This is a genomic window from Salmonella sp. SAL00653 (assembly GCF_046552515.1).
Lineage (GTDB): Bacteria > Pseudomonadota > Gammaproteobacteria > Enterobacterales > Enterobacteriaceae > Salmonella > Salmonella enterica.
This window is the reverse complement of the sequence record NZ_JBGDTY010000006.1, coordinates 1-114,716: the sequence shown is the minus strand read 5'-3', so window position 1 is coordinate 114,716 and position 114,716 is coordinate 1. Positions and strand designations below refer to the sequence as shown.

At 51.6% G+C, this 114,716-nt stretch carries 111 protein-coding genes, 1 tRNA gene, 1 other RNA gene and 4 pseudogenes (1 of these 117 running past the window's edge); 42 read left to right on the top strand and 75 right to left on the bottom strand.

All coding sequences use genetic code 11. The annotated features are described in order from the left end of the window. Both ACLJRU_RS09450 and sdhE read right to left on the bottom strand, forming a co-directional pair. Positions 1–353: the 5' portion of a protein YgfX gene (locus tag ACLJRU_RS09450; protein WP_000244756.1), read on the bottom strand. It extends 61 nt beyond the left edge of the window; only the first 353 of its 414 coding nucleotides appear in the window; it begins with the start codon at positions 351–353; its stop codon lies off the left edge, out of view. Continuing rightward, positions 334–600 (bottom strand): FAD assembly factor SdhE, encoded by a 267-nt coding sequence (sdhE, locus tag ACLJRU_RS09445; protein ID WP_000351186.1) that lies wholly within the window; start codon positions 598–600, stop codon positions 334–336. The genes ACLJRU_RS09450 and sdhE overlap by 20 nt, the downstream gene beginning before the upstream one ends. Before the next feature lie 249 nt (positions 601–849). On the opposite strand from sdhE, the gene ygfZ reads away from it, so the two are divergent. Beyond that, positions 850–1,830, top strand: coding sequence for a tRNA-modifying protein YgfZ (gene ygfZ / locus ACLJRU_RS09440; protein ID WP_000874173.1), 981 nt, complete (start codon positions 850–852; stop codon positions 1,828–1,830). 115 nt (positions 1,831–1,945) lie between these two features. On the opposite strand, the gene trhA is transcribed toward ygfZ, so the two are convergent. Together trhA and yqfB are read right to left on the bottom strand one after the other, a co-directional pair. Continuing rightward, positions 1,946–2,605: a PAQR family membrane homeostasis protein TrhA gene (gene trhA / locus ACLJRU_RS09435; RefSeq protein WP_023235227.1), complete on the bottom strand. Its 660-nt coding sequence runs from the start codon at positions 2,603–2,605 to the stop codon at positions 1,946–1,948. Between the two features lie 163 nt (positions 2,606–2,768). Beyond that, positions 2,769–3,080 (bottom strand): N(4)-acetylcytidine aminohydrolase, encoded by a 312-nt coding sequence (gene yqfB, locus ACLJRU_RS09430; protein ID WP_001182976.1) that lies wholly within the window; start codon positions 3,078–3,080, stop codon positions 2,769–2,771. Between the two features lie 157 nt (positions 3,081–3,237). Here yqfB and bglA point away from each other — a divergent pair, with 157 nt between their 5' ends. After that, complete coding sequence (gene bglA / locus ACLJRU_RS09425; protein ID WP_001230139.1) at positions 3,238–4,671, top strand: 6-phospho-beta-glucosidase BglA; 1,434 nt, start codon at positions 3,238–3,240, stop codon at positions 4,669–4,671. A 47-nt stretch (positions 4,672–4,718) separates the two neighbouring features. Here the strand turns inward: bglA and ACLJRU_RS09420 are convergent, their stop codons facing one another. The 8 genes from ACLJRU_RS09420 to ACLJRU_RS09385 all read right to left on the bottom strand — a co-directional run bounded on the left by ACLJRU_RS09420 (position 4,719) and on the right by ACLJRU_RS09385 (position 15,490). After that, on the bottom strand, positions 4,719–5,612 hold the full coding sequence (locus tag ACLJRU_RS09420; RefSeq protein WP_000819368.1) for a transporter: 894 nt from the start codon (positions 5,610–5,612) through the stop codon (positions 4,719–4,721). A 455-nt stretch (positions 5,613–6,067) separates the two neighbouring features. Beyond that, the gene (gene gcvP, locus ACLJRU_RS09415) at positions 6,068–8,941 is read right to left on the bottom strand and encodes an aminomethyl-transferring glycine dehydrogenase (RefSeq protein WP_001540863.1); all 2,874 of its coding nucleotides are present in this window, start codon (positions 8,939–8,941) and stop codon (positions 6,068–6,070) included. Between the two features lie 162 nt (positions 8,942–9,103). Beyond that, a complete protein-coding gene (gene gcvH, locus ACLJRU_RS09410) occupies positions 9,104–9,493 on the bottom strand; it encodes a glycine cleavage system protein GcvH (RefSeq protein WP_000073211.1) in 390 nt (129 codons plus the stop codon). A 25-nt stretch (positions 9,494–9,518) separates the two neighbouring features. Next, a complete protein-coding gene (gcvT, locus tag ACLJRU_RS09405) occupies positions 9,519–10,613 on the bottom strand; it encodes a glycine cleavage system aminomethyltransferase GcvT (protein ID WP_000068733.1) in 1,095 nt (364 codons plus the stop codon). Positions 10,614–11,067: 454 nt separating this feature from the next. Further along, complete coding sequence (ubiI, locus tag ACLJRU_RS09400) at positions 11,068–12,270, bottom strand: FAD-dependent 2-octaprenylphenol hydroxylase (protein ID WP_001192144.1); 1,203 nt, start codon at positions 12,268–12,270, stop codon at positions 11,068–11,070. 124 nt (positions 12,271–12,394) lie between these two features. Next, positions 12,395–13,573 carry a 2-octaprenyl-6-methoxyphenyl hydroxylase gene (ubiH, locus tag ACLJRU_RS09395; protein WP_000111140.1) on the bottom strand — a complete coding sequence of 393 codons (1,179 nt, stop codon included), beginning with the start codon at positions 13,571–13,573 and terminating at the stop codon, positions 12,395–12,397. After that, complete coding sequence (gene pepP, locus ACLJRU_RS09390; protein WP_000193681.1) at positions 13,570–14,886, bottom strand: Xaa-Pro aminopeptidase; 1,317 nt, start codon at positions 14,884–14,886, stop codon at positions 13,570–13,572. Before pepP ends, ubiH begins: the two co-directional genes overlap by 4 nt. Before the next feature lie 25 nt (positions 14,887–14,911). Continuing rightward, on the bottom strand, positions 14,912–15,490 hold the full coding sequence (locus ACLJRU_RS09385; protein ID WP_000027236.1) for a YecA family protein: 579 nt from the start codon (positions 15,488–15,490) through the stop codon (positions 14,912–14,914). A gap of 166 nt (positions 15,491–15,656) precedes the next feature. Between ACLJRU_RS09385 and zapA the strand changes: the two genes are divergently transcribed. From zapA to ACLJRU_RS09370, 3 genes are all read left to right on the top strand, one after another. Continuing rightward, complete coding sequence (zapA, locus tag ACLJRU_RS09380) at positions 15,657–15,986, top strand: cell division protein ZapA (RefSeq protein WP_001276011.1); 330 nt, start codon at positions 15,657–15,659, stop codon at positions 15,984–15,986. A 41-nt stretch (positions 15,987–16,027) separates the two neighbouring features. Next, positions 16,028–16,212: non-coding RNA, 6S RNA (gene ssrS / locus ACLJRU_RS09375), on the top strand. 20 nt (positions 16,213–16,232) lie between these two features. Then, the gene (locus tag ACLJRU_RS09370) at positions 16,233–16,829 is read left to right on the top strand and encodes a 5-formyltetrahydrofolate cyclo-ligase (protein WP_021000762.1); all 597 of its coding nucleotides are present in this window, start codon (positions 16,233–16,235) and stop codon (positions 16,827–16,829) included. Positions 16,830–17,210: 381 nt separating this feature from the next. Here ACLJRU_RS09370 and serA read toward each other — a convergent pair whose 3' ends face one another. Further along, the gene (serA, locus tag ACLJRU_RS09365; RefSeq protein WP_001151632.1) at positions 17,211–18,443 is read right to left on the bottom strand and encodes a phosphoglycerate dehydrogenase; all 1,233 of its coding nucleotides are present in this window, start codon (positions 18,441–18,443) and stop codon (positions 17,211–17,213) included. A gap of 265 nt (positions 18,444–18,708) precedes the next feature. Beyond that, positions 18,709–19,368 (bottom strand): ribose-5-phosphate isomerase RpiA, encoded by a 660-nt coding sequence (rpiA, locus tag ACLJRU_RS09360; protein ID WP_000189741.1) that lies wholly within the window; start codon positions 19,366–19,368, stop codon positions 18,709–18,711. A 153-nt stretch (positions 19,369–19,521) separates the two neighbouring features. Between rpiA and argP the strand changes: the two genes are divergently transcribed. After that, entirely contained in the window at positions 19,522–20,415 is an 894-nt protein-coding gene (gene argP / locus ACLJRU_RS09355; RefSeq protein WP_000828345.1) for a DNA-binding transcriptional regulator ArgP, read from the top strand. Positions 20,416–20,680: 265 nt separating this feature from the next. On the opposite strand, the gene ACLJRU_RS09350 is transcribed toward argP, so the two are convergent. The 6 genes from ACLJRU_RS09350 to epd form a co-directional block, all read right to left on the bottom strand. Then, positions 20,681–21,427 carry an oxidative stress defense protein gene (locus ACLJRU_RS09350; RefSeq protein ID WP_000669854.1) on the bottom strand — a complete coding sequence of 249 codons (747 nt, stop codon included), beginning with the start codon at positions 21,425–21,427 and terminating at the stop codon, positions 20,681–20,683. Positions 21,428–21,520: 93 nt separating this feature from the next. Beyond that, a complete protein-coding gene (gene argO, locus ACLJRU_RS09345; protein WP_001540865.1) occupies positions 21,521–22,156 on the bottom strand; it encodes an arginine exporter ArgO in 636 nt (211 codons plus the stop codon). A 200-nt stretch (positions 22,157–22,356) separates the two neighbouring features. Beyond that, complete coding sequence (locus ACLJRU_RS09340) at positions 22,357–23,217, bottom strand: small-conductance mechanosensitive channel MscS (protein WP_001540867.1); 861 nt, start codon at positions 23,215–23,217, stop codon at positions 22,357–22,359. A 232-nt stretch (positions 23,218–23,449) separates the two neighbouring features. Continuing rightward, complete coding sequence (gene fbaA, locus ACLJRU_RS09335; RefSeq protein WP_000034386.1) at positions 23,450–24,529, bottom strand: class II fructose-bisphosphate aldolase; 1,080 nt, start codon at positions 24,527–24,529, stop codon at positions 23,450–23,452. 101 nt (positions 24,530–24,630) lie between these two features. After that, positions 24,631–25,794, bottom strand: a complete 1,164-nt coding sequence (gene pgk / locus ACLJRU_RS09330) for a phosphoglycerate kinase (protein WP_000111274.1) — start codon at positions 25,792–25,794, stop codon at positions 24,631–24,633. 21 nt (positions 25,795–25,815) lie between these two features. Further along, positions 25,816–26,862, bottom strand: coding sequence for an erythrose-4-phosphate dehydrogenase (epd, locus tag ACLJRU_RS09325; protein WP_000218338.1), 1,047 nt, complete (start codon positions 26,860–26,862; stop codon positions 25,816–25,818). Between the two features lie 373 nt (positions 26,863–27,235). Between epd and ACLJRU_RS09320 the strand changes: the two genes are divergently transcribed. Genes ACLJRU_RS09320 through ACLJRU_RS09300 form a run of 5 tightly spaced genes read left to right on the top strand, consistent with a single transcriptional unit; the run spans position 27,236 to position 30,288 of the window. Then, a complete protein-coding gene (locus ACLJRU_RS09320; RefSeq protein WP_000218571.1) occupies positions 27,236–27,661 on the top strand; it encodes a PPC domain-containing DNA-binding protein in 426 nt (141 codons plus the stop codon). Positions 27,662–27,686: 25 nt separating this feature from the next. Continuing rightward, a complete protein-coding gene (locus ACLJRU_RS09315) occupies positions 27,687–28,265 on the top strand; it encodes an ECF transporter S component (RefSeq protein ID WP_001540872.1) in 579 nt (192 codons plus the stop codon). Next, complete coding sequence (locus ACLJRU_RS09310) at positions 28,266–28,973, top strand: energy-coupling factor transporter transmembrane component T (RefSeq protein ID WP_000553284.1); 708 nt, start codon at positions 28,266–28,268, stop codon at positions 28,971–28,973. Further along, positions 28,961–29,638 carry an ABC transporter ATP-binding protein gene (locus ACLJRU_RS09305; protein WP_001524843.1) on the top strand — a complete coding sequence of 226 codons (678 nt, stop codon included), beginning with the start codon at positions 28,961–28,963 and terminating at the stop codon, positions 29,636–29,638. The genes ACLJRU_RS09310 and ACLJRU_RS09305 overlap by 13 nt, the downstream gene beginning before the upstream one ends. Then, positions 29,632–30,288: an ABC transporter ATP-binding protein gene (locus ACLJRU_RS09300; RefSeq protein WP_000956925.1), complete on the top strand. Its 657-nt coding sequence runs from the start codon at positions 29,632–29,634 to the stop codon at positions 30,286–30,288. The genes ACLJRU_RS09305 and ACLJRU_RS09300 overlap by 7 nt, the downstream gene beginning before the upstream one ends. Before the next feature lie 43 nt (positions 30,289–30,331). Here ACLJRU_RS09300 and tkt read toward each other — a convergent pair whose 3' ends face one another. Then, positions 30,332–32,323: a transketolase gene (tkt, locus tag ACLJRU_RS09295; protein ID WP_001540876.1), complete on the bottom strand. Its 1,992-nt coding sequence runs from the start codon at positions 32,321–32,323 to the stop codon at positions 30,332–30,334. Between the two features lie 275 nt (positions 32,324–32,598). Between tkt and ACLJRU_RS09290 the strand changes: the two genes are divergently transcribed. After that, positions 32,599–33,357, top strand: a complete 759-nt coding sequence (locus ACLJRU_RS09290) for a M48 family metallopeptidase (RefSeq protein WP_001540877.1) — start codon at positions 32,599–32,601, stop codon at positions 33,355–33,357. Positions 33,358–33,369: 12 nt separating this feature from the next. Here the strand turns inward: ACLJRU_RS09290 and ACLJRU_RS09285 are convergent. The 7 genes and pseudogenes from ACLJRU_RS09285 to ACLJRU_RS09255 form a co-directional block, all read right to left on the bottom strand. After that, positions 33,370–33,454: pseudogene (locus ACLJRU_RS09285) on the bottom strand (hypothetical protein); the annotation flags it as partial. 3 nt (positions 33,455–33,457) lie between these two features. Further along, positions 33,458–34,378, bottom strand: coding sequence for an agmatinase (gene speB, locus ACLJRU_RS09280; protein ID WP_000105550.1), 921 nt, complete (start codon positions 34,376–34,378; stop codon positions 33,458–33,460). A 203-nt stretch (positions 34,379–34,581) separates the two neighbouring features. Next, entirely contained in the window at positions 34,582–35,538 is a 957-nt protein-coding gene (locus tag ACLJRU_RS09275) for an alpha/beta fold hydrolase (RefSeq protein ID WP_077906322.1), read from the bottom strand. Between the two features lie 213 nt (positions 35,539–35,751). Further along, on the bottom strand, positions 35,752–36,225 hold the full coding sequence (locus ACLJRU_RS09270) for a YhcH/YjgK/YiaL family protein (RefSeq protein WP_000965538.1): 474 nt from the start codon (positions 36,223–36,225) through the stop codon (positions 35,752–35,754). Between the two features lie 38 nt (positions 36,226–36,263). Continuing rightward, positions 36,264–37,271: an Ldh family oxidoreductase gene (locus ACLJRU_RS09265; protein WP_023235230.1), complete on the bottom strand. Its 1,008-nt coding sequence runs from the start codon at positions 37,269–37,271 to the stop codon at positions 36,264–36,266. 13 nt (positions 37,272–37,284) lie between these two features. After that, positions 37,285–38,301: a zinc-binding alcohol dehydrogenase family protein gene (locus tag ACLJRU_RS09260; RefSeq protein ID WP_000853910.1), complete on the bottom strand. Its 1,017-nt coding sequence runs from the start codon at positions 38,299–38,301 to the stop codon at positions 37,285–37,287. 2 nt (positions 38,302–38,303) lie between these two features. After that, positions 38,304–39,776, bottom strand: a pseudogene (locus ACLJRU_RS09255) (mannitol dehydrogenase family protein). An 840-nt stretch (positions 39,777–40,616) separates the two neighbouring features. Between ACLJRU_RS09255 and ACLJRU_RS09250 the strand changes: the two are divergent. Beyond that, a complete protein-coding gene (locus tag ACLJRU_RS09250) occupies positions 40,617–40,694 on the top strand; it encodes a hypothetical protein (protein WP_023228383.1) in 78 nt (25 codons plus the stop codon). Between the two features lie 314 nt (positions 40,695–41,008). Here the strand turns inward: ACLJRU_RS09250 and ACLJRU_RS09245 are convergent, their stop codons facing one another. The 6 genes from ACLJRU_RS09245 to ACLJRU_RS09220 form a co-directional block, all read right to left on the bottom strand. Then, positions 41,009–41,809 (bottom strand): FadR/GntR family transcriptional regulator, encoded by an 801-nt coding sequence (locus ACLJRU_RS09245; RefSeq protein ID WP_001540880.1) that lies wholly within the window; start codon positions 41,807–41,809, stop codon positions 41,009–41,011. 153 nt (positions 41,810–41,962) lie between these two features. Next, the gene (locus ACLJRU_RS09240; RefSeq protein WP_000032796.1) at positions 41,963–42,694 is read right to left on the bottom strand and encodes a hypothetical protein; all 732 of its coding nucleotides are present in this window, start codon (positions 42,692–42,694) and stop codon (positions 41,963–41,965) included. A 144-nt stretch (positions 42,695–42,838) separates the two neighbouring features. After that, positions 42,839–44,815: a biosynthetic arginine decarboxylase gene (speA, locus tag ACLJRU_RS09235; protein ID WP_001278580.1), complete on the bottom strand. Its 1,977-nt coding sequence runs from the start codon at positions 44,813–44,815 to the stop codon at positions 42,839–42,841. A gap of 8 nt (positions 44,816–44,823) precedes the next feature. Then, positions 44,824–44,955: an acid stress response protein YqgB gene (gene yqgB, locus ACLJRU_RS09230; RefSeq protein WP_000729109.1), complete on the bottom strand. Its 132-nt coding sequence runs from the start codon at positions 44,953–44,955 to the stop codon at positions 44,824–44,826. An 85-nt stretch (positions 44,956–45,040) separates the two neighbouring features. Continuing rightward, positions 45,041–45,190 carry a hypothetical protein gene (locus ACLJRU_RS09225; RefSeq protein WP_001751809.1) on the bottom strand — a complete coding sequence of 50 codons (150 nt, stop codon included), beginning with the start codon at positions 45,188–45,190 and terminating at the stop codon, positions 45,041–45,043. 59 nt (positions 45,191–45,249) lie between these two features. Next, positions 45,250–45,549, bottom strand: a complete 300-nt coding sequence (locus ACLJRU_RS09220) for a hypothetical protein (RefSeq protein ID WP_187790640.1) — start codon at positions 45,547–45,549, stop codon at positions 45,250–45,252. 55 nt (positions 45,550–45,604) lie between these two features. Here ACLJRU_RS09220 and metK point away from each other — a divergent pair, with 55 nt between their 5' ends. From metK to ruvX, 8 genes and pseudogenes are all read left to right on the top strand, one after another. Continuing rightward, positions 45,605–46,759, top strand: a complete 1,155-nt coding sequence (gene metK, locus ACLJRU_RS09215) for a methionine adenosyltransferase (protein ID WP_001062140.1) — start codon at positions 45,605–45,607, stop codon at positions 46,757–46,759. 492 nt (positions 46,760–47,251) lie between these two features. Continuing rightward, positions 47,252–48,646: a galactose/proton symporter gene (galP, locus tag ACLJRU_RS09210; RefSeq protein ID WP_187790639.1), complete on the top strand. Its 1,395-nt coding sequence runs from the start codon at positions 47,252–47,254 to the stop codon at positions 48,644–48,646. A 78-nt stretch (positions 48,647–48,724) separates the two neighbouring features. Next, positions 48,725–49,222, top strand: a complete 498-nt coding sequence (locus ACLJRU_RS09205) for a SprT family zinc-dependent metalloprotease (RefSeq protein WP_001540885.1) — start codon at positions 48,725–48,727, stop codon at positions 49,220–49,222. A 95-nt stretch (positions 49,223–49,317) separates the two neighbouring features. Continuing rightward, on the top strand, positions 49,318–50,025 hold the full coding sequence (endA, locus tag ACLJRU_RS09200) for a deoxyribonuclease I (RefSeq protein WP_000286133.1): 708 nt from the start codon (positions 49,318–49,320) through the stop codon (positions 50,023–50,025). A gap of 76 nt (positions 50,026–50,101) precedes the next feature. Then, positions 50,102–50,830 (top strand): annotated as a pseudogene (gene rsmE, locus ACLJRU_RS09195) (16S rRNA (uracil(1498)-N(3))-methyltransferase); the annotation flags it as partial. Between the two features lie 22 nt (positions 50,831–50,852). Then, positions 50,853–51,800 carry a glutathione synthase gene (gene gshB / locus ACLJRU_RS09190; RefSeq protein WP_000593243.1) on the top strand — a complete coding sequence of 316 codons (948 nt, stop codon included), beginning with the start codon at positions 50,853–50,855 and terminating at the stop codon, positions 51,798–51,800. 215 nt (positions 51,801–52,015) lie between these two features. After that, positions 52,016–52,579: a YqgE/AlgH family protein gene (locus ACLJRU_RS09185; protein WP_001053171.1), complete on the top strand. Its 564-nt coding sequence runs from the start codon at positions 52,016–52,018 to the stop codon at positions 52,577–52,579. Beyond that, positions 52,579–52,995 carry a Holliday junction resolvase RuvX gene (ruvX, locus tag ACLJRU_RS09180; protein WP_001285491.1) on the top strand — a complete coding sequence of 139 codons (417 nt, stop codon included), beginning with the start codon at positions 52,579–52,581 and terminating at the stop codon, positions 52,993–52,995. Before ACLJRU_RS09185 ends, ruvX begins: the two co-directional genes overlap by 1 nt. Before the next feature lie 46 nt (positions 52,996–53,041). Here ruvX and ACLJRU_RS09175 read toward each other — a convergent pair whose 3' ends face one another. Both ACLJRU_RS09175 and ACLJRU_RS09170 read right to left on the bottom strand, forming a co-directional pair. Further along, the gene (locus ACLJRU_RS09175) at positions 53,042–53,728 is read right to left on the bottom strand and encodes an IclR family transcriptional regulator (protein WP_000098341.1); all 687 of its coding nucleotides are present in this window, start codon (positions 53,726–53,728) and stop codon (positions 53,042–53,044) included. A gap of 131 nt (positions 53,729–53,859) precedes the next feature. Further along, a complete protein-coding gene (locus ACLJRU_RS09170) occupies positions 53,860–54,840 on the bottom strand; it encodes a type IV pilus twitching motility protein PilT (protein WP_001540889.1) in 981 nt (326 codons plus the stop codon). A gap of 17 nt (positions 54,841–54,857) precedes the next feature. Here ACLJRU_RS09170 and ACLJRU_RS09165 point away from each other — a divergent pair, with 17 nt between their 5' ends. The 5 genes from ACLJRU_RS09165 to hemW are packed head-to-tail and all read left to right on the top strand — an operon-like array spanning position 54,858 to position 58,164. Continuing rightward, positions 54,858–55,562: a YggS family pyridoxal phosphate-dependent enzyme gene (locus ACLJRU_RS09165; protein ID WP_023235233.1), complete on the top strand. Its 705-nt coding sequence runs from the start codon at positions 54,858–54,860 to the stop codon at positions 55,560–55,562. 18 nt (positions 55,563–55,580) lie between these two features. Beyond that, positions 55,581–56,147, top strand: a complete 567-nt coding sequence (locus ACLJRU_RS09160) for a YggT family protein (protein ID WP_001094848.1) — start codon at positions 55,581–55,583, stop codon at positions 56,145–56,147. Next, positions 56,144–56,434, top strand: coding sequence for a DUF167 family protein YggU (yggU, locus tag ACLJRU_RS09155; protein ID WP_001277204.1), 291 nt, complete (start codon positions 56,144–56,146; stop codon positions 56,432–56,434). The genes ACLJRU_RS09160 and yggU overlap by 4 nt, the downstream gene beginning before the upstream one ends. 7 nt (positions 56,435–56,441) lie before the next feature. Beyond that, positions 56,442–57,035 (top strand): XTP/dITP diphosphatase, encoded by a 594-nt coding sequence (locus ACLJRU_RS09150; protein ID WP_001174769.1) that lies wholly within the window; start codon positions 56,442–56,444, stop codon positions 57,033–57,035. Further along, positions 57,028–58,164 (top strand): radical SAM family heme chaperone HemW, encoded by a 1,137-nt coding sequence (gene hemW / locus ACLJRU_RS09145; protein WP_023235234.1) that lies wholly within the window; start codon positions 57,028–57,030, stop codon positions 58,162–58,164. The genes ACLJRU_RS09150 and hemW overlap by 8 nt, the downstream gene beginning before the upstream one ends. A 91-nt stretch (positions 58,165–58,255) precedes the next feature. Here hemW and ACLJRU_RS09140 read toward each other — a convergent pair whose 3' ends face one another. The 5 genes from ACLJRU_RS09140 to trmB all read right to left on the bottom strand — a co-directional run bounded on the left by ACLJRU_RS09140 (position 58,256) and on the right by trmB (position 62,445). After that, positions 58,256–59,263, bottom strand: coding sequence for a DUF1202 domain-containing protein (locus ACLJRU_RS09140; protein WP_000252192.1), 1,008 nt, complete (start codon positions 59,261–59,263; stop codon positions 58,256–58,258). A 132-nt stretch (positions 59,264–59,395) separates the two neighbouring features. Beyond that, positions 59,396–60,442 (bottom strand): L-asparaginase 2, encoded by a 1,047-nt coding sequence (ansB, locus tag ACLJRU_RS09135; RefSeq protein ID WP_000394189.1) that lies wholly within the window; start codon positions 60,440–60,442, stop codon positions 59,396–59,398. 188 nt (positions 60,443–60,630) lie between these two features. After that, positions 60,631–61,350 (bottom strand): DUF2884 domain-containing protein, encoded by a 720-nt coding sequence (locus ACLJRU_RS09130; RefSeq protein ID WP_000984827.1) that lies wholly within the window; start codon positions 61,348–61,350, stop codon positions 60,631–60,633. 49 nt (positions 61,351–61,399) lie between these two features. Next, on the bottom strand, positions 61,400–61,726 hold the full coding sequence (locus tag ACLJRU_RS09125; protein ID WP_001107574.1) for a YggL family protein: 327 nt from the start codon (positions 61,724–61,726) through the stop codon (positions 61,400–61,402). Then, positions 61,726–62,445, bottom strand: a complete 720-nt coding sequence (gene trmB / locus ACLJRU_RS09120) for a tRNA (guanosine(46)-N7)-methyltransferase TrmB (RefSeq protein ID WP_000786890.1) — start codon at positions 62,443–62,445, stop codon at positions 61,726–61,728. The genes ACLJRU_RS09125 and trmB overlap by 1 nt, the downstream gene beginning before the upstream one ends. Positions 62,446–62,599: 154 nt before the next feature. On the opposite strand from trmB, the gene mutY reads away from it, so the two are divergent. The 4 genes from mutY to ACLJRU_RS09100 all read left to right on the top strand — a co-directional run bounded on the left by mutY (position 62,600) and on the right by ACLJRU_RS09100 (position 66,626). Next, positions 62,600–63,652: an A/G-specific adenine glycosylase gene (gene mutY, locus ACLJRU_RS09115; RefSeq protein WP_001148959.1), complete on the top strand. Its 1,053-nt coding sequence runs from the start codon at positions 62,600–62,602 to the stop codon at positions 63,650–63,652. A gap of 27 nt (positions 63,653–63,679) precedes the next feature. Further along, entirely contained in the window at positions 63,680–63,955 is a 276-nt protein-coding gene (locus ACLJRU_RS09110; RefSeq protein WP_000091706.1) for an oxidative damage protection protein, read from the top strand. A 112-nt stretch (positions 63,956–64,067) separates the two neighbouring features. Next, positions 64,068–65,153, top strand: coding sequence for a membrane-bound lytic murein transglycosylase MltC (mltC, locus tag ACLJRU_RS09105; RefSeq protein WP_001540896.1), 1,086 nt, complete (start codon positions 64,068–64,070; stop codon positions 65,151–65,153). A gap of 216 nt (positions 65,154–65,369) precedes the next feature. Then, positions 65,370–66,626 carry a nucleoside permease gene (locus ACLJRU_RS09100; protein ID WP_001049804.1) on the top strand — a complete coding sequence of 419 codons (1,257 nt, stop codon included), beginning with the start codon at positions 65,370–65,372 and terminating at the stop codon, positions 66,624–66,626. A 61-nt stretch (positions 66,627–66,687) separates the two neighbouring features. On the opposite strand, the gene ACLJRU_RS09095 is transcribed toward ACLJRU_RS09100, so the two are convergent. Next, on the bottom strand, positions 66,688–68,682 hold the full coding sequence (locus tag ACLJRU_RS09095; RefSeq protein ID WP_038394036.1) for an ornithine decarboxylase: 1,995 nt from the start codon (positions 68,680–68,682) through the stop codon (positions 66,688–66,690). A gap of 419 nt (positions 68,683–69,101) precedes the next feature. On the opposite strand from ACLJRU_RS09095, the gene ACLJRU_RS09090 reads away from it, so the two are divergent. After that, positions 69,102–69,809 (top strand): DUF554 domain-containing protein, encoded by a 708-nt coding sequence (locus ACLJRU_RS09090; RefSeq protein WP_000234466.1) that lies wholly within the window; start codon positions 69,102–69,104, stop codon positions 69,807–69,809. A 105-nt stretch (positions 69,810–69,914) separates the two neighbouring features. Beyond that, positions 69,915–69,990: transfer RNA gene (locus tag ACLJRU_RS09085), tRNA-Phe, on the top strand. Positions 69,991–70,148: 158 nt separating this feature from the next. Here ACLJRU_RS09085 and ACLJRU_RS09080 read toward each other — a convergent pair. From ACLJRU_RS09080 to ripC, 4 genes are all read right to left on the bottom strand, one after another. Then, positions 70,149–70,529 (bottom strand): VOC family protein, encoded by a 381-nt coding sequence (locus tag ACLJRU_RS09080; RefSeq protein ID WP_000582672.1) that lies wholly within the window; start codon positions 70,527–70,529, stop codon positions 70,149–70,151. A gap of 64 nt (positions 70,530–70,593) precedes the next feature. Continuing rightward, the gene (gene ripA, locus ACLJRU_RS09075; protein ID WP_000982334.1) at positions 70,594–71,919 is read right to left on the bottom strand and encodes an itaconate CoA-transferase RipA/Ict; all 1,326 of its coding nucleotides are present in this window, start codon (positions 71,917–71,919) and stop codon (positions 70,594–70,596) included. A gap of 24 nt (positions 71,920–71,943) precedes the next feature. Next, positions 71,944–72,471 (bottom strand): (R)-specific enoyl-CoA hydratase RipB/Ich, encoded by a 528-nt coding sequence (gene ripB, locus ACLJRU_RS09070; protein WP_001094307.1) that lies wholly within the window; start codon positions 72,469–72,471, stop codon positions 71,944–71,946. A 23-nt stretch (positions 72,472–72,494) separates the two neighbouring features. Beyond that, on the bottom strand, positions 72,495–73,337 hold the full coding sequence (ripC, locus tag ACLJRU_RS09065; protein ID WP_001112898.1) for an itaconate degradation C-C-lyase RipC: 843 nt from the start codon (positions 73,335–73,337) through the stop codon (positions 72,495–72,497). Between the two features lie 91 nt (positions 73,338–73,428). Between ripC and ripR the strand changes: the two genes are divergently transcribed. Beyond that, the gene (gene ripR, locus ACLJRU_RS09060; protein ID WP_001540904.1) at positions 73,429–74,307 is read left to right on the top strand and encodes an itaconate degradation transcriptional regulator RipR; all 879 of its coding nucleotides are present in this window, start codon (positions 73,429–73,431) and stop codon (positions 74,305–74,307) included. Positions 74,308–74,354: 47 nt separating this feature from the next. Here the strand turns inward: ripR and ACLJRU_RS09055 are convergent, their stop codons facing one another. Together ACLJRU_RS09055 and ACLJRU_RS09050 are read right to left on the bottom strand one after the other, a co-directional pair. Beyond that, a complete protein-coding gene (locus ACLJRU_RS09055; protein ID WP_011264388.1) occupies positions 74,355–76,094 on the bottom strand; it encodes an arylsulfatase in 1,740 nt (579 codons plus the stop codon). Between the two features lie 68 nt (positions 76,095–76,162). After that, positions 76,163–77,347, bottom strand: a complete 1,185-nt coding sequence (locus ACLJRU_RS09050; protein ID WP_023235238.1) for an anaerobic sulfatase maturase — start codon at positions 77,345–77,347, stop codon at positions 76,163–76,165. Between the two features lie 511 nt (positions 77,348–77,858). On the opposite strand from ACLJRU_RS09050, the gene ACLJRU_RS09045 reads away from it, so the two are divergent. After that, positions 77,859–78,542: a helix-turn-helix transcriptional regulator gene (locus ACLJRU_RS09045; RefSeq protein ID WP_001275354.1), complete on the top strand. Its 684-nt coding sequence runs from the start codon at positions 77,859–77,861 to the stop codon at positions 78,540–78,542. Between the two features lie 104 nt (positions 78,543–78,646). Here ACLJRU_RS09045 and ACLJRU_RS09040 read toward each other — a convergent pair whose 3' ends face one another. From ACLJRU_RS09040 to ACLJRU_RS09025, 4 genes are all read right to left on the bottom strand, one after another. Then, complete coding sequence (locus ACLJRU_RS09040) at positions 78,647–79,204, bottom strand: DUF3156 family protein (RefSeq protein ID WP_000100104.1); 558 nt, start codon at positions 79,202–79,204, stop codon at positions 78,647–78,649. Continuing rightward, positions 79,182–80,681 (bottom strand): APC family permease, encoded by a 1,500-nt coding sequence (locus ACLJRU_RS09035; RefSeq protein ID WP_001540907.1) that lies wholly within the window; start codon positions 80,679–80,681, stop codon positions 79,182–79,184. Before ACLJRU_RS09035 ends, ACLJRU_RS09040 begins: the two co-directional genes overlap by 23 nt. A 208-nt stretch (positions 80,682–80,889) precedes the next feature. Next, entirely contained in the window at positions 80,890–81,264 is a 375-nt protein-coding gene (locus ACLJRU_RS09030) for a cupin domain-containing protein (RefSeq protein WP_000542980.1), read from the bottom strand. A gap of 14 nt (positions 81,265–81,278) precedes the next feature. Then, a complete protein-coding gene (locus tag ACLJRU_RS09025; RefSeq protein ID WP_001540908.1) occupies positions 81,279–82,580 on the bottom strand; it encodes an NAD(P)/FAD-dependent oxidoreductase in 1,302 nt (433 codons plus the stop codon). A gap of 161 nt (positions 82,581–82,741) precedes the next feature. Between ACLJRU_RS09025 and ACLJRU_RS09020 the strand changes: the two genes are divergently transcribed. Beyond that, positions 82,742–84,226 carry an NAD-dependent phenylacetaldehyde dehydrogenase gene (locus ACLJRU_RS09020; protein ID WP_001540909.1) on the top strand — a complete coding sequence of 495 codons (1,485 nt, stop codon included), beginning with the start codon at positions 82,742–82,744 and terminating at the stop codon, positions 84,224–84,226. Positions 84,227–84,361: 135 nt separating this feature from the next. Here ACLJRU_RS09020 and iraD read toward each other — a convergent pair whose 3' ends face one another. The 5 genes from iraD to ACLJRU_RS08995 all read right to left on the bottom strand — a co-directional run bounded on the left by iraD (position 84,362) and on the right by ACLJRU_RS08995 (position 89,475). Continuing rightward, positions 84,362–84,742 (bottom strand): anti-adapter protein IraD, encoded by a 381-nt coding sequence (gene iraD / locus ACLJRU_RS09015; protein ID WP_001540910.1) that lies wholly within the window; start codon positions 84,740–84,742, stop codon positions 84,362–84,364. Next, the gene (locus ACLJRU_RS09010; RefSeq protein WP_187790638.1) at positions 84,742–85,227 is read right to left on the bottom strand and encodes an Hcp family type VI secretion system effector; all 486 of its coding nucleotides are present in this window, start codon (positions 85,225–85,227) and stop codon (positions 84,742–84,744) included. Before ACLJRU_RS09010 ends, iraD begins: the two co-directional genes overlap by 1 nt. Positions 85,228–85,935: 708 nt before the next feature. Next, entirely contained in the window at positions 85,936–86,859 is a 924-nt protein-coding gene (locus ACLJRU_RS09005; protein WP_000540892.1) for a polysaccharide deacetylase family protein, read from the bottom strand. A 38-nt stretch (positions 86,860–86,897) separates the two neighbouring features. Continuing rightward, entirely contained in the window at positions 86,898–87,776 is an 879-nt protein-coding gene (locus ACLJRU_RS09000; protein ID WP_038394035.1) for a carbon-nitrogen hydrolase family protein, read from the bottom strand. 394 nt (positions 87,777–88,170) lie between these two features. Beyond that, positions 88,171–89,475 (bottom strand): MFS transporter, encoded by a 1,305-nt coding sequence (locus tag ACLJRU_RS08995; protein ID WP_000784371.1) that lies wholly within the window; start codon positions 89,473–89,475, stop codon positions 88,171–88,173. Positions 89,476–89,879: 404 nt separating this feature from the next. Between ACLJRU_RS08995 and uxuA the strand changes: the two genes are divergently transcribed. The 3 genes from uxuA (at position 89,880) to uxaC (ending at position 94,071) form a co-directional block, all read left to right on the top strand. Then, positions 89,880–91,064 carry a mannonate dehydratase gene (gene uxuA / locus ACLJRU_RS08990; protein ID WP_000815487.1) on the top strand — a complete coding sequence of 395 codons (1,185 nt, stop codon included), beginning with the start codon at positions 89,880–89,882 and terminating at the stop codon, positions 91,062–91,064. Between the two features lie 110 nt (positions 91,065–91,174). Next, positions 91,175–92,647, top strand: a complete 1,473-nt coding sequence (locus ACLJRU_RS08985) for a fructuronate reductase (RefSeq protein ID WP_000437127.1) — start codon at positions 91,175–91,177, stop codon at positions 92,645–92,647. 11 nt (positions 92,648–92,658) lie between these two features. Next, a complete protein-coding gene (gene uxaC, locus ACLJRU_RS08980) occupies positions 92,659–94,071 on the top strand; it encodes a glucuronate isomerase (RefSeq protein ID WP_000190182.1) in 1,413 nt (470 codons plus the stop codon). A gap of 299 nt (positions 94,072–94,370) precedes the next feature. Here uxaC and ACLJRU_RS08975 read toward each other — a convergent pair whose 3' ends face one another. Together ACLJRU_RS08975 and gss are read right to left on the bottom strand one after the other, a co-directional pair. Continuing rightward, a complete protein-coding gene (locus ACLJRU_RS08975; protein WP_000475258.1) occupies positions 94,371–95,426 on the bottom strand; it encodes a methyl-accepting chemotaxis protein in 1,056 nt (351 codons plus the stop codon). Positions 95,427–96,095: 669 nt separating this feature from the next. Further along, positions 96,096–97,952 carry a bifunctional glutathionylspermidine amidase/synthase gene (gene gss, locus ACLJRU_RS08970; RefSeq protein ID WP_000033690.1) on the bottom strand — a complete coding sequence of 619 codons (1,857 nt, stop codon included), beginning with the start codon at positions 97,950–97,952 and terminating at the stop codon, positions 96,096–96,098. A gap of 226 nt (positions 97,953–98,178) precedes the next feature. On the opposite strand from gss, the gene yghU reads away from it, so the two are divergent. Beyond that, complete coding sequence (gene yghU / locus ACLJRU_RS08965; RefSeq protein WP_001540914.1) at positions 98,179–99,045, top strand: glutathione-dependent disulfide-bond oxidoreductase; 867 nt, start codon at positions 98,179–98,181, stop codon at positions 99,043–99,045. A gap of 67 nt (positions 99,046–99,112) precedes the next feature. On the opposite strand, the gene ACLJRU_RS08960 is transcribed toward yghU, so the two are convergent. The 14 genes from ACLJRU_RS08960 to ACLJRU_RS08895 all read right to left on the bottom strand — a co-directional run bounded on the left by ACLJRU_RS08960 (position 99,113) and on the right by ACLJRU_RS08895 (position 111,290). Next, positions 99,113–99,814: a molybdate ABC transporter substrate-binding protein gene (locus ACLJRU_RS08960; protein ID WP_023235241.1), complete on the bottom strand. Its 702-nt coding sequence runs from the start codon at positions 99,812–99,814 to the stop codon at positions 99,113–99,115. After that, positions 99,814–100,866 carry an ABC transporter substrate-binding protein gene (locus tag ACLJRU_RS08955; RefSeq protein WP_001032008.1) on the bottom strand — a complete coding sequence of 351 codons (1,053 nt, stop codon included), beginning with the start codon at positions 100,864–100,866 and terminating at the stop codon, positions 99,814–99,816. Before ACLJRU_RS08955 ends, ACLJRU_RS08960 begins: the two co-directional genes overlap by 1 nt. Positions 100,867–100,941: 75 nt before the next feature. Continuing rightward, entirely contained in the window at positions 100,942–101,190 is a 249-nt protein-coding gene (hybG, locus tag ACLJRU_RS08950; protein ID WP_000334889.1) for a hydrogenase maturation factor HybG, read from the bottom strand. A 27-nt stretch (positions 101,191–101,217) separates the two neighbouring features. Beyond that, positions 101,218–101,559 (bottom strand): hydrogenase maturation nickel metallochaperone HypA, encoded by a 342-nt coding sequence (gene hypA, locus ACLJRU_RS08945; protein WP_000544945.1) that lies wholly within the window; start codon positions 101,557–101,559, stop codon positions 101,218–101,220. Continuing rightward, positions 101,552–102,040: a hydrogenase-2 assembly chaperone gene (gene hybE, locus ACLJRU_RS08940; RefSeq protein ID WP_000004951.1), complete on the bottom strand. Its 489-nt coding sequence runs from the start codon at positions 102,038–102,040 to the stop codon at positions 101,552–101,554. Before hybE ends, hypA begins: the two co-directional genes overlap by 8 nt. Beyond that, entirely contained in the window at positions 102,033–102,527 is a 495-nt protein-coding gene (locus ACLJRU_RS08935; RefSeq protein WP_001221960.1) for a HyaD/HybD family hydrogenase maturation endopeptidase, read from the bottom strand. Before ACLJRU_RS08935 ends, hybE begins: the two co-directional genes overlap by 8 nt. Continuing rightward, complete coding sequence (gene hybC / locus ACLJRU_RS08930) at positions 102,527–104,230, bottom strand: hydrogenase 2 large subunit (protein WP_000083044.1); 1,704 nt, start codon at positions 104,228–104,230, stop codon at positions 102,527–102,529. The genes ACLJRU_RS08935 and hybC overlap by 1 nt, the downstream gene beginning before the upstream one ends. Next, positions 104,227–105,405, bottom strand: a complete 1,179-nt coding sequence (gene hybB / locus ACLJRU_RS08925) for a Ni/Fe-hydrogenase cytochrome b subunit (RefSeq protein ID WP_000017676.1) — start codon at positions 105,403–105,405, stop codon at positions 104,227–104,229. The genes hybC and hybB overlap by 4 nt, the downstream gene beginning before the upstream one ends. After that, positions 105,395–106,381, bottom strand: coding sequence for a hydrogenase 2 operon protein HybA (hybA, locus tag ACLJRU_RS08920; protein ID WP_001081721.1), 987 nt, complete (start codon positions 106,379–106,381; stop codon positions 105,395–105,397). Before hybA ends, hybB begins: the two co-directional genes overlap by 11 nt. Before the next feature lie 2 nt (positions 106,382–106,383). Next, entirely contained in the window at positions 106,384–107,502 is a 1,119-nt protein-coding gene (gene hybO / locus ACLJRU_RS08915) for a hydrogenase 2 small subunit (protein ID WP_000145429.1), read from the bottom strand. Positions 107,503–107,691: 189 nt separating this feature from the next. Then, positions 107,692–107,979 carry a DUF2623 family protein gene (locus tag ACLJRU_RS08910; protein ID WP_001059119.1) on the bottom strand — a complete coding sequence of 96 codons (288 nt, stop codon included), beginning with the start codon at positions 107,977–107,979 and terminating at the stop codon, positions 107,692–107,694. 84 nt (positions 107,980–108,063) lie between these two features. Beyond that, entirely contained in the window at positions 108,064–109,707 is a 1,644-nt protein-coding gene (locus ACLJRU_RS08905) for a methyl-accepting chemotaxis protein (protein ID WP_001540916.1), read from the bottom strand. A gap of 306 nt (positions 109,708–110,013) precedes the next feature. Further along, the gene (locus tag ACLJRU_RS08900) at positions 110,014–110,508 is read right to left on the bottom strand and encodes a TIGR00645 family protein (protein WP_000439335.1); all 495 of its coding nucleotides are present in this window, start codon (positions 110,506–110,508) and stop codon (positions 110,014–110,016) included. A 278-nt stretch (positions 110,509–110,786) separates the two neighbouring features. Further along, positions 110,787–111,290 (bottom strand): ESA_00282 family adhesion-associated protein, encoded by a 504-nt coding sequence (locus ACLJRU_RS08895; protein ID WP_001736383.1) that lies wholly within the window; start codon positions 111,288–111,290, stop codon positions 110,787–110,789. A 103-nt stretch (positions 111,291–111,393) separates the two neighbouring features. Between ACLJRU_RS08895 and ACLJRU_RS08890 the strand changes: the two genes are divergently transcribed. The 3 genes from ACLJRU_RS08890 to ACLJRU_RS08880 all read left to right on the top strand — a co-directional run bounded on the left by ACLJRU_RS08890 (position 111,394) and on the right by ACLJRU_RS08880 (position 113,203). Further along, the gene (locus ACLJRU_RS08890) at positions 111,394–111,804 is read left to right on the top strand and encodes a hypothetical protein (RefSeq protein WP_001540917.1); all 411 of its coding nucleotides are present in this window, start codon (positions 111,394–111,396) and stop codon (positions 111,802–111,804) included. Next, the gene (locus tag ACLJRU_RS08885; RefSeq protein WP_000665658.1) at positions 111,791–112,195 is read left to right on the top strand and encodes a hypothetical protein; all 405 of its coding nucleotides are present in this window, start codon (positions 111,791–111,793) and stop codon (positions 112,193–112,195) included. The genes ACLJRU_RS08890 and ACLJRU_RS08885 overlap by 14 nt, the downstream gene beginning before the upstream one ends. 123 nt (positions 112,196–112,318) lie before the next feature. Then, positions 112,319–113,203, top strand: coding sequence for an SDR family oxidoreductase (locus ACLJRU_RS08880; RefSeq protein WP_000019032.1), 885 nt, complete (start codon positions 112,319–112,321; stop codon positions 113,201–113,203). Between the two features lie 112 nt (positions 113,204–113,315). On the opposite strand, the gene exbD is transcribed toward ACLJRU_RS08880, so the two are convergent. Together exbD and exbB are read right to left on the bottom strand one after the other, a co-directional pair. Continuing rightward, positions 113,316–113,741, bottom strand: a complete 426-nt coding sequence (gene exbD, locus ACLJRU_RS08875) for a TonB system transport protein ExbD (protein WP_001251476.1) — start codon at positions 113,739–113,741, stop codon at positions 113,316–113,318. Positions 113,742–113,747: 6 nt separating this feature from the next. Then, positions 113,748–114,471: pseudogene (exbB, locus tag ACLJRU_RS08870) on the bottom strand (tol-pal system-associated acyl-CoA thioesterase). Positions 114,472–114,716: the final 245 nt, after the last annotated feature.

The window sequence follows — 114,716 nt, the reverse complement described above, 5'->3', positions numbered from 1 at the left end:
TCTTCCATGCTATCCGCCGCCAGCCATAAATGCTGATGACGTCCAGACTCTGCGCGTAAACGCAACACCATCCCGCTCTTCAGTAACCAGGGCGGACGCAAGAGCGTCCAGTCCTGCCCCTGCCAGCGTAAGCGCCCGTCCATGAGTAGCTTGATCTCTCCCTGGCAGGTATTAATCCTGCGCTGGCTACGTACACAGTCAAACACGACCAGTGACAGTAGTATCATCCATAAAGGGGTATAACTCAGCGGCCAGGGCATCAATAAAATCACCGCGGCAACCAGCCCATGAATGAGCAATGAGATCCACTGAGCGCGCCATGAGACGCGTAAATCAGATTGCCACAGGACCACGTTCCCGATTCCGTGTCTGAATGAGTCGGACCATCTGTTCCAGTTCAGCGTCAGCCGGTTTACCGTGATTCATTAACCAGTTAAATAAATCCGGGTCATCACTCTGCAACAAACGGACAAAAATACGCTTTTCTTCATCACTTAAACTATCGTACTCATGTTCAAAAAACGGCATGATGGAAATATCAAGTTCGCGCATACCGCGACGACATGCCCAGTGAATACGTGCTTTATTGTGAATATCCATGTTCTTCCTGCCTCGCGAAAATGAAGTACCGGGCTATTGTAACGTGTTTTTGGCGTTGTTTTACGGGAATCTCAGTAATCTGGAACGCGATCGCGAAATAAAAGGCTGGGAATCAATACGTTCATCCGTTTTGGATACCGCCTCGCAAAACGATCAATCCGCTCTCAATGGGCTATTTAAAGCACTTGCAATGACCGATGGCTCTTTTACCATTAACCATTATTGTTGCAGCTAACCAGGACATTATTTATGGCTTTTATCTCCTTTCCACCACGTCATCCTTCATCGTCAGCCCGCCTGCCGCTGACGCTGATCGCGCTTGACGACTGGGCGCTGTCGACCATTACCGGCGTAGACAGTGAAAAGTATATTCAGGGCCAGGTCACCGCTGACGTAAGCCAGATGACTGAACAGCAACACCTTCTCGCCGCCCACTGCGATGCTAAAGGTAAGATGTGGAGCACTCTGCGCCTGTTCCGTGAGCGCGACGGTTTCGCCTGGATTGAACGCCGTAGCGTGCTTGAAGCGCAATTAACGGAGCTGAAAAAGTACGCCGTATTTTCCAAAGTGGTCATCGCGCCGGATGACGAACGCGTATTGCTTGGCGTGGCAGGTTTTCAGGCCCGCGCGGCGCTGGCTAATGTCTTTAGCGTACTGCCCAATAGCGAAAATCAGGTGGTCAGAGACGGCGCCTCCACGCTGCTATGGTTTGAACATCCTGCGGAACGATTCCTGCTTGTCACCGATGTCGCGACGGCCAACATGTTAACGGAGAAGTTGCATGGCGAAGCCGAACTGAATAACAGCCAACAGTGGCTGGCATTGGATATTGAAGCAGGCATTCCGGCGATTGACGCGGCGAACAGCGGTCAGTTTATCCCCCAGGCGACTAACCTACAGGCGCTGGGCGGTATCAGCTTCAAGAAAGGCTGCTACACCGGACAGGAGATGGTCGCACGGGCAAAATTCCGCGGCGCCAATAAACGCGCTCTTTGGTTGCTGGCGGGCAAAGCCAGCCGGGTACCGGAAGCAGGAGAAGATCTGGAGCTACAGATGGGCGAGAACTGGCGTCGTACCGGCGCTATTCTGGCGGCGACGCAGTTGGACGATGGTCAGTTACTGGTTCAGGCCGTCATGAATAACGATTTAGAAGCCGAAAGCGTCTTCCGCGTTCGCGACGATGCCAACACCCTGCATATCGTCCCGCTGCCCTACTCGCTGGAAGAGTGATATCACGTTAAAAGCCGGATAGCCTGATAGCGCAACGCCATCAGGCTCGCACGTGCTGTTCTCGTAGGCCGGATAAGGTACGACAGCGCCGCCATCCGGCACGGGCATCCGGGAATTACGCCTGTCCCACATACAAATAGATGGCCAGGAAGTGGCACACGCTGCCGCCCAGCACAAAGCCATGCCAGATGGCGTGGTTATAAGGTATGCGTTTGCAAACATAGAAAATTACGCCCAGCGAGTAAACGACGCCACCTACCGCCAGCAGCGTCACGCCGCCTATCGCCAGCTTAATCGCCAACTGATAAACCACTATCAGCGACAGCCAGCCCATTGCCAGATACGTAACCAGTGAAAGCACTTTAAATCGGTGCGCAATCGTCAACTTGAAGAGGATACCGAATAGCGCCAGGCTCCAGATCACAATCATTAGTCCGCGCGCCAGCGGCGAATCCAGACCTACCAGCAGAAATGGCGTATAGGTTCCGGCAATGAGCAGATAGATAGCGCAGTGATCAAATTTCTTTAACCAGATTTTTGCCCGCTGATGAGGAATGGCATGATAAAGCATTGAGGCAAGAAAAAGCAGGATCATGCTCCCGCCATATAAACTGTAGCTGGCGATAGCCGTCATACCCGCATTCGCCTCTACCGCCTGAACCAACAACAGCACCAGGCCGACAATACCAAATACCAATCCAATGCCGTGGCTAATACTGTTGGCGATTTCCTCAGCCAGCGAATATCCCTGCGTCATTAATGGTTTTTGCACCATAACTTACTCCGGAGAAACGTTCATAACGATGAACTGCGCCTCTAGCGTAACTGAGAATGGTTCCAGTGAACACATGTTAGCTAAAATAAATTCGCAAAATTAAATTTTGTTTATTATTCAATAAGTTAATTACAAGAACTCAACTAACACGCGTTCATATTTATCAAAGGCATTTAAAATCAATCACATAAAATTGCGTCTGGTTGGGATAGATTTCAGCAATGACCCGTTTCAGCTCATCAAGCGACATATTTTCCTGTTGCGCATGTTTTTCGTTCAGCGTATCCAGCGTCACAGTTGACGTTCCTGTCACTTCGATTGTGCAAAAATAGCCATCATCTTCGAACCGCCCCACGCGTAGCACATCGCCTGCTTTAAAGTGGGACTCGGAGGCATCACGAATAGTGATGGTTTTACGCCCTGCCAGAATGTCATTCTGGAAACGTTGAAAGAAAGTAATGTCGTTTGGCTGCATGTGGTTATCCCTTGAATATGCCCCGTTGAAGTGAATGTTACGATCTGAATATGTTCTTGTCCCGACACGCGAGCACCCTGGAATTTTGCGTACGCTTTACATGTCATTTGGTGCAGAATGAATGATAACAGACTAAATAAATTGAGATTATGCAACAATGAGAAAACTCACCCTGCCAAAAGATTTTTTATGGGGCGGCGCGGTTGCTGCACACCAGGTTGAAGGCGGCTGGAATAAAGACGGTAAAGGCCCCAGCATCTGCGACGTGCTAACCGGCGGCGCACACGGCGTGCCACGCGAAATCACCCAGAATGTCGTTGCTGGCAAATACTATCCGAACCACGAGGCGGTGGATTTTTACGGACATTACAAAGAAGACATCCGTCTTTTCGCCGAAATGGGGTTCAAATGCTTCCGTACCTCTATTGCCTGGACGCGTATCTTCCCGAATGGCGACGAATCCCAGCCAAACGAGGCCGGTCTGAAATTCTACGACGACATGTTTGATGAATTGCTCAAATACAACATCGAACCGGTCATCACCCTTTCCCACTTTGAAATGCCATTACATCTGGTACAGCACTACGGCGGCTGGACCAATCGTAAGGTCGTTGATTTCTTTGTCCGTTTTGCTGAAGTCGTGTTTGAACGCTACAAACATAAGGTCAAATACTGGATGACCTTCAACGAAATTAACAACCAGCGAAACTGGCGCGCGCCGCTGTTTGGCTACTGCTGTTCCGGCGTGGTGTATACCGAGCATGAGAATCCAGAAGAAACCATGTATCAGGTCTTACATCATCAGTTTGTCGCCAGCGCGCTGGCGGTAAAAGCGGCACGTCGTATTAATCCACAGATGAAAGTGGGTTGTATGCTGGCGATGGTCGCGCTGTATCCTTTCTCCTGTAAACCAGAAGATGTGATGTTTGCTCAGGAGTCGATGCGTGAACGCTACGTCTTTACCGATGTGCAGCTGCGCGGCTATTACCCGTCCTATGTGTTGAACGAGTGGGAGCGCCGCGGATTTAACATCAAAATGGACGATGGCGATCTTGAAGTGCTGCGCGAAGGCACCTGCGATTATCTTGGTTTCAGTTATTACATGACCAACGCGGTCAAAGCCGAAGGCGGTAGCGGCGATGCGATTTCCGGTTTTGAAGGCAGCGTACCGAACCCCTATGTTAAAGCCTCTGACTGGGGCTGGCAGATTGACCCGGTGGGCCTGCGTTATTCATTGTGTGAACTGTACGAACGCTATCAAAAGCCGCTGTTTATTGTCGAAAACGGTTTTGGTGCTTACGACAAAGTAGAAGAAGATGGCGGCATCAACGACGACTACCGAATTGACTACCTGCGCGCCCATATTGAAGAGATGAAAAAAGCGGTGACTTACGATGGTGTCGACCTGATGGGCTACACGCCGTGGGGCTGCATCGACTGCGTCTCGTTCACCACCGGTCAGTACAGCAAGCGCTACGGCTTCATCTACGTGAACAAGCACGATGACGGTACGGGCGATATGTCGCGTTCGCGTAAGAAAAGCTTCAACTGGTACAAAGAGGTGATTGCCAGCAACGGCGAGAAGCTTTAACTCCTGCACGTTACCCGCCAGTCGGCGGGTAACACTTTGAACGAGTCTTACCAAGTCTTACCTATTTTAAATTCCCAGCGTACATCTTCCATTTTGGTTGGCGACTTCGCTTCCTGCATTACCGGGAAGAAGGCTCCGGCACCAAACCATAATTTCAGTGAATCGACGGCAATATTAAATGACGGACCAACAACCCATTCGGTAGTTCCAGAATGGTTATTAATTACGCTGCCATTAGACAGTTTTTTCGTTCCAGAGGCATTATTGCTGTAGGCACTTTCCAGACCAAGATCCAGCGGTAAATCGCTAAACATATACCGCACCTGGGTATTCCACTGGAATTCGTTACCTCGTTTCACGTCCTGGTTACCGCGCTCAAATGGTCCCTGATAGACAAACCCCATATCCCCTTTAATGTTAGGAGTAAATAATTTTGTTAAAGTGAGTGTTACTCTTCCTCCCCAGGCGCTATTCCCAGGCAAATGATTATCTCCATCTTGCCCGGTGGGTAGTAATACTGCCCCACCTACCGTAACCCAAAACGGATCACCTCTTCGCTGGCTCATTAAAGCATAATTGACCCCCACCGATTGGTCGCCCATTCCCTCTATGTGCTCAGGAGACAGATTGTCTCGTTTGTTATTGATATAGGAACCCACAGTTGATAATTCCAGTCTGTCGGTCAAACCGTAACGAATCTTCAATAACCATATCTGGGAGTAAACATCCGGACTTCCGTGCCCCTCGATTTGATGATCTTTATCGCGAAATGAGCTATTCACGGCGGTTAATAACTTTCCTTCCGGCAATACTGAACCACCAGAAATAGCGGTATTAACTGGTGCACCTAATAAATTACTGGGATTATTTTCTCCGTCAGCTGCCATTGCATTCATTAATAGAAAATACGTCATTAATGGCAGAAATATAAATCGTTTCATTATTCCCTCCAGGTATAAAAAACAAAGCGCTAAGTTAATAAATATTTACGTTATTTATGGTTATTTTTAATTTATAATTTAAATTAATAACTTGATGAATTTAATATACGGAAATTTTTGTAACTATATTGAGAGGTAAATAATGATTCCGGAGAGAAACTATTTGTAACTACATGTAAATATACTGTGTTGTTTTGATTAAATAACAGCAAGGTAAAAATGATGCACAATGAATCATTAAACTCTAAAAAGCCGGTAATTTAATTCTGGCTAATACACTGATACAAACGCCAGGTTGCCTGACAGGAGCCAACGATTTACTGTAATATATTGAATTAGTAACACTTTGTAGCCTGAATAAGGCACTCACACTGCATCCGACATAAACAAAACGCACTTTATTAACAAGCTGAAAAGGCGCCGAAGCGCCTTTAGAAAACAGTCGAATCAGTAAATTACTGGTAGTCGCTAATCGGTACGCAGGAGCAGAACAGGTTACGGTCGCCATAAACATCATCCAGACGTTTCACCGTCGGCCAGTATTTGTCTGCCACGCCTGCCGGGAATACGGCAACTTCACGGCTGTACGGATGTGCCCACTCGGCGACCAGTTCGCTCTGAATGTGCGGCGCGTTCACCAGCGGGTTATCTTCCAGCGGCCAGACACCCGCTTTCACCTGGTCAATCTCTGCGCGAATAGCCAGCATCGCATCGATAAAGCGATCCAGCTCAGCCTTACCTTCAGATTCCGTCGGCTCTACCATCAGCGTGCCCGCCACCGGGAACGACATGGTTGGCGCATGGAAACCGTAGTCGATCAGACGCTTGGCAATATCCAGCTCGCTGATGCCGGTTTCTTCTTTCAATGGGCGAATATCAAGAATACATTCGTGCGCCACACGGCCATCGCGACCGGTATACAGTACCGGATAGGCATCTTTCAGACGGCTGGCAATGTAGTTAGCGTTAAGAATCGCGACCTGGCTTGCCTGCTTCAGGCCTTCTGCGCCCATCATGCGGATGTACATCCAGCTGATTGGCAGGATAGAGGCACTACCGAACGGCGCCGCAGAAACCGCGCCCTGACGGGTTAACATGCCTTCGATTTGCACCACGCTATGACCCGGTACGAACGGTGCCAGATGCGCTTTCACGCCGATCGGTCCCATGCCTGGGCCACCGCCGCCGTGCGGAATGCAGAAAGTTTTATGCAGGTTAAGATGCGAAACGTCCGCGCCAATAAAGCCCGGTGAGGTAATGCCGACCTGAGCGTTCATGTTCGCGCCGTCAAGGTAAACCTGACCGCCGAACTGGTGCACAACTTCACACACCTCACGGATCGTTTCTTCATACACGCCGTGGGTGGACGGATAGGTCACCATGATGCAAGAAAGGTTCGCAGCATGTTGTTCTGCTTTGGCCCGCAGATCGTCCAGGTCGATGTTGCCGTTCCTATCACAGGCGACTACCACCACCTGCATTCCTGCCATATGTGCAGAAGCAGGGTTAGTGCCGTGAGCAGAGGCCGGAATCAGGCAGATATCGCGATGCCCTTCGTTGCGGCTTTCGTGATAGTGACGAATCGCCAGCAGCCCCGCGTATTCCCCCTGTGCGCCGGAGTTAGGCTGCATACAGACGGCGTCGTACCCGGTGAGTTTCACCAGCCAGTCAGAAAGCTGGCTAATCATCTGATGATATCCTTCGGCCTGTTCCGGCGGGCAGAACGGATGCAGTTCAGCGAATTCCGGCCAGGTGATAGGAATCATCTCGGCGGCGGCGTTCAGCTTCATGGTGCAGGAACCCAGCGGGATCATCGCCTGGTTCAGCGCCAGATCTTTACGCTCCAGCGAGTGCATATAGCGCATCATCTCGGTTTCGCTGTGGTAACGGTTAAATACCGGATGCGTCAGAATCGCATCGTCACGCAGCATACTTTGCTGAATGGAACGGCTATCAAGCGCCACGTCTTTATCCAGTGTTTCAATGTTCAGACCGTGGCTGTCGCCCAGCAAAACATTGAACAACTGCGCCACATTCTCACGGGTGGTGGTTTCATCGAGCGTAATACCCACCGCGTTATGAATATCGCTGCGCAGATTGATCTCTGCCGCTTCCGCACGCGCCAGTACCGCAGCTTTATCAGCCACTTCCACACACAGGGTGTCGAAGTAGTGCGCATGACGCAGCTTTAAGCCTTTCTGTTGCAGACCTGCCGCCAGAATATCGGTCAGGCGGTGGATACGATTCGCAATGCGCTTCAGACCGACCGGACCATGATAAACGGCATACAGACTGGCGATGTTAGCCAGCAGTACCTGCGAGGTACAAATGTTGGAGTTCGCTTTCTCACGGCGGATATGCTGCTCGCGAGTCTGCATCGCCATGCGCAGTGCGGTATTGCCCGCCGCATCTTTTGAGACGCCGATAATACGGCCTGGCATGGAGCGTTTAAATTCGTCTTTGGCGGCAAAGAACGCCGCATGCGGGCCACCGTACCCCATCGGTACGCCGAAGCGTTGCGCAGAGCCGAAAACAATGTCCGCGCCCTGTTTGCCCGGAGCCGTCAGCAGCACCAGCGCCATAAAATCGGCGGCGACGCTGACCACAACTTTACGGGATTTCAGCTCAGTAATCAGTGCGCTGTAGTCGTGAATTTCGCCCGTGGTGCCTACCTGTTGTAACAGCACGCCAAACACATCCTGGTGATCCAGTGCTTTCGCCGCGTCATCCACAATGACGTCAAAGCCAAAGGTTTCGGCACGCGTACGCACGACGTCCAGAGTTTGCGGATGGACATCAGAGGCGACAAAGAACCGGTTGGCATTTTTCAGTTTGCTGACGCGCTTTGCCATCGCCATCGCTTCAGCGGCGGCGGTCGCTTCATCCAGCAGCGAGGCGGAAGCCATGTCCAGCCCTGTCAGGTCCAGCGTCACCTGTTGGAAGTTGAGCAGCGCTTCCAGACGCCCCTGAGAGACTTCCGGCTGATAAGGAGTGTAGGCGGTGTACCAGCCTGGATTTTCCAGCATGTTGCGCAGGATAACCGGCGGTAGCTGCACGGCGGTGTAGCCCATGCCAATGTACGACGTGAAGCGCTTGTTACGCCCGGCGATGGCTTTTAATTCCGCCAGTGCGGCATATTCGGTTGCCGCCTCTCCAACCTGCGGCGGAGTCGCGAGCTGAATGTCTTTCGGCACAATCTGACCTGTCAGCGCGTTTAACGACTCGGCGCCAACCGCATTCAGCATCTCTTGTTGCTGTGCGGCGTCCGGTCCGATGTGGCGTTCAATGAAAGCGCCGCGGTTTTCAAGCTGGCTTAACGTCTGTGTCATGGGCGATGGTTCCTGAAACGTGCAGTGAATCGTGATTGTCTCTAACTCAATTGCCCGGTGGCGCTGACGCTTACCGGGCCTACGCGTGCGAAAACGAATACGCAAAATCATTCGCGTTGCAGTGAGTAGGCCGGATAAGCATTAGCGCCATCCGGCACAACATTATTCGTCTTCTAACAATGCCTCATACGCGGTGGCATCCAGCAGCGATTCAAGTTCGCTTTCATCGCTGGCTTTGATTTTAAAGATCCAGCCACCGGTATACGGTTCGCTGTTCACCAGCTCCGGGGAGTCGCTCAGCGCATCGTTTACCGCCACGATCTCGCCGCTTACCGGCGCATAAATGTCGGACGCCGCTTTTACGGACTCCGCCACGGCGCAGTCGTCGCCCGCGCTTACGGTCGCGCCGACTTCCGGCAGATCAACAAAAACCATATCGCCCAACAGCTCCTGAGCGTGTTCAGTAATGCCAACGGTGTAAGTGCCATCCGCTTCTTTACGCAGCCATTCGTGTTCTTTGCTGTATTTCAGTTCTGCGGGTACGTTGCTCATCAATTAATCTCCAAAAAAGGATGAATCACGCGACGGCTTTGCCGTTACGCACAAAAACAGGTTTAGTCACTTTTACCGGCATTTCACGGTTACGAATTTGTACAATCGCCGTCTCGCCGATGCCCGCCGGAACGCGCGCCAGCGCAATGCTGTAGCCCAACGTTGGGGAAAACGTCCCGCTGGTAATAATGCCTTCTTGCTGATTGCCCTGCGCATCGGTAAAACGCACCGGCAGTTCATTACGCAATACGCCTTTCTCGGTCATCACCAGACCGACAAGCTGCTCATGGCCTTTTTCACGCTGCATCTCCAGCGCCTCACGGCCAATAAAGTCGCGGTCAGCAGGTTCCCAGGCGATAGTCCATCCCATATTAGCCGCCAGCGGAGAGATACCTTCATCCATCTCCTGACCGTACAGGTTCATGCCTGCTTCCAGACGCAGCGTGTCGCGCGCGCCAAGACCGCACGGCTTCACGCCCGCCTCCACCAGCGCACGCCAGAAATCCGCCGCTTTTTCATTCGGCATGGCGATTTCATAGCCCGCTTCGCCGGTATAACCGGTGGTGGCGATAAACAGATCGCCCGCCTGAACGCCGAAGAACGGCTTCATACCTTCTACTGCATGGCGCTGTTCGTCAGTAAACAGAGTCGCCGCTTTTTCCTGCGCATTCGGCCCCTGTACCGCAATCAGCGACAGGTCGTCACGAACGGTAATGTCGATGGCATAAGGTTCAGCGTGTTGGGTAATCCAGGAGAGGTCTTTTTCGCGGGTGGCGGAGTTAACAACGAGACGGAAGAAATCTTCAGTGAAGTAGTAGACGATAAGGTCATCAATCACGCCGCCCGATGCGTTAAGCATACCGGAGTAGAGGGCTTTACCCGTCTTCGTTAGCTTCGCGACGTCGTTGGCCAGCAGATAACGTAGAAACTCTCGTGTGCGGCTGCCATGAAGATCGACAATGGTCATATGCGATACATCAAACATCCCGGCATCGGTGCGCACAGCGTGGTGTTCATCAAGCTGAGAGCCGTAATGCAGGGGCATCATCCAGCCATGAAAATCGACCATGCGGGCGCCGCATAGCGTGTGTTGTTCGTACAAAGGCGTCTGTTGGGCCATCTTTTCCTCGTTGAATTAGCGGGGGCTAACAACCATTTTCATGGGAAATCTTCGCCACGAAACCTGGCATCGACGCCCTTTTTCCTGCGCCGACGCAAACGTTCTCTTGCTCCTGAACTTACCACCGAACCAGGCGCTAAACCATAAGGCTGAATTTACCATCACATTAGCTTATGACTAAAAAACGCTAAAATCCCATCAGCACAAAAAACCATTATTACGCTAAATAACCGTCATAAAAAGGAAGCTGATACGATTTACCACAACATAAATTAATATTAAATGCGGAAAAAATGTCGAAAATCGCGTTCGCCAAAAATAGTGGCATTAGAAAATATAATGCGAAATAAGCGGTGAAATTAGATTATTTCAAACGAGGAAAGCCCCCCGGCGCGATAGCCGGGAAAGCAAAGTGTGACGGGTTTCAAACTCTTGCTGGCGTGCAGTCAGACGCTTAACGAAGCCATTGCGGAAGGTCGTTTAGCCCCATTGCCTGGCGAAGCAGTTGGGGTTTGACGCCGGGGAGCGTGTCCGCCAGTTTCAGTCCGATGTCGCGCAGCAATTTTTTTGCCGGGTTTTCGCCGGCAAACAGGTCACGAAAACCTTGCATCCCGGCAAGCATCATCGCCGCACTATGTTTACGGCTACGCTCATAACGACGGAGATAAAGATGTTGGCCAATGTCTTTGCCCTGGCGCTGAAGCCGGCGCAGATCGTCCACCAGTTCGGCCGCGTCCATAAAGCCGAGGTTGACGCCTTGCCCTGCCAGCGGATGGATGGTGTGCGCGGCATCGCCGACCAACGCCAGACGATGCGCGGCAAACTGGCGAGCATAGCGGCCCGTCAGCGGAAAAACCTGCCGTTCGCTTTCCAGGCGGCATAAGCCCAGCCGATTATCGAAGGCGATAGTCAACGCCTGGTTAAACGCCTCGTCGCCGCTCTGTTGCATACGCTCCGCATCCTGCGGAGAAAGCGACCAGACAATGGAACACAGATGCGGATCGCTTAACGGCAAAAACGCCAGAATACCTTCACCATGAAACACCTGGCGAGCAACCGCGCCGTGCGGCTCTTCGGTGCGGATAGTCGCTACCAGCGCATGGTGACGGTAGTCCCAGAAAGTTAAGGGAATATCCGCTTTGTTACGCAGCCAGGAGTTGGCGCCATCCGCGGCAATCACCAGACGCGCGGTTAACATCGCGCCGTCTTTTAAAGTCAGGAAGGCGTCGTTCTCTCCCCAGGCGACCTGCTGTAACTCCGCTGGCGCCATTAAGGTGATATCCGCCGCTTGCTGCGCTTTTTGCCACAGTGCATAGTGAATGACACTGTTTTCAACAATATGCCCCAGATGGCTATATCCCATGCTTGCGTCATCAAACGTAATACGGCCAAAGCTGTCTTTATCCCAGACTTCCATACCGTGGTAGCAACTTGCCCGTCGCGCCACAATGTTTGACCATACGCCAAGACGGGTAAGCAGTTTTTCGCTGGCGGCATTAATCGCCGACACCCGAAGCTGAGGCGGGGCATCGTTCGCCAACGGCTGGGGAACAACGTGATCCAGCACCGCAACGCGCAAACCGCTCCCCTGCAAGCCGCAGGCGACAGCCAGTCCCACCATGCCTCCGCCAACTATTGCTACATCAACACTTTGCACTATTTACTCCTGGAAACCGGAACAATCAAACCGTAGGCCGGATAAGGCGAAGCCGCCATCCGGCATTTTTACGAACACGATGCCGGATGGCGGCGTAAATGCCTTATCCGGCCTACAGATCTGCTTAACGCGCAACCCAACCTAAGGTCCGCTGTGCCAGCGCATCGCGTGCAGGCGGTAATAATTCCATCGCCATTAAACCGATATTGCGCCCAATAACCAGCGGCGCCCAACGATTTGCAAACAGATGGACCAGACCGTTCGTTACGCCAATCGTCGTATCCCGGTCAACCTGACGACGCTGCTGATAGCGCGATAACACGTGCCAGGCGCCAATATCCTCGCCCGCGTCCTGTGCCGCGACCAGCGTTTCCGCCAGGCTCATGACATCGCGCAGACCGAGATTAAACCCTTGTCCGGCGATAGGATGCAACGTCTGCGCCGCATTGCCGACCACGACAGTCCGGTGAGAAAACACTTTCGCCGCCGTAGTCAGGGCAAGCGGATACGCGCTGCGCTTACCGGCCTGAGTAATTCGCCCCAGCCGCCAGCCGAACGCGGCCTGCAATGCATGGCAGAACTGCGCGTCGGACCAGCTCAGCACCTCATCGCGCTGGTCGAGCGGGTGACACCAAACCAGCGAACATCGGCCATGCGACATCGGCAACATCGCCAGCGGGCCATTGGGGGTAAAACGTTCAAAGGCGCGTCCCTGGTGCGGGATAGCGGTTGCGACATTCGCTATCACCGCTAACTGTTCGTAAGGCTCCTGATGCCAGTCAACGCCGCAGGCTGACGCGAGCGCGGAGTGGGTACCGTTAGCCGCCACCAGCACACTGCCAGCTATCACATTGCCGTTTTCCAGAGTGACGTTAACCTGCTGTTGGGTACGCGACACGCTGGCTACGCGCTCCGGGCAGTGCAGCGTAACGCCTGGCGCTTTACGCAAGAGCGCAAACAGACGCAGCCCGATATCATGCAGCTCCGCAACGTGCCCCAACGCTGCCAGACTGTAGTCCTGCGCGTCGAGAGTCACAAATCCGGCATGGCCGCGATCGCTGACGTGTACGGTGTTGATTGCCGTTGCGCAATCGGAAATCGCCTGCCAGACGCCAATTCGCGCCAGTTGCTGACAAGTGCCCGCCGCCAGCGCAATCGCTCTGGCGTCAAAGCCGGGATGACCGTCGGCTTCAGGCGCTTTCGCTTCAATCAGGTGTACCGGCAACGTCCCATGACTGAACTGAGAGATGGCCAGCGCCAGCGTCGCGCCTGCCATGCCCCCGCCAACGATAATGACGCTCATTGCTGCCGCGCCGCCGCCATTAATGCCTCAATGTCATCCGCCTTCTTCACAACGCCAGCGGTCAGGTTTTCATTACCGGTTTCGGTAATGACAATGTCATCTTCAATTCGAACGCCAATGCCGCGATACGCTTCCGGCACGTCGGCATCCGGCGCGATATAGAGGCCTGGCTCTACGGTCAGCACCATGCCCGGCTCCAGGATGCGGGAGCGATCCGGCCCATAAACGCCGACATCATGAACATCCAGCCCCAGCCAGTGGCTCAAGCCATGCATAAAGAAAGGACGATGCGCATTTTCGGCAATCAGTTGATCAACCTCTCCTTGCAAAATCCCCAGCTTCACCAGCCCGGTTATCATGATGCGCACGACTTCGCCGGTCACCTCCTGAATAGAGGTACCAGGACGGAACAGTCGCAGGCTGGTCTCCAGCGATTCCAGAACGATGTCATAAATTTCACGCTGGGCTGGCGTAAATTTCCCGTTCACCGGGAAAGTACGCGTGATGTCGCCCGCGTAACCTTTATATTCACAACCTGCGTCGATAAGCACTAAATCGCCGTCGCGCATTTCACTTTCGTTTTCAGTGTAATGCAGGATACAGCCATTTTCGCCGCTGCCGACAATGGTGTTATAGGAGGGATAGCGCGCGCCGTGGCGATTAAATTCGTGGTGAATTTCTCCTTCCAGCTGATACTCAAACATCCCCGGACGGCATTTTTCCATCGCGCGGATATGCGCCAGCGCGCTAATTTCCCCGGCGCGGCGCAGGACAGCAATCTCTTCCGGCGATTTGAACAGGCGCATCTCATGGACGATCGGTCGCCAGTCAGTCATGGTGGCCGGCGCGGTCAGATTCTGGCGGGAGCCTTTACGCAGCTTCTCCAGCGCAGCCAGAACAATCTCGTCGGCATACGCATATTCGCCCTGCGCGTGGTACACCACATCCAGACCATTAAGCAACTGAAAGAGTTGCTGGTTGATTTCGCTAAACGCCAGCGCCCGGTCAACGCCCAGTTTTTCCGGCGCGGCATCCTGTCCTAAACGGCGACCAAACCAGATTTCCGCCGTCAGGTCGCGAACGCGGTTGAACAAAACGCTGTGGTTGTGGGTGTCATCACTCTTAATCAGTACCAGCACGGCTTCCGGTTCGTTAAAACCGGTGAAATACCAGAAGTCGCTACTCTGGCGATACGGATATTCACTGTCTGCGCTGCGCGTCGCCTCCGGCGCGGCAAAGATCAGCGCGGCGCTGCCGGGCTGCATTTGCGCCAGTAATGCCTGGCGACGGCGTTGGTATTCCTGCTGAGTCATGACATGGCCTCCATTTCGTTTTTTCTTAGTGTAGCGTCGGTTTACGCACTTCCGGCGCGGTCGGCTGTTGGCGCGTGAAAGTGTCATGACATAACAGCGCCGCAACACGGACATATTCGATGATCTCTTCGAGCGACATCTCCAGCTCTTCCTGATCTTCGCTCTCATCATAACCAAGCTGCGCAATATTACGCAGGTCGTCAATCGCTTCACCCGTTTCGCCGGTGACTTTATCAAGTTTAGGCTGCGTTACGCCGAGGCCAAGCAAAAAGTGGTTAACCCACCCGGCTAAGGCATCTGCGCGATCGAATACGCTGACATCGTCGCCTTCAGGCAGATAAAGCTGAAAAAGAAAGCCGTCGTCTTCCAGCGCGTCGCTGGTCGCCGCGTGCATTTTGCGCAGCGCCTGAGCAAGCTCATGCCCGAAGGCCAGACCTTCGTTCGTCAGGTCGTGCAACAGCGGCTGCCATGAGCTGTCGTTGTTGCCGCCGCAAATCATCCCGCTGATTAAACCATGCATTTCAGCCGGGGTCAGACCGGCCCCTTGTTGATTCAAAAACCGGTTCATTTCGTTGTAACCAGGCATTTCGTTCTGTATAGACATAAGCATTCGTCATCAAAGGGAGGATATTCATGATATGCTACCACTTTGGACCCTGGTGAACCAGAAAAGGGCTTGTATCTTCACACCAGGGTAGCTATAGTGTCGCCCCTTCGCGGACCCTGGGTCTGGAGACGAAGGCAGCGCAGTCAATCAGCAGGAAGGTGGCATGTCTGCACAACCCGTCGATATCCAAATATTTGGCCGTTCACTGCGAGTGAATTGCCCGCCTGACCAAAGGGATGCGTTGAATCAGGCTGCGGACGATCTGAATCAGCGGTTGCAAGATCTGAAAGTTCGCACTAGAGTCACAAATACTGAGCAGTTGGTTTTCATTGCCGCATTGAATATCAGCTATGAGTTAACTCAGGAAAAAGCGAAGACCCGCGATTACGCGGCGAGCATGGAACAACGTATTCGGATGCTACAACAGACCATCGAACAGGCGTTGCTTGATCAAGGTCGCATAACCGAAAAAACGGGCCAAAACTTTGAATAACACTTTTCGCTTTACTATGGTAAAGTGATTGTGAAAACAGAATTTCTCTGAGATGTTTGCAAGCGGGCTCAGTCCCCTGAGCCGATATTTCATACCACAAGAATGTGGCGCTCCGCGGTTGGTGAGCATGCTCGGTTCGTCCGAGAAGCCTTAAAACTGTGACGACACATTCACCTTGAACCAAGGGTTCAAGGGTTACAGCCTGCGGCGGCATCTCGGAGATTCCCCTTCTGACTGGCGACAGCCATGACGCAACTTCCCGAAATCTCTTTATCACGACAAGAAATCCGCCGAATGATTCGGCAACGTCGCCGTGCGCTGACGCCAGAGCAGCAACGCCGCTTTGGTCAACAGGCCGCCGCCCGAATGCTCAGCTTTCCTCCCGTCGTGATGGCGCACACTGTCGCCGTGTTTCTCTCCTTTGATGGCGAACTCGACACCCAGCCGCTGATAGAACAGCTATGGCAAGCGGGCAAGCGCGTCTACCTTCCGGTTCTTCATCCCTTTAGCCCTGGCAACCTCCTGTTCCTGCACTATCATTCGCAGAGTGCGCTGGTGACCAACCGCTTAAAGATCCAGGAGCCACGGCTTGATGTCCGCGACGTATTGCCGCTGCCAAAGCTGGATGTGCTGGTAACGCCGTTAGTCGCGTTTGACGAAGACGGGCAGCGCCTGGGGATGGGCGGCGGATTTTATGACCGTACGTTGCAAAACTGGCAGCAGCATAAGATCCTACCTGTGGGCTACGCGCATGATTGCCAGTTAGTAGAAAAGCTGCCGGTTGAAGAGTGGGATATCCCGCTGCCTGCGGTGGTGACGCCGTCAAAAGTTTGGGAATGGTAGCCATGTTTTACCGATTGACAGCGTCGCTTTTTTGACCTAAATTTCTCGGTGAAGGGTGAGGGAGGCGAACCTCCCTCCTGCGTACTCTCTGTTAATATGCTGGCGTAGCGATGATTAACAGGATCAGCAGCATGATGACGTATCTCATCATCGTCCCTTTCCTTTTTAGAGCCCCTGCTTCGGTAGGGGCTTTCCCGTTTCAGCGCTATGCTGAGCCCTTATCGTAAATTCCTTTTATTGCTGTACAACACGCAACGCTGCCTTTAATTACCAATTGCGGCAAGGCTCGAAAACAGAATGTATGCGTTACACGAAGAGATGTTGAGGCAGGGAAACCAGAAGAAAGGATGGGCAGGTCATCTCCTGCCCATTTAGAGGAAATTAGTACAGCAGACGGGCGCGAATGGTGCCCGGAATCGCCTTCATCGCCAGCAGCGCTTTCTCCGCCACATCGCCATCGGCTTCTATATCAATTACCACATACCCCATTCGGGCGGAGGTTTGCAGATACTGTGCGGCAATGTTAACGCCCTGCTCGGCAAAGATCTGGTTAAGCGCGGTCAATACGCCCGGGCGGTTTTCGTGGATGTGCATCAGGCGACGACCGCCGTGCAGCGGCAGCGACACTTCCGGGAAGTTCACGGCGGACAGCGTCGAGCCGTTATCCGAGTACTTAATCAGTTTTCCTGCGACTTCCAGACCGATGTTTTCTTGCGCCTCCTGCGTCGAGCCGCCGATATGCGGCGTCAGGATCACGTTATCGAATTCGCACAGCGGAGAGGTAAACGGATCGCTATTAGTGGCCGGTTCCGTCGGGAAGACGTCGATAGCCGCCCCCGCCAGATGTTTCGTCGCCAGCGCGTCGCACAAAGCCGGGATATCCACTACCGTACCGCGCGCGGCGTTAATCAGCAGCGAACCCGGCTTCATCAGGGCAATCTCTTTTGCTCCCATCATGTTTTTGGTGGAGGCGTTTTCAGGTACGTGCAGACTGACCACATCGCTCATATTCAGCAATTCAGACAGATGCTGCACCTGAGTTGCATTACCGAGCGGCAGTTTATTTTCAATATCATAGAAATAGACATGCATCCCCAGCGATTCCGCCAGAATGCCCAACTGCGTTCCGATATGGCCGTAACCGATAATGCCAAGCTTTTTACCGCGCGCTTCGAACGATCCCGCCGCCAGTTTATTCCATACGCCGCGGTGCGCTTTGGCGTTCGCTTCCGGCACGCCGCGCAGCAGCAGCAATAGCTCGCCAATCACCAGCTCCGCCACGGAACGGGTATTCGAGAATGGCGCGTTAAAGACCGGAATACCGCGTTTTGCCGCCGCATTTAAATCCACCTGGTTGGTGCCGATGCAAAAACAGCCAATCGCCACCAGCTTCTCTGCGGCGTTAATCACTTCTTCTGTCAGATGAGTACGGGATCGCAGACCGATGAAGTGGGCATCGCGGATGGACACTTTCAACTGTTCAGCGTCCAGCGCGCCCTTGTGATATTCAATGTTGGTGTAACCTGCCGCACGAAGGCTTTCCAGCGCCTTTTGATGCACCCCTTCAACCAGCAGAAATTTAATTTTATCTTTCTCCAGCGATACCTTTGCCATTTCCCCGATCCTGTCTTTTTTTGCCATCTGATGTTGTGTGTGGATTTGCATCCGTCCTTCAACATATCAAAAAAATTATCACGGCAATATGAACGTTTGCGCCAGCGTCGTGAAGGAATCGCATACAGCGGGAAATAGCAGATGAAAATACCGGGAATAACTTTTTCTTTGGAGGGATCGGCAGGGCAAACGATTAAACGTGATACATGTCACCAAATTTGCCCTGACCGAATTTTTTACGCGGCAGGAAATACGCCTGGCGGGATCATTTTACGATGGTTTTCACCCCGTCCGGCGTGCCGATCAGTGCGACATCGGCGCCACGGTTGGCGAACAACCCTACGGTCACGACGCCCGGAATCGCGTTAATGGCGTTTTCCAGCGCGATGGGATCAAGGATTTCCATACCATAAACATCCAGAATCACGTTGCCGTTATCCGTGACCACGTTCTGACGGTACTCCGGACGCCCGCCCAGCTTCACCAGTTGACGAGCGACCGCGCTGCGCGCCATCGGAATCACTTCGACCGGCAACGGGAATTTGCCAAGAATATCCACCTGTTTAGAGGCATCCGCAATACAGATAAATTTCTCCGCCACGGAAGCAATAATTTTCTCACGGGTTAATGCCGCGCCGCCGCCTTTGATCATCTGCATATGACCGTTGATTTCGTCCGCGCCGTCGACATAGATACCCAGGCTATCCACTTCGTTGAGATCAAACACGTGAATACCGAGGCCTTTGAGTTTTTCAGTCGAGGCGTCCGAGCTGGAGACCGCGCCTTCAATCTGGCCTTTCATTGTGCCCAGCGCATCAATAAAGTGTGCGGCCGTTGAGCCTGTACCAACGCCCACAATGGTGCCGGGCTGTACATACTGAAGTGCCGCCCATCCTACCGCTTTTTTCAGTTCATCCTGCGTCATAGATCGTTTCGCCTGTGGTGTGAAAATACAGCCGCATTATAGAACATTGTCGGGAAAAATCTCCGTGTCCGTACACAGGCTACGGATTTCATCTGTACCGACGGCAAATTTATGTCATAGTGCGGAAAAAAATAACAGGAGCATGACACAACAATGAAACGTCCGGACTACAGAACACTACAGGCGCTGGATGCCGTTATACGTGAACGAGGATTCGAGCGCGCCGCCCAGAAGCTGTGCATCACGCAATCCGCTGTCTCACAGCGCATAAAACAGCTTGAGAATATGTTCGGACAACCTTTGTTGGTGCGTACCGTTCCTCCTCGCCCCACGGAGCAAGGGCAAAAATTACTGGCTCTGCTGCGTCAGGTTGAACTGCTGGAAGAAGAGTGGCTGGGCGATGAACAAACCGGCTCTACGCCGCTGCTGCTGTCGCTGGCGGTTAACGCCGACAGTCTGGCGACCTGGCTGCTTCCGGCGCTGGCGCCGGTACTGGCGGACTCCCCTATCCGTCTCAATTTACAGGTGGAAGATGAAACGCGCACGCAAGAACGTCTGCGTCGCGGCGAGGTGGTGGGCGCGGTGAGTATCCAGCATCAGGCGCTGCCCAGTTGCCTGGTCGACAAACTGGGCGCGCTCGACTATCTGTTTGTCGCGTCAAAGCCGTTTGCCGAGCGCTATTTTCCCAATGGCGTTACCCGGTCGTCGCTGCTGAAAGCGCCCGCCGTCGCGTTCGACCATCTGGATGATATGCATCAGGCCTTTTTGCAACAGAATTTCGATCTACCGCCCGGCAGCGTGCCGTGCCATATCGTTAATTCATCCGAAGCGTTTGTACAGCTTGCGCGTCAGGGCACGACCTGCTGCATGATCCCTCACCTGCAGATTGAGAAAGAGCTGGAAAGCGGCGAGTTGATCAACTTAACGCCTGGTTTGCTACAACGCCGGATGCTTTACTGGCACCGCTTTGCCCCGGAAAGCCGGATGATGCGCAAAGTGACCGACGCGCTGCTGGAGTACGGGCACAAGGTGCTGCGTCAGGATTAGCCTCTCTATGAATGCCGGATGGCGGCGTGAACGTCTTATCCGGCCTGCATGACCCATTATTCCCTCGTCACTTCTTTGAAGTTCATCACAAAATCATTGCGTTCAGGCGGCAAAAAACGACGCGCCATTGGCTATTTTTTGCTGGCGACAAGGCGATTCAAAACGCTCACCGTATTAGCAAATCTTCATTTCAATGCGTAATACGGAGCAAAAAACGAGAACACCGGGAGAAAACGCGGCCTGGAAGCGCCCAGGCCGGGTGAGATTACTGCGTGCTGGCGGCCGTTGTCGACGTCTGCCCTGTTCCAGGTTCAAGCTGGAATACCACATCGACCTGATCGTCGAACTGAATGGTCGGCTGCTCGTAAGTTTCCTGCGCAGATACCGGCGCAGCATCTGCGGCTTTCATCATTCGCACCACCGGACTCGGCTGATAATTAGAGACATGGTAACGAACGCTGTAAACCGGCCCCAATTTGCTGTTAAAACCGGCTGCCAGCGCTTGCGCCTGATGAATCGCGTCATCAATGGCGGCTTTGCGGGCCTTGTCTTTATAGGCGTCCGGTTGCGCCACGCCCAGCGATACCGAACGAATCTCGTTCAGACCCGCCTTCAGCGCGCCGTCCAGCAGAGAATTAAGTTTATCTAACTGACGCAGTGTCACCTCAACGGTTCGCACCGCGCGATACCCTTTCAGAATGCTTTTACCGTTTTGGTAATCATAATCCGGCTGCGTGCGCAGATTCGCCGCGCTAATGTCTTTTTTCGCAATCTGATTTTGCTCAAGGAAGGAAAGATATTGCGCCACGCGCTCATCGGCCTGCTTCTTCGCCGTCGCCGCATCCTTCGCCGCGACGTTCACTTCAATCGCTAAGGTGGCGATATCAGGCACAGCATCGACGCTTGCCGTACCGGAAGTCACGATGTGCGGGCCTTCCGGCAGTTCGCTTGCCTGCGCCGACATTGCACTTAAACCCACTAATGCCGCCAGGGCCATCACTTTGAACTTCACAGTCTCTCCTCCATATTGCAGTCATTGCCCTGATATACAGGGCGCATGCAGGCAAGCTTAGCGGATATCGGCCTGTTGTCCATCAGACAACGCTTAGTTGAAAAGCGCTTGCATATGCGCGACGCCTTCCCGCGCCAGTTGGAAGGCGATAAGCCACATCACCACCCCAACCAGAATGTTGATAATGCGTTGAGCTTTCACCGTACGCAGTCGAGGCGCAAGCCAGGCCGCCAGTAGCGCTAACCCAAAAAACCATAAGAACGACGCGCTAATCGTGCCGAGGGCGAACCAGCGCTTTGGCTCCATAGCCAGTTGTCCGCCGAGACTGCCCAACACGACAAACGTATCCAGATAAACGTGCGGGTTCAGCCACGTTACCGCCAGCATCGTAGCAATAATTTTCCAGCGCCCCTGCTTCATAACCTCGGCGCTGGCCAGCTCCAGATTACTGCTCATTGCCGTTTTCAGCGCGCCAAAACCGTACCATAACAAGAACGCAACCCCGCCCCATGTGACCAGCGCCAGCAGCCACGGCGACTGCATCAGCAACGCGCTACCGCCAAAAATACCGGCGCTAATCAGGACTAAATCACTTAACGCGCAAAGCAGCGCTATCATGAGGTGGTACTGGCGACGAATTCCCTGATTCATCACAAACGCATTTTGCGGGCCAAGCGGAAGGATCATGGCGGCGCCAAGGGCAAACCCTTGAAAATAATAAGATATCACGTTAACTACCCTGAGCTGTTTTTCTTAAAGGCAGACTATAGCGCGGGAATATTATTAGCGGAAATTGATAATTTTAATCACTAATAAGAAAAGCTAATGAAGAGACTGAATAACGGATGGCGGCTACGCTTATCCGCTCAATAACCAGAGAATACTGGAGGCGGATAAACGCAGCACCGGCAGGCAGCACGGGAGGAAAATTACTCCGCGGCGTTATCTTTCACGCGTTTAAAATTGACGTCCATCTGCGGGTACGGGAAGCTAATACCAGCGGCGTCGAATTCACGTTTAATACGTTCCAGCACGTCCCAGTAGACATTTTGCAGGTCGCTGCTTTTACTCCAGACACGCACCACAAAATTAATCGATGAGGCGCCCAGCTCATTCAAACGCACCGTCATTTCGCGATCTTTTAAAATACGATCGTCGGACTCGATAATCGTCGTGAGCAGCTGTTTCACCTGATCGATATCCGAATCGTAGGCCACCCCAATAATGAATTCGTTACGGCGAACCGGCTCACGAGAATAGTTGATAATATTTCCCGCGATAATTTTGCCATTCGGAATCACAATAATTTTGCCGTCTACCGCGCGCATTGTCGTGGAAAAGATTTGCACGTTCAGTACCGTACCGGCAACGCCGCCCAAATCGACATACTCACCGGCGCGGAACGGACGGAATATAACCAGCAATACCCCAGCCGCAAGGTTAGAAAGCGATCCCTGTAATGCCAGGCCAACGGCTAAACCAGCGGCGCCCAGTACGGCAATAACCGAGGCGGTTTGACCCCCCACGCGACCCAGAGCCGCAATCAGCGTAAAAGCGATAACCCCATAGCGCACCAGCGCAGAAAGAAAGTCGGCTACTGTCGCATCAATATGACGCGCACGCATCAGACGATTTACCGTATTGGAGATCACGCGCGCTACAATCAAGCCGATGATGATAATAGCGATAGCCGCAACAATATTCACAGCATAGCTGAGCAATAACGCCTGGTTGCGTACCAGCCAGGTGCCCGCACCATTTATGCTGTCGACAACATTCAAATCTTCCATTCAATATTCCTTGGTCATAGCAAAACAAGCAAATGAGATCATTCTCACGAAAAGAACTTTTTAAAGGTAAACAAAAACAGAGGAATATGCCATTTTTCGGCATCATCCCAAAACCAAAAAAGGCAGGTACACTGTGAGTTGGCCGGATGAAAGCGCTAACTAACGCCGCTCTCCGGAAATAACGATAAAAAAATGGCTTCCCGAGGGAAGCCATTTCAATCAGCAGACTATATTACAGAACGTCAATCGCGTTCAGTTCTTTAAATGCTTTTTCCAGACGAGCGATCATCGAAGTCTGGCCAGCACGCAGCCATACGCGCGGGTCATAGTATTTCTTGTTCGGCTGATCTTCGCCTTTCGGGTTGCCCAGCTGACCTTGCAGATACGCTTCGTTTTCTTTGTAGTAGTTCAGAACACCTTCCCAGGTTGCCCATTGGGTATCGGTATCGATGTTCATTTTCACTACGCCGTAGCTTACGGAGTCTTTGATTTCCTGAGCAGTAGAACCGGAACCACCGTGGAAAACGAAGTTCAGGCTGTTGTGCGGCAGGTTATGTTTCTTAGAAACATAGTCCTGAGAATCACGCAGAATGGTCGGGGTCAGAACCACGTTACCCGGCTTGTAAACGCCGTGTACGTTACCGAAGGAAGCGGCAATGGTGAAACGCGGGCTGATTTTGCTCAGCTCAGTGTACGCGTAATCAACGTCTTCCGGCTGGGTGTACAGGGCAGAAGCGTCCATGTGGCTGTTGTCCACGCCGTCTTCTTCGCCACCGGTGCAACCCAGTTCGATTTCCAGAGTCATGCCAATTTTGGACATGCGCGCCAGGTATTTGGAGCAGATTTCGATGTTTTCGTGCAGAGACTCTTCAGACAGGTCAATCATGTGAGAAGAGAACAGCGGTTTACCGGTAGCCGCAAAGTGTTTTTCACCCGCATCCAGCAGACCGTCGATCCACGGCAGCAGTTTCTTCGCGCAGTGGTCAGTGTGCAGGATAACCGGAACGCCATAATGTTCAGCCATCTGATGAACGTGATGCGCGCCAGAGATAGCGCCCAGGATTGCCGCGCCCTGAGGTACGTCAGTTTTCACGCCTTTACCCGCGATGAAGGACGCGCCGCCGTTGGAGAACTGAACGATGACCGGTGCTTTAACTTTTGCAGCGGTTTCCAGAACAGCGTTGATGGAATCAGTGCCCACGCAGTTAACTGCCGGCAGAGCAAAATTGTTTTCTTTTGCTACCTGGAACACTTTCTGTACGTCATCACCAGTGATCACGCCTGGTTTTACGAAATCAAAAATTTTAGACATGTTTCGTTGTCCTGTATCGTCGGGCTTTGGGAAAAAACACGGGCCGCCCTGAATGTCAGATCGGCGATAAATCAACGGGCAGGAATCCCTGCCCGTAACGATTACTTCTTAGCGCGCTCTTCGAGCATCGCTACGGCTGGCAGAACTTTACCTTCCACGAATTCGAGGAATGCGCCGCCGCCAGTAGAAATGTAGGAAATTTTGTCAGCAATGCCGAACAGGTCGATTGCCGCCAGGGTGTCGCCGCCGCCAGCGATGGAAAACGCTTCGCTATCAGCGATGGCATTCGCCACGATTTCAGTCCCTTTACGGAAGTTCGGGAACTCAAACACGCCAACCGGGCCGTTCCACAGAATGGTTTTGGCATTCTTGAGGATTTCAGCCAGCTGCTGAGCGGAAGCATCGCCGATATCCAGGATCTGCTCGTCTTCTTTCACGTCGTTAACGGATTTCAGAGTCGCCGGTGCGGTTTCGGAGAACTCGGTGGCAACGCGAACATCGGTCGGAACCGGGATATCGCAAGTGGTCAGCAGACGTTTTGCTTCGTCAACCAGGTCAGCTTCGTACAGGGATTTACCGACACTGTGGCCCTGAGCGGCAACGAAGGTGTTGGCGATACCGCCGCCGACAATCAGCTGGTCAGCGATTTTAGACAGGGAATCCAGAACGGTCAGTTTGGTAGATACTTTAGAACCACCAACGATAGCCACCATCGGACGAGCCGGTTCTTTCAGCGCTTTACCCAGCGCATCCAGTTCAGCGGCCAGCAGCGGGCCTGCGCACGCAACATCAGCAAATTTGCCGATACCGTGGGTAGAAGCCTGCGCGCGGTGCGCGGTACCAAAGGCGTCCATCACGAATACGTCACACAGGGCGGCGTATTTTTTAGACAGCGCTTCGTCGTCTTTCTTTTCGCCTTTGTTAAAGCGAACGTTTTCCAGAACCACCAGCTCACCTTCAGCCACGTCAACGCCGTCCAGGTAATCTTTGACCAGGCGAACCGGGTTAGACAGTTTGTCTTTCAGGTAGTTAACAACCGGCAGCAGAGAGAATTCTTCGTTGTACTCGCCTTCGGTAGGACGACCCAGGTGGGAAGTTACCATCACTTTCGCGCCCTGTTTCAGAGCCAGTTCAATGGTCGGCAGAGAGGCGCGGATACGCGCGTCGCTGGTCACTTTCCCTTCTTTAACAGGTACGTTCAGATCCGCACGGATAAAAACGCGTTTCCCGGCCAGATCCAGATCGGTCATCTTAATTACAGACATGGTGAATCCTCTCAATGATGCTTAAAGTTTTGTCGACGCTGACGCGTCGAGCCTGAAACCAACTGCGGCCATCGCTAACGTGGTGTCGAGCATCCTGTTAGCAAAGCCCCATTCATTATCGCACCAGACCAGCGTCTTGATCAGGTGGGCACCACTAACCCGGGTTTGCGTGCCATCAACAATGGCGCTGTGCGGGTCGTGGTTAAAATCTATCGAGACCAACGGTGATTCCGTATAGTCAACTATACCATGAAATGCACCTTGTGCTGCTTTTTGCAGCAACTGGTTGACTTCACTGGCTTTTACTGGTTTTTTCACCGTCACGCTTAAATCGATCGCCGTCACATTAATGGTTGGAACGCGCACGGCAATCGCCTCAAAACGATCGTTAAACTGCGGGAATATACGCGTAATGCCTGCCGCCAGTTTTGTATCTACCGGGATAATCGACTGGCTGGCCGCGCGCGTGCGCCGCAGATCGGAGTGATACGCGTCGATCACCTGCTGATCGTTCATCGCGGAGTGGATCGTCGTGACGGTACCAGACTCGATGCCGTAAGCATCATCCAACAATTTAATGACGGGAATTATGCAATTCGTGGTACAGGACGCGTTTGAGACAATACGATGTTCCGCACGCAGTTGGTTCTGGTTCACGCCAAAAACGACGGTGGCGTCAAGATCGTTGCTGCCCGGATGAGAAAAGAGCACTTTCTTCGCGCCAGCGGCAATATGCGCCTCGCCATGCTCCCGGTTGCCATATACGCCCGTACAATCCAACACGACATCCACGCCCAGTTCGCGCCACGGCAGATCCGCCAGCGTTCGTTCATGCAGAATACGAATGACATCGTCGCCGACAAAAAGCTGCTCGCGCTCGTGGCGAACCTCCCATGCAAAACGCCCGTGGCTGGTATCGTATTTCAACAAATGCGCCATGCCTGCGGCATCCGCCAGCTCGTTGATGGCCACCACGGTAATTTCCGCCCGACGTCCGGATTCATACAAAGCACGAACCACGTTACGCCCGATGCGACCAAAGCCATTAATCGCTATGCGTACGGTCATAGGTCTCCTGCAAGGCTATCCCGATTCAGATGAGGCTGACAGAGTAATGCAGCTCATCGTCGAGTAAAACCTCACCTGTCGCAAACTGCGACTGATTGGTTAATTGTCGAACATTTAATTAACTGAAACGCTTCAGCTAGAATAAGCGAAACGGGGAATAAAAGGAATGTTTGTCCAGTCGAAGAAGACAGTTATCTGACCTGCATCACATTTCATGGCCGCTTACGCTGCAATTTATTCCATATTTAAGAATCACCAGTACATCCGTCAGATCTTTTCATCGTCGCGTCACAAATACTGATTTATATCAGAAAGCGCTGTCGCCAGCGTCTATATTATCAGCGCCACGTCCGAGTCTCGGAGTCCTGTAACGATGACTGTATCTCACTACAACGCCTCTACAGCGCGCTTTTACGCGTTTCGTCTGCTTCCCGGCCAGGAAGTGTTTTCCCAATTACACGCCTTTGTGCAACAGAACCAATTACATGCCGCCTGGATTGCAGGGTGTACCGGCAGTCTGACCGACGTTGCGCTGCGTTATGCCGGGCAAGAGGCGACCACATCGCTCACCGGCACGTTTGAAGTTATCTCGCTAAACGGCACGCTTGAATTGACCGGCGAGCATCTGCATCTCGCGGTATCGGATCCCTACGGGGCCATGCTCGGCGGCCATATGATGCCAGGGTGTACCGTGCGTACCACGCTGGAGCTGGTTATCGGCGAGCTGCCAGCGCTGACGTTCAGCCGTCAACCGTGCGCCATTTCCGGTTATGACGAACTGCATATTTCTTCCCGTTAATTGACGACTCTTTAAGAGGTACTTTATGGCGCGTCGCCCGTTTTCCAGCCAGTCTCTGGTGCTGATTGTCATCGCTATTGCCATCAATATGATTGGCGGACAGCTTATTAGCATGTTGAAGCTGCCTATTTTTCTCGACTCGATCGGCACCTTAATTAGCGCGGTACTGTTAGGGCCGTTCATCGGCATGTTGACTGGGCTTCTGACCAACTTGCTGTGGGGGCTGCTTACCGATCCTATCGCTGCCGCGTTTGCCCCGGTAGCGATGGTTATCTGTCTGGTCGCCGGGTGGCTGGCGCGCGCAGGCTGGTTTCGTACCCTGCCCAAAGTGATCGTCAGCGGCGTCGTCATTACGTTAGCGGTGACGCTGGTCGCTGTACCGCTTCGTACCGCGCTTTTTGGCGGCGTTACCGGCAGCGGCGCTGATTTATTCGTCGCCTGGATGCATTCAATGGGCCAAAACCTGGTGGAGTCGGTCGCGATTACCGTCATAGGCGCTAATCTGGTCGATAAAATTCTGACGGCGATCATCGTTTGGGTGCTGTTGCGTCAGCTACCGTTACGTACGACACGGCATTTTCCTGCGATGTCAGCTGTACGCTAAATGCATCCGTTTACCTCGTTAACCTTATGGGCGCTGGCGACCTGCACCACGCTGCTACTCCCTGCGCAGACCGTGCTCCCGGTTTATAGCGCGGCGGCCTTCCTCTGTCTGCTGGCGCTGAAATCAACGCGGCGGCGGGCGAAGTATGTCGCCTGGCTGATGCTGTCTTTAGGGTTTGGGCTATGGCTGGTACATGGCGGTTGGCTAACGGAATGGATAAGCGGGCAGCCTCGCGATCCGCAGCGCTGGGTATATGCCGTTACGCTATGGCTACGTCTGCTGGCGATCGTGTCGACGTCGCAGCTATGGATGCAGTATGTGCCGGTTCAGCGGTTTATTCGCGCCCTGTTCGCTTCACGTCTGCCGCCCGGCATCGCTTACCTGTTCGCTGGCCCTCTGCTGGTCGTCGAACAGCTCAAACGACAACTGACGATCGTTCATGAAGCCCAGCGCGCGCGTGGCGTACCGCTGGATGAAGGCTGGTATCAGCGGCTACGGGCAATGCCTGCGCTGATCGTGCCGCTTACGCAAAATGCGCTTAACGATCTGACAATACGCGGCGCGGCGTTGGATATGCGGGGGTTTCGGCTGCATCGAGCCCGAACCACGCTGTGGGCGCCGAAAGATAGCATGTTACAACGGGTTGCGCGGTATGGCATGGTACTGCTAATACTGGCGGAAGCGGGAGTGTGGATATGGTTACGTTAGAGCAGTTTCGTTATCTTCCGTCCGATGCGACACGCCCGCCGGCATGTTTTGATTTCCACTATTCAACACCCGGAATAGTGGCGATAGTCGGCGATAACGGCAGCGGAAAAAGTACGCTGGCGCAACTGATGGCTGGCTGGTATCCGGATTATCTTCCCGGTGATATTGACGGCACAGGCTTACTGCTTGGCGTCCCTATCGGGCAGCTCCCGCTGGTAGAACAGTCGCCCACCATCCAGTTGGTGCAGCAATCGCCTTATTTACAGCTTTCCGGCTGTACCTTTAGCGTAGAGGAAGAGGTGGCGTTTGGCCCGGAGAATCTCGGCCTCCATGAAGCGGAAATTCTACGGCGCATTGACGAGGCGCTGACCCTGACAAACTGCCAGTCGTTACGCCATCGCCATCCCGGCACGCTCTCCGGCGGCGAAACGCAGCGGGTAGTAATTGCCAGCGCGCTTGCCATGCAGCCCAGACTGTTAATTCTTGATGAAGCCTTCAGTCGGCTGACGTCAGCGGCCACCGGGATGCTGCTGGAACGGCTACAACAGTGGGCGCTGGAACGTCATTCTCTCATTGTGCTTTTTGAGCGTAACCATTTTCCTTTTCTGACGCGATGCCAGCGGGTATGGCAATTGCGCGACGGAGCGCTAACCCCATTATGTTGACGTTAAATCAGGTCGCTTATCGCTGGCCGGATGCCGCAGCCGACTGTCTGCACGCTATCTCGCTTGAACTTCGTGACGGCGAATGGCTGGCGTTGACCGGCGATAACGGCGCGGGAAAATCAACACTGTTACGGATTATGGCCGGCCTGCTTTCCCCCACTTCCGGCTCGGTAACGCTTAATGGAGAGCCGATTGCGCAGCTTAAAAATCGTCAACGCGCCGCCGCTATCGGCGTACTCTTTCAGGAAGCGGAAAACCAGATTTTCCACAGCAATGTCGCGCAAGAGGTCGCTTTTGGGCTGAAACTACAACGCTTATCGGCAGAGGAAATTTCACGGCGCACGCAGGCCGCGCTGCGGTTATGCCAGCTAACGGACGTCGCCGAGGCGCACCCGCTTGATCTGCACGCCGCACAGCGCCGGATGGTGGCGGTCGCCAGTCTGGAGGCGATGGCGCCGCCTGTGTTATTGCTGGATGAACCCAGCCGGGATTTTGACGCCCACTGGCTAACCGTATTTGAACACTGGCTGGCGACATGCCGGGCACGGGGAACCAGCGTCGTGGCGATTAGCCATGACGCTGCGTTTACCCGGCGTCATTTTTCACGGGTGGTACGGCTGGAAAACGGCAGGTTGTCAAAGGGAGAATAAAAAACGGGTCGCCGAAGCGACCCGTTTTATGCCATATTAAGGATTACAGCAGTGCTTTCGCTTTGGCGATCACGTTGTCCACCGTGAAGCCAAACTCTTCAAACAACAGCTCTGCCGGGGCGGATTCACCGAAGGTGGTCATCCCGACAATAGCGCCGTTCAGGCCGACGTATTTGAACCAGTAGTCAGCGATACCCGCTTCAATCGCCACACGCGCAGAGACCGCCTTCGGCAGCACGGATTCACGGTAAGCCGCATCCTGCTTGTCGAACGCGTCGGTGGACGGCATGGAAACCACGCGCGCCTTCACGCCTTCGGCAGTCAGTTTTTCGTAAGCGGCAACCGCCAGCTCAACCTCTGAACCGGTCGCAATGAAGATAATCTGCGGCTGGCCCACACAATCTTTCAGTACGTAACCACCGCGGGCGATATTCGCCAGTTGCTCTTCAGTACGTTCCTGCTGCGCCAGGTTCTGACGGGAGAGGATCAGCGCGGTTGGGCCATCCTGACGCTCTACGCCATATTTCCACGCCACCGCGGATTCCACCTGGTCGCACGGACGCCATGTGGACATGTTCGGCGTTACGCGCAGGCTTGCCACCTGCTCGACCGGCTGGTGCGTCGGGCCATCTTCGCCCAGACCGATGGAGTCGTGGGTGTACACCATCACCTGACGTTGTTTCATCAACGCTGCCATACGCACTGCGTTACGGGCATATTCGACGAACATCAGGAAGGTGGAGGTGTACGGCAGGAAACCGCCGTGCAGGGCGATACCGTTGGCGATAGCGGTCATACCGAATTCGCGCACACCGTAATGAATGTAGTTACCTGCGGCATCTTCGTTAATCGCTTTCGAACCGGACCACAGGGTCAGGTTAGACGGTGCCAGGTCAGCGGAGCCGCCGAGGAATTCCGGCAACAGCGGACCGAAGGCTTCGATGGCATTCTGGGACGCTTTGCGGCTGGCGATTTTCGCCGGGTTAGCCTGCAGTTTAGCGATGAATTCATTCGCTTTCGCATCGAAGTCAGCCGGCATGTCGCCTTTCATACGACGAGTGAATTCAGCAGCCTCCTGCGGGAAGGCTTTCTCATAAGCCGCGAATTTCTCATTCCACGCAGACTCTTTCGCCTGGCCGGCTTCTTTCGCATCCCACTGGGCGTAGATTTCAGACGGGATTTCGAACGGCGCGTATTTCCAGCCCAACTGTTCGCGGGTCAGCGCGATTTCCGCGTCGCCCAGCGGCGCGCCGTGGGAATCGTGGGTACCCTGTTTGTTCGGCGAACCGAAACCGATGATGGTTTTGCACATCAGCAGAGACGGTTTGTCAGTCACGGCGCGAGCTTCTTCCGTGGCGCGTTTAATGGCGTCAGCATCGTGACCGTCAATGCCACGGATAACGTGCCAGCCGTAGGCTTCAAAACGTTTCGCGGTGTCATCGGTGAACCAGCCTTCAACGTGACCATCGATAGAGATACCGTTGTCATCATAGAACGCGATCAGTTTGCCCAGTTTCAGAGTACCAGCCAGAGAGCACACTTCATGAGAAATGCCTTCCATCATGCAGCCGTCGCCCATAAAGACGTAGGTGAAGTGGTCAACGATGTCGTGGCCAGGACGGTTAAACTGCGCCGCCAGAGTTTTCTCGGCAATCGCCATCCCGACGGCGTTGGCAATACCCTGCCCCAGCGGGCCAGTAGTGGTTTCAACGCCAGCGGTGTAGCTCACTTCCGGGTGACCCGGGGTTTTTGAATGTAGCTGACGGAAATTCTGCAGTTCGGACATCGGCAGGTCATAGCCGGTGAGGTGCAGCAGGCTGTAAATCAGCATTGAGCCGTGGCCATTGGACAGCACAAAGCGGTCGCGGTCGGCCCAGGACGGGTTGGTCGGGTTGTGGTTCAGGAAATCACGCCACAGGACTTCGGCAATGTCAGCCATACCCATCGGGGCACCCGGGTGACCGGATTTGGCTTTCTGTACTGCGTCCATGCTCAGCGCACGAATAGCATTGGCAAGCTCTTTACGTGAGGACATTTTGACTCCAGATCGGATGTTGAAAGGCCATGCCCGTAACGACTTGACGACAGCGCGTTTTGGGCTACGCCGGAAAATTTGCCAACAATTTACCCCAAGCCGCGCGTCATGTACATGGAACATCCTTTTACCGCTTCAGAAATCTCCGGATCGTGCTCGCATGTTGCGCAATTAGCTAACTTGCCTGCCACGCTTTTCTTTATACTTAACCCAAGCGCTAATTCATCTGCAACGGGCGCATTTCAAAATAATATTAATTCGTATGGAAGAGAAAAATGAAAATTCGCGCTTTACTGCTTGCTTTGGGCATGGCGACGGTGCTGACCGGTTGCCAGAATATGGACTCTAATGGACTGCTTTCTTCGGGCGCTGAAGCTTTTCAGGCCTATACGTTAAGCGATGCGCAGGTAAAAGCGTTGAGCGATCAATCCTGTCAAGAGCTCGACAGCAAAGCGAAAATCGCGCCGGCGAGCAGCGAATACACTAAACGACTGACAAAAATTGCCGCCGCGCTGGGGGATAACATTAACGGCCAGCCGGTGAACTATAAGGTTTACGAGACGAAAGACGTCAACGCGTTTGCCATGGCGAACGGTTGTATTCGCGTCTACAGCGGACTGATGGATATGATGACCGACAACGAAGTTGAAGCCGTGATCGGCCATGAAATGGGCCATGTCGCGCTGGGTCATGTAAAGAAAGGGATGCAGGTCGCGCTGGGCACTAACGCCGTTCGTGTTGCGGCGGCATCGGCAGGAGGCGTAGTCGTCAGCCTGTCGCAATCACAGCTTGGCGATCTTGGCGAAAAACTGGTGAACTCGCAGTTCTCCCAGCGTCAGGAGTCCGAAGCGGATGATTATTCTTACGATCTGTTGCGCAAACGCGGTATCAGTCCGGCAGGACTCGCCACCAGCTTTGAGAAACTGGCAAAACTGGAAGCGGGTCGTCAAAGCTCAATGTTCGACGATCACCCGGCGTCCGCCGCACGCGCACAGCATGTGCGCGATCGTATGAGCGCAGACGGGATCAAATAATCCCCGAACAGTGCCGGATGGCGGCGTGAACGCCTTATCCGGCCTACAAGCATCAATCAGCTGTAGGCCGGATAAGCGCAGCGCCATCCGGCAAAACAATTTACTCGCCCTTCTTCGCCGCCTGGATATAGAGCATTTCTAATGCCAGCGTCGCGGCCGCCAGAGCGGTGATCTCCGACTGATCGTAAGCCGGCGCGACTTCCACTACATCCATACCGACAATGTTCAGATCTTTCAGACCGCGTACCAGTTTAATGGCGCGATCGGAGGTCAAACCGCCGATCACCGGCGTACCGGTGCCAGGCGCAAACGCCGGGTCCAGACAGTCGATATCAAAGGTCAGATAGACCGGCATATCGCCGACGATCTGTTTCACCTGAGCGAGGATATCATCCACGCCGCGATCGTTGACCTGGCAGGCATCCAGCACGGTAAAGCCATTGTCTTTGTCAAACTCAGTACGAATACCGATCTGTACCGAATGATGCGGATCGATCAGGCCTTCTTTCGGCGCGGTGTAAAACATCGTGCCGTGATCGAATTCGCAGCCGTTAGCGTAGGTATCGGTATGCGCATCAAAATGTACCAGCGCCATTTTGCCAAAATGTTTCGCGTGGGCGCGCAGCAGCGGCAGCGTGACGAAGTGGTCGCCGCCGAAAGAGAGCATACGCTTGCCTGCAGACAGCAGTTTTTCAGCGTGCGCCTGTAATTTTTCACTCATCTCACGGGCATCGCCAAACGCATACACCAAATCGCCGCAGTCCACGACGTTCAGGCGCTCGCGCATGTCAAAATTCCACGGGAAACGGTGATGTTCCCAGGCGAGGTTGGTCGACACCTGACGGATCGCCGCCGGGCCATGACGACCGCCAGCGCGACCGGACGTTGCCATATCAAACGGTACGCCAGTGATCACCCAGTCGGCATCGCTGTCATACGGCTGGAAGTTCATTGGCAGACGTAAAAAACCAAACGCATTAGAAACCAGTGAGTTATCGTACTGATGACCTAAGGTGCTCATGGCAAAAACCTCTTCTTAGTCAATATAAAAAAACCCTCCCGCGTCGTTAGGCCCGACGAGGAAGGGTTTGAATTTGTTTACGGCTCAAAGTTTACTCTGACAGACCGCATTATTGAAGTCAGTTTAGCCAGGTACAGTAGACAACGCCCGAAAAAAATATATATCCAGCGCAAATCAGTAGGCTCATACGTCATCGCGGCCAGTTAAGAGGCCTTAGGGATTTGCCGCTGTAAAAACTCAAGCACTAATGCGTAAAACAGCGGTGTTTTTCCTGGCGTCTGGAAAATGGCGTGACCGCTACCGGGAATGAGGGTCATCTCCGCCTGAGGCAGCAGCCGGTACAGCTCGGTAACTTCTTCAACGGTGAAAAATTCATCCCGGTCGCCGTCCAGTAATAGCACAGGAATGTGGATTTTTTTCACCTCTTCTTCCGTCAGCGATGTGGGCGTTGTCCACATTGGCCAGACACCTTTGAGGAACGTGCGCCAGTAGTCTTTTTGCTCTGGATGATGCATGTTCTGATAAAATTTAACCATCCCGGGCGCATCCGAAGCCATTTTATCCAGATCGCGATCCGTCAATTGCCCCTGAGGCATTCCTTTACCATAAAAAATTTCCATCCCCTGCATGTAATGGGCCGTAGCAAAGCGATGCGTTGCGCCGCCGACGATAGCAGCGCGCGCTAGATCCGGGTATCGGCTGGTTAACTTCAGAACGACCATGCCGCCATCGCTGTAACCCATCACCAGCGGTTTTTCCAGCTTCAGCGCTTTAACAAAAGCCGCCATATCTTCCGTCATCAGATCATAGCTAAACGTTCCTTGCGGGTTATTGGTTAATCCATGTCCACGACTGTCCGGCATGATGACGCGAAAATATCGAGATGCCTCTTTCGCTAATCCCTGCCAACTTTTCGCCGTCAGACCACCACCGTGAATCAACAGCAGCGGAGGCCCCTCGCCCTCTTCAACGTAATGAATTTTGATACCATTCGCTTCCACAAATTTATCTTTGTCCATCGTTGTTGCTGAAGCATTTATTAAAAATATAATATTGATAATAAAAATAAATGCTAATTTAAAAATATGATTCATAACACCTCGCCAATCACTTTCCGTGTAAAAGACCATATTATTCAGATTGAACAAAAATAACATCAAAATCGATTTGTATCATTTTCACTTATTTACCGGGGAGACCCCGCATCCTCTTTTTACAGAACGTAAAAAGCCTTTCCGCGATTAGCCTCAACGCGAAAAGGCTCTGAAGTCAGAAAAGTGCCACCTTATTCATTCTGGCTGTAATTCAGGATGACTTGAAGGTCTCTTCCTGAATTGCATTTAGCGCTTTCTTTATTCCTTCGCCTGACAAGACTAGCTTGACTCGCTAAATGCCGTGGCCGGAATTTTCACAATCGCTTTTTTAACCGGCGCAGGTTTACCACGCGTACAAAGCGGACGGTGGACCTGGTTGGGATAAAAAAGCGCGAAATCGCCAGGATTTAATGTAACGAACTGCTCATTAGCGACACATTCAGGAAAGATGATGTCATCAGGAAGATGCTCAAGCTCCTTTATCCTGGTATCAATTTTGTTGGAATAGCCAATCTCCTCATAACCGCTTAGTAAAATCTGAACATCGATATATTTTTTATGAAGTTCAGCTTTGCGGTTTAACGAAGAGTGTGTTTCTCCTTCGCTTATCATAAGAAATGACTCCGGGAAAGAAAGTTCATATCTACCAGCAGGCTGATCTTCAGCTATCTTCACCGCTTCGATGATAAGTTTTTTAATAATGTGGTTAACGTAAGGTAATAAAGTAAGCTGCTCTATATTTCCATATAGCATACTATAGTTATCCTAAATAATGGTCGTGATTATAATTATCAGCCAATCAGGTACTGGTAAATACCCTCAGCCACAGGAATACCTTCTTTTAAACATTTTTCTTTATAGGCGATTTGCGGATCGTTTGGCGCCAGCACTTTATCAACACCGGGCATCGGTTTTACAGCCCTTAGCTCATTGACCATTGTGCTCATTATTGAGGAAAACAGCGGATTGCCCAACATCTGCGGATCAATAACGATAACCAGACTCGCTAACTTGCGCATCTTGTCATAGTCGCCATACATCCGAACAATATGGTTGCTAAAGTTTGCCCCCATCAGGACGCCCGTGAGCGCATCAATCGCCAGGGCAATACCAGAACCTTTGTGTCCGCCAAAGGGCAGCAGATTTTCAATTTTATGCGGATCGGTAGTGATATGTCCCTCTTTATCCAGCGCCAGGCCATGACCTATTGGTTTCCCGGTTTCTTTGGCGTGCAGAATTTTACCAAACGCAATGGCGCTGGTCGCCATATCGACGATCATCGGGTGGCTGTCTTTAACGGGGAAGCCAAAGGCGATTGGGTTAGTCCCCAGAAAGCGCTCCGCGCCGCCATACGGCGCAACGCAGGTATCCGTTTGCGTCATGGCGATAGCCACCATTCCCTGGATTGTCGCCTGCTCAATGAACCACGAGAGCGCGCCGCAGTGGGACGTATTTTTGACGCTGACGAAGCCCAGCCCCGTCTCTCTCGCCAGACTAATAGCGTGATCTGTCGCCTTTATCAGCGCGCAGTGTCCCATTCCATCATCAGAGTCCAGAATAGCGACAGAAGGCGAAATCTGTTCAATGCTGAATGTTGCTTTTGGATTGTACCCGCCTGCGTTCAGGCGGGTACAATAGTGCTCTACGCGAATAACGCCGTGGGAGTGAACGCCGGTGATATCGGCATGAACCAAAACGTCGGCTACCTGCTGCGCCGTTTGCGCGTCAAGACCCGCCTGGGTGAGTTTATTAAACGCCAGCGCTTTCAATTCATTTTCTTTGACTAATATTGTTGACATAACTATCCCGCTATTAAAATTTGATAACGCCTTTAACCAATTTTTTGTTTTCTACCACGTTCTTCTGGTACTGGTTGCCGAACGTATAGAAATCGAATTCCTGGTTTTTCATCATTGTTTCGCTAATAGCGCCCTGAGCCATTAGCTCAATGACACATTCGAAGTCTTCCCGCGTCGCGTTACGACTGCTCAATAGCGTGCTCTCTTTTTTATGGAAGGTCGGATCGTCAATGACGAGCTCGCCGATATATAGCCCGATGAAGACGATTTTTCCGCCGTGACGAATCAGATCGACAGCGCGGCTCATGGAGGATTTATTGCCGGTGGCATCAAGCACAGTGCCGGCTAATTCACCGGAGAAACAGGCTTTCAGCGCATCAATATAGTCGTCTGACGACGGATCGAGCGTTGCAACGCCTACCTTTTCGGCTACCAGACGACGGCGTTCGGCGTCAATATCAGCTACCGCGACGCGAGCGCCTTTGGCTTTTGCTATCGCGGCGGCGGCCAGCCCAATCGGCCCGGCGCCGACCACCAAAATGTTTTGCTGCGGCTTCACGTCAGCGCGGCGTACTGCATGGGCGCTGATGGCGAAACACTCAACCAGCGCGCCCGCGCTGTCGGTGAGGTTATCCGACAGTTCAACCAGATTTTGTTCACGAACGGCCAGATATTCGCTAAAGCCGCCGTCCTGGTGAACGCCATACAGCGAGACGTTCTCACAGCAGTTGGTTTTTCCTTCCCGGCAGGCTGCGCAAGCGCCGCAAGGAATACAGGGAATAACGCTATAGCGTTGGCCGACCTTCGCCGTGCTGCACGATTTACCCAACATTTCCGCCACGCCGCAAATTTCATGACCCAGCACGCGCGGATAGGCAAAAAAGGGCTGGCGACCGGCAAACGCATGGATATCGGTGCCGCAAATACCAACCGCTTTAATTTTTAACAGTACTTCATCGTCTTTTAAATGAGGAATATCTCTTTCAATGTATTCAATATTTCCCGGATTATTACAAATAAGCGTTTTCATACTTAACCCTTTGAAGATAAACGGTGAATGGTGGCCGTGACGCCATGTAATTCAATATGGTTAAAGGCCTTCTGAATGTCGTTTAAAAAGTCTGCGTTGTCGCTGGCCAGCGTTCCAAAGATGCTATTTATCTGCAGCAAAGACAGCGCTTGTTCCCATCGCGCGTTTTTATTTTTAATAGCCGCATTGAAGGTATCATTGAGCGGGTCGGCCACACTCAGCCCCTGAGAGAGCGTATTAATGACGTAATGGAGCCAGCCCGCAATCAGCGTCGCTAACGCCCTGCCCTTAACGCCGCGCGCCTGGAGCGTCAGATAAGGATCGACGGCCCGCTAAGGCAGCTTCTGAGAACCGTCCATCGCAATCTGTCCGGTCTTATGTTTAATGTTCGGGTTGCTGAATCGCTCAATGAGCAACTGCGCATATTGATGTACATCTACCGCCAAATTCGGGCGCAGCGATTTTGCCTGCTCTTCCGTCATTAAATGATGTACGGCGGTTTTAAAAGCGTCGTCTTCCATGCACTGATAGATAAACTCATATCCGGCCAGGCTGCCGTTATAGGCGAGAAACGAATGGCTGCCATTCAGCATACGAAGTTTCATTTCTTCATAGGGAAGCACGTCCGAGACGAACATCGCCCCTGCTTTATCCCAGTCAGGACGACCGGCAACGAAATTATCTTCGATAACCCACTGACGGAAATCCTCGCATACGATGCCGCAGGGATCGGCAAAACCGATCTGGTCTTTAATCATGTCAAATTGCTCTGGCGTCATTGCCGGCACGATGCGATCGACCATGGTGCCAGGAAAGGTGACATGCTTCGCTATCCAGGCCGCCAGTTGCGGATCGAGATTATCGGCAAACGTAACGATCGCCGTTTTGGTCAAATGACCGTTTTCCGGAATGTTATCGCACGACAGTACACTAAACGGGGGAAGCCCTTGCTGGCGGCGTATCCGTAGCGCTTCGACGATCAGTCCGAGTGCTGACCGGGGATGTTCAGGATCGGCAAGATCGTGTTTGATGAGCGGATGGCTGAGATCGAGCGTTCTGGACCGCGGATCGGTGCAGTAACCTTTTTCCGTTATCGTCAACGAAACAATTTTTACCTGCGGCTCAGTCAGCTTCTCGATCGCCGCCTGAATACCTGACTTCGGCGTATGCAACGCGCCGGTGACGGTACGAACCAGGCGACTGTTGATGGCGCTGGCTGACGTTTCCACCACTGAAAACAGCCCCTCTTGCGCATTTAGCGCATCCACCAGCTCCGCATCGCCGAACAGATTTAGTTCAAAAATCCCCCAGCGGTTGCCGGTTATCTCATTCGTGAGATCGTTATAAACAGCCTGGTGACCACGGTGAAAGGCGCCAAATCCAATATGTACGATGTTGGCTTCCATTCCCTGACGTGAATAAGTTGTTTTGAATTGGTGCCTTGCGGCGTCTAACTGACGAGCTATGGTGTCCATAAATTTTTCCCACTCCTGTTTTGTTTACCAATTCTGCTTAAACACCATACCAAAATCCGTGAATATGATCACAATTACGGCACCAGATTCTTCCCACCGGTATGCTGACTAATAACTAATGAATAAAAATAATTTATTTATCAATTACTTATAAAATACACTTCTCAGGATAAATTTTACGATTCACAAAAGCGTGATTTTGATTAGAAAAATCGGCCACGAATTGGCATACCACCCATACAATCCAAAATCATTAAACACCATGAAAAACAATATTTTATTGAATAACACGCCCGCTGCGAGCGTATATGCCACGCATGATTGGTTCAATAATTATCCGAAATACAGCAAACCAAAACTGATAATTTGTCTAGTGAATTAATGAACTCAATTTATTATCAGCATCAACGTTAACCTAAGAACATCAGTTACGGTTTTGATCATCCGGGTCGCTGCTAAAGCGATGAGGAGTAAGCCGCCTTTAGACGTAATTGGCAAATTAATCCATTGATTGAACACAGGAAAAAATTGATGAAGACGCAGATTAGGTACGTTGAAACAAAGCTTTCAAAGCCCCTCTGGCCGAGGTCTTAGTTGACGCGAAACATGGCATAATAGCCATTTCGAACTGGTAACCACGACGATTACGCTGGAAGACGGTTCAACTGGCACCGGATATTCCTATACCGGCGGAAAGGGTGGGTATGCAATTAAAGCGATGATCGACCACGATCTTGCCCCGGAACTGTCAGGGAAAGAGGCGCTGCGATTGACGATATCTATGACTTTATGGAATAGCATATTCACTATGTGGGTCGCGGAGGCATCGCATCGTTTGCGATGTCTGCGGTGGATATCGCCCTTTGGGATTTGAAAGGCAAACGTGAAAAACTGCCGCTGTGGAAAATGGCTGGTTGAAGGCGGCGCGTCTGTCGACGAATGGCGGTCGTTTGGTATGCTCGCTCGGTATGCAGGAATTACACGTCAGACTGGTTTCCGCATTCGAGACTGGCTGACTGGAGGTTCACAGTTTCCCGATCGATCAATATACCAAACATCCGCTGGTGGTCGACAATTATCGCGCCGTGGCACCGGACACCTACGGCATTGGCGTAGAGTTTGACTGGGATAAGCTGAGCGTTTACGAAGCCTGATTCCCTCTCTCCGGGTTTGTTTTTGGCGGCAGGCCCGGTTAATCGCTGACAAAAATGTCATCCGCCTGAAAATAGCCGTCAGGTGGCGAAGAAAAAATCATCAAAATCTTCCAGCGAATCATCCTGTTGGAAGATTTTTACCAGCTCATTTTTACTGTTTTCAAGATGGGTCCACGAAGCCTGTCTGGCCTGCTCAGCATCGCGTTTTTGCAATGCAAGGAAGATACTACGGTGATCTTCCACCCATTTCATTCTTAACTCTTTCTTATGTAAATACTTATAGTTTAACTGCTTCCAGCGCGGATTTTCGGTCCTGACAGCCCGCCACAGCTCGGCAGATTGTTTCATTAATACACGATTTTGCGTGGATTCCGCGATGATATTGTGGAACTGGCGATCCAGTTCTTCAAATTTGTCGCTGTCGCCGCCAATCTGCTTTTCCTGCTGCTCAATAATACGTTTAAGCTGCTTAAGCTCATTAAATCTGATTTGCGTAGCGGCAAAACCGGTGATGTTACTTTCGATAACCTGCCGGGCCTGTAGCAATTCAAAGGGGCCAATGTCTGAGTAAGGCAAGAGCGCTTTTTGATTGATTTTTTCCAGACTATCAATAAAGTAAGTGCCTGCGCCTTGCTTAACCTCTACCATCCCCTTCAGCTCAAGCATAATAATCGCCTCACGAATCGTCGTGCGGCTGGTTTGAAAACGCTCGCTGAGTTCTCTCTCCGCCGGAAGTCGCTCGCCAGCTTTAAATACCCCTGAATAGAGTAGTTCTTCTATTCGCAGCCCTATATCAAAATAGCGCCGCTTGGTTAAAATTTGTTCCATGCACATACCTATGTAGACAGCAATTGCTCCACTTGAGGGTAGTGTAAACAAATCCTAATGTTTATGGTAAACAATTTCCCTGCCAGAGAGTGGTCGTTTCTTTCCCGCAACCTACGGCTATGCGCGTCACACAGTCCTTCCCCACCAGACTCGGCAGGAAAGGCGCTGATTCCCGTAACGCATATTTGACGTTTGATGGCGGGTTTATTTGCGGCAGGGCGGCGGCGCATACCCGTTATTGTCCGCCGGGAAAGCCTGTGAGGAACAAGGTGGTAGCGTATTTGTTGCTTTACCCTGCAATGCAAAAGCGGCAAAGCCGATGACGCCGATGTTGCGTACATCGCCCTGCGCGGAGTGGGCCGCATAAGCGTCAGCTACGTCGGCGAACTGGAATGCCGCCTCAGTGTGTTTATCTTTGCGAAACCCTTTAATCGCCAGTGAATCGCCGGCGTTAACAATATAGCCATGATGATTCAGCGAGCCTGCTTTTCCGTTCAACACGTCCAGGCCATCAACCGTTGCGACGATTTCGTAATTGGTATCATGACTGTAATTACGAATATATAACTGATAGTTCATCCCTGATCTTGCAGGAATACTATATTGCCATTGTCCCATTGATGCGTTGTAGCGACGAGTAATTGGAATTGAATTAAAATTAGCGTCGCGCACAGCATATTCAAGATCGCTGATACGTATACTATAAACTTTATCGTAACCTGACGGATATTGAGTGGAGTAATTTATTACCACCATTTCGGCAGGTTCTCGATCGGCACGTTCTACCGAAACGCTTTGTACCGATGAATGCACGTCGCCGCCCCAGGCGGTGCCGACGTCGGATGAAGAGCCATTATTAGATTGCATTCCGCTGGAACAACCGCCTAACAGCAAAAACAAGCCAACAATGACGGCATTAAATTTAAATTTGCTCATACTTAACCCCCTTTTTAATTATTAGGGGGATTGTAGGCCCATAAAATTACATAGAGAAGCGGCACCGCTGATAATTAAGAATTTATAAAATATAAAAGGGTCGATTTAAATAATTAAATCGACCCACAAGCGGAATACTCTTAATTACTCATCTTCAAGATAAGTATAACCGTACAGTCCCGCTTCAAATTCCTCAAGGAACTGCTGCTGCAACGCATCGTCCAGATCCGTCTGTTTTACCTGGTCGCGGAAATGCGTTAACAGCGTTTTCGGGTCCAGTTGTACATATTGCAGCATATCCGCAACAGTGTCGCCTTCGTCCGACAGCTCAACCTCGACGCTACCATCCGGGAAGACAAACACGTCAACCGCTTCAGTATCGCCAAACAGGTTGTGCATGTTACCGAGGATCTCCTGATAGGCGCCGACCATAAAGAAGCCGAGCATCGGCGGATTCTCTGGATCATATTCCGGCATCGGCATCGTCGTGGCGATACCGTCGCCATCGATATAGTGGTCGATAGCTCCATCGGAATCACAGGTTATATCCAATAGCACGGCACGACGCTCCGGCACCTGATCTAACCCTTCCAGCGGCAGTACCGGGAAGAGCTGATCGATTCCCCACGCGTCCGGCATTGACTGGAACAGCGAGAAGTTGACGTACATTTTGTCCGCCATTCGCTCTTGCAGTTCGTCGATAATCGGACGATGCGCACGGTTTTGCGGGTCCAGTTGCTTCTGCACTTCATGGCACATGCTGAGATAAAGTTGCTCCGCCCAGGCGCGCTCCTGCAAACTAAACGCGCCGGAAGAGTAGCCGATATGAATATCGTGCAGATCCATTTGGCTATCATGCAGCCATTCACGCAGCGAGCGGCGAGTGCCAGGCTTATGCATCTCCTGCCAGGTTTCCCACAGATTTTGCAGCGCGCGCGGCGCATCTTCAGCAGGGGCAGTCGGATCCGTGTATTCGTTACGCTCCACGCCGATAATGTTAGAGACCAGTACCGTATGGTGCGCAGTGACGGCGCGGCCAGACTCGGTAATCACCGTCGGATGCGGTAAACCATGCTCTTCGCAGGCATCGCCAATCGCCCAGATGATGTTATTGGCATATTCGTTCAGGCCATAGTTCACCGAACAGTCTGACTGCGAACGGGTACCTTCATAATCCACGCCCAGACCGCCGCCCACGTCGAAGCACTGGATATTCACGCCCAGCTTATGCAGCTCAACATAGAAACGCGCGGACTCGCGCACGCCGGTCGCGATATCGCGAATGTTCGCCATCTGCGATCCCAGGTGGAAGTGCAACAGTTGCAGACTGTCCAGACGCCCGGCGTCACGCAGGGTCTCCACCAGTTGCAGCACCTGGGTCGCCGCCAGGCCGAATTTTGATTTTTCGCCGCCGGAGGATTGCCACTTACCGGACCCCTGAGAGGCCAGACGCGCACGCACGCCCAGGCGAGGAACCACATTCAGGCGCTCAGCTTCTTCCAGCACAATCGCGATTTCAGACATCTTTTCGATGACCAGATAAACCTTATGGCCCATCTTCTCGCCAATCAGCGCCAGCCGAATGTATTCACGGTCTTTATAACCATTACAGACGATCACGCTACGGGTCATGCCGGCATGCGCCAGCACCGCCATCAATTCCGCTTTTGACCCCGCTTCCAGCCCCAACGGTTCACCGGAATGGATAAGGGACTCGATCACGCGGCGATGCTGATTGACCTTAATCGGATAAACGAGGAAGTAGTCGCCGTTATAACCGTAAGATTCACGCGCACGCTTAAACGCCGCGTTAATTGAACGCAAACGGTGTTGCAGGATCTGCGGGAAGCAGAACAGCGCCGGCAGACGCTGGCCTTGCGCTTCGCGCGCTTTCACCAGTTTGGCAAGATCGACACGCGCTTCCGGTACGTCGGGATCGGGGCATACGCTGATATGGCCCAGCTCGTTGACGTCGTAGTAGTTATTGCCCCACCAGGCAATATTGTAAGTGCGCAGCATCTTGCTGGCTTCCTGGGAGCTCATTGCAACCTCCTGCATGGAGCGTAGTACACCCTGTTCGCCTGCTGACGAAGGCGAACCCATAGACATGTCGTCAGACATAGCGAACCTCAATTTTTATTAGCAAGTGTAAAACAGTTGACTACTATCGCAATCCGAAGACGCGATAACAACCCATAGACAAGCGGATTTTCCAGCAGATAGCGCTGATGCTCCGCCTGCGCGACCGGTTTCTTTTTCATATCATTGTAAACACGTAACCGAACTCACAGATAACGGTTCGGCGAAACCACGAGAAAACTCTTGCGTTAACAAGAGCGCCCTTGTTCAGTCTTCAGCGCCATTGCCGGCTCTGGAATCCTGAGAAGCGCCGAGATGGGTATAACATCGGCAGGTATGCAAAGCAGAGATGCAGATTGCGGGGGACATGCGCGCACCAGAACGATGCGACAGATTCAGCAGAATACAACGGTTCATTATCTCGTATCACCTCCACGGCCGCCTCGTAAGACGAACCCACAAGCCAAAGCAACGTTTTAACCCGGCTGGAAGTGGCGACACGAAGAAAACGTCGTGTGCTTTTGTATGAGCCGCGCGTCGCGTTTTATACCCAGAACGCAGAAAAAAAGCAAAGCATAAATGCGCATAATGTCAGCATTATCAGAAACGTTTACCGCCTGATTTTGACCGACATTGCGACGGCCTTCAAAAAAAGCTGGAAATTGGGCGAAGAAGTGACCTAAAATAGCCGTCCAGATGTTAATCCATCCATACTGATTAACACTCAGACTGCCAGTGTCAGCAACCTTCAGACTCATGGTAGAATATTCTGTCATGACTATTCCGCACAACAGTTTGAGCTAACTAAATTCTCCTTAGGTGAAATTAAATATGGCAAAACACCTTTTTACGTCTGAGTCCGTATCAGAAGGGCATCCTGACAAAATCGCAGACCAAATCTCTGATGCCGTGTTGGACGCTATCCTGCAACAGGATCCGAAAGCACGCGTCGCCTGTGAAACCTACGTTAAAACCGGCATGGTTTTAGTTGGCGGTGAGATCACCACCAGCGCCTGGGTCGATATCGAAGAGATTACCCGTAATACGGTGCGCGAAATTGGCTATGTGCATTCCGACATGGGCTTTGACGCCAACTCTTGCGCGGTACTGAGCGCAATTGGCAAACAGTCTCCGGATATCAACCAGGGCGTTGACCGCGCAGACCCGCTGGAACAAGGCGCGGGCGACCAGGGCCTGATGTTTGGCTACGCGACAAATGAAACCGACGTACTGATGCCTGCGCCAATCACCTACGCGCACCGTCTGGTACAGCGTCAGGCTGAAGTGCGTAAAAATGGCACCCTGCCATGGTTGCGTCCGGATGCAAAAAGCCAGGTCACTTTCCAGTATGACGACGGCAAAATCGTCGGTATCGACGCCGTGGTTCTCTCTACGCAGCACGCAGAAGATATCGACCAAAAATCGCTGCAAGAAGCGGTGATGGAAGAGATCATCAAACCCATTCTGCCGTCTGAATGGTTAAATACGTCCACTAAGTTTTTTATCAACCCAACCGGGCGTTTTGTTATCGGCGGCCCGATGGGCGATTGCGGTCTGACCGGTCGTAAGATCATCGTTGATACCTACGGCGGTATGGCGCGTCACGGCGGCGGCGCCTTCTCCGGTAAAGATCCGTCTAAAGTTGACCGTTCTGCAGCTTACGCTGCGCGTTATGTCGCGAAAAACATCGTGGCGGCAGGTCTGGCGGATCGCTGTGAAATCCAGGTCTCCTACGCTATCGGCGTAGCGGAGCCGACGTCCATCATGGTGGAAACGTTCGGTACTGAAAAAGTGCCTGCTGAACAGTTGATTCTGCTGGTGCGCGAATTCTTCGACCTGCGCCCGTACGGCTTGATTCAGATGCTGGATCTGCTGCACCCGATCTACAAAGAAACTGCGGCTTACGGCCACTTCGGTCGCGAAAACTTCCCATGGGAAAAAACCGACAAAGCGCAACTGCTGCGCGATGCTGCCGGTCTGAAATAATCGCCCGCGCCTGACGCTGTTTTTCAGTCAGGGAAACCATACCGTACTTATCAAGGCCAGCGCTCTGCTGGCCTTTATCATTGCTGATACACGCAACGTTATCAGATATTCCAGCGTGAATTTATACTGACCTTTTTGTGATGCGCAGCACAATCCACTCTCCCCTTTCGTTTCTTCGACTACACTTTTTATCATTCAGTTTCAGTCATCATGAAAGCGGTTACATTCATTTTCATTAAGAACTGACTACATCACTATCGGTATGCTAATTCTGCGATGAAAATATTACATAATTTTTCAACTTTGTCTGAATACCAGGCGATTGATATGGTTATAAGATTATTAAAACTATTATTTTTCAGATAATTAAATAATCACCGAGATAAATAGTAGTGTAAACGATTACACCATTGTGATTAGCCTCACATCTTTTTACGGCGTACTCACCTACTCTTAACATCGATAAAATTGCTAACCCAACCGGAGGGCATAATGCCTGACAATAAAAAACAAGGGCATTCCAACAAGGCCATGACATTTTTTGTCTGCTTTCTTGCAGCCCTGGCAGGATTACTTTTTGGCCTGGATATCGGCGTTATCGCCGGTGCTTTACCCTTCATTACCGACGAGTTTCAGATTACCGCACACACTCAGGAATGGGTGGTCAGCTCCATGATGTTTGGCGCTGCCGTCGGCGCTGTCGGCAGCGGCTGGCTCTCCTTTAAGCTGGGTCGTAAAAAAAGCCTGATGATCGGCGCTATCCTGTTCGTCGCCGGTTCGCTGTTCTCCGCTGCGGCGCCTAACGTTGAAGTCCTGATTATTTCTCGCGTGCTGCTGGGTCTGGCCGTCGGCGTCGCTTCCTACACTGCACCGTTGTACCTGTCAGAGATCGCGCCGGAAAAAATTCGCGGCAGTATGATCTCAATGTACCAGCTCATGATCACCATCGGGATTCTGGGCGCTTATCTGTCCGACACCGCGTTCAGCTACAGCGGCGCATGGCGCTGGATGCTCGGCGTGATCATCATCCCAGCCATTTTGCTGCTGATCGGCGTCTTCTTCCTGCCGGACAGCCCGCGCTGGTTTGCGGCGAAACGCCGTTTCCATGATGCTGAACGCGTCCTGTTGCGCCTGCGTGACACCAGTGCGGAAGCAAAACGTGAGCTCGATGAAATTCGCGAAAGTTTGCAGGTTAAACAGAGCGGTTGGGCGCTGTTCAAAGAGAACAGCAACTTCCGCCGCGCCGTGTTTCTTGGCATTTTGTTGCAGGTCATGCAGCAATTTACCGGGATGAACGTCATCATGTATTACGCGCCGAAAATCTTCGAACTGGCGGGGTACACGAATACCACGGAGCAGATGTGGGGCACCGTTATTGTTGGTCTGACTAACGTGCTGGCAACCTTCATCGCTATCGGCCTGGTTGACCGCTGGGGCCGCAAGCCGACCCTGACGCTGGGCTTCCTGGTCATGGCGATTGGTATGGGGATTCTGGGTACGATGATGCACATAGGCATCCATTCGCCGTCTGCGCAATACTTCGCTATCGCTATGCTGCTGATGTTCATCATTGGATTTGCGATGAGCGCTGGTCCGCTGATTTGGGTACTGTGCTCCGAAATCCAGCCGCTGAAAGGCCGCGATTTCGGCATCACCTGCTCCACCGCGACCAACTGGATCGCCAATATGATCGTCGGCGCAACGTTCCTGACCATGCTGAACAATCTGGGTAACGCCAACACCTTCTGGGTCTACGCTGGCCTGAACGTGCTGTTTATCCTGCTGACCCTGTGGCTGGTGCCGGAAACCAAACACGTTTCGCTGGAACACATTGAACGTAACCTGATGAAAGGTCGTAAACTGCGCGAAATCGGCGCCCACGACTAATCCCTCCACGCTTCCTCCTGCCACAGGAGGAAGCGTTTTTCTTGCAGTCCCTCTTCCGTCGCACTATTCTCTGCCGCTATGAAAACCCCTCGTCTCCCTATCGCTATCCAGCAGGCCGTGATGCGCCGTCTGCGGGAAAATCTCGCCCAGGCGAACCTCAAGCTCGATAGACATTATCCGGAGCCGAAACTGGTGTATACGCAACGCGGCACCTCGGCGGGCACCGCCTGGCTGGAGAGCTACGAAATCCGCCTCAACCCGGTGTTACTGCTGGAAAACATCGACACCTTTATAGCAGAGGTCGTGCCGCATGAACTGGCGCATCTGTTGGTGTGGAAGCACTTCGGACGCAAGGCTCCGCATGGCAAGGAATGGAAGTGGATGATGGAAAGCGTGCTGGGCGTTCCGGCCAGACGTACTCATCAATTTGCGCTGCAATCCGTACGGCGCAATACCTTTCCCTACCATTGCCAATGCCAGCAACATCAACTCACCGTCCGCCGTCATAACCGCGTAGTACGCGGCGAAGCGGTTTATCGTTGCGTTCGCTGCGGCAAACCACTGGTCGCCGGGTAGTTTCCCGAAACGTCCGGGAACTTTCCTGAGCGGACTGATTGCATACAGACACAACTTTCGTTACGTTGCGGGCTCGTTTTGCTATGGAGTGTGCAATGTACCGTAATTTCTCTTTTGCCGCTGTGTTGCTGGCCGCAGCGTTTTCAGGCCAGGCCCTGGCCGATGGCATTAACAATTTTTCTCAGGCCAAAGCGGCGAGCGTCAAAGTCAATGCCGACGCGCCCGGCAGCTTTTACTGCGGGTGCCAAATCCGCTGGCAGGGTAAAAAAGGCGTCGTAGACCTGGAGTCCTGCGGCTATAAGGTGCGTAAAAACGAGAATCGCGCCAGACGCATTGAGTGGGAGCACGTTGTCCCCGCCTGGCAATTCGGTCATCAGCGCCAGTGCTGGCAGGACGGCGGGCGAAAAAACTGCGCTAAAGACCCGGTCTACCGCAAAATGGAAAGCGATATGCATAACCTACAACCCGCGATTGGCGAAGTGAATGGCGATCGCGGCAACTTTATGTATAGCCAGTGGAACGGCGGCGAAGGTCAGTACGGGCAGTGCGCCATGAAAGTGGATTTCAAAGCGAAGCTCGCCGAGCCGCCCGCCCGCGCCCGTGGCGCAATCGCCCGCACTTATTTTTATATGCGCGACCAATACCAACTGAAACTTTCCCGCCAACAAACGCAGCTTTTTAACGTCTGGGATAAGCAGTACCCCGTTACCGCCTGGGAGTGCGAGCGCGATGCGCGTATCGCGAAGGTCCAGGGTAATCATAATCCCTATGTGCAACGCGCTTGCCAGGCGCGAAAGAGCTAACCTACACTAGCGGGATTCTTGTTAACCCATGCCCTGGATAGCCAAACGCCGGGGCCATGACGCGGATTTTTTTATTATGCGTATTCCCCGCATTTATCACCCTGAATTGTTGACGTCCGGTACGCAGATTTCGTTATGCGAAGATGCGGCCAACCATATTGGTCGTGTACTGCGCATGGGACCGGGACAAGCGTTACAGCTGTTTGACGGCAGCAATCAGGTATTCGATGCTGAAATCATTAGCGCCAGTAAGAAAAGCGTTGAAGTGCAAGTGATGAAAGGCGAAATCGACGATCGTGAATCGCCGCTACATATCCATCTGGGCCAGGTGATGTCGCGCGGTGAAAAAATGGAATTTACTATCCAGAAATCGATCGAACTAGGTGTAAGCCTCATTACGCCACTGTTCTCTGAGCGCTGTGGCGTTAAACTGGATAATGAACGTCTGAACAAAAAGCGCCAGCAGTGGCAAAAGATCGCCATCGCCGCCTGCGAACAATGCGGGCGTAACCGGGTGCCGGAAATTCGCCCGCCGATGGCGCTGGAAGCCTGGTGCGCCGAGCAAGATTCCGGGCTGAAGCTCAATTTTCATCCGCGCGCCCATGCCAGCATCAACACTCTGCCGCTGCCGGTTGAACGCGTCCGACTGCTGATCGGCCCGGAAGGCGGGCTGTCGGCGGACGAAATCGCGATGACCGCGCGCTATCAGTTTACTGATATTCTGTTAGGACCTCGCGTTCTGCGTACTGAGACAACCGCGCTCACCGCCATTACCGCGCTACAGGTGCGTTTTGGCGACTTAGGATGGAGCGTTAACGGAGAAAATAATGATCAAGCTCGGCATCGTGATGGACCCCATCGCACACATCAACATCAAGAAAGACACCAGTTTCGCCATGCTGCTGGAAGCCCAACGTCGTGGTTATGAACTTCATTATATGGAGATGGCCGACCTTTATCTGATTAACGGCGAAGCCCGCGCCCGCACGCGAACGTTGAACGTGGAGCAAAATTACGATAAATGGTACGAGTTCGGCAGCGAGCAGGAGATTAAACTTGCCGACCTCGACGTTATCCTGATGCGTAAAGATCCGCCGTTTGATACCGAGTTTATTTATGCGACCTATATTCTGGAACGCGCTGAAGAAGAAGGGACGCTTATCGTCAACAAACCGCAAAGCCTGCGCGACTGTAATGAAAAACTGTATACCGCCTGGTTTGCCGATCTGACGCCGGAAACGCTGGTAACGCGCAATAAAGCGCAGCTCAAAGCGTTTTGGGAAAAGCACGGCGATATCATTATGAAACCGCTGGACGGTATGGGCGGTGCGTCCATTTTCCGCGTTAAGGAAGGCGATCCTAACATAGGCGTTATTGCCGAAACGCTGACCGAGCTGGGCAACCGCTACTGCATGGCACAGAACTATTTGCCCGCGATCAAAGATGGCGATAAGCGCGTCCTGGTCGTCGACGGCGAGCCGGTGCCTTACTGCCTGGCGCGTATTCCGCAGGGCGGCGAAACCCGCGGCAACCTGGCGGCTGGTGGTCGCGGCGAACCCCGTCCGTTGAGCGAAAGCGACTGGGAAATCGCCCGCCGCGTTGGGCCAACGCTTAAAGCCAAAGGGCTTATTTTCGTCGGTCTGGATATTATCGGCGACCGCTTAACGGAAATTAACGTGACCAGCCCAACCTGCGTGCGTGAAATTGAAGCGGAATACCCGATCTCTATCACCGGGATGTTGATGGACGCCATCGAAGCGCGTCTGGCGAAGTAAAGGTTTATTGCCCGGTGGCGTGCGCTTACCGGGCCTGAGCAATTACGCCGCCCCGGTCGGATAAGGCGGCGCATCAGCATCGCCATCCGGCAATCTATTGCCCGATAAGGCAGCCGTCCTTTGGCAAAAGACGGCTTATATGAGTGACAACCGTCCGCTTTCCCCACATACTGAACGCTGTCGTTTTTTTGAACCAGGAAACAGAACCTCTGACAATGAATTTACAGCATCACTTTCTTATTGCCATGCCTGCACTCCAGGACCCGATTTTCCGCCGTTCCGTGGTGTATATTTGCGAGCACAACCAGGACGGCGCTATGGGGATTATTGTTAATAAGCCTTTGGAAAATCTGCAAATTGAAGGGATTCTGGAAAAACTAAAAATTACGCCGGAACCGCGCGATTCGGCAATTCGTCTTGATAAAGCCGTGATGCTCGGCGGCCCGCTGGCGGAAGATCGCGGATTTATTCTCCATACTCCGCCGTCACGTTTCGCCTCCAGCATTCGTATCTCAGACAATACCGTGATTACCACCTCCCGCGATGTGCTGGAAACGTTAGGTACCCAACAACAGCCCTCCGATGTACTGGTCGCGCTGGGCTACGCCTCCTGGGATAAAGGCCAGCTTGAACAAGAGCTGCTTGATAACGCCTGGCTTACCGCGCCCGCCGATCTCAATATTTTGTTCAAAACGCCCATTGCCGAGCGCTGGCGCGAAGCGGCAAAACTTATTGGCATTGATATTCTGACCATGCCTGGCGTTGCGGGGCACGCCTGATGAGCGACACCTTACTGGCCTTTGACTTCGGCACAAAAAGCATCGGCGTTGCAATAGGACAACGCATTACCGGCACCGCCCGTCCGCTTCCGGCAATCAAAGCACAGGACGGAACGCCCGACTGGACGCTCATTGAACGTTTGCTGAAAGAGTGGCAGCCGGACGAAATTATTGTCGGGCTACCGCTCAATATGGATGGCACTGAACAACCGCTGACGGCGCGCGCACGTAAATTCGCCAACCGTATTCATGGGCGTTTCGGGGTAACTGTCACGCTGCACGATGAACGACTCAGCACCGTTGAAGCACGCTCCGGTCTGTTTGAACGAGGTGGGTATCGCGCGCTGAACAAAGGCAAAGTGGACTCGGCCTCCGCCGTGATTATCCTCGAAAGCTATTTTGAACAGGGGTATTAAAGCCGTTTTTGTCAGCAGGCGGATAACGCGGTCACGGTTGCCAGGCTTACTGGGCAATAAGCTGGTTTAATGCCTTCAACGCCTGTAAACGCGCAGCCGCCTCCGCCTCATCAATCCGCCACATTCCCGCAAAGGCCAGCGCTGCGGCGTGCTTGTCTAGCGGTTGCGCCATAGAAACTTCACCATCAGCGTGATGCCACAGCACGTATCCCCGCTGGCGCTGCTGCGCCACATGCGGCGCCAGATTACGCCACTGCTCCGGAGTAAAACGCTGCATTAGCGCCTCATCGCTTTCTGCCGCCAGTAACGCCACTCCTGTTACCGACTGCCAGGCCGGGCACATGCGAAACCCCGCCAGCGCCTGACTTCCCTGCGAACCCGGCGTAGAGTGATAAATATAGATAATCTGGTCTTCCCATAGCACGCCTAATGCCACCACGATGTCTTTGGGCGCATGGCGTTCAAGGATAGGCAACGCATGGGAGAACAGCGCTGAACCACGAATCGCCTGCGCTGCCAAAGCATGAATGCCTGGCCCGGGTAAATAGCGTCGGTGCTCATCCTGCATCGTGAGTCTAATAGAGGCCATCGTCATTAACAGGCGATTAACGCGCGTGGTATTAATATCCATCAGCCGGGCAAGCTCGCGACATCCGATAGCACGGTCGCTGGAAACCAGATATTGCAGACAGCGAATGCCATCTATCAGGCTTTGATTCGGTTGTGATGACATCGTTAAATGGCTTCGCTGTGGTTTTAACAAAGCTGCGATTTTAACGCCGGTTCGCCAGGATACAAGCCTGCATGCCGTTCAATCCACCGCGCCAGTCAACACTTTCCTCCCCCCCTACGCCGCCATCTTCGCTACAGTCGTCCCTGCGCCTGACGCCATTGCGCGCTCTGGGCGAATGTCATCATCCCCTGCTGCTGCCCGGTTTGTATCACGTGGGCCAACTGATGGAGTTTGCCTTCACGGATCAAATTCCCTGTGGCTGGCGTATTAATCAGTAATTCAAACAACGCCACGCGCCCATCCTGTCTGTCGACCTCCAGTTTTTGTGATAGTACGGCGCGCAGACTACCCGCCAGTTGGCTGCGTACCGGTTCTTTTTCCTGCGCCGGAAAACTATCCACTAATCTTTCCACCGCCTGCGCCGCACCGCGAGTATGCAGGGTTGCCAGTACCAGATGCCCCGTTTCCGCCGCCGTCAGCGCCAGGCGAATGGTCTCGCTGTCACGCAGCTCTCCCAGCAAAATGACATCGGGATCTTCACGCAACGCTGCGCGCAGCCCGGCGGCAAAAGTGGCGCAATGCTGGCCGATTTCCCGCTGCTGTATCAGGCAACGCTTGCTGGTGTAACGGTACTCAATAGGATCTTCCAGCGTCAGGATGTGTTTATCGGCATGTTGATTAAGATATCCCACCATCGCCGCCAGCGTGGTGGATTTCCCGCAGCCAGTAGCGCCAGTGACCAGAATCAGTCCGTTCTCGCTGGCAAGCAGTGCGGGTACTATCGGCAGCGTCTGGATTTCCGCCAGATCAGGACAACGCTCGGGCAATAGCCGTAGCGCCAGCGACGTTCCCTGTTGATGTGTGAACGCACTGGCGCGCAGGCGCCGCGTGCCAGACAGCGAGACGGCGAAATCAAGCTGGCCGTGCGTTCGCCACTGATATTGTTGCGCATCATTAAGCCAATCAAGCAGAAGCCTGTCGACATCAGGCGCGGTAAAAGGCGCTGTCTCCATGCGTCCTTGTTTGCGCCATCGCGCAGGCCAGGCGTTACACAGGTGTAGATCCGAGACGTTATGCTTTACACTAAGCGTCACAATTTCTTCCATATTCATATAAACATCCTCGGAAAATGAACGATATCGCGCATAACCTGGCATACATCCGGGACAAAATCTCCGCCGCGGCGACGCGTTGCGGCCGCTCTTCAGAAGAAGTTACGTTGCTTGCAGTGAGTAAAACCAAACCTGCGAGCGACATCGCAGAAGCCATTGCCGCCGGACAACGGGCATTTGGTGAAAATTATGTACAAGAGGGGGTGGAAAAAATCCGCCACTTTCAGGAAGCGAAAGTGGAAGGCCTGCACTGGCACTTTATAGGCCCTTTACAGTCCAACAAAAGTCGGCTGGTGGCCGAGCATTTTGACTGGTGTCATACCATCGATCGCCTGCGTATCGCCTCGCGGCTGAGCGAACAGCGTCCGGATAATCTGCCGGCGCTAAATGTTCTGATCCAAATTAATATCAGCGATGAAAACAGCAAATCAGGCATTCCGCTGGCGGAACTGGATGAGCTGGCCGCGGCGGTGGCTACACTGCCGCGTCTGCGGCTTCGCGGACTGATGGCGATCCCGGCGCCAGAGTCAGATTATGTAAGGCAGTTTGAAGTCGCACGTCAAATGGCTGTAGCATTTGCCGGGCTGAAAGCGCGCTACCCTGACGTTGATACCTTATCTCTGGGTATGAGCGACGATATGGAAGCCGCGGTTGCGGCAGGTAGCACAATGGTGCGCATCGGCACCGCTATCTTTGGTGCTCGTGATTACACAAAAAATTAAGGAAAACTGAGGAACGCCATGAATACGTTGACCTTCCTGCTCTCAACGGTAATTGAGCTGTATACCATGGTGCTATTATTGCGCGTGTGGATGCAGTGGGCCCGCTGTGACTTTTACAACCCTTTCTCCCAGTTCGTGGTGAAAATTACGCAGCCCATCATCGGACCGCTGCGTCGTATTATCCCACCAATGGGGCCGATCGACAGCGCTTCCCTGCTGGTGGCGTTTATTCTTAGCGTTATTAAGGCGATAGTGCTGTTTAAGGTAATTACGTTTCAGGCGATTATCTGGATTGCCGCGGTGCTTATCTTACTTAAAACAATCGGCCTGCTGATCTTCTGGGTGCTGCTGGTCATGGCTATCATGAGCTGGGTGAGCCAGGGTCGTAGCCCGATTGAATATGTATTGATTCAGCTTGCCGAGCCGCTGCTCAGCCCGATTCGCCGTATACTGCCTGCGATGGGCGGCATCGACTTCTCGCCGATGGTTCTGGTGCTGCTGCTGTATGTCGTTAATATGGGGATCGCTGAAGTCTTACAAGCGACAGGCAACATGTTGTTGCCGGGGCTGTGGATGGCGTTATGAGTGCTGTGACTCGCTGCGAAGACGGTCTGGTGTTACGGCTTTATATTCAGCCGAAAGCCAGCCGCGACAGTATTGTGGGCTTACATGGCGACGAGGTGAAAGTCGCCATTACCGCCCCGCCGGTTGACGGTCAGGCAAACAGCCATCTGATCAAGTTTCTCGGTAAACAGTTTCGCGTGGCGAAAAGTCAGATCGTCATCGAAAAAGGCGAGCTGGGCCGTCACAAACAAGTAAAAATTATTCACCCGCAACAGATCCCGCCGGAAATTACGGCGTTAACTGAGTAGGTATTCCATGCAAAAAGTTGTTCTCGCAACCGGCAACGCCGGTAAAGTGCGCGAGCTCGCGTCGCTGTTAAGCGATTTTGGGCTTGATGTGGTAGCGCAAACGGAACTGGGCGTTGACTCCGCGGAAGAAACCGGCCTGACGTTTATTGAAAACGCGATTCTCAAAGCGCGCCATGCCGCTAAAATGACCGGTCTGCCCGCCATTGCCGATGACTCCGGTCTGGCCGTTGACGTTTTAGGCGGCGCGCCGGGTATCTATTCCGCGCGCTATTCTGGCGAAAACGCGACAGATCAGCAAAATCTGGAAAAACTGCTGCATACTCTACGAGATGTTCCGGACGACAAACGCCAGGCGCGATTCCATTGTGTACTGGTTTATTTGCGTCATGCGGAAGATCCCACACCGATAGTCTGTCACGGTAGCTGGCCTGGCGTCATTACTCGCCAGGCGGCCGGAAATGGCGGATTTGGCTATGATCCCATTTTCTTCGTACCGTCTGAAGGCAAAACCGCCGCAGAACTGACCCGTGAAGAAAAAAGCGCGATTTCCCACCGTGGACAAGCGCTCAAGCTGCTGCTGGATGCGTTACGCAATGGCTAAACTACCGCCGCTCAGTCTTTATATTCATATTCCCTGGTGTGTACAAAAATGTCCATATTGCGACTTCAATTCCCATGCGTTGAAGGGCGAGGTGCCGCATGACGACTACGTCCAGCATCTGTTAAGCGATCTGGATGCCGACGTCGTCTGGGCGCAAGGGCGTGAAGTAAAGACCATCTTTATTGGCGGCGGTACGCCAAGCCTGCTTTCCGGGTCGGCGATGCAAACGCTGCTGGACGGCGTGCGTGCACGCCTGAATCTGGCGGCGGATGCGGAAATTACCATGGAAGCGAACCCCGGCACGGTCGAAGCCGACCGCTTCATCGACTATCAGCGCGCCGGCGTAAACCGGATCTCCATTGGCGTGCAGAGCTTTAGTGAGCCTAAGCTGAAACGTCTTGGCCGTATTCACGGTCCACAAGAGGCGATGCGGGCAGCAAGACTGGCAAATGGGCTTGGGCTACGCAGCTTTAACCTCGACTTGATGCATGGATTGCCGGACCAAACGCTGGAAGAGGCGCTGAACGATTTGCGACAGGCAATTGCGCTTAATCCGCCGCATCTCTCATGGTATCAATTGACGATTGAACCCAACACTCTGTTCGGTTCGCGTCCGCCGGTTTTACCGGACGATGACGCTCTGTGGGATATCTTTGAGCAGGGCCACCAGTTATTAACCGCTGCTGGCTATCAGCAATACGAAACGTCGGCCTATGCCAAACCCGGTTATCAGTGCCAGCATAATCTGAACTACTGGCGCTTTGGCGACTATCTGGGTATTGGCTGCGGCGCCCACGGTAAAGTCACCTTCCCGGGCGGCAGGATCCTGCGCACCACCAAAACCCGTCACCCACGCGGTTATATGCAGGGACGTTACCTGGAAAGCCAGCGTGACGTGAGTGATGACGATAAACCCTTTGAGTTCTTTATGAATCGTTTTCGGTTGCTGGAGCGCGCGCCTCGCGCCGAATTTGTCGATTATACCGGGCTTACGGAAGCGGTTATTCGTCAGCCAATCGACGGGGCTATTGCCCAGGGCTACCTGACCGAATGCGAGCAATACTGGCAGATTACCCGGCACGGTAAACTGTTTTTAAACTATCTTCTTGAGTTGTTTCTCGCGGAATAACAAGGAATAAGCCTGTAGCGCCAGCGGGTAAAATACCTGATGGCGCGACGCTTACCGACCTGTGGCGGTTAATGCGCCGCCGGCAAGCGCATTATTTAATAACCCCTTTACGACGCAAATCGTCCGTATCTTTTTTCCAGCGCTCGTAACCGTCATTAATATCCATAATTTTAATGCGGATATCACTCTGTTGCATCTGAAGTTTCTGTACCGCTATATTCAGCGGATATTGTCCTTTCTCTAACGTTATCCAGTCATTCTGCGCTTTTCGACGCAGCTCTTCTGATTTCAAAAATACCTGCCGCCGTTGCTCGTGTATGTCTAAATCTCTTTTCTGCTGAATAGCCGCTTCATTGCACGGCTCACTCTGCTTACGACACGCGTCTAATGCCGGTTGATAGACCTCTTTTTCGTATTTCTCGGCATATACGCTGCTATCGTTGGCTTTTACATAATCATCGCGCTCTTTTAACGTCTTTTTAAACGCCTCGGCGCGGGTCAACGGTTTCCCATCAGCGCCTTTTCCCCAATACGCGTCCGCTTCTTTTTTAGCTACCGCTATTTTCTTATCCAGGGCAGAGAGTTGTTCTTCAAGACCGGGGATCGACGCTTTCTGCGCACGCCAGGAGGCTTCAATGTTGCCAAACCGATAGTTAAAGTCATCACTGTTGACGATCAGGTATTTATCATTCGTTTTAATGTCGTCAATAGCCCGGCCCTGATCGCTGGCTGCCATTTGTAATGAGTAATAGTTCACCGTCCAGCCAGAGGCTGGCGTCCCTTTACTGGTTAACATGGCAGAAAATTTAACGGGACGATCTTTGGTCCAGGTTTTTTCAACAAAATAATAATCCGCCGCCATACCAACGCCGGTATACATATCTTCACGGGAAGAAATATCCCCTTCGGCAAACCAGGTGGCCTGATTGCCCGTCGAATCAAGATTTTTTAAGGTAATGGAATCCAGTTTAAGTATGCCGTGGTACTGCTTACTAAACTGTTCTTTTAAGATGTTATCGGAGGGTTGAGCAACCTCTGCCCAACTATAGCCTGAAATCAGGGCAAATAGCGCTGCGCCAGCAATCCATTGTCGAACCACTTGTGGACCTCCCGTCCAGAGACATGACGCCCACGATTATCATAACCAGGATGATAATTAGCAAGATAATAGTGTTGGTTGTGCGAGAGGTCTTCCAAAGATGGCCCCGGCCTTCCGACCGGGGCATTATCTTTAATACTGATTGAACATCGTCTGGATCTGTTTTGGATCTTTAGTCTGGGTTAACGCCAGTTGCAGTAAGACACGCGCTTTTTGCGGGTTCAGCGTGCCGGAAGCGACAAAGCCGTATTTTGCATCGTCAACTTCCGCATCCTGCGTGGTTGCGCCAGTCGGCACACGTGAAGAACGCACCACTACCGTACCGTTGTGCGCGGCGGTCGCCAGGGTATCAAAGACCGTTTTATACAGGTTGCCGTTACCCACGCCTGCGCTCACGATCCCGTCATAACCCGCGTCTACCAGCGCTTTTGCCGGCAGATCGGACGCATTCGCATAGTTATAAACGATACCGACTTTCGGCAACGCGGTCAGCTTCGACACGTCGAACGGGGTGGAGGTGGTATGTTTACGCTCTGGCGTACGCTGGTAGTCAATTTTACCGTTGTGGATATAACCCAGCGGGCCGTAGTTAACCGCTTTAAACGTCGCCACGTCAGTCGTATTGGTCTTAGTGACGTCGCGTCCGTCCATGACGGTATCATTCATTACCACCAGCACGCCGCGATTGGCAGACTGTTTATCAGCCGCTGTTACTACCGCATTATAGAGGTTGAACGGGCCATCTGCGCTCATTGACGTGGAAGGACGCATCGCGCCGACCAGTACCACCGGTTTATTGCATTTCACGGTCAGATCGAGGAAATAAGCGGTCTCTTCCATCGTATCAGTACCGTGGGTGATCACGAAACCGTCGGTGCTGTCGCACTCGGTATTGATTTTTTTCGCCAGCGTGAGCCAGACTTCATCGTTCATATCCTGCGAGCCAATGTTAACGACCTGCTCGCCTTTCACTACCGCAATGTCCTTCAATTGAGGAACGGCATCCACCAGATTTTCGACGCCGACTTTACCTGCCGTATAATTTGATTTTGTTGCTGAATCACCACCGCCAGCGATCGTTCCGCCGGTCGCTAAGATGGTGATATTCGGTAAAGCGAACGCTGCGCCGCTGAAACCCATTACCAGAGCAGCTAATGCCGTTTTCCTGAAAAACTCCATGTTATATCTCCAGTTATGTCAACTGGTCGCATTATCTCTATATTGCAGACGAATAATGTGACGCCATACGATTAACCAGCGATATATATCCAACAGAGAGTATTTTTTAGATATGGATAACAAAATGCAGGAAAAAACAGAATAAAAAGGCGCAGATACGATCTGCGCCATTGTTTAAAAAGAAAAGATTACTTCAGGCTGCCAACCAGCGCTTTGCGGCTATCTTCTAAGGTCACTACGCGGCTACAGACATCTTTGCCAAACTGCTGGAAATCTTTCTCCTGATTTTTCCATTCGTTCTGGATAGCGGTTTGCAAACCACCGAGGCTGCCCATCACGCCCTGTAAAGGATTACCGCCGCCTTTAAGCACCGCTTTGGCGCCCATTTCGTTAATGCTGTCCTGCAAAATACCGCCCATCGCCTGATTCACCAACTGCTGACCGTCGGCACGCACCTGGTCGATAGCCTTATAGTGGAACGTCAGGCCGTCCGTACGATGTTCGATAATGCGGTTCATTTGCGCTTTTAATTGCGCATCAAGCTTCGTCAGACGGCTACGCATGTTGCTGCTTTCGCCCACCTCTTTAGCGATGATTTTATCCAGCGCCACGCGGCCTTTTTCGACGCGCGATCGGGCGCCCTCATCAATCCACGGCAGCGCGCTTCGCAGTTCCGCCTGGTAATCTTTCGCTTGCTCGCGCTGCGCGGCGCTAAGGGTGTACTGCTTACCGTTGTACATCACATTGCCGTCCGGCGTGATCACCAGGTTGCCATTTTCACCTTTCACCTGCACCGTTTGTGGACTCAGGATCACATCGTCACGCGGCGTGACGCTGCATTTGTAATCTGCATGAGCGGCCATCGCCGTAAACGTTAGCACTGCCGCCAGCAGCGTTTTGCGCATCATAACTTTCCCTCAAGACAAAGCGGGCCGGCATTTGCCGACCCTGTACTTATTAGTCCCACCAAACGTCGAAAAGTTCGCTGGTTCGGACTTCTTCAAGGTTGCGCGCTTCCAGCCACTTACGCACAATCGCCTGATGTTCTTCGGTACATTTACCGATTTCCTGCATACAAATCAGCCCTTCCCAGGCCAGGTAGCCGCTGCCGTCAAACGCCAGTTTATTAGGCTCAATAACGTCATTAATAAAGTCATCGACAGTCTTATCGACCTGCTCTTCAGATGTACCTTCCGGAAAACGCCATGCCACCGAAAATCCTAATTCCTGGAATTCGTCAATGTGCATTTTTTTACGCAGACGACGACTACGGTTCTTTGCCATTATTTCACCCTCTCGAACATTAAGTCCCATACGCCATGACCAAGACGATGGCCACGTTGTTCAAATTTCGTTACCGGGCGCGATTCCGGGCGCGGTACATAATCATTGCTCTCTGACAGATTTTTGTACCCGTCGATAGAAGACATGACTTCAAGCATGTGTTCCGCATACGCTTCCCAGTCGGTCGCCATATGGAAAACGCCGCCCAATTTCAGCTTGCTCAATACCAGTTCAGCAAACGGCACCTGAACGATACGGCGTTTATTATGACGCGCTTTATGCCACGGGTCAGGGAAAAAGAGCTGAACCATCGATAAAGAATTGTCAGGAATCATTTTATGCAACACTTCTACCGCGTCATGGCACATGACGCGCAGGTTTTCAACGCCCTCTTCATGAGCGGACGCCAGACACGCGCCGACACCGGGTGAATGCACTTCAATGCCGAGGAAATTCTGCTCCGGGCGCGCTTTCGCCATCGCCACCAGAGACGCCCCCATGCCAAAACCAATCTCCAGCGTCACCGGCGCTTCGCGACCAAACAACGTGGCGAAATCTACCGGCGCTTCGCTGAACTCGACGCCCATCACCGGCCAGTAGTTTTCCAGCGCGTGCTCTTGCCCCTTTGTCAGTCGCCCCTGGCGACGAACAAAACTACGAATACGGCGCAGCGGGCGACCGTTTTCATCAAATTCCGGTGAAATGACGTCGTTTTTCATAAAAGTGTAGTCTGCTGTGTTTGAGTTCTGAAAACGGGCATTATCCAAAGTTAGTTGCCGGATGCAAGCATGAAGCGCACTGCGGAAAGTTCCGGTTTACACCCTGCGGCCTCTGTGCTGCAATCTTGCCCCCGGCAATAATGAATGAGTTTCCATGCAAGCGTCTCAATTTTCAGCCCAGGTTCTGGACTGGTACGACAAATACGGGCGGAAAACGCTGCCCTGGCAAATTAACAAGACGCCTTACAAAGTATGGCTCTCGGAAGTCATGTTGCAACAAACGCAGGTGACGACGGTGATTCCTTACTTTGAGCGATTTATGGCGCGCTTTCCGACAGTGACGGATTTAGCGAATGCGCCGCTGGATGAAGTGCTCCATTTATGGACCGGGCTCGGCTATTACGCCCGCGCGCGTAATTTGCATAAAGCGGCGCAACAGGTGGCGACGCTTCACGGTGGAGAATTCCCGCAAACTTTTGCCGAAATCGCCGCGCTACCCGGCGTCGGGCGTTCAACCGCCGGCGCAATTCTCTCCCTCGCGTTAGGTAAACATTATCCGATTCTTGATGGAAACGTTAAACGTGTGCTGGCTCGCTGTTATGCTGTTAGCGGCTGGCCTGGAAAAAAAGAGGTGGAGAATACGCTGTGGACGTTGAGCGAGCAAGTGACGCCCGCACGCGGCGTGGAGCGTTTTAATCAGGCGATGATGGATCTGGGCGCGATGGTTTGTACGCGTTCAAAGCCAAAGTGCACCCTGTGTCCGCTGCAAAACGGTTGTATCGCCGCTGCGCATGAAAGCTGGTCACGCTATCCGGGCAAGAAACCGAAACAGACGTTGCCGGAGCGGACGGGTTACTTTTTATTGTTACAGCATAATCAGGAGATTTTCCTGGCGCAGCGACCTCCCAGCGGTTTATGGGGCGGACTCTACTGCTTTCCGCAGTTCGCCAGCGAAGATGAATTACGTGAATGGCTGGCGCAACGGCATGTTAACGCTGATAATTTGACCCAGCTTAACGCGTTTCGCCACACATTTAGCCATTTCCACCTGGATATTGTGCCTATGTGGCTTCCCGTGTCGTCACTGGACGCCTGCATGGATGAAGGCAGCGCGCTCTGGTATAACTTAGCGCAACCGCCGTCAGTCGGACTGGCGGCCCCCGTGGAGCGCTTGTTACAGCAGTTACGTACCGGAGCGCCAGTTTAACGCCCCGGTCGATGAAGAGGATGACTTATGAGCAGAACGATTTTTTGTACTTACCTGCAACGCGACGCTGAAGGGCAAGATTTTCAGCTCTACCCTGGCGAACTGGGAAAACGTATCTATAACGAGATCTCTAAGGACGCGTGGGCGCAGTGGCAGCATAAGCAGACCATGTTGATTAACGAGAAAAAGCTCAACATGATGAACGCCGAGCACCGTAAGCTGCTGGAACAGGAGATGGTGAGCTTCCTGTTCGAAGGCAAAGACGTTCATATCGAAGGTTATACGCCGGAAGATAAAAAATAGGCCCGTTGCTGAATGACGCTGCGCTTATTCGGCCTGTGAGTTATGCCGGATAAGCCCTTAGCGCCGCTGCCCGGCAACATGGCATAACGACAACACAACATGCACTCCCGGAATGATGAAAAAATTACTCGCGCTTGCTGTTATTGCGCCGTTGCTCATCTCCTGCTCCAGTTCGACCAAAAAAGGCGAGACGTATAATGAAGCCTGGGTCAAGGATACCAACGGCTTTGATATTTTGATGGGGCAATTTGCCAACAATATTGAAAATCTGTGGGGATATAAGGAAGTCCTGATCGCCGGGCCGAAAGACTACGTCAAATATACCGATCAGTTCCAGACCCGTAGCCACATCAACTTTGATGATGGGGCCATTACCGTTGAAACCATCGCCGGGACGGAACCTACCGCACATCTGCGCCGGGCCATTATTAAAACGTTGCTCATGGGTGACGACCCAACCTCCGTCGATCTTTACTCCGATGTCGATGACATAAAAATTTCTAAAGAACCCTTCCTGTATGGTCAGGTCCTCGACAATACCGGCCAGCCTATTCGCTGGGAAGGCCGCGCCACGACATTCGCGGATTACTTGCTGAAAACGCGGCTCAAAAGCCGCAGTAACGGCCTGAGTATTATTTACAGCGTCACCATTAATCTGGTGCCGAACCACCTTGATAAACGCGCGCATAAATACATTGGCATGGTACGCCAGGCCTCCCGTAAATACGGCGTTGACGAGTCGCTGATTCTGGCGATTATGCAAACGGAGTCCTCGTTTAACCCGTATGCGGTCAGCCACGCGGATGCGCTGGGCCTGATGCAGGTGGTGCAACACAGCGCCGGGAAAGATGTTTTCCGTTCTCAGGGTAAGTCCGGCACGCCAAGCCGTAACTTCCTGTTCGACCCCGCCAGCAATATCGATACCGGCACAGCGTATCTGGCAATGTTGAATAATGTCTATCTGAGCGGTATTGAGAATCCGACGTCGCGGCGCTATGCGGTCATTACTGCCTACAATGGCGGCGCAGGCAGCGTATTACGCGTATTCTCGAACGATAAGATTCAGGCCGCGAATATGATTAACCGCATGTCACCGGGGGATGTGTACCAGATATTAACCACCCGACATCCATCTGCGGAGTCGCGCCGCTATCTGTATAAGGTGAATTCCGCCCAGCGATCGTATCGCCGCCGATAAACCATCGCATCCCGCCTCTGGCTGGCAAATGACAGAGGCGGGAAAGGCAAAAGTGTTAACTCCGTCACTCTTTTGCTTTGCAATCAGAAATTGTTTGCAAATATTTGTCACAGGTAACAAAAAAAGCCCGCCTCTCATTGATAGAATCACACCAAATCACAACGGCAAATGTGCCTTTTAAAACATTCATCCGCTCTCAGGTGTGAGGAAATTAACATGAATCTTAAGCTGCAGCTTAAAATACTCTCTTTTCTGCAGTTCTGTCTGTGGGGAAGCTGGCTCACTACCCTGGGCTCGTATATGTTCGTCACCTTAAAATTTGACGGCGCATCTATTGGCGCAGTTTATAGTTCATTGGGGATTGCCGCCGTCTTTATGCCGACCTTGCTAGGCATTGTGGCTGACAAATGGCTGAGCGCGAAATGGGTCTATGCCCTGTGTCATGTTGTCGGCGCCATCACGCTATTCATGGCCGCGGAAGTCACTACGCCTGGGGCGATGTTCTTTGTGATCCTGCTTAACTCGTTGGCTTATATGCCGACGTTGGGCTTGATCAATACCATATCGTATTACCGCCTGCAGTCTGCCGGCATGGATATTGTGACTGACTTTCCGCCTATCCGTATCTGGGGCACCATTGGCTTTATTCTGGCGATGTGGGGCGTGAGTTTCTCCGGTTTCGAGCTGAGCCATATGCAGCTTTATATCGGCGCGACGCTTTCCGTTCTGCTGGTACTGTTTACTTTTACCCTGCCGCACATTCCGGTGGCGAACCAACAGAAAAACCAGAGCTGGACATCAATGCTGGGCCTTGACGCTTTTGCGCTGTTTAAAAATAAGCGGATGGCGATTTTCTTCATCTTCTCCATGATGCTGGGCGCGGAACTGCAGATCACCAACATGTTTGGCAACACCTTCCTGCATAGCTTTGATAAAGATCCGCTATTCGCCAGTAGCTTTATCGTGCAGCACGCCTCGGTGATGATGTCGATTTCGCAGATTTCTGAAACGTTATTCATCCTGACCATTCCGTTCTTCCTGAGCCGTTATGGTATTAAGAACGTTATGCTTATCAGTATTGTGGCGTGGATGCTGCGTTTCGGCCTGTTCGCTTATGGCGACCCGACGCCGTTCGGTACCGTTCTGCTGGTATTGTCGATGATTGTGTACGGCTGCGCCTTCGACTTCTTCAACATTTCTGGCTCGGTGTTTGTCGAAAAAGAAGTACGCCCGGAAATCCGCGCCAGCGCGCAGGGGATGTTCCTGATGATGACCAATGGCTTCGGCTGTATCCTGGGCGGCATTGTGAGCGGTAAAGTGGTGGAGTATTACACTCAAAACGGCATTACCGACTGGCAGACCGTGTGGCTCATCTTCGCAGGCTACTCGCTGGTGCTGGCCTTCGCGTTCGTAGCCTTGTTCAAATACAAACACGTTCGCGTTCCGGCAAGTTCGCAACCCGTTGCACATTAATTCTTGCCCTGTTTCGCAGGCCGGATAAGGCGTAAATGCCTTATCCGGCCTGCAGGCAACGTTACTTTAAAACATATCCGTACAAGCGTTGAATTCCATCGGCATCGGTCTCGCTATATACCCCCTGCAATTCCGGCGAAAAACCGGGCAACAGATTGATGCCCTCTTCCAGCGCCAAAAAATAACGCTGCGCCGCGCCGCCCCAAATCTCCCCGGGCACCACGCACAGTACGCCCGGCGGGTATGGCAATGCCCCCTCGGCAGCAATACGCCCGCCCGCCTCGCTGATACGCACCAGTTCTACATCGCCGCGAATAAAGGCGCTGTTGGCGTCCTGTGGGTTCATCGCCACATGCGGCAGGCTTTCTTTGCGGAACATCGCTTTTTGCAGATCCTTAACGTCAAAGCTAACGTACAGATTGTGCATCTCCTGACATAGCTCACGCAGGGTGTAATCGCGGTAGCGCACCGGGTATTTCTGAAAAACCGTCGGCAATACATCCACAAGCGGCGTATCGTCTTCAATGTGCCGTTCAAATTGCGCCAGCATCGCGACCAGCCGCGCCAGTTTCTCTTCGCTCTCGGCGGGTGTCAGCAAGAACAGAATCGAGTTGAGATCGCATTTCTCAGGCACAATACCGTTCTCACGCAGATAGTGGGCGAGAATGGTCGCCGGGATGCCGAATTCGGTGTACTGCCCGCTATCGGCATCAATACCTGGCGTGGTCAGTAACAGTTTACAGGGGTCGACAAAATACTGGTCATCCGCATAACCCTCAAAGCCATGCCATTTCGCCCCGGGCTCAAAACTGAAGAAACGACGATTGCTGGCAATGGTCTCCGTCGGATATGCCTGCCACGGCTTGCCGTCAACCACCAGTGGGATAAAGGGCTGAAGCAGTTTGCAACGGGCGAGAATGGCTTTACGCGCGTCAATGCCCAGCGCAACGCACTCCGCCCACAGGCGGCGACCGCTCTCCCCTTCGTGGATTTTGGCATTGATATCCAGCGCCGCAAACAGCGGGTAGAACGGACTGGTCGAGGCGTGCAACATGAAGGCGTTGTTCAGGCGTTTGTGCGGGCAAAAACGCGCCTGGCCGCGAATATGGTTATCTTTTTTGTGGATCTGCGAGGTTTGTGAGAACCCCGCCTGTTGCTTATGTACCGATTGGGTCACAAAGATCCCTGGGTCGTTTTCATTAAGCTCCAGCCGCAACGGCAAGGTATCCGCCATCATATTGATAAACTGCTCATAGCCTACCCACGCGGAGTCAAACAGAATGTAATCACAGAGATGCCCGATTTTATCCACCACCTGACGGGCGTTGTAAATAGTGCCGTCATAGGTACCCAGCTGAATGATCGCCAGACGGAACGGACGCGACGCATCGGCGCTTTCCGGCATCACGTCACGAATCTGGTCGCGCAGGTACGTTTCATCAAAACAGTGCGCATCAATACCACCGATAAAACCAAACGGGTTACGCGCCGCTTCAAGATAGACCGGCGTCGCCCCGGCCTGAATCAGGGCGCCGTGGTGGTTGGATTTGTGATTATTACGATCAAACAGCACCAGATCGCCAAGTTTCACATCGGCGTTACACATATCCGCACGAAACAGGTTTTCACCAAAAAAGTCATAAAAATGACGGCCTGCGGGATGTTTTCTAAAAAACTCGCCATGCTGGTGCCCCGGGCAAGCAAAGGTACTATTCCCCATGTCGACATACTGGGTCAGGGTGTCATAAAAGGGCGGCAGAAGTTCCGCTTCGTAGCGACAGGCAGCGTTTTCCAGCTCCAGCCATTCCTGCGCGTTCCCGCCGATTACCGCCGTAACGCCGACAGGCGCGCTGACGGGTTCATCCGCAAGCATAAATACCGGCAGGTGAAAACCGGTGCGTTTAAGCAACGCCAGAATACCGCTACGGCTGTCGGCAGTGGTAATGACGACTGCGGCCACATCGGTAAAGTCGGTACTGTCCAGCGCCACTACGTTTCGGTGGGTGGATAGACGGGGGATGAGTTCACCGCTGGCGGCAATATTCATTGATTTCATAAGCGCAAATACCCGTTTCGGGAGTAGAGTAACCCCGGACAAGGCCCGATGCCTTGCCCAACGAGATGCCGGGGCAAACTGGATACCAGCGCCGACCGCCAGACATCAGTAAAAACAGACTGTTTCTGATTTTACTGTTGTCCTGCAGTGAGCGTGCGCTGCCCTCACCGCATAGCGGGGATGACAAAAAAAAGGAAAGAAAGGGGCAAACCTCGCGCAGTCAGGCGACAGTGAAGACAATATAAAGGCGCTATGTTCATCCCGGCGAGCCCCATGCTGGCAGGAGAAATTTCGCGCAATCATGGCACCTTTCACCAGACGGCGCAAGGTAAAATCAGCCTCTATACGTCACAGATAATCAAGCTATTAACAGCTGCGTGATAATAAGGCAATTTGAAAGACAAATAACAGGAGTCATTGTGGTAATTGGACCTTTTATTAACGCTGGCGCAATTTTATTCGGCGGCGTTATTGGCGCGCTGTTAAGTCAGCGTCTGCCAGAACGGATTCGCGTCTCAATGACGTCTATTTTTGGTCTGTGCTCTCTGGGAATTGGTATTCTGCTGGTGATGAAGTGCGCTAATCTTCCGGTGATGGTGCTGGCGACGCTGGTCGGCGCGCTTATCGGCGAGTTTTGTTTGCTGGAAAAAGGCATTAATGGCGCAGTCGCGAAAATCCAACAATTATTTATGGCATCGGGTAAGAAGCCGACACACGACTCATTTATTCAAAGTTACGTCGCTATCATTGTACTTTTTTGCGCCAGCGGCACCGGTATTTTCGGCGCGATGCATGAAGGGATGACCGGCGATCCAAACATTTTGATCGCTAAATCTTTTCTGGATTTTTTCACTGCCATTATTTTCGCCTGTTCGCTTGGCATCGCCGTTTCGGCGATTTGCGCGCCGATGTTGATTATCCAGTTAACGCTTGCCGCCTGCGCCACCCTCATTCTTCCTCTGACCACGCCGGCAATGATGGGCGACTTTAGCGCCGTGGGCGGACTGCTGCTGGTGGCGACCGGCTTGCGTGTATGTGGAATCAAAATGTTTCCGGTAGTGAATATGCTCCCGGCGCTGTTGCTGGCGATGCCGATTTCCGCCGCATGGGCGATGTTTTTTGCCTGATTCTGCGTGCAATAACAACAAAGTGGTGATAGATTGTGCAGTCTACGTTGATTTGAAGAAATTTCGTTGACGAAGCGAGGCGATTACGGTTTAATGCGCCTCGTTGCCCGGATAGCTCAGTCGGTAGAGCAGGGGATTGAAAATCCCCGTGTCCTTGGTTCGATTCCGAGTCCGGGCACCACCTTCCCTTTTTTATGCTTTCTTATGAATTCCTCGATGTCTTCAAGTCAATAAGTTTGAACATAGACTCTTTCCAGAAATTATTGCCATATGATCTCCATTAGACCAATATAAACGGATGCGTGATCATAATAAAGGCAGTAATAGTAAGTTTTAACATTAAACATACTGCGAAATTTCAATTAAGTTTCCATCAGGGTCCCTGATGTAGATAGACATTATCTCGCCTGTGGCTCCAGTTCTCTCAACCGGGCCTTCAACAATGGGAATGCCTGCCTGTAAGATCTCAGACACAACATCATTTATCGGTGTCGATGTAATAAAACATAAATCGGCAGATCCCGGCGTTGGTCTACTCGCTTTTGGTTCGAACTCCATTTCTTGCTGATGGAGGTTAATTTTTTGCGCTCCAAATATTAACGCTTTTCTGTTTTGTTTAAATGTTACCGCAGAAAAACCAAGTACCTCTTCGTAGAATCTTATTGTGGTTGATATATCAGATACCGTTAATACAAGGTGATCAATTCTGTCAATTATCATTTGAATAGACTCATGATGTTTATATTTTAGGGATGCTACATTAAAAAATAGCATTAACCTACTTTTAAATCAGATGCATTTTTTTTGCATCTTCTCTAAGTTGCTGCCGAAAATTGGGATGTGCCAATTCAATGATGCTGAGCGCACGCTCGGTTGAAGAGAGCCCCTTCAGGTTTACGGAGCCAAATTCAGTGACTATCCAGTGCGTATCCGTTCGTGGGGTTGTTACAGGCCCCTCAAGGCGGGGAACAATACGAGAAATCGTATCATTCGCGGCCGTTGAGCGGGTCGTAATAATGGAACGACCTCCTTTAGATGCATATGCGCCTCTGACAAAATCCAATTGCCCTCCTGAAGCGCTGTACTGGTGTCCAAGCAAATATTCAGAGTTACAGGCACCAGTGAGATCGATTTGTAAGGTAGCGTTAATGGAGACAACATTCTCATTTTGCGCAATGATCCTCGGATCGTTAACATAATCGACAGGCCGACTAAAAAAAGAGGGGTTGTCGTTGAGATAGTCATACATATCCTTTTGTCCCATAGCAAAAGTAAATACAGACATTCCCCGGTCGATATTTTTACGCTGGTTGGTAACGACGCCTTGTTGAATCAAACTTACCAACCCCGGATTCAGTGCCTCTGTATGGACCCCCAGATCATTATGTTCCTTGAGCGCATTACAGATGAGCTCCGGTAATGCGCCGACCCCCATCTGGAGACAAGCGCCATCTGGCACAAGAGAGGCGATAATCTGACTGATAGCAATATCTTCGGCTACGGCAGTACGTATTGGTAGTTCAATTAAAGGGACATGGTTTTCAACAATGGCGTCAATTTCTGAAATATGGATTGCAGCACCTTCTCCATGAACGCGTGGCATATATTTGTTAACTTCGACAATAAGCTTTTTAGCTGTCCTCGCAATCCGGGTGGAATAATCGTTTCCAATTCCAAAATTAAAATAGCCATACTTATCCATAGGGGACACGGTGTGAATAAAGGTATCAATACCAATATCATCAGCCAGTAATCGCGTCGCCTGATGAAAATTTGAAGGTACATAGTTAACTATTTTTCGCCCGGAACTCTCAATCCCCTGACGTATTAAAGCCCGTTCAATACCGGTAATAAACATACTGTAGAGATGAATATAGTCACTTAGCTCATAACGGAAAATAGTGTTCCCGGCAATGCTGGCTGTTTCATAACAGTAAACCCGCAGATCGTTGATTTCTCCCCTTTTCGCTCGCTTTGCCAGCGCATTCAGCAAAGCTGGAGGCTCTGCTGCAAACATTCCCATAGAGAGGTGACTGCCGGAGGTAATTAAAGTAACCGCCTCGTCAGGCGTCACGCATTTTTCGGCATACACTGCATTAACATTCATCATGACTCTAAACCTCAGGGCGATTTCTCAATAAGCGGCGTCTTCTTCAGGCGAACATCCACAGCAATAAACTAACATTGTTCGTTCGAAGCGCATGACCTCTACACCATTCTGGTTAATACCACATGTCCGAACGGTAACGATGCCTTGTCCCGGGCGACTATTTGACAGGCGTTTGCTGAGTACAGTGCTTTCAGCATAAAGTGTATCCCCTGCGAAAACCGGATGGACGGCTTGTACCTTATCCCAGCCAAGATTGGCCACGACCTTGGCGCTGACAGTACGCACGCTCATACCGGTTAAAAGCGCCAGAGTGAACGTTGAATCAACCAGTAACTTTTTCCATTCCGTTTTGCTGGCGTAAGCCGCATCGAAATGGACCGGCTGCACATTGAGAGTGAGCAGGGTAAACCACACATTATCAGCGTCCAGAACCGTCCGGCCGGGACGATGTTCAAAAACATCACCGGGATGAAAATCCTCCCAGTAAAGACCCGAAATTTCTCGGTAGCGCCCCTCGCTAATGGTTTTATAAGCGGGTAATAACGTGTTCATAATCAATTCCTCTGTTAATAAAATCAGGAAAAGATCCCTGCCCGGGCGAGTAATCTCCGGGCCTGACGGGCAACGGCTTCATCTATCATCATGCCGCTAACGATCCCGACGCCTTTGGCATTCTCTGTCAGTACTGCACGAGCATGATTAATTTCTGCCGTTGTAGGAGTAAATGCGGCGTTGATTACACTAATCTGAGCGGGGTGAATAGCCGATTTTGCAGAAAAACCAAAACTGAGCGCCTGCAGCGTTTCCTCTTTCAGACCTGAAAAATCGCCTATATCAAAGAAGGGAGCATCTATTGCAAGAAGCCCTTTCATAGCGCAGGCAGCCACTATTCTGGCCCGCGCCAGCGCAAGAGGCTCCCAGGCGGGTGTGGCGCCAATGTCAGCCGCCATATCTGCGGCGCCAAACATCAACCCGCAGAGTCTGGGGGTGGCGTCCGCAATAGACTCTACGGCATTAAGCCCAACAACTGACTCAATAATGCCAATAAGGCGAGTATCAGAACCAGCCATCATGATAAGACTATCCACGATTTGCAGGTGCGCGGCTGACTCTGTTTTTGGAAGAATAATGTAATCAGGAAAAAAACGGCATTCCAGTAACATATGCAGGTCTTCAATGCCAGCATGAGTATTCATTCCATTAATTCTTAATGCTATTTTCAGCGATGAGTTTGGTCGGGATGAAAGGAACTGCATCGCAATTTTCCGGGCCTGCGCCTTGTCATTCGGGGTGACGGAATCTTCAAGATCGATAATAGAAATATCCGCCGCACTTTCAACTGCTTTTATGAAACGTTCTGGTCGAATTGCTGGGGTAAAAAGCCAGCTACGTGTCGGTGTATGAGAAATATCGGGCATATTGCACCTCCTGTTAACCTCACTATGCGCTCGCTGGTTTCATTCTTCCAATATATGATAGTGCCATTCTTAATTGCTTTTGGAGATGAGGATGGAACTGCGCCATATTCGCTATTTTCTCGCCGTCGCTGAAGAGCGGCATTTCACGCGGGCTGCGACAAAATTAGGCATAGGTCAGCCGCCGCTAAGCCAACAGATTAAGGATCTGGAAAGAGAGCTGGGAGCGCAGCTATTCCGGAGAGTGCCTCATGGCGCGGAATTAACCGAGGCTGGAAAAGCATTTTATGATGCTGTTAAAGGGATGCCTGCTACCGCGACAAGAGCCGTGCTGGCGGCGCAGCGTGTCGCCAGGGGGGAGTCGGGCGTGTTAAGGGTGGGTTTTACTGCCTCTGCGGCATTTAACAGTGTGGTGCCCGGCGCAATCCGTACTTTCAAGCGGGCTTATCCTGACGTTCGTTTGCAGCTTGAGGAAGGAAATACAACTCAACTGGCTGATGAATTGAATGAAGGATCGCTGGATGTTGCCTTTCTGAGACCCGGTTTTACAGGCAATGAACGGTTCCAGCTCAGGTTACTGTCTGAAGAGCCAATGGTTATTGTGCTGGCAGAAACGCATCCTGCTGCGGCGTGTAAACAGATTGCACTCTCGATTCTCAAAGATGAGTTTTTTTTACTCTTCCCACGTGAAATCGGCCTGTCGCTTTATGACGCAGTGATCAAGGCCTGCGGTAAAGCGGGCTTTGAACCGAAAATTGGTCAACTCGTGCCGCAAATTTCGTCAGTCATTAACCTTGTGTCGGCAGAGATGGGCGTGTCGATGGTTCCAGATTCAATGAGACAGGTTAATGTCAAGGGAGTAGTATACCGCCCCGTTGCAGACCAGATGCCCGTCGCAAAGCTGGCTCTGGCATACCGGCGCGGCGATACATCGCCAACGCTGAGAAACTTCATCCTGAAAGTCACTGGCTGAATGCAGTTACGTGAGCGTTGAATAATCATTTGAAACGTAACCAATAATTATTGGTCCGATTTTGTGTCTAAAGGAATCGCTAACGGAGCAGGAACTGGCTGCAAAGTCTGTGGATCGACAGCCAGATAACGCCCGGTTTTACTGTCGATACCCACATAATCGATAAGCTTGCCTTTGGCATAAAGCACCATTGTCTGTTTTGCAAATGCCTCATATGCACTGCTCAGTATTTTCACTTTATCCGCATAATCTTCTGCGAGATTATGCGTTTCCAGGGGGTCACGTTGCAGGTTGAATAATTCCCATGGCGCATTACCCGCCTGTGGGAATACTGTGACAAGACGACGCAATTTCCATTCCCCATCTATCCAGGCCGCCTGATTATGGAGTTCAACACCATATTGTGTGCGAGGCGCGTGCAGACTTTCACCGGTCAGATAGCGTTTAAAACTCACGCCGATCATTGGCAGTGTCGGTCTTTCAGATAATGATTTACTGGCATCAATACCTGCAAATTCATAGAGCGTGGGCGCGACATCATACGCCGCCATTGTGGCGTTATCTATGGCGCCATGATGGATGATACCAGGACCGGAAATCATAAAACTGGTATTAATTCCCCCCTGACCGCTGGTCGTTTTGTGATAGCGACCATAAGGCGCATTGCTGACATCAGCCCAGTGGGGACCATAAGAGATAAATGAATTTTTACGACCAATATTTTCGTAACGATTATCGAATTGCTTCCAAAAATCTGGTTCAGATTCATAGTGAAAGCCCTCTGCCGGATTCACCCCATTATCACTTAAGAAGACCAGAATCGTGTTTTTATCGCGCCCGGTCTTTTTTAACGTCTCAATAACGGTACCAATCTGTGCATCCATATTGGCGATCATAGCAGCGTAAACCTGCATCACCTTCGCCGTATATTTCTGCTGTTCCGGGGTCATTGCCTGCCATTCTTTATCAAGTTCCAGTCCTGGCAGAGGTATGTCATCACGCAGGAAACCTAGTTTCTTCAAACGAGCAATACGCTGACGATAGACGTTTGCATAGCCCTGTTCATACTGACTTTTAAAACGACTAATCCATTCATCCGGCGCCTGCAGAGGATCATGTGGCGCAGTAAAGGCCAACCACGCGAAGATAGGTTGTTCCCGTGGCGTCTCGCTGATCCAGCGATTAATCTGGCTGGCATAGGCTTCGCTGGAGTAAAAACTGGAGGGCAGTGAAATGCGCTGATTGTCACGGGTATAATAGGTATGAAATATCTCCACGGTTCCCAGCGGCACGGCATCATCAAAGTGACTGGCGCCTCCCCCCATCAAGGCGAAAGAATGACGAAAGCCCCGATCTTTTGGCGTCGAGCCTGGCGTAAAACCAAGATGCCATTTACCCGCCATCAGCGTATTGTAACCAGCATCTTTAAAGCGTTCAGCCATGGTCGTCACCCGATCAGTCAGGCGCAATTCATAGCCTTCCTTACCTATGGTATTTTCATACCACCACATACCGCCTATACCCGCTTGCTGACTGGTGTTCCCGGTTAATAGCATCGCACGGGCGGGAGCAGACATGGGAGACGTGTAATATTGACTCATCCGCACGCCGTTCTCAGCCATCGCCTGCAAATTAGGCGTTGGGATTTCCCCACCGAAGGGAGTGATATCAGAATATCCCATATCATCAGCGATAATCACGATAATATCAGGACGTTCGTTTTGCGTACTGTGTGCCGTACCGGAGAAGATAATGCTGAGTGTGGCAAGTGTTACTTCTTTTTTCACGGCTTATTCTCCATTTCAGACTACGGATGTTGTACAAGAGCGGCAGGCAAATGCGGCAAGAGGGACCATCAGCCCGAAAATCTGCCCATAACGTCAGCACGCCAGGCCTTCAGTCCATTCAGATTCCGGGGCCAGGCGCGTAGCGGAGCCAGAATCTCCGTGAAAAAAGAGTAATAGCCGCTACAAAGTCGGTTGTAGCCGGCACTGTTGATATGTGCGGGACAGCCTCCCTGGCAGACTATTTTCACAGAACACCGTTGACACTCCCGGCGCTGGCTTTTCTTAATACCAAAGGGAAGCCGGGTTGCGGAATCTACGGCTGGCGCTAACGTATTATTAGAAAGCTGTCCCAGGTAATGCTGGCTATTAATCAGATGATCGCAGGCATAGAGTTTGCCGTCCGGCTCCATGACCAGATTCGTGCCGCAGCGGGCGGAATGGACACAGGTGGCGCTGATATGCGTAAAATATTGTGCCCATGCCTGTTCAATGTTGATCACAAAAACCCGTCCCATATCACCGCGTTTGCGCCATTGACGCCAGATATCAATCATGAAACGTCCCCAGTTATCCGCACTCAATTGGTAACGTTGCTGTAGGGCGTTGCCTTCGTCCATCAGTGGCTGAAATTGCAGATAACGAGCGCCAAGGCTAACAACATGATCGTAGATGGCTGCCGCATGGCGAGCCATGTCATCATGCACGACAATCAGTACATTAAAATCGACTCGATAGTGTTGTAACAATGTGATTCCCCGCAACACCGCCGGATAGCTGGCCTCGCCGCGTTTGCCCGGACGATGATGATTTTGCAAGTCTTCACTGCCCTCAAGACTGTTGCCAATAGTAAAATTATTGTCGCGAAACAGACGGCACCAGGCATCGTTTAACAACGTCGCATTCGTTTGCAGACTATTACTGATCGTCACGCCGTCAGGCGCATATCGTTGTTGAAGCGCTATTACCTTTTTATAAAAACCGATTCCGGCTAAAAGCGGTTCACCGCCTTGCCAGACAAAATTAATTTCACGCGCACTGGCAGGTTGCGCCGCAATATAGCGACAAATAAAAACCTCCAGCGTTGATTCATTCATTTTTTCTACGGGCGTTTCGCCCTGTGGGTAATAACAATAGCGGCAGGCCAGATTACATGCAGGGCCTATGGGTTTTGCCAGAATATGAAAGGGTATCTGCGCGCGATATTCCGTCATTACGGGGATTTGTTGTTGCCGTAATGTGTTGAGATTCAACATTATTCTGTCCTGTAGTTATCATTTCTGATGCGGAGACATGACTCACATTTCGCAATAGCGTTCGTCTGGCGCTGCGGGCAGAATGCCGAGAGCAGGCTGTATCTATTGATACGCCGGTTTTCTGCATAGCGCATGACGCTATTGAAATGTTATTTAGCAAATCCCGTCTGAGCCAGAAATTAAGTCTCTGTTAACCTGCGCTATTACAGAAAATCATAGAACAGGCGTCTCAAAAGAATATCGTCCTGAAGGACGAGAACTCACGGCATTTTCAGGAGATGAGTCAACCGCGACAGAAAAAATTATATTAATAATTTTAAATTATTTTTTAGAACAACCAGACAGGATTTAAATTAAAATCATTTATTTTCAATATGTTATAAAAAATACCACAACATACGTCACATTATTAACATGTGAATGATTGTGTTAACCGAATGTAAATTGTATGTTTCAACATACCACTATTTTACTGCGCCCCGACGCGCTCATCCGGATGGAAGGAGATAACATGTCAGCCTTATCAACTACTGGCCATAATGACGGGATCACTCTCCATTGCTTACAGAGCATTGCGCAACTCATTCCTCTGTCGTCGGCGGTTTTTTATCGTGTTAATGCTTATTTAAAGCCGGAAGCCTATGTTTTACATAATATTTCTAATAGCACACACCAACAATATCTGGAGCATTTTCAACCATTAGACCCGCTATCGCCTTCCCGATTCGGCCAACAGGTTATTACAGTAGCGACGATGACGCCCGGCATCTGTGCTCGTCATCGCCATTATTATCATGAATTTATGCTACCTAATCATGTGTGCGACATGATTGAGATCTTTATTCGTCGGGGCCATCGTATTATCGCGGGCATTTCATTAATGCGCGATATACCTTTTTCCAGCGAAGAGCGTTTGCGAGCCCAGGCAGTACAACCATTACTGGGACTGGCAATTCATGATTCTCTTCAGGAAGACAACGATCTGGCGTCAATATTGACCGCCAAAGAGCGTGAAATTGTGGGAATGGTCTGCGAAGGGGCCAGCAACAAATTGATTGCCCGTCAGTTGAATATTTCTCTCTCAACAGTGAAAACGCATTTACGTAATATTTTTGCTAAAACAGAAGTGATAAATCGCACGGAACTGGTTTCCCGAACCAGAATGTCCTCGGTACAACATTCACTGAATATGTGAAAGCGTTCTTTTTAACCCGCGTCAATTGCGGGTCTTTTCCCCATATGTCATATATGCCTGAATTAATACCACCCTCTGAGCTGATGCCGCAATAAAATGTCATATTATCTGGCGGCGGTATCCTGTTGCAGCCATTGATTCATGGCCTGATTGATCATATTTATCACACTAAGCAGAAGAACACGCTGGTGCCGCTCAAGCCGCAGATAACGGCGCAGCGGCGGCATTTTACAAACCACTTCGCTCGCAGCCCATAGCTCAATGCTGCAATACCATTCCTTATGATGTAAAACCAGAGTAAACCGACGATAATCCAGTTCACTCAGAGCCTGTTGTAAATTGGGGAAACGATTAAGATAGCTAATCAGCCCGGCGGTACTTTTGCTGCCAGTAAAAATGACGGGATAACGTTTCAGCCATCCGGGCTGATGAACGCGAATTTTGCCCTGCAAAGGATAATTGATTGTGCCTTTCACCCTGAATTCACAACTGTGAATACTGGCCATGAATAACCGTTTTTGCTGAACATGGCAGATAACCTGGGTAAATGCATTCAGATGCAGCACGGCGCTATGTTCGGTCAATTTTTCACAACGCCAGCCGCTCAAATCACGTAACACCATATTCATTAATGCGTTCTTAAACCAGGGGACGGAGGACATCTGGCGTCATCTCTTCATTGTTTCGCTTTTCATAATTGCCCATAGCCCGTTCCACGACCTCTTCTACCGGAAGCGGGAGGAAAGGATTAACCCGTTGCACACATAATGTCCAGAATAAGGCATAGGCGGCAGTCAATCCAAGCATAATACCGAATGGTATAAGTACATCCCGACTGTTCATTCCTGGAGGCGCGATATTAATAATGGCGATAATAATACCCACGCTCGAAATAATCTGAGGTAAGGGAAACCAGGGGGCCCGGTAAGCGCGTGGTAAATCGGGGCGCCGAATACGTAAGATAACGACCGATAACGCTACCAGCAGATAAGCTACTCCCCAGGCGCAGACCGCAGCGAGGATCAGCGGAACAATGTGGTCGATATCACCGTTCAGATACCAGGCATGTAAACAGGGAATCGCAACACCGAATGCGATGGCGATGACCGGTGTTTTAAAGCGGGGGTGCAACCAGGTCAGAAACCGCGGCAAAGCGCCGTCCAGCGCCATGCCGTATATAATACGCGGTACTGCCGCCATTAGCGTATTAATCGTCGCACATCCCGCTAACAACAACCCCACGCCCAGCCAGTATTGCCCGACATGTCCCATGACACGATTGGCAAAGGCGGGAATAGCCATCGGCGTATCCAGTAAAAAGATATGGTTTGCCGCATCGACAACCACATTATTTACTTGCCGGTTAATCGCAGCGCCATAGAGGAACATACAACCTGCCACCGCTAAAAGGCCAAGCGCCATCGCTCTGGGAATCGTACGATGCGCTTTTTTAATTTCCGGCGCCATTGGCGTGACCAGTTCACAACCGACGAACATAAACATCGCCATGCCAATATAACCAAACAGACCAGAAAGATTACTGACATCAAGCGGTGCGCCAAACCACCCGGAATGATGAGTGACCGGGGATAACAGGATCCCGCATAAACCGAAGATGGTCAGGGTAGTCCACATACCGAAAGTAAGAAATACCTCCACCTTGCCAAATACTTCAACACCAATGGCATTCAGTATCCCGAAAACCACTACCATGCCGACACCAACCATCCAGGTATTGTGCTGCATGGCCACGTGTTCGCTAACAGACTCAAAGTTCACCAGCGCCATGACGCCAGCGAGAATCGTTTCTGCCGTGCCGGCAAAAATGTGTACGATCAGGTAAGCGCAAAGCGCACCGGTGATAGCGAAAAAACGCCCCATCCCGCAGGAAATATAGTCGTAGACGGAGCCAGTCGTGGGAATGAGCGTTGCCGCTTCGGCAAAGGTGGTAATCTGCGCTTGCATCATAATAAATGCCAGTAATACCGCAAGGGCAAAGGTATCTCCCCCTGAGCCAAAACCACTGGTCACGGTCAGGATCACCGGGCTTGCCATAATCAGCCCGACGGAGCTGGCAAGCGTCGTGGGGAAACCAATAACGCCACGTTCAAGATGGCTGGCAAGTCTGTTTTTAAACATGGTCAACCTCTTCACTATTATTACAACAATAAATTACCGCTCCGGAATAACGTTTATTTATGGCAGGCACCACATCTAACAGGTATCGTCCTGAAGAGGGATAACGGTAAATAAATTTGTGACGCCGTCCCCGCATGCGCTAATAGCAAGTGGGGAGCGCGTTATTCTCCCCACTGATGCCAACGCTACTGACGAACAATTAAAGGATTCAACCCTGTTTGTGGCTTTCGACGTTTGCCAGATAATGTTTTACAAAACGGGGCGTTAAAACTTTCCATGCCACTTCGGTTCCCTGTTCAACAAACCAACTATCGCCTGGTGAGAAACGTATCGGTTCCTGACCCGCAACAGTGAGTTCCACTTCCCCTTCCAGCACGGTTGCGTGCTCGGTAAAGGGATAAATCATCGTGAAACCGCCGCGGGTCGATGAAAACAGTCCACAGGTAAATACGTCCTCAGGTTTACCGTAAATCATCGCAACGGCGACCTGGGGATCGCCTTCTGTTGGCAACGCCCCCAACAGGCTGACACTCCCGATTGGCTGTAATTCAGGAACAGGTTGATTGAGTTTAAAAGCGTGCATTAATGTTCTCCTGGTTAATTCCGGCCTTTCCAGAAACCGGCTGTTTGATGTATCAGTTTTCCCGCACTGACCAGCAATAGACGTAGACTGTCGCGACCATAAATTGTCGCGTGGGGAATGCTACTCATCAGACGATACCGCTCGGAACCGCCATTTATTCCTTCGGCCAGGATTTTGCATACAATATGGGAAGGCGTGACGCCAAATCCGGAATAACCCTGAACATAAAAAACATTATTGTGTTCACGAAGCGTGCCAATCTGCGGAAACAGATTCGCGCTACAGGCCATCGGTCCGCCCCAGGCAAAATCGATTTTAACGTCTTTCAAATAAGGGAAGACCTCCGTCAACAGAGTGCGGTTCCAGGCAGCAAAATCGTGCGGGGTATATTCAAGAAACCTTGTGGCGCTGCCAAACAGCAGACGGTTTTCTTTTGTGAGACGGTAGTAATTTATAACCGGGCGGATATCGCTAAAAGCCCCGCGCAAGGGACTGATCCGCTCAACAAGCTCGCTGGAGAGAGGTTCTGTAGAGACCTGATAAGAATAAGTAACCAGCGTTTTCTTATAAATTTCTGGTTCCAGATTATTGAGAAAACTATCACAGGCCCACAGCAATTTGGCTGCTTTTACGCTGCCCATCGCAGTACGTACCCGCACAGTTTTACCGTAACTGACCTCAACCACAGGTGAATATTCGAATATCTTCACCCCCAGCGAATTCGCAGCCTGAGCGGAGCCCAGCAATAAATTCAGCGAGTGGACATGCCCTCCCCCCATATGCGTGAGAACACCGCAGTAGACGTCGGAACCGATAACCTGCTGCACGTCTTTACCGGTATAGAGTTCAATATCGTCTTCCGGCGTAGCGGCTTTGAATTCTTTTTCCCATTGTTGCAGCGTTTTTAACTGCCGCTGGTTGTAGGCCAGATAACCATATCCGGGGACAAAATCAGCATCAATATGGTATTTACGAATTCGCTCCCGAATAATGCCTGCGCCGAGGTTCGAGATTTTAAACAGCGTCTCCATTCCCGCTGCGCCTACATATTTTTTAACGGCTTCGATGTCGTGACCTATACCGGCCATTACCTGACCGCCGTTTCGCCCGGTGCCGCCATACCCAAGATGGCGGGCTTCCAGAACGACAACATTAGTGATCCCCTGCTCCGCCAGTTCCAGCGCGGTATTGATGCCTGAAAAGCCACCGCCAATGATCACCACATCAGCATCAATATCGTCTTGCAGAGCAGGAAAATGCAACGGGTATTTTTTCGTCGCGCCGTAGTAATTCAACGCATCGATTTTTGTATTCATCGCGTTACCTTGTCATCACGCTTGACTAAGACCGCTATCACAGCACGGTAACGTTTTACAAAATATCGTCCGGAAGAATGACGTTCTTTGGAACGATATTCAGTTCCAGGCAAGTATGTTGAGATAGAAAAACGTACATTCCTGACCTACAGGCACTTCTGATGAGCGACGTGACATTACTTGCCGAAGTAACGACTTTTTTACGCCAACGACACGGACAATTTATTGCAGGTGAACGTCAGGCCGGAAACGGCACGAACTTCTCGGTCACTAACCCAGCCACCGGCAAAATCATCGCCGACGTTGTGTCGGCAACCCCTGCGCAGGCAGAAGAGGCCATGCAGAGCGCCAGACGGGCGTTTGATGTCTGGCGTAAAATGCCAACGTTACAACGCGGCGCATTACTGCTGAAACTGGCTGATACTCTTGCCGCTCATCGTGAAGAGTTAGCTCAACTGGAAAGCGTCTGTTCAGGTAAAACGATTATGCTGTCGCGCGGTCTTGAACTCGATCAGTCAGTGGCCTTCCTGCGTTACTTTGCCGGTTGGGCAGGAAAAATAACCGGTGAAACGCTGAATGTCTCCCTGCCATCAATGGGAGAAGAGAGATACACAGCGTTTACCCAACGCCAACCCATTGGTGTGGTCGTCGGTATTGTGCCGTGGAATTTCTCCATTATGATTGCTATCTGGAAGCTGGCCGCAGCGCTGGTATGTGGCTGCACCATCGTCATTAAACCAAGTGAATATACCCCGCTGACACTGCTGCGAGTCGCTGAACTGGCTAAAGAGGCAGGTTTCCCTGATGGCGTAATTAACGTGGTAAACGGTGCTGGCGGTGAGATAGCGCAACAGCTGATCGCGCATCCAGATTGCGCCAAAGTGAGTTTCACCGGGTCAGTCGCGACAGGTGAGAAAGTCCGGCGTTCGGCAACATCGTCAGGAAAACGCGTTACCCTCGAACTGGGAGGGAAAAATGCGGCGCTGTTTCTCAATGATCTCACGGCACAAGCCATGGTCAACGGTATTCTTGAAGCCGGTTATCTGAATCAAGGACAGATTTGTGCTGCCGCAGAGCGTTTTTATCTGCCCCAGGAAAAACTGGATACGGTCATGACGCTCCTCAGACAACGGTTATCGGAGATCGTGCCCGGCTCGCCTTTAGATGAAAAAACGGTGATGGGCCCGCTGGCGAATCAGATTCAGCTTGAAAAAGTGCTGCGTCTGATTCAACGTGCACGGGAAGAAGGGGATACCATTGTTTATGGCGGTGAAACTTTACCCGGCGAAGGGTACTTTTTACAGCCGACAGCGGTAAAAGTGCGTAGTAAAAACAGTACGCTGATGCACGAGGAGACCTTTGGCCCTGTCTGTAGCTTTATCGGTTATCAGAATGAAAAAGAGGCGCTTTCGCATATCAACGATTCGCCATTCGGCCTTGCTGCAAGTGTGTGGTCGGAAAATATGTCTAAGGCATTACGCTACGCTGAAGATATTGATGCTGGCATGGTGTGGGTCAATATGCATACCTTCCTCGATCCCGCGGTACCCTTTGGAGGGATGAAAGGATCGGGCATTGGTCGTGAATTTGGCAGCGCGTTTATTGATGACTATACCGAACTTAAATCTGTCATGGTCCGTTATTAACCATCCTGAAAATGATGCAGGCAGATCAACCATACCGAAAGGTGGACTGTCTGCCTGATTATCAGGTTCGCTCGCTGCGTTTTTTTGCTTTTGGGATAATGTTAAACGCCCGGCCCGGCGTTCCTTCCTGCATTACTAGCGCCATCTACCGTTAGAGTAGGCTATCTCCAGCCTTAACGGTTCAGACTCATCCTGTAACATCGCTTCCAAAGACAACGCTAGCGTCTGATGATGGGCATCTTTTACACTAACTTTCAGCATGTTGATGCTCGGTTCATAACGTAAAATAGCAGCGCGAAGCTCACGGCAAAACCAGTTGAGAACCCGTTTGTCACCCACATTCACCTCGTGCCATTCCGGCATACCCCGAGTGAGCAGCGGCGGTAATGTCTCGCCACCTGGCACGGAGCAAGAGTTGAATAAACACATTAACTTGCGTCGTACCAATTCATGTGGGCTTATCCCCTCAACCAAGAGCCTGTCGAATAGCGCGACCGGAATGGTTGGCGTCATCATCATTTCCCTATCTGGTCCATCGCCAGATCCCATACTGACGCTCTGGACTCCTGTTGAGCGCCGTCTGATTTCTCGGCAGTGACTTGCCATTCGATTTTCGTGAAGTTCAGCGACATCGTTTCCACCGGCTTACCGCCGGCGCCGCCGCTAACACTGAGTTGTGATATCAGCACGTTTGTCAGGGTATAAACGATAAGCGACCGCATTTTGCCGTCGTCATTGCGGCACAACGTCAGCACCGCTGTTCTAATTAGCCTCCCGCTACAGCAGTACTCATTGAGCACAGGCGTGGCGAGGTCGACAAATTTGGTGAGCGACATTTCACCAACATGCGCACGCTCGGAAGTCCGCTCAGTGAGGCTAACATCGTTATTTACCTGCATTGCCACATTGTGGCTATAAGACATGATCTCTATCTGATCTTCAAAGCCTTCAACCTGGCTTTCGCCTTTGATATTGTCGAGCTTTAAAAAAATCGCATCCATGATTTATCTCCTTGTTGATCAGCCAGACGAATACCGGCGGCCAGCGCTTGTGACTCTTATTAAAAGCGCAACGACCAAAAAACACAGCGTGAAAAGCGCCAGGTTTGCAGGGATTTTGCCGACGTTTACCCACGTCTGATGAACGTTATTCCGCTGGTTGCAAAGCAATAGAGGGTTTTGGCCCGCTGTGGCCAAATACAATTGAGGTTATACTGAACGCTCTCTGCCATATTCAATCCCTTTTATCGCAAAGTATCCCTGGTGCCGGTATCACAGCGTCGTTATTCAAAAATTGACATTTCAGAATAATAATCAGCTATATATAAAAAACACATCAAAAAGCAAATATCAACTTAATTTTTACTTATTTAATAAAAAAGACCAAATTGATTTACATCAATTAACACACACAAAAACATTAAAAATCAAAGTGTTAAACGAAAATTAATCACTATGGAAATTTTATTTTTCTTAATGCTCACATTATAAATGTTATTTGCTTATTATCCTGTGAACACTAAAAAATGATTTAAATCAAAAAAAGCCATTCTCGTTGATTAACGTTTTGACCGAAATAAAAAAGATTTTATACGTCCCGGGATAGTCTCCCTTTCTGATGGACAATATGCATTAACGAGCGGGCAAACAGGTAACTTCTGCCCGGGTAATCCGTTACCCGACTGATATTAACATTGTCATGAGGTGATATCATTTGCCTGGCCAGCCATAATCATCCGGAACCGGCGCTACGCCACGAACATCAGGACGGAGCATTTTTTGTCGATCCTCTTCGTCATCCACCCAGACACTGGCTATCTCTTCACAGGTTGCAAACCATACGCCATCATGCCCTTTAATATGTTCAATCAAACGTGACAACATCATCATATGATGCCCATGACCGATTATCTGCGGATGAAGAGCCATCGCATATAAACCGTTTTCCTGATGGTTATAAGCATAGGTAAAAATATCCTTCCAGCGTCGCAGAACACCGTCAGTATCGCTCATCCCCTCCTGGTTACCGGTATACGCCAGTGCGGGAAAATCATCCAGATACCAGCTAACAGGAATTTCCAGAATCGCGCTGGCCGGGCCTGCGATATTTCCCGTCTCCCAATTCACCTGCCAACGTTGAGGATGGTAAGGCACAAGATCTCTCGCCATCAGGCTACTGTCATAGAGAAAACCGGCTTCCTCCAGAAGATCCAGCGTATTCTCGCTATAATCCCAATAGGGAGAACGGTATCCCACAGGGCGTATGCCGAAATGTCTTTTATAACAGGCGAACGCCAGATCCATAAGTCGGCGTTCTGTATCACGATTCACCAGCGTCGGGTTTTCATGATAGTAGCCATGGTGAGCGATTTCATGCCCGGCATCAAAAATTGCTTTACTGATTTCCGGGAAGGTGTCTACAGTGTGTCCGGGAATAAAAAAGGTGGTTTTGATATTATTTTCTTTGAACAATTTCAGAAGCCTTGGTACGCCAACTTGAGCACCAAACTCTCCTCGTGACATAAAGGATGGCGACGGTCGATTAAATCCGCCCAGCCATAAAGACTGAGCATCTACATCAACACCAAGATTGACCGCAATCCTTTTACCCTCAGGTAATTTTAAATATCCCATAACGACCTCCAGCTAATACATAGAAGGGACACATTCTGTTATTTAATGTGTGATGGCCAGATATTATATATGCCTGCTTTTCTGCGTCTGTCCTTGAACGTTGTTGCTGCCCCCCCAAGTCTATTTTCATATAGAACATCGAGGTTAATTTCTCCTGAAATGAAATCCTCTTGATTGACGTGCGCCTCTGCGATAATACCTTGTGGATTTTTCCACACGACATCACAGGGGCTTAAAATTGAACTTCGGGCCCAGCAGCCTGGCAGTAGTCCCCCCAGGTTTCCGCCCAGGCAACAGTGAACAAGATAAATTTGATTTTCAATACAACGTGCGTGGCAACAATGTCTGACTCGCCAAAATCCCTGTTCAGTAAACGTAGCGGAAGGCGTTAAAATTAACTCCGCACCCTGTTCCGCCAGCGTCGCGGCACACTCCGGTATTTCTGCTTCATAACAAATATTAAAACCCACCTTTGCAAATGGCAGTTGAAAAACAGCCATTTTATCGCCTTCCTGAGTATACCAACCCCGTTCAGCCGGGAAGATATGCGTCTTACTATGAGCATAATGTTCGCCGTCGGGTCCCCATATATGCGCAACATTCTCATAGCGATCTGCTCCGGTCTGCTCCAGATGAGAGCCAGCAATAATGAACTGTCCTCTTTCTTTAGCTTCCTGTTGAAAAAGCTGCTTATAGGCATCCGTGAACTGATCAATTAAAGTAAGGTGTGGAATGGGTCTTTCTTGCCATTTTTTCAATAGTGTAAATAGCTCAATGGTAAATAGCTCCGGGAAGATAACGACATCAGCACCCTGACTTTTATTAAGAAGTATCCTTACCTTTGTTATTAAATCTTCAAAAGTGTTTATTTCGGTAACAATATACTGACAGGCTGAAACAGTAAAATTACGTGACATCGTGATATCCCCGGCATGAAATTTAAACTTAAATTAACGTATAGCGCATGGAGAATATTAGGGAGTGGCATTACGACATCAGGTTATTTTTTGTGAAGCTGCGCAAAATATATGGGGAAAAGAGTAGAAGCATTGAACCTTTATTTACATAAAGAGGACTTTATCGATGATCGCAGCGAGACAGAGAGTCGATAAAAATCCAGGCGGAAAACAATAACCCTTACCACAATATTATTTTCAGCATCTGAAAATAATCAGGCAAACTAAATGATAACGCGCTGGTATAAAACCAACGCGTATTTTTACCGATAAGGGTAATGAAGACGGCCACCCGAAGGTGGCCGTTAGAACCCGGTAGCGCTTCGCTTATCAGGCCAGTGAAACCGAGACAGCTTTAGCGGTGAGACGCCAGCGGCTGTTCCGTCATTGGCGGGTGGTGCTTTTCTGGATCTTTAATCAGTACCCACAGGATGATAGCGCCGATAATATCGAACAGACTGAGTGCAATGAAGAACGGGCCGTAACCGATAATAGCGACCAATGCCCCCATAAACAGGTTGAAGCTTAACTGTCCCATCCATGCCGCAGATCCTGCCAGACCGGCAACCGTCGCGACCTCATTTTTCTTGAACAGGTCAGCGCTCATGGTAATCACGACGGTAGACAGCGTCTGGTGCGCAAAACCGCCAATACTCATCAATGCAATGGCGACATACGGGTTAGTCGTAATGCTGACAAAACCGATCGAAATCATCAAAACAGCGCCGATGGTAAAGCTACAACGACGCGCATTGATCGTGGTCATGTGCATCTTTTCCATGAAGAACTTCGCCAGGAAACCGCCTGCAACGCAGCCAAAGTCCGCCGCCAGGAACGGCAGCCAGGCAAACATGGCGATCTCTTTTAACGGCAGATGCATCACGTTAATCAGATACAGCGGCATCCAGAAACTCAGCGTTCCCCATGCCGGGTCAGCCAGAAAACGGGTAATCGCCAACGCCCAGAAGTTACGCTTTTTAACGATCTCTTTAACGGCCGGTTTTTTATTATCGTCCTGGAGATAGCTTTCCTGGCCGTCTTCGATATAACGCAGCTCTTTGTGGGTGATCCACGGGTGTTTATTTGGCGAGTTATAAATCAGGAACCAGGTGATGGCGAACAGCACGCCGATCCCACCGGTAATCACAAACGCCATTTCAGTACCGATGCCGCTATCAGCAAAGGTCAGCATCGCCCAGACCACCAGCGGCGGCGCCAGCATCGCACCAATCGAAGTACCGATATTAAACAGGCCCCCCGCAATACCGCGTTCTTTCGTCGGGAACCATTCGGCGCTGGCTTTAATCCCGGCCGGAATCGCTGACGCTTCGGTTAGCCCCATCAGACCACGCAGAAATGCCAGGCTTATCCAGCCGCCGGCCAGCGCGTGCGCCATGTTAATCAGCGACCATAACAAGGCAAAGATAAAGAAGCCGATTTTCAGTCCGATGACATCCATCAAATAGCCGGTGATCGGCTGCGCAATGGTGTAACAAAGCTGGAAGGCGCTCACCACCCAGGAATATTGTTGCTCATCAAAATGGAGTTCTTTCATCATCGCTGGCGCCGCAACGCTAAGCGAGCTACGGGACAGGTAGTTTACGATGGTCCCTACGCAGACCAGGCCGATAATCCACCATCTTAATTTTGTCATCTTCATGATAAAGCCTCGTTAAAAAACATTAGCTCCGCGCCGTCTGACCTGTAGCGGGAAAACTGAAATCACAAAAATTGGTTGACCAATCAATATTTTCTCATCCGGACCGGTCAAAATCTGGCGGCAACTCCCGCACTTAATATTCTTGAAATAAATACATCAACTCATTTCAAGTTGAATGGTGAATGCTTTTCACCCAGCAAAAATTGACACAGATCAAATAAATAAAATTGGCAGACCGTGAATGATGATATTTGTGATTTGGTTAGCCAATTTAGACAATAAGGTTGACATGAGAAAAATTTTGGTTGAATTTAGGGGTCAGAACGGGTTTACAAAGCACGTTTCGATGTTGGCTGGCAATGGGTCAACCACGAAGACGTTATCGCAAGAAGAGGAAACGAGATATGAAACAAACCTGGCGCTGGTACGGACCTAACGACCCGGTAACGCTGTCAGATGTACGCCAGGCTGGCGCAACCGGCGTGGTAACGGCGTTACACCATATCCCGAATGGAGAAATTTGGTCGGTAGACGAGATCCAGAAACGTAAAGCAATCGTTGAAGAGGCAGGTCTGGAGTGGTCTGTGGTAGAGAGCGTACCTATCCACGAAGACATCAAAACCCACACCGGTCAGTACGATTTATGGATCAAAAACTACCAGCAAACGCTGCGTAACCTGGCGCAATGCGGTATCTATACGGTTTGCTATAACTTTATGCCGGTGCTGGACTGGACACGTACGGATCTGGAATACGTATTGCCGGATGGTTCAAAAGCGTTGCGTTTTGACCAGATTGAATTCGCCGCGTTCGAACTGCACATCCTGAAGCGTCCGGGAGCAGAAGCCGACTATACGGCAGAAGAGATTGCTCAGGCAGAGCGGCGTTTCGCCACCATGAGCGAGGAAGACAAAGCACGTCTGACCCGCAACATTATTGCCGGTTTACCTGGCGCGGAAGAAGGCTATACGCTGGATCAGTTCCGTCAACACCTGGCGACGTATAAAGATATCGATAAAGCAAAACTGCGTGAACATTTTGCCTATTTCCTGAAAGCCATTATTCCGGTTGCCGACGAGGTTGGCGTGCGTATGGCCGTTCACCCTGACGATCCGCCGCGCCCTATTCTCGGCCTGCCGCGCATTGTCTCTACCATTGAAGACATGCAATGGATGGTGGAAACCGTTAATAGCATGGCGAACGGCTTCACCATGTGTACCGGATCTTACGGCGTGCGCGCTGACAACGATCTGGTTGATATGATCAAGCAATTTGGTCCGCGCATCTACTTTACGCATCTGCGTTCTACGCTGCGCGAAGAGAATCCGAAGACCTTCCACGAGGCCGCCCATTTGCACGGCGATGTGGATATGTATGAAGTCGTTAAAGCGATTGTGGAAGAAGAGCACCGTCGTAAAGCCGAAGGTAGCGACGATCTGATCCCAATGCGCCCGGACCACGGTCATCAGATGCTGGACGATCTGAAGAAGAAAACGAATCCGGGTTATTCCGCCATTGGCCGTCTGAAAGGGCTTGCGGAAGTCCGCGGCGTCGAACTGGCTATCCAGCGCGCTTTCTTTAGCAAATAACCTTCTTTCGCATGGCGCGACGCGTCATGCGATTTCCCCTACTCAATGCAATAGCAACATGCCTCGCCCCGGAGATCGCGGGCGAAGACGTCGAATGACAGGAGTTTGCAATGGAACAGAATATCGCCACCGCCCAGGTTTCCGTCGCCCGCCCAAACTGGGACAAATCACGTCTGGTATCCCGTATTGTGCATCTGGGCTGCGGGGCGTTTCACCGCGCGCACCAGGCGCTCTTTACCCATCATCTACTGGAAAAGAGCGACAGCGACTGGGGCATTTGTGAAGTGAACCTGATGCCGGGTAACGACGCGCGGCTGATCGCGAACCTGAAAGCGCAAAATCTGCTGTACACCGTTGCAGAACGCGGCGCAGAAAGCACCGAACTGAAAATTATCGGTTCAATGAAAGAAGCGCTGCACCCTGAATTCGACGGCCATGCAGGGATTCTGGCGGCAATGGCGCGCCCGGAAACCGCCATCGTCTCCTTAACCGTGACCGAAAAAGGCTACTGCACCGACCCCGCCAGCGGCGAGCTTGATGTCAATAATCCGCTTATCCAAAACGATCTTGCCCATCCACAGCAGCCTAAATCCGCCATTGGCTATATTGTCGAAGCGCTAAACATGCGCCGGGAGCAAGGACTGAAAGCTTTTACCGTGCTGTCGTGCGATAACGTACGCGAGAATGGTCACGTCGCGAAGGCTGCCGTCCTCGGCCTGGCAAAAGCTCGCGATGCCGCCCTCGCCGCATGGATTGCCGACAATGTGACCTTCCCCTGCACCATGGTTGACCGCATTGTTCCGGCGGCGACCGAAGAGACGCTACAGCTGGTTGCCGACCAGTTAGGGGTTTATGATCCCTGCGCTATCGCCTGCGAACCCTTCCGCCAGTGGGTCATCGAAGATAACTTTGTGAATGGTCGCCCGGACTGGGACACCGTCGGCGCGCAATTCGTTGCAGATGTCGTACCGTTTGAAATGATGAAGCTGCGTATGCTTAACGGCAGTCACTCTTTCCTCGCCTATCTGGGTTATCTCGGCGGGTATGACACTATCGCCGATACCATGACCAACCCGGCTTACCGTCGCGCGGCGCTGGCGCTGATGCTTGATGAACAAGCGCCGACGTTATCAATGCCGGAAGGCACCGATCTGGAAGGGTATGCGAATTTGTTGATCGCGCGTTTCACTAACCCCTCGTTGAAACACCGCACCTGGCAGATCGCGATGGATGGCAGTCAGAAACTGCCGCAGCGTTTGTTGGACCCGGTACGTCTGCACTTGCAACAGGGCGATGACTATCGCCGCCTGACGCTGGGCGTCGCCGGATGGATGCGTTACGTCGGCGGTATCGATGAACAAGGTAAAACCATTGATGTCGTCGATCCGCTGCTAGCGCAGTATCAGGCGATTCATCAGCAATATCAGACGCCGGAAGAACGCGTTCGCGGGCTACTGGCCATCGAGTCTATCTTTGGCAGCGACCTGCCGAAGAACCACGAATTTGTGCAAGCCGTTACCGACGCTTACCAACAGCTATTGCAGAATGGCGCGAAAGCCACGGTAGAAGCGCTGGCTAAGTAAGGAGATAAATCATGGCTACGTTTATGACTGAAGATTTTCTACTTAAAAACGACATTGCCCGCACGCTGTACCATAAATACGCCGCGCCCATGCCGATTTATGACTTCCACTGCCATTTAAGTCCGCAGGAAATCGCCGACGATCGCCGTTTCGATAACCTCGGTCAGATCTGGCTGGAAGGCGACCACTATAAATGGCGAGCGCTACGAAGCGCAGGCGTGGATGAGTCGCTGATCACCGGCAAAGAGACCAGCGATTATGAAAAATATATGGCCTGGGCCAATACCGTACCAAAAACGCTGGGCAATCCGCTGTATCACTGGACGCACCTTGAACTACGCCGTCCATTTGGTATTACAGGTACGCTGTTCGGACCGGATACCGCGGAAAGTATCTGGACGCAGTGTAATGAGAAACTGGCGACGCCGGCCTTTTCCGCGCGCGGTATTATGCAGCAGATGAATGTGCGGATGGTCGGAACCACCGACGACCCGATAGATTCTCTGGAATATCACCGCCAGATAGCCGCCGACGACAGCATTGATATTGAAGTCGCGCCAAGCTGGCGCCCCGACAAAGTTTTCAAAATCGAACTGGACGGCTTTGTCGATTACCTGAGGAAACTGGAAGCGGCGGCAGATGTCAGCATTACCCGTTTCGACGATTTACGTCAGGCGCTCACTCGCCGCCTCGACCATTTCGCCGCCTGCGGCTGCCGCGCGTCGGATCATGGCATTGAAACGCTGCGATTTGCGCCGGTGCCCGACGACGCGCAGCTTGACGCCATTCTGGGCAAACGTCTGGCTGGCGAAACGCTGAGCGAACTTGAGATCGCCCAGTTTACCACGGCGGTGCTGGTCTGGCTGGGCCGCCAGTACGCCGCGCGCGGCTGGGTGATGCAGCTACATATTGGCGCGATCCGTAACAATAATACCCGGATGTTCCGCCTGCTGGGGCCGGATACCGGCTTTGACTCCATTGGCGATAATAACATTAGCTGGGCGCTCTCCCGTTTGCTCGACAGTATGGATGTGACTAATGAACTGCCCAAGACTATCCTCTATTGCCTGAACCCACGTGATAACGAAGTCCTGGCGACCATGATCGGTAACTTCCAGGGGCCGGGAATTGCCGGAAAAGTGCAGTTTGGTTCCGGCTGGTGGTTTAACGATCAGAAAGACGGGATGCTGCGCCAACTGGAGCAACTGTCGCAAATGGGACTATTAAGTCAGTTTGTCGGGATGCTGACCGACTCCCGCAGTTTCCTTTCTTATACGCGACATGAATATTTCCGGCGTATTCTCTGTAACCTGCTGGGACAGTGGGCGCAGGACGGAGAGATTCCTGATGATGAAGCGATGTTAAGCCGTATGGTTCAGGATATCTGCTTCAATAATGCCCAGCGTTATTTCACGATTAAATAATCGCTATTAATCTGTGAGCACAGGTTTCAGGTATTTCGAGGGGCAGGAAGGCGGTAAGAGAGTGAGAAATTTAGCAGTAACGCACTTTTCCAGCCAAAGTCTGGCCGCCGATAAAAAGCAAAGAGGTTGCTGATTAATCCCGAATCACTTACTAAGGTAAGTGATTCGGGTAAACAAACACAGCCATCTCCTGCGTCATGCTTTTTTTCTCTGTCCGGAATAACTCCAGTGCAGAAAGTGTGATACATCAGTCCTGTTGATGATGGCTCCTGTTGGTTATACGGTAATAACTCATGACTTCACAGTGTGGTTTCTTTTAATAAATCGACAGCCAGCATTTCCAGCTGGTTAACCACCTCATTACTGGATCGCTCCATTCTGTCAAGTTCTTGCGACATCGCATTCATATCGCCTGCGGCAAAATAGTTCAGCGCAGAGTGACCAGCGGTATGCACCTCTTTATGCGGCGCTTCCAGACTACGGAAACTGTAGTAATTGCTAAACTGCTGCCCTTCAAAACCGTAGTACCATTTCCCCAGCCGACACTGATCGTGCATCGTTATTTTACTGTTTATGTCTTTATTTAAGAGTAATTTGTAGACTTCCATTTTCCAAATAACATGGTCAACTTTGACAATATTCAAAAACTGTACCGTAGAGATGTACTGCATGACCGATTTCATGCTCAGCGATTTATCGATGACGATGCCAATAGACTCCACAATTTGATTTATGTTAGTCGTAATATTATCAATAACCGGCTGTTGGTTATCCAGCACCTCACTCACTCTGGCCGTATTATCTTTGATTACAGAGGTTAACGTACTGACGCTTTTCGAACTGTGTTTAACATCTTCGGACAGGTTTTTCACCTCTTTCGAAATAACGCTAAAACCACGCCCGGCATCCCCTACGCGCGCGGCCTCGATCGCGGAGTTAATCGCTATCAAATTGGTCTGGTTAGCGATCTTCTGTATCTCTTTAATACACGCATTAATTTGCGTTAAGGAGGTATTTAAGTCGCCCATACGACAGCCAATATCCGATGAAGTCGTGCCAATTTCTGTGATAAATTCCACGAGCGATTTTAATGAACTTCTGGCTTTATCATTCTGTTCGTTAAGTTCATTAATGCGTTCTTTTTCAATGTTGAGCTGCTCACAGGACTTAATGATGGCATTACGAATGATATCGATCGTCGAGAGCCCCATCAGAATTTTTTGACACAGTATCCGCTCATAAGGCTCAGGAGTATCCACCACCACGTCAGACGCATTAGCGCCAGATTCTGCTGGCGGCGGTATTTTTACAACATTATTATTCCAGTGGCGCAAGCCTAATACTTTTTTAAACATATACCATTCTCCTTATTATATGTGGACATCCTGATCTATGCCTGGATAAAGTATTATCAACTCATGATAACATAATGAAAAATCGGCTGTCATCTGCCATAACCATACGTTCACCAGAATAAGACAAAACGTCCACTAAACTTAAATAATTACAGAGTAAACTATTCAACAATACTATTAATAGTCATAATGGAAGTCGCTTCACTTTATACGTAAATATTATTTACAAGGCTGACAATAATAGTTGAATAATAATTAACTGCATTTACTTAGGTGTATCTATATCTCGCCACGAAGATTGCAGACAGGGTTTAAACGCAAACTTTTGCAATAGAAAAATAACCTAACGTAAACTTTTTATATGACCAATAATATCATTTGGACTCATCAATATATTATGCTGTCCGTTTACCAGCCAAACAGGCATGACCTAAATCCAAAGGGATAGGGGCGGCGTAACCAGACGCAAAAAGTATCGATTAGTCGAAAATCAGGAAACGGATGCGCCAACGCGGCGAGCGTCACCGCCTGCGTCAGAAAAGTTAAGAATAATTTGTGATATTATTTCTCATATGTTACCAGTAAATGGCAGGCTGATAGCCGTTCACTGGTAAACACAACAGGCGGGATATCGGCACCCACGCCGATATCCCGACGAGAATGACCCCGTTACGCTTTGATGACGATTAACGGTTCAATATCGCTCTCTTTTTTAATGACTAATGAATCATCGCCGCGCAGGCACGTACCGCCGTAGTTACCGCCCACGGTAAACGTACAGACCTGAATATACTTCCCGGCGACCTTCGGCAGGCACCACAACTGCTGATAGATATTTTTCTGCGTGGCGAACTTGCCGCTGGTTTTATCCAGGAGCTCTTCCTGATGGCTCACCAAATCGATATTACTACCGCAACGTCCGGCGATCGGTTTTACCGCATAGCCGGTCTGCACCAGCTCATCGTTAACGGTAAAATCCGTGTCGAGCAAATAGCGATGATGCGGGAACAGCGACCACAGGATGGGCAGGATCGCTTTGTTGCCCGGGATCACCGTCCACAGCGGTTCAAACACCAACACTTCCGGGCGCAGTAATACATCAATCAGCCGGACTTCATTTTCCGGGTGCCCGGTACGAATAGGCACTGCGGCATACTCCGTCTCGCTGACTTCGCGTATCTGCTCCATCGCCGTTTCCCACGCCCAGGTTTTCCAGACACAATTCACCAGCCGTCCGTCGCCATCGATCAACTGCCCGGCGTCATCCCAGCGCAACTCGCCCAGCCCGCGGAGGATTTTGCTCGCGAAGCCGGCCTGATGCAGCGCCTGCTGCATAAACTGCGCGTGATAGTCCTCCTCGATATCATCATCCTGCATGATATGGACGAAAGGACGCGCTTTACTGTGTTTCCAGGCGCCTGCCAGCTCGTTAATTAAGCCCTCTGCCGGGTTATGCCCTTTACCGGTATAGCCCTGCTCAGCCCATTTTTCGAGAATTAATCCCGCTTCGGTATGGCATGATGCGGAATCGGCATTGTATTCATAGACTTTCAGCCCGCGTTCATCCATGCAGAAATCCATACGACCAGTGATCATATGGTGACGACGGCGCTGCCAGGAGAGGCGCAGGCGCGGCCAAAGAATTTTGGGGATATCGAATAGCGCCAGCAGATTATCGTCTTTTAAAACTTTGTCCGTGGCGTGCAGGTACATCAAATGCAACTCATTGGTCGCTTTGATAAGCTCCTGTTCAGCGCTCTCGGTGATGGTAAAATACTGGTACGGGTCCTGATTGATAACGTGTCCGTTCGCCTGTACATAGGCTTTTTGTAACGGATCGCGCTCATCCAGCCACTGACCGTCAAACTGACCTTTCTCTGGCAGTCTTGCGCCGCGAATCGCCAGCGACTGATTCGCGATGTCAGGCTGTGACAAACTGTATTGCGTGTCGTCGGTCTGGATCATCCAGCCTAAAATCGTCGTGTCATCAAAGGTGTCGCGCAGGGTGTAACACCCGTTTTCTACAACCATTTCCAGTTCGCGAGTCCACTGCTGCCCTGGCGGCAATGGCGTGTGGATAACGTTTTGCTCAGCAATACGAATTTTGTTATCCAGGAGCTGGGTGATAATCGCAACGTGCCCGGTTTCGTTAAACTCGCCGCCCTTTTGCCAGATGAGCAGCGCCCCGGCCTCCGGCGCGCGCGGCGAACCGTTCGGGAAGGCCTGCAAAGGCAAAATATTGTCATTCACGACCTCGCGCAGAAAACGCAGCGAGAAGATTTCCCAGGCCATGCCGACGTCAGTAAAAACAACGCCATAATTCAGAAAGAGAAAACGGCGGGCAAATTCCACGCACTGCCATTTATGCCCCATGTATTCATCGTCGATGTAGCTACGAAAAGCTGCGTCGTCGTCGTCCCACGGATCGAGGGAATTGTAATCTGAAGAGTAGATCGCTACGCCGCCGGGGGCGTAACCCAATAATGTCCCGAAGGGGGCATCCTGACTGGTGGTTCCTTTGCTCATGCACTTACCTCAAAACAAGACCGCCTGAGCAGCCTGGCGTGATTTCGCTCTGATTGTCTGCTCTGTGACACTAACCGGACAGAGGTCGACATAATCATACACCTCAATAAGGCACACTGAGGCCAGAAGGTTAAAATTTCACTCGTCGGAATGTCCCAATCGGTTAAATGTCCGGTTAGCAAGCTGCTACACTGCTTCAACACCACCACTGTGAAGGCAGGTCAATATGGCAGATAATACTTATCAACCCGCAAAAGTCTGGACGTGGGATAAACCCGGCAGCGGCGCGTTCGCTAACATTAATCGCCCGGTTTCCGGCCCGACGCACGACAAAACGCTGCCCGTCGGCAAACATCCGTTACAACTTTATTCGCTGGGGACGCCTAACGGCCAGAAAGTGACCATTATGCTGGAAGAACTCCTGGCGCTGGGCGTGACCGGCGCCGAATATGACGCCTGGTTGATTCGCATCGGCGAGGGCGATCAGTTCTCCAGCGGCTTTGTTGACATCAATCCGAACTCAAAAATTCCGGCGCTGCGCGATAACTCACACACCCCGCCGATTCGGGTTTTTGAGTCGGGCGCAATTCTTGTTTATCTGGCGGATAAGTTTGGCCATTTCCTGCCGCAGGATCTGGCTAAGCGCACAGAAACCCTTAACTGGTTGTTCTGGCTACAGGGCGCGGCGCCGTTCCTCGGTGGCGGTTTCGGTCATTTCTATCATTATGCGCCGGTAAAAATTGAGTACGCCATTAATCGCTTCACCATGGAAGCCAAGCGTCTGCTGGACGTGCTGGATAAGCAGTTAGCTCACCACCCGTATGTCGCGGGAGAAGAGTACACTATTGCCGATATGGCCATCTGGCCGTGGTTCGGCAACGTGGTGCAGGGGAATGTCTATGATGCAGCGGAGTTTCTGGATGCCGGAAGTTATCAAAACGTACAACGCTGGGCGAAACAGGTAGCCGAACGTCCGGCGGTAAAGCGGGGGCGCATTGTCAACCGGACCAACGGCCCATTGAACGAACAGCTTCACGAACGCCATGACGCCAGCGACTTCGAAAACCATACCGAAGATAAACGTCAAAGTTAAACCATAATGCCGGATGGGGTAGTAATGTCGTCATCCGGCATGGTATTCCCTGCTGACGCTTCGCTTATCAGTTCTGCGAGTGCGTCATATTCGGCGCTTCACTAAACCCATGTTGCATGAGAATCAACCTCGCCCGTGCTGACAGTAAAAAGTCGGCAAGCGTTTTTCCCTGCTCGCTCAGGCAGGCAAAGCCATATTCAGCCACGGGATTATAAGGTTCCGGGATATCAATCACTCGCAGCGAATTAACCTGCCGTAGCCTGGGAGCATAGCTGGCATAGCCGATAAAGATATCGGTGTAATCATGATTGATGAGCCATTCCGCTGCCAGCCGGCCCGCCGGTAACGGCAAAGTCTGCCTGCCGCCAACCAGCGCTACCGCGCGTTTTCGGACCGCTTCGCCCTCGTTGCCCATCCGCGAAAAAAGCTGCTGCGTATAATCGCCGGAAGGATCGCAACCTGCTGTTGAGGTGCCGATCCGCAGATCCCGCCGGGTTAATAGCGACAGCCAGTCCTCGCCTTCACGCATCGCCTGTGCCCGCACGCTCAGACACAAACGGTTCGTCGTAAAAGGCGCGACCCGCAGCGCCCGCCCGCTTTCCAGCAGCGCCTGCGGATGCGCCAGGTTCGCCGAAGCAAAAAAGTCGCACGCTTCGATGCGTTCACGTAACAGCCCCGCCGGACCGAAATCACATACCGCATCCGCCTGAAACGCCGTCATTAGCTGCGGCCAGACGACGCGCAAGCTCCCCGCTGCCAGTATTCGCATCACTGTACGCCCTGATAGTCAGTACGGTAAAAACGTTGATACCAGTCGTTAGCGGCCTTTTGCATGTCAATATCGTGGAATTTTTCCGGATAGAGTTTTTTCGCCATCCACAGTTCGCCAATTCCCACCGCCTCCGGCATCGGATATCCCCAGGCTTTGGCATAATCCGGCATCAGGTAAACCCGATGATGCTTCACCGCGTCAATGACCTGCCACTGGGGATTGTGCAGGATCTCATTGACGACCTTTGGATAGCGATTCTGGACAAAGATTACCTGTGGATCCCAGGCGATCACCTGCTCCATTGTCACCTGCTTAAAGCCTTTCACCGAGGATGCCGCTACATTCAGCGCCCCCGCATGGGCCATCATCAGACCGGTGTATTTACCGGAACCGTAGGTGGTCAGCTCCGGATTCGCCATATAAGCGCGAACCCGCTCATTTTCAGGAACCGACTGCAAACGGTCGCTGACCATCTTGCGACCTTTATCCATCGCCTCAATCAGCGCTTTCGCCTCCTGCGGTTTATTGACGATATCGCCAATCAGCGTTATTCCTTCACGCAGCCCGCGATTATAAGCCTGCTCTTCATCGGCCAGGGTCGGGTTCATTTTAGCCCGCTCGCCAGCAACATCATGGCGCAGCGAAATCGCCACCACCGGAATGCCAAGACGGCTGATTTTGTCGATCATCTCCTGCGGAGCGTAATTCGTGACAAACACCACCTGCGGGCGCAGCGCCACCAGTTTTTCAGGATCAACGTGCGTTAGATCGCCCAGCGAGGCTTTTTGCGCCAGTTCCGGCGCCAGACGCGCATAGCCGTCGCCTAATTGCTGTTTCCAGTTCGCCATGACCCCAACGATTTTGTCAGTGGCATTCATCTGTACAAGGAGATTGAGCGTTTGATGCTGGAGCACCACCACTCTGTCGACGGTGTCGGGAACCGTGACCTGGCGACCAATTTGATCGGTAAAAGTACGCGCCGCCTGTGACATTAACGGCCAGCAAAAAAGCAACGCCAGCAGAGAGAGCTGGCGCAAAAATTTATTCATAGGTTTCGCCCCACAATCGATATATAAATAATTATACAGCAATTATAGAGCGATATAATAGAGGTGATTAAGGGATCACGCGCTGGTGATGTCGTACTCCATGCGGCGCAGCGCATCTAACGTGGCTTTCGCTTCGTCTTCGTCAATGATGCTCATCGCAAAACCAACGTGTACCAATACCCATTGCCCTACCAGATCGGCTGGCTTACCTTCACAAATCAGAGCAATATTGACATCACGTTTGATGCCACACACTTCCACCTGCGCAAGCTGGTGAATATCATCTCCGACGGCCAGCACCTGACCGGGGACGCCAATACACATAATTAACCACCTGAAATAAAATGCGGGTTATTCGACCTCAATACTTTTTACTTTCAACGAATCGCCGGTATCCACCCGCAGGCGATCGCCATGACAATGCGGACATTGCGCGTCATGCCTGAGAATTTCCACCACCTGACTGCAATCCCAGCACCAGGCCTGGGCCGGTCTGTAGTCGATGTGCAATTCGCACCCTTGCGCTAAAGTTCCCTGGCAGGCGATGTCAAAGCTGAAACGAACCGCGCGCTCTTCAACGCACGAAAGCGCGCCTATCTCCAGCCATACGCCGGTGACGCGCGCCACGCCGTGCTGTTCTGCCTGCTGCTGAATAATTTCAACGGCGCTTTGGCAAAGAGACAGCTCATGCATTCTCACAGCTCCGACGGCCAAACAGCAACGCGCGCCGGCTTGTCTGCGGCGCATCAGGATTGCTTACCGGCAGGGATAACAGCATCCGCGCGCAGTCATCCGCCAGCCGGACGCCCTCTTCCGGCGACAGGCTACGGGAAAGCGGCGACATCAACGAGCAGGCAAGATATTGCGAAACGCCTTCCAGTTCGCCAACGGTAAAGGTCATCGTGCCATAAGGCAGTTGCAGACCGAGTTTTTCACCGACGGTACGCCCGGGCCAGATCTGGTCCGGGCCAGGGAAGATTAATGCGCTTAACATCCACGGCGTAATTACCGTGCCCGTCCATTGTCCTTCAAACAACGTAAAATCAGAGACATGCACAGGCATAGTCGGATGCAGAAACGAAAGATCGTGCATCGAACGATGGGCTATCTCTTCAAACGCCGCCTGAACCCGGGCGACGGGCGCCGTGTCGAATCCGGAAAACGTTTCAGACATGCGCCGTCTCCTTAGGAATTGCTTCGACGCCGGATTCACGCAGCGCAGCAAGAACCTGCTCAAGCGCAGGCTCAATCATCGCCTCGACGGTTGGCGTTAAGCCGATGTGCGGTTCCAGCGACTGTGGAATAACGCCAACCAGGGTCAGTTTCTTCGGAAACTCGCCGGTAAAGCGGAGGGCCGACAATACGTCGGCCAGTCCAAGCTGATGGGGGGAGATTTTGTTGGTGAACAGCGCCGGAACTTCATCGTCGCGCAGTACCATAATGGTTCCCGGCGCGTTCTTTTTCGACACGATGGCGTCGGCAATGATCAAATGATCACGATTCGCCATATCGCCAAGAAGTTCCATTCCCGCCGTACCGCCATCCAGAATCTCAACGAAATCCGGCAGGGTGTATCGTTGCTCTAACGCTTCAACAATACGCACCCCGATGGCTTCATCGGTCAGCAAAATATTGCCGACCCCTAAGACTAATATCCGCATTACAAAACCTTCACCGAGACCACTTCATTGCCATCGGCGTCCACCACGTGTACCGCGCACGCCATGCAAGGGTCGAAGGAGTGGATGGTACGTACCACTTCCAGCGGCTTCGCCGGATCGGCGATCGGCGTACCGACCAGCGACTGTTCGTACGGCCCCACGTCATCGTTGAAGTTACGCGGACCTGAGTTCCAGGTCGATGGCACCACTGCCTGATAGTTACTGATAATACCGTCTTTAATCACCATCCAGTGAGACAGCATACCGCGCGGCGCCTCCAGGAAGCCCACGCCTTTGAACTCGCCCGTCGCCGGAATGTTCGGCTTCACAAACGTGGTGTAATCGCCTTTGCCGATATTTACAATCAGCGCGTTGTATTGATCCTGCAATATGTTTTGCAGTTCACAACAGTGAACGGTACGCCCGATGATACGACCCAGCGTAGAGTGAAGTTGCGCCATTTCCAGCGTTTTACCGGTCAGCTTCTGATAAAGCGCAATGATTTCATTGAGCTTGGTCTGCGTGGATTCACGACCTGCAGCCAGTTTACACAGCATGTTCGCCAGCGGCCCGACTTCGACGGTTTTGCCGTAGAATGTCGGCGACTTGACCCATGAGTATTTACCGTCATCCGACCAACCGTCGTAAGCCGGGATCGTAGTGCCTTCCCACGGCGCCTGCGGCGCTTCATCTTTATACCAGGCGTGCTTCGCGCTCTCCTGAATACCTTTAATCAGGAACTCGTCGGAGTGAGAGGTGATCGGACGGTATGTCGACAGATCGGCATTGGTAATGTAACCGCCCGGGAACAAGAAACTGCCGTTTTTACCGTCGGTCGGGAATTCCGGCGCGCTCAGGTAGTTCACCGCACCTTTGCCACGCTCCAGCCATTCCGGATAGTAGGCCGCGATGACTGCGGTATCCACTTTATACACCTGCTCGACAAAATCGCTCAGCTTATCGATAAACGATTTGATGTACATCAGACGTTCAAGGTTCAACGTACCGATGCTGTCGAGATTGATCGGGTTCGCCACCCCACCGACCGCCAGGTTCTGGATATGCGGCGATTTACCGCCCAGCAACGCCACCACGCGGTTAGCGTCACGCTGACATTCCAGCGCCTGCAGATAGTGGGCGACCGCAATCAGGTTGACCTCCGGCGGTAACTGCATTGCCGGGTGCCCCCAGTAGCCGTTGGCGAAAATACCTAACTGACCGCTGGCGACAAGATCCTTGATCTTGTTCTGAACTTTCGTGAACTCTTGCGCGCTGTTCAGGTGCCAGCTCGACACGCCATCCAGCATCGCAGAAGCTTTTTCCGGATCGGCTTTCAGCGCAGAGGTAATGTCCACCCAGTCCAGCGCAGAGAGCTGGTAGAAATGGACAATGTGGTCATGGGTGGTATGCGCCGCCAGAATAATATTACGGATATACTGCGCGTTGACGGGAACATCAATATTCAGCGCGCTTTCTGCCGCACGAACGGAAGAGATCGCGTGAGTTGTCGTACAAACGCCGCAAATACGCTGCACAATCATCCACGCATCGCGCGGATCGCGGTTCTTCACGATCTCTTCCATACCGCGCCACATGGTGCCGGACGCCCATGCTTTGGATACGACGCCGTTCTCAATTTCGCAGTCAATGCGTAAATGACCCTCAATACGGGTTACCGGATCAATAGTAATTCTCTGGCTCATGCTTTGCTCGCCTCATGACGATTATGATCGTTTTGTTTTAAAGGAGGAAGTATCGGCAGTAGACGAATGAGTACGATGTATGCACAAATCTCAATAGCCACAAAACCAATAGAAATCAACAATTCTTCCCAGGTTGGGAAGTAGTGGTAGCCGCCACCCGGGTTGAATGCCACCAGCGAATAGGTCAGACGCCACGTCGCGCAACCCAACAGCGCGCTCAGCGCCGACAGGTACAGCATACGAGAGTCATTACGCAGTTTCGCCACACGCAGTACCACTAACGGGAAGACCATCAGGACGACTTCAATCCAGAACATAGCGGAGTAAAAATCGCCGGCAAACGCATAGGACAGCTTGTCGCGATAAATCAGTTCGCCAAAGCGCAGGACGACGAAAATCGCCAGCAGCACACTGATGGTATTCGTCAGCTTAACAAACAAATTTTTCTCATCCGGACCGTTTCCTTTCAGGCCTGCCTGAACCAGCGCCCCCTCAAATATGACAATGGAGAAGCCCATGATAAACGCGGTCAGAACCGAGAACAGCGGCAGCATTTCATAGCTTTGCCATAGCGGATGCACTTTATAGCCCGCCGAGATCATCAATGACCCCATTGAGGACTGGTGCATCGTCGGCAGCAGCGCGCCCAGCGCGATAATAAAGAACATCACCTTATTCAGACGCTTGAGCGACACTTTCCAGCCCAGACGTTCAAACAGGGCAGGCGCAAACTCCAGCGCCATCACGCCGATGTAGATGGTCATACAGACCGCCGTCTCAAACAGTACCGAGTTCACGTTGAAGTGACCTGGAATGTAGAAGTACGGCAGGTTCCAGTAACGACCGACGTCGATAGTGATCGACAGGCCGCCCAGCGAGTAACCAAACAAGCTTGCCAGCAACGCCGGGCGCACCAACGGATGGTATTGCCCACGGTTAAAGACATACACCGCCCATGCCAACGCCCAACCGCCGCAGGCAAAGCCGGTGCCGATCAACAGGTCAAAGGCAATCCAGACGCCCCACGGGAAACCGCCGTTCAGGTCGGAAACGGAGCCCAACCCGAAGACCAGACGCTTCACGATAAGGAGCATACACAGGACGATTAACGGTCCAAAAATAATGACCGGTTTACTGATGATTTTTCCGCCCAGCGGTTTTGGATCATGACTCATGATCGTCTCCTCCATCGTGATGGTCGTTTTTGCTATTACGACGAACCAGCACGGTTAAGCCCGCCAGCGCAGCCAGGGGTAGTATCATGCCTTTATAAAGCGTGTGTTGAACATGCTCGGAGCGCGCTCCGGTTGAAAGGTCATCCAGCTTCGGCAGATCCAGATCTTCATAAGGAACGCCTGTCAGCACCAGCACCTGAGTACCACCGCCCTCTTTTTCACCGTAGAGGTGTGGGTAGTATTTAGGCACCGTATGCAGATAGGTGTCGTCCGTTTTCAACGTCTGGCGCGGATAGTGATATTCACTGCCTGGTTTGAGGGCCAGACGTTTTTTCGCTTCCGCCATCAGCTCTTCACGAGTACCGAAAATGACGGCCCCTGCCGGACAAACTTCCACACACCCAGGCAAACCGCCTTTATCCAGACGCTCAACGCCTTTCTGGTTACACAACTCACACTTGTGAAGCGCGCCAAACGGGTTGTTGTAGTCGTACTTAGGTACGTTGTACGGGCAGGCAACCATACAGTAACGGCAGCCGGTGCAGACATCTTTGTCATAGTGGACGATGCCGGTTTTCGGATCTTTTTTCAGCGCCGACACCGGGCAAACGGAAACGCAGTTAGGATCGACGCAGTGCATACACTGTTTCTTGATGTAGGCATAGCCGTTCTCTTCCTGATCTTTGTTCACGCCCGTACCGCTACGCCATACCTGAATAATGTTATTGGTATACGGCGACAGCTTGTCGTTGTTCGACCAGGTCTGCTCCCCTTCCGGGTTACGCGCCGGGAAGTTGATATCCTGACACTTTGTGACGCAGGCCTGACAGCCCACGCACAGAGTGGAGTCATACAGCATACCCAGCGAACCTGGAATCGGCGGACGGTTTTCTGCAGCCGCATGGCTGACAGACGGCGCGGCGCCCAACAGCAATGCTCCACCGGAGGCTGCTTTAATAAAGTCACGTCTGTTCACGGTTATTCTCCCCGTGAGTCAGCGTTATCTTTCTTTTGCTGACGCCCCAGTTCACGTACCGCCATCACGCTGACGCCGGCAACCAGACCGACTACGCCGCCAAGCAGACCGACAGCGCCCGCAGAGATATTGCCGCCTTCTTTCATATTGACGTCAGGTTTCTCTGAACGCGGAGTTTGGTTTTCGACATGAGCAAGCTGGTGAATGCCCTTATGGAAGCCGATACCTTCTTCGTTACAGCCATAGCAAGGATGACCGATCGCCACTGGCCAGACGCCGCCAACGTCACAGAACTGTAACGTAGAACAGTTGCCCCAGGTTTCCGGCCCTTTACAGCCAAGATGGTAGAGACACCAGCCCTGACGGTGGCCTTCGTCGCCAAATTCTTTGGCAAAACGGCCTGCGTCGAAGTGTGGACGACGTTCGCAATGCTCATGAATCAGACGGCCATAGGCAAAGGTTGGACGATTTTTCGCATCCAGCTTCGGCGGCGTGCCGTAAGTGATGATATGCGCGACGGTCGCCAGGAAGTTATGCGGGTTTGGCGGACAACCTGGAATATTGATAACCGTTTTGCCCGGTAAGACTTCCTGCAGACTGACAGCGCCGGTTGGGTTTACGCCAGCCGCAGCAACGCCGCCCCATGCCGAGCAGGAACCGATAGCGATAATCGCGGCTGCGCCGTCGGCGGCTTTGCGGATGTGATCCACGATCGGCTCGCCGGCAACCATGCAGTAGATACCGTTATCTTTTAGTGGGATAGAACCATCCACCACCAGAACATATTGCCCTTTATACTTCTCCAGAGCGTTATGTTTGTTTTCTTCGACCTGGTGACCGAATGCGGCGGAAAGTACCTCGTGGTATTCCAGAGAGATGGTCTCCAGAACGAGGTTTTCAACGGTTGGGTGTGTAGCACGAAGCAGTGATTCGGTACAACCGGTACACTCCTGAGCGCCAATCCAGATAACGGGCGGACGCTGTGGATTGGATACCGATTCTGCCATTTCTGCGGCGGCTTTGCTACTGAGCCCCATAGTAGCGGCCAGTGCTGCACAAAGCTTCATGAAATCACGACGGTTAATGCCGTGAGAAGTGATGAGAGTATTATCTCCAGTCATTTTATAGTTATTCCGTTACGAAGACCTGGCTTTTATTTTGCACTGTTCGCGAAGAAGTTATTGCGATCGGTACGCCATTTACCACACTTTTTTTATGGTTATGTGCGCCATAATACTTCGACGGAACAGTAAAACGAAGGGAAGAGGCGATAGTGTAATTAATTAAAGCAAGATAATACCCCTGTTGGATCAACCTTCGAGTCGATAACCGGCCATAAAGAAGCGAACCGCCATCCCGGAATGATTCTCTTTAAAGAAATCCATCACCATTTCTTTATCCAGACCATAGCGACGCGTCAGAATTCCAGCCTCCCACGCGCTAAGTTGACGATCGCCGGTCTTTTCGAACATACGGTGTGTAAAACCCAATACAAAGCCACGTTTATACTCAGAACAGAAATTCACCGCATGATGCGCGCTATATGCATATGGCGCGTGCAACCCGGCCATTAACCCTTTCCCAAAATGATTATTCATCTGACCTCCTTAGCCACTATATAATAAATTATATAGCGGCTAATTAAATGAAGGCCAGCGCATTACGCGCTTTTTTGCTTCACATCAGAAGGCAACCCATTCATCAGTAGACTGTGCGGGAGTCGACGCCATTCTCTGAACGCCAGGCGCCGCTTTCGCCGTTACGCGTTGTTGCGGCTCACTAGCGGAAAGCCGGAACTGCTGTACGGAGCGTTGCAAATCCTCCGTCTGCCGTTCCAGCGCCGCCGCCGCCGCGGAAACCTGCTCAACCAGCGCGGCGTTTTGTTGCGTAACGCTATCCATTTGCGTGATCGCCACGCCAACCTGAGAAATACCTTTACTCTGTTCTTCGGAGGCGGACGCGATCTGTTTCATAATCGTCGTCACTTCCGTGACGCCGAGCAGGATGGCGTCCATCGTCGCGCCGGTCTCCTGGACCAACTGCGCGCCCTGCGCTACGCGACGTACCGATTCGCCAATTAAGGCTTCAATTTCTTTCGCCGCCCCCGCGCTGCGGCTGGCCAGGTTACGTACCTCACCGGCGACCACCGCGAAGCCGCGTCCCTGCTCGCCCGCTCTGGCCGCTTCTACCGCTGCGTTCAAGGCCAGAATATTGGTCTGGAAAGCAATACTATTAATCACGGTAGTAATTTCGGCGATCTGCTGCGAACTGGCGGAAATACCGTTCATTGTTTCTACCACATTGGAAACCAGTTCACCGCCTTTTCCTGCCGTTAGCGAGGCGGCATCCGCAAGCTGACTCGCCTGGCGAGCGTGTTCGGCGTTCATTTTCACCGTTGCGGTAAGCTGTTCCATGCTGGCGGCCGTCTCTTCCAGCGCAGCGGCCTGTTCTTCCGTTCGGGAAGAGAGATCGTTATTACCGGTAGAAATTTCCGTCGCGCCGCGCCAGATATTGTCGCTTCCGGCGCGGATCGTACTCACGGCTTCGCGTAAACTGTCCTGCATCGCGCGCAGTAGCGGCACCAACCGGCCTACGCAGTTACGCCCCAACGCTTCAATCGGCTGGCTAAGATCGCCTTGCGCGATGCGCTGAAATTGCTGACGGATGCGCTCCAGCGGTTTCACCATCATTGCAACCAGATAGCGATCGGTAAAAATCAGGATAGCAATGCCCAGAATCACCGCCGTAATAAGCAGGATGCGGATGGTATAGGTTTTACCATCGACCATCACACGTGTGTTATCCAGCATGGCGCCAGCTTCATGACTAAACCGTTCCGCGCTGGCGCCGAACGCGCGGCTGAGTGCGGGCGTGACCGTACTGGCATGTTCGCTCCAGGCGGTCAGCGATCCTTGCTGTGCCAGTTGCATTTGAGGAACGACGCCTTTCTCCAGCAAGGCCTGCCAGTTGGACAAGACCTCCCTTGAGATATCAGGGTTCATCGGCCCTGGCGATAGCGCTTTCATCTCCTCCAGCTTCTGACGCATATTCTCGAGCGACTGCCGGGCGGGCGCAAAATCGGGCGTGCCGCCGCCGATTTTTACATCCATCGCGCGGCTAAGGCGGGTAACAAAGCGGAAATATTGATCGTTACCCTGGCTTAGCACCGTCATTTGCCGTACAAGATGCCGGTCAATATCATTTCCTTCCGAAACTTCGGATAAAGCATGGACGCTGTATAACCCCACCCCCGACCAGAGTAGACAAAAAAGTCCCAGTATCGTCAGCATGACCATACGAATAGTAAAGTTTTGCAGCAAACGCATATGAATTTCCTTGCTGAATATAAGAGATTAGTCATCTGATGATGACGCACTCTCGTTATCGGCAAGGCGCGGAGAATATATAATGCATTCTCCATTTTTTTACAGTTATCGCCGTTTACGTACCCGCAGATGTTATATATCTGTGAACGCAGAGAAAATCTTTTAGTCTTATTACTGAGTAAATGAATAGATGTAGTAAAAATATTGCGTAAGGCTGCAGGGAGGCGGTTATCCGCCGTTAAAGAAGCGCTGTTTTACAGCCGGGCTCAGCGTCCTTTGCCCGACTGCCCCGCCGTTGACGGCGGCTCAATGGTTATGCCGCGTCAATCTGTCCAGATAGCCCATCACGAACGCCGACAGGACAAAGGTCAGATGGATGATGACATACCACATTAATTTGTTATCCGGGACGTTTTTCGCATCCATAAACACGCGTAACAGGTGAATGGAAGAGATAGCGACTATCGATGCCGCCACCTTATTTTTTAGCGAAGTCGCATCCATTTTCCCCAGCCAGTTCAGCTTCTCCTTGCCCGCAGAGATATCCAGCTGAGAGACAAAATTCTCATACCCGGAGAACATGACCATTACCAGCAATCCGCCGACCAGCGTCATATCAACCAGCGATAACAGCACCAGAATCAGATCGGCTTCCGCCAGGGCAAAAACGTTCGGCAGAACGTGTAGAATTTCCTGGAAAAATTTTAGCGCTAAAGCGATCAGCGCCAAAGAGAGGCCAAAATACACCGGCGCGAGCAGCCAGCGAGACGCATACATTACATTTTCAAGAAAGCGTTCCATAGGGACCTGTCAGGTAACTAAAACCAGCAACAGTATATCTCAACCATGCAACATCAGATCAACATGCAGTTAAGAGCCTATCCCACCAGGCGTTATTGGCGCAGCCAGTTTGGACACGGACAGCGCGCAAAAACCGGAGCGTACACGTAGTACGTGAGGTTTGACTCGCTACGCTCGCCCTTCGGGCCGCCGCTAGCGGCGTTCAAAACGCTAACGCGTTTTGGCGAGCACTGCCCAGGTCCAAAATGGCAAGTAAAATAGCCCTAATGGGATAGGCTCTAAATCTCATCCGGGTTAACCTGCGGGCGCTGATATTCCGGCCATACCAGCGCGACCAATGCCGGGTAGGCTTCAAGACTGAACTCGCGAAAACACTGGCGTAAATTAAGGACGTCCAAATCCGAATACGGCACCTTTTCTCCGTTCAGACAACGCTTCTTAATATTGTCGTAATACTTATAAACGGCAGAGTTAAGGTCGCTGCAACGACGCTGTGCGTCAAATAATCCAGGCGTTTCATTCAACTCAGTCATTGTCATTCGTTTTATCGTTGCATGAAGGAAATCGATATATTCATGGTTAACGCGCCAGTACCATACCGGCGTTATCGAATTCATTAATACTGAGAAATGATCTTCGCCCTCTTCCTTTGTCATGGGTTCAGTTTGATTTAAATTTACGGTTTTTCCACCAGGACGTTTTTTATTAACCTCCCACATCAGGAAGAGTATCGCGCCGGTCAGTAATAGCAATATAATAACAGAATAAAAAATACTGTTCATAGCAGGCTCCATTTTTTTTGATTTTAAAATTACGCCATGTTATTGTCAACGAAACCTACACTATTAAAAATAGTATACCACTGATCGTAAAGGATATTTAGTCATGCTTCCTGGGCATCTGGTTTCCTCTCATTTTCGCCTGTCATCGCCGCCCCCTGAAGCCACAGAAAACAGTAAAAATTTGCCTAAGGGAAAGACAAAGCTCAGCGATTACGAGCCCGATATTTTAATTAGCGCTAACGCTGCCGGGCAACACAGAAACGTATTATTTGAAGAACGCGACCGTCATATTAAAGAACGTCTGTATTGTGTGGCTAAAATTGAAACGTTTGCCCGCCTGATAAACGCACTACAGGCAGAAGGCGATATTGATGCCCAAACGCTAAGTAAAATACTGGCGGATAAAACCGCAATGATAAATGAAAAAGGCAATGCCATTTGGCTTAATTTAATCACTCGCGAAACCGATATGCCGCTATTTTATTCACTGGAAGATAAAGATGAAAGAAGTTGAAGACAATAACGTTTATTTGGCTTTAGACAACCATAAAAGTGATGAATTTATCTTAAAGCAAAATCTTGCAGCGCTAATCGCCAGCAAAAATGCCACCCTGGAAAAGGTAACGCAGGAGGTGGTATCCATACCGGCGGCGTTAGTGCGCCTGAAGTGGCAAAACCGACGGGAGATGTATGCGTTACAGGTCAAAGAGGAGATTTATGGCGCGACCATCAATGCCATTATCGAGCAGCATCCTGAATTACGAGACAAAATTATGTCTCGTCTTGAAAGTGACTGGCAGCATCTGCTGGCTCGCGAGACGGCAACCCTACGTCTGACGCGTAAGCTTTCCGATGGCGACTACCGGACGCGCAACGTCACCACCGTCGCACGGCGAGAAAAATAACCTTCATGGCTAGTTAACTCTGTTGTGAATACGGGCGAAGCATAAGGATCGTTCTGATTCTCCCTCTTACGGTAGTAAAAGTGTCTACGCTTAAAGGGTGTTCAACCTGAAGGGAGAAGCTCAATGTCTCATCTATACGACCCTACCACGCAGTATTACACCGGCGAGTATCCTAAGCAAAAACAGCCGGCGCCCGGCGTCCAGGCGAAAATGACGCCTGTTCCTGACTGTGGTGAAAAAAGTTATGTCGGCAGTGGTCGCCTTAAAGATCGTAAGGCGCTGGTGACAGGGGGCGACTCCGGGATTGGGCGCGCTGCCGCTATCGCTTACGCGCGTGAAGGCGCAGATGTCGCGATCAACTACCTGCCAGCGGAAGAAGAGGACGCTCAGCAGGTTAAAGCGCTGATTGAGGAGTGCGGCCGTAAAGCGGTGTTATTGCCAGGCGATCTTAGCGACGAATCTTTCGCCCGTTCGCTGGTCCATAAGGCGCGTGAAGCGCTGGGCGGGCTGGACATTCTGGCGCTGGTAGCCGGTAAACAAACGGCAATCCCGGAGATAAAAGATCTGACCAGCGAGCAATTTCAGCAAACCTTCGCCGTTAACGTTTTTGCCCTGTTCTGGATAACCCAGGAAGCGATTCCGCTGCTGCCAAAAGGCGCCAGTATTATCACGACGTCGTCTATCCAGGCGTATCAGCCCAGTCCGCACCTGCTGGATTATGCGGCAACCAAGGCGGCAATCCTCAATTACAGCCGTGGCCTGGCGAAACAGGTGGCGGAAAAAGGAATTCGTGTGAATATTGTCGCGCCTGGCCCTATCTGGACAGCGCTGCAAATTTCCGGCGGTCAAACCCAGGATAAAATTCCGCAGTTTGGTCAGCAGACGCCAATGAAGCGGGCCGGCCAACCGGCAGAGCTGGCGCCGGTGTATGTCTATCTGGCAAGCCAGGAATCCAGTTACGTTACCGCAGAAGTGCACGGCGTGTGCGGCGGGGAACATTTAGGCTAACGCATGAAGTCGATTACGATGGCGCACTTCTGTTAAGCAAGGCGCCATCTTAGGCAATAAAAAAGCCGGGTGGCGACTTCGCCTTACCCGGCCTACAGCATCAGCAGAATACTTATTTCGCTTTCGCGGTCTCTTCGCCGACCAGACCAATCTTGAGATAGCCCGCCTGATGCAGCATATCCATCACTTTCATCAGGGTTTCATACTCTACGGTTTTATCCGCGCGGAAGAAAATCGTAGTATCCTTTTTCCCTTCCGTCAGGGCCGTTAGCTCGGCAATCATCGTATCATCCGTCACCGGATCGTTACCGATAAACATGGTGTTATCCGCTTTCACCGACAGATAAACCGGTTTTTCCGGACGCGGCTGTGGCGTACTGGTAGAAGCGGGCAGATTCACCTTGACGTCCACCGTCGCCAGCGGCGCAGCCACCATAAAGATAATCAGCAGAACCAACATGACATCGATAAACGGCGTCACGTTGATTTCATGCATTTCGCCGTTGTCATCCAGGTTCTCGTTAAGACGCATTGCCATGACGCATTACCCTACCCGTAATTTCTGCGCGGCGCGTACCGGCGCTCGCATTCAGATCAAGATCGCGGCTTTGCAGCAGCAATACCTGCGCCGCCACGTCGCCCAGCGTTGCTTTATAACTGCCTATCTGACGTGCGAAGATGTTGTAAATGACGACCGCCGGGATCGCGGCTACCAGCCCAATCGCCGTCGCCAGCAGCGCTTCCGCAATCCCAGGAGCAACCACCGCCAGGTTGGTGGTCTGCGTTTGCGCAATACCGATGAAACTATTCATAATGCCCCATACGGTGCCAAACAACCCGACGAAGGGGGAAATGGCGCCGATCGTCGCCAGATAACCGTTGCCTCGTCCCATGTAGCGGCCAACCGCTGCGACGCGACGTTCCAGACGGAAGCCGGTACGTTCTTTAATCCCTTCGTTATCTTCGCTGCCCTGAGAGAGTTCCAGTTCATTCTGCGCTTCATTGATGAGCTGTGCGCTGAGGCTTTTTGCGCTGAAACCTGCCGCAATGTCGGAAGCCTGATCTAAAGAGCGCGCATCGGCTAATTGCAGTTGTTCGCGCTTTAAGCGGAGCTTTTGCGTGAAAAATTCAACGCTTTTACTGAAGAAGATAGCCCAGGTGACGACTGACGCCAGAATCAAACCAATCATCACGCACTTCACGACAATATCGGCGTGCTGATACATGCCCCAGACGGAAAGATCCGTCTGCATCAAATTATTACCCACTCTGTATCTCCAGGACGCAAATCACAAAATCTGAGCATAATAATATCAAAACAACGTCGAATTGATAGTCGTTCTCATTACTATTTACATACTGCCGCACCTTTACTGCTTTTTCTTTGCGCTTACGCATTAAAAAAGCCACCTGTTTTTATTTTGGCAAAATTTTCATCTGTGACCCGTCCTGAATAGCGTTGACACGTTCCAGACTTAAATCCGGAGAACGTAATGATGACTGAGTTCAAACG

Excerpts from the sequence above, each read along its gene's own strand:
- ACLJRU_RS09000 (WP_038394035.1), bottom strand. The coding sequence starts at position 87,776 with ATGTCACGTAATTTTACTGTTTCAGCCTGTCAGTATATTGTTACCGAA.
- epd (WP_000218338.1), bottom strand. The coding sequence starts at position 26,862 with ATGACCGTACGCATAGCGATTAATGGCTTTGGTCGCATCGGGCGTAAC.
- gshB (WP_000593243.1), top strand. The coding sequence starts at position 50,853 with ATGATCAAGCTCGGCATCGTGATGGACCCCATCGCACACATCAACATC.
- hemW (WP_023235234.1), top strand. The coding sequence starts at position 57,028 with ATGGCTAAACTACCGCCGCTCAGTCTTTATATTCATATTCCCTGGTGT.
- iraD (WP_001540910.1), bottom strand. The coding sequence starts at position 84,742 with ATGATGACGCCAACCATTCCGGTCGCGCTATTCGACAGGCTCTTGGTT.
- ACLJRU_RS09315 (WP_001540872.1), top strand. The coding sequence starts at position 27,687 with ATGGCGCGTCGCCCGTTTTCCAGCCAGTCTCTGGTGCTGATTGTCATC.
- pepP (WP_000193681.1), bottom strand. The coding sequence starts at position 14,886 with ATGACTCAGCAGGAATACCAACGCCGTCGCCAGGCATTACTGGCGCAA.
- rpiA (WP_000189741.1), bottom strand. The coding sequence starts at position 19,368 with ATGACGCAGGATGAACTGAAAAAAGCGGTAGGATGGGCGGCACTTCAG.
- ACLJRU_RS09150 (WP_001174769.1), top strand. The coding sequence starts at position 56,442 with ATGCAAAAAGTTGTTCTCGCAACCGGCAACGCCGGTAAAGTGCGCGAG.
- ACLJRU_RS09310 (WP_000553284.1), top strand. The coding sequence starts at position 28,266 with ATGCATCCGTTTACCTCGTTAACCTTATGGGCGCTGGCGACCTGCACC.
- ACLJRU_RS09385 (WP_000027236.1), bottom strand. The coding sequence starts at position 15,490 with ATGTCTATACAGAACGAAATGCCTGGTTACAACGAAATGAACCGGTTT.
- ubiH (WP_000111140.1), bottom strand. The coding sequence starts at position 13,573 with ATGAGCGTCATTATCGTTGGCGGGGGCATGGCAGGCGCGACGCTGGCG.
- bglA (WP_001230139.1), top strand. The coding sequence starts at position 3,238 with ATGAGAAAACTCACCCTGCCAAAAGATTTTTTATGGGGCGGCGCGGTT.
- argP (WP_000828345.1), top strand. The coding sequence starts at position 19,522 with ATGAAACGTCCGGACTACAGAACACTACAGGCGCTGGATGCCGTTATA.
- ACLJRU_RS09290 (WP_001540877.1), top strand. The coding sequence starts at position 32,599 with ATGAAAATTCGCGCTTTACTGCTTGCTTTGGGCATGGCGACGGTGCTG.
- gcvP (WP_001540863.1), bottom strand. The coding sequence starts at position 8,941 with ATGACACAGACGTTAAGCCAGCTTGAAAACCGCGGCGCTTTCATTGAA.
- yggU (WP_001277204.1), top strand. The coding sequence starts at position 56,144 with ATGAGTGCTGTGACTCGCTGCGAAGACGGTCTGGTGTTACGGCTTTAT.
- tkt (WP_001540876.1), bottom strand. The coding sequence starts at position 32,323 with ATGTCCTCACGTAAAGAGCTTGCCAATGCTATTCGTGCGCTGAGCATG.
- hypA (WP_000544945.1), bottom strand. The coding sequence starts at position 101,559 with ATGCATGAGCTGTCTCTTTGCCAAAGCGCCGTTGAAATTATTCAGCAG.
- speB (WP_000105550.1), bottom strand. The coding sequence starts at position 34,378 with ATGAGCACCTTAGGTCATCAGTACGATAACTCACTGGTTTCTAATGCG.
- ACLJRU_RS09010 (WP_187790638.1), bottom strand. The coding sequence starts at position 85,227 with ATGGATGCGATTTTTTTAAAGCTCGACAATATCAAAGGCGAAAGCCAG.
- endA (WP_000286133.1), top strand. The coding sequence starts at position 49,318 with ATGTACCGTAATTTCTCTTTTGCCGCTGTGTTGCTGGCCGCAGCGTTT.
- yqfB (WP_001182976.1), bottom strand. The coding sequence starts at position 3,080 with ATGCAGCCAAACGACATTACTTTCTTTCAACGTTTCCAGAATGACATT.
- hybC (WP_000083044.1), bottom strand. The coding sequence starts at position 104,230 with ATGAGCCAGAGAATTACTATTGATCCGGTAACCCGTATTGAGGGTCAT.
- ACLJRU_RS09305 (WP_001524843.1), top strand. The coding sequence starts at position 28,961 with ATGGTTACGTTAGAGCAGTTTCGTTATCTTCCGTCCGATGCGACACGC.
- speA (WP_001278580.1), bottom strand. The coding sequence starts at position 44,815 with ATGTCTGACGACATGTCTATGGGTTCGCCTTCGTCAGCAGGCGAACAG.
- ripB (WP_001094307.1), bottom strand. The coding sequence starts at position 72,471 with ATGAACACGTTATTACCCGCTTATAAAACCATTAGCGAGGGGCGCTAC.
- exbD (WP_001251476.1), bottom strand. The coding sequence starts at position 113,741 with ATGGCAATGCGTCTTAACGAGAACCTGGATGACAACGGCGAAATGCAT.
- ACLJRU_RS09030 (WP_000542980.1), bottom strand. The coding sequence starts at position 81,264 with ATGCACGCTTTTAAACTCAATCAACCTGTTCCTGAATTACAGCCAATC.
- uxaC (WP_000190182.1), top strand. The coding sequence starts at position 92,659 with ATGGCTACGTTTATGACTGAAGATTTTCTACTTAAAAACGACATTGCC.
- ACLJRU_RS09225 (WP_001751809.1), bottom strand. The coding sequence starts at position 45,190 with ATGAACCGTTGTATTCTGCTGAATCTGTCGCATCGTTCTGGTGCGCGC.
- ACLJRU_RS09080 (WP_000582672.1), bottom strand. The coding sequence starts at position 70,529 with ATGATAATTGACAGAATTGATCACCTTGTATTAACGGTATCTGATATA.
- yqgB (WP_000729109.1), bottom strand. The coding sequence starts at position 44,955 with ATGAAAAAGAAACCGGTCGCGCAGGCGGAGCATCAGCGCTATCTGCTG.
- galP (WP_187790639.1), top strand. The coding sequence starts at position 47,252 with ATGCCTGACAATAAAAAACAAGGGCATTCCAACAAGGCCATGACATTT.
- uxuA (WP_000815487.1), top strand. The coding sequence starts at position 89,880 with ATGAAACAAACCTGGCGCTGGTACGGACCTAACGACCCGGTAACGCTG.
- ACLJRU_RS09270 (WP_000965538.1), bottom strand. The coding sequence starts at position 36,225 with ATGCTATATGGAAATATAGAGCAGCTTACTTTATTACCTTACGTTAAC.
- ACLJRU_RS09265 (WP_023235230.1), bottom strand. The coding sequence starts at position 37,271 with ATGTCAACAATATTAGTCAAAGAAAATGAATTGAAAGCGCTGGCGTTT.
- ACLJRU_RS08910 (WP_001059119.1), bottom strand. The coding sequence starts at position 107,979 with ATGAATAATCATTTTGGGAAAGGGTTAATGGCCGGGTTGCACGCGCCA.
- ACLJRU_RS08935 (WP_001221960.1), bottom strand. The coding sequence starts at position 102,527 with ATGCGGATATTAGTCTTAGGGGTCGGCAATATTTTGCTGACCGATGAA.
- zapA (WP_001276011.1), top strand. The coding sequence starts at position 15,657 with ATGTCTGCACAACCCGTCGATATCCAAATATTTGGCCGTTCACTGCGA.
- trmB (WP_000786890.1), bottom strand. The coding sequence starts at position 62,445 with ATGAAAAACGACGTCATTTCACCGGAATTTGATGAAAACGGTCGCCCG.
- ACLJRU_RS09175 (WP_000098341.1), bottom strand. The coding sequence starts at position 53,728 with ATGTCATCACAACCGAATCAAAGCCTGATAGATGGCATTCGCTGTCTG.
- ACLJRU_RS09130 (WP_000984827.1), bottom strand. The coding sequence starts at position 61,350 with ATGATGCGCAAAACGCTGCTGGCGGCAGTGCTAACGTTTACGGCGATG.
- yghU (WP_001540914.1), top strand. The coding sequence starts at position 98,179 with ATGGCAGATAATACTTATCAACCCGCAAAAGTCTGGACGTGGGATAAA.
- ACLJRU_RS09160 (WP_001094848.1), top strand. The coding sequence starts at position 55,581 with ATGAATACGTTGACCTTCCTGCTCTCAACGGTAATTGAGCTGTATACC.
- hybO (WP_000145429.1), bottom strand. The coding sequence starts at position 107,502 with ATGACTGGAGATAATACTCTCATCACTTCTCACGGCATTAACCGTCGT.
- hybE (WP_000004951.1), bottom strand. The coding sequence starts at position 102,040 with ATGTCTGAAACGTTTTCCGGATTCGACACGGCGCCCGTCGCCCGGGTT.
- ACLJRU_RS09005 (WP_000540892.1), bottom strand. The coding sequence starts at position 86,859 with ATGGGATATTTAAAATTACCTGAGGGTAAAAGGATTGCGGTCAATCTT.
- pgk (WP_000111274.1), bottom strand. The coding sequence starts at position 25,794 with ATGTCTGTAATTAAGATGACCGATCTGGATCTGGCCGGGAAACGCGTT.
- metK (WP_001062140.1), top strand. The coding sequence starts at position 45,605 with ATGGCAAAACACCTTTTTACGTCTGAGTCCGTATCAGAAGGGCATCCT.
- ACLJRU_RS09100 (WP_001049804.1), top strand. The coding sequence starts at position 65,370 with ATGAATCTTAAGCTGCAGCTTAAAATACTCTCTTTTCTGCAGTTCTGT.
- hybB (WP_000017676.1), bottom strand. The coding sequence starts at position 105,405 with ATGAGTCATGATCCAAAACCGCTGGGCGGAAAAATCATCAGTAAACCG.
- ACLJRU_RS08995 (WP_000784371.1), bottom strand. The coding sequence starts at position 89,475 with ATGAAGATGACAAAATTAAGATGGTGGATTATCGGCCTGGTCTGCGTA.
- ACLJRU_RS09250 (WP_023228383.1), top strand. The coding sequence starts at position 40,617 with ATGTCTGCGGTGGATATCGCCCTTTGGGATTTGAAAGGCAAACGTGAA.
- gss (WP_000033690.1), bottom strand. The coding sequence starts at position 97,952 with ATGAGCAAAGGAACCACCAGTCAGGATGCCCCCTTCGGGACATTATTG.
- ACLJRU_RS09045 (WP_001275354.1), top strand. The coding sequence starts at position 77,859 with ATGTCAGCCTTATCAACTACTGGCCATAATGACGGGATCACTCTCCAT.
- hybG (WP_000334889.1), bottom strand. The coding sequence starts at position 101,190 with ATGTGTATTGGCGTCCCCGGTCAGGTGCTGGCCGTCGGAGATGATATT.
- ACLJRU_RS09240 (WP_000032796.1), bottom strand. The coding sequence starts at position 42,694 with ATGAGCAAATTTAAATTTAATGCCGTCATTGTTGGCTTGTTTTTGCTG.
- ruvX (WP_001285491.1), top strand. The coding sequence starts at position 52,579 with ATGAGCGACACCTTACTGGCCTTTGACTTCGGCACAAAAAGCATCGGC.
- ACLJRU_RS09110 (WP_000091706.1), top strand. The coding sequence starts at position 63,680 with ATGAGCAGAACGATTTTTTGTACTTACCTGCAACGCGACGCTGAAGGG.
- ACLJRU_RS08890 (WP_001540917.1), top strand. The coding sequence starts at position 111,394 with ATGCTTCCTGGGCATCTGGTTTCCTCTCATTTTCGCCTGTCATCGCCG.
- mutY (WP_001148959.1), top strand. The coding sequence starts at position 62,600 with ATGCAAGCGTCTCAATTTTCAGCCCAGGTTCTGGACTGGTACGACAAA.
- ACLJRU_RS08955 (WP_001032008.1), bottom strand. The coding sequence starts at position 100,866 with ATGAATAAATTTTTGCGCCAGCTCTCTCTGCTGGCGTTGCTTTTTTGC.
- ACLJRU_RS09095 (WP_038394036.1), bottom strand. The coding sequence starts at position 68,682 with ATGAAATCAATGAATATTGCCGCCAGCGGTGAACTCATCCCCCGTCTA.
- serA (WP_001151632.1), bottom strand. The coding sequence starts at position 18,443 with ATGGCAAAGGTATCGCTGGAGAAAGATAAAATTAAATTTCTGCTGGTT.
- ACLJRU_RS09370 (WP_021000762.1), top strand. The coding sequence starts at position 16,233 with ATGACGCAACTTCCCGAAATCTCTTTATCACGACAAGAAATCCGCCGA.
- ACLJRU_RS09025 (WP_001540908.1), bottom strand. The coding sequence starts at position 82,580 with ATGAATACAAAAATCGATGCGTTGAATTACTACGGCGCGACGAAAAAA.
- sdhE (WP_000351186.1), bottom strand. The coding sequence starts at position 600 with ATGGATATTCACAATAAAGCACGTATTCACTGGGCATGTCGTCGCGGT.
- ACLJRU_RS08885 (WP_000665658.1), top strand. The coding sequence starts at position 111,791 with ATGAAAGAAGTTGAAGACAATAACGTTTATTTGGCTTTAGACAACCAT.
- ACLJRU_RS09040 (WP_000100104.1), bottom strand. The coding sequence starts at position 79,204 with ATGTCCTCCGTCCCCTGGTTTAAGAACGCATTAATGAATATGGTGTTA.
- trhA (WP_023235227.1), bottom strand. The coding sequence starts at position 2,605 with ATGGTGCAAAAACCATTAATGACGCAGGGATATTCGCTGGCTGAGGAA.
- ACLJRU_RS09165 (WP_023235233.1), top strand. The coding sequence starts at position 54,858 with ATGAACGATATCGCGCATAACCTGGCATACATCCGGGACAAAATCTCC.
- ACLJRU_RS09220 (WP_187790640.1), bottom strand. The coding sequence starts at position 45,549 with ATGACAGAATATTCTACCATGAGTCTGAAGGTTGCTGACACTGGCAGT.
- ACLJRU_RS09050 (WP_023235238.1), bottom strand. The coding sequence starts at position 77,347 with ATGTTGAATCTCAACACATTACGGCAACAACAAATCCCCGTAATGACG.
- mltC (WP_001540896.1), top strand. The coding sequence starts at position 64,068 with ATGATGAAAAAATTACTCGCGCTTGCTGTTATTGCGCCGTTGCTCATC.
- gcvH (WP_000073211.1), bottom strand. The coding sequence starts at position 9,493 with ATGAGCAACGTACCCGCAGAACTGAAATACAGCAAAGAACACGAATGG.
- ACLJRU_RS09170 (WP_001540889.1), bottom strand. The coding sequence starts at position 54,840 with ATGAATATGGAAGAAATTGTGACGCTTAGTGTAAAGCATAACGTCTCG.
- ACLJRU_RS09035 (WP_001540907.1), bottom strand. The coding sequence starts at position 80,681 with ATGTTTAAAAACAGACTTGCCAGCCATCTTGAACGTGGCGTTATTGGT.
- ACLJRU_RS09340 (WP_001540867.1), bottom strand. The coding sequence starts at position 23,217 with ATGGAAGATTTGAATGTTGTCGACAGCATAAATGGTGCGGGCACCTGG.
- ACLJRU_RS08900 (WP_000439335.1), bottom strand. The coding sequence starts at position 110,508 with ATGGAACGCTTTCTTGAAAATGTAATGTATGCGTCTCGCTGGCTGCTC.
- gcvT (WP_000068733.1), bottom strand. The coding sequence starts at position 10,613 with ATGGCCCAACAGACGCCTTTGTACGAACAACACACGCTATGCGGCGCC.
- ripR (WP_001540904.1), top strand. The coding sequence starts at position 73,429 with ATGGAACTGCGCCATATTCGCTATTTTCTCGCCGTCGCTGAAGAGCGG.
- ACLJRU_RS09260 (WP_000853910.1), bottom strand. The coding sequence starts at position 38,301 with ATGAAAACGCTTATTTGTAATAATCCGGGAAATATTGAATACATTGAA.
- ACLJRU_RS09125 (WP_001107574.1), bottom strand. The coding sequence starts at position 61,726 with ATGGCAAAGAACCGTAGTCGTCGTCTGCGTAAAAAAATGCACATTGAC.
- ripC (WP_001112898.1), bottom strand. The coding sequence starts at position 73,337 with ATGCCCGATATTTCTCATACACCGACACGTAGCTGGCTTTTTACCCCA.
- ripA (WP_000982334.1), bottom strand. The coding sequence starts at position 71,919 with ATGATGAATGTTAATGCAGTGTATGCCGAAAAATGCGTGACGCCTGAC.
- ACLJRU_RS09185 (WP_001053171.1), top strand. The coding sequence starts at position 52,016 with ATGAATTTACAGCATCACTTTCTTATTGCCATGCCTGCACTCCAGGAC.
- ansB (WP_000394189.1), bottom strand. The coding sequence starts at position 60,442 with ATGGAGTTTTTCAGGAAAACGGCATTAGCTGCTCTGGTAATGGGTTTC.
- ygfZ (WP_000874173.1), top strand. The coding sequence starts at position 850 with ATGGCTTTTATCTCCTTTCCACCACGTCATCCTTCATCGTCAGCCCGC.
- ACLJRU_RS09420 (WP_000819368.1), bottom strand. The coding sequence starts at position 5,612 with ATGAAACGATTTATATTTCTGCCATTAATGACGTATTTTCTATTAATG.
- ACLJRU_RS08975 (WP_000475258.1), bottom strand. The coding sequence starts at position 95,426 with ATGTTTAAAAAAGTATTAGGCTTGCGCCACTGGAATAATAATGTTGTA.
- fbaA (WP_000034386.1), bottom strand. The coding sequence starts at position 24,529 with ATGTCTAAAATTTTTGATTTCGTAAAACCAGGCGTGATCACTGGTGAT.
- ACLJRU_RS08895 (WP_001736383.1), bottom strand. The coding sequence starts at position 111,290 with ATGAACAGTATTTTTTATTCTGTTATTATATTGCTATTACTGACCGGC.
- ACLJRU_RS09205 (WP_001540885.1), top strand. The coding sequence starts at position 48,725 with ATGAAAACCCCTCGTCTCCCTATCGCTATCCAGCAGGCCGTGATGCGC.
- ACLJRU_RS08960 (WP_023235241.1), bottom strand. The coding sequence starts at position 99,814 with ATGCGAATACTGGCAGCGGGGAGCTTGCGCGTCGTCTGGCCGCAGCTA.
- ACLJRU_RS09020 (WP_001540909.1), top strand. The coding sequence starts at position 82,742 with ATGAGCGACGTGACATTACTTGCCGAAGTAACGACTTTTTTACGCCAA.
- ACLJRU_RS08905 (WP_001540916.1), bottom strand. The coding sequence starts at position 109,707 with ATGCGTTTGCTGCAAAACTTTACTATTCGTATGGTCATGCTGACGATA.
- ACLJRU_RS09320 (WP_000218571.1), top strand. The coding sequence starts at position 27,236 with ATGACTGTATCTCACTACAACGCCTCTACAGCGCGCTTTTACGCGTTT.
- ACLJRU_RS08880 (WP_000019032.1), top strand. The coding sequence starts at position 112,319 with ATGTCTCATCTATACGACCCTACCACGCAGTATTACACCGGCGAGTAT.
- ACLJRU_RS08985 (WP_000437127.1), top strand. The coding sequence starts at position 91,175 with ATGGAACAGAATATCGCCACCGCCCAGGTTTCCGTCGCCCGCCCAAAC.
- ACLJRU_RS09300 (WP_000956925.1), top strand. The coding sequence starts at position 29,632 with ATGTTGACGTTAAATCAGGTCGCTTATCGCTGGCCGGATGCCGCAGCC.